The 115,343-nt window shown below is 31.0% G+C and carries 95 protein-coding genes (2 of these 95 only partly in view); 34 read left to right on the forward strand and 61 right to left on the reverse strand.

The window, feature by feature from the left end; translation table 11 throughout:
• Together IMCC3317_RS05380 and IMCC3317_RS05385 are read left to right on the forward strand one after the other, a co-directional pair.
• A protein-coding gene (locus IMCC3317_RS05380) for a hypothetical protein (RefSeq protein WP_160128485.1) crosses the window boundary here: on the forward strand, window positions 1-912 show its 3' portion. The gene continues 252 nt to the left of window position 1, outside the view; the window shows 912 of its 1,164 coding nt (coding positions 253-1,164); the start codon falls outside the window, past its left edge; the stop codon is at window positions 910-912.
• A gap of 161 nt (window positions 913-1,073) precedes the next feature.
• Window positions 1,074-1,775, forward strand: coding sequence for a hypothetical protein (locus IMCC3317_RS05385; RefSeq protein WP_160128486.1), 702 nt, complete (start codon window positions 1,074-1,076; stop codon window positions 1,773-1,775).
• Window positions 1,776-2,783: 1,008 nt separating this feature from the next.
• On the opposite strand, the gene IMCC3317_RS05390 is transcribed toward IMCC3317_RS05385, so the two are convergent.
• From IMCC3317_RS05390 to IMCC3317_RS05410, 5 genes are all read right to left on the reverse strand, one after another.
• Window positions 2,784-2,939, reverse strand: a complete 156-nt coding sequence (locus IMCC3317_RS05390) for a hypothetical protein (protein WP_160128487.1) — start codon at window positions 2,937-2,939, stop codon at window positions 2,784-2,786.
• A gap of 70 nt (window positions 2,940-3,009) precedes the next feature.
• On the reverse strand, window positions 3,010-3,792 hold the full coding sequence (locus IMCC3317_RS05395) for an ATP-binding cassette domain-containing protein (RefSeq protein ID WP_160128488.1): 783 nt from the start codon (window positions 3,790-3,792) through the stop codon (window positions 3,010-3,012).
• A gap of 293 nt (window positions 3,793-4,085) precedes the next feature.
• A complete protein-coding gene (locus IMCC3317_RS05400; protein ID WP_160128489.1) occupies window positions 4,086-4,262 on the reverse strand; it encodes a hypothetical protein in 177 nt (58 codons plus the stop codon).
• Between the two features lie 19 nt (window positions 4,263-4,281).
• Complete coding sequence (locus tag IMCC3317_RS05405) at window positions 4,282-4,749, reverse strand: hypothetical protein (protein WP_160128490.1); 468 nt, start codon at window positions 4,747-4,749, stop codon at window positions 4,282-4,284.
• A gap of 12 nt (window positions 4,750-4,761) precedes the next feature.
• Window positions 4,762-6,171, reverse strand: coding sequence for a hypothetical protein (locus IMCC3317_RS05410; protein WP_160128491.1), 1,410 nt, complete (start codon window positions 6,169-6,171; stop codon window positions 4,762-4,764).
• A 433-nt stretch (window positions 6,172-6,604) separates the two neighbouring features.
• Between IMCC3317_RS05410 and IMCC3317_RS05415 the strand changes: the two genes are divergently transcribed.
• From IMCC3317_RS05415 to IMCC3317_RS05435, 5 genes are all read left to right on the forward strand, one after another.
• Window positions 6,605-8,287 carry a helix-turn-helix domain-containing protein gene (locus tag IMCC3317_RS05415; RefSeq protein ID WP_160128492.1) on the forward strand — a complete coding sequence of 561 codons (1,683 nt, stop codon included), beginning with the start codon at window positions 6,605-6,607 and terminating at the stop codon, window positions 8,285-8,287.
• Between the two features lie 93 nt (window positions 8,288-8,380).
• Window positions 8,381-10,588 (forward strand): prolyl oligopeptidase family serine peptidase, encoded by a 2,208-nt coding sequence (locus tag IMCC3317_RS05420; RefSeq protein WP_160128493.1) that lies wholly within the window; start codon window positions 8,381-8,383, stop codon window positions 10,586-10,588.
• Window positions 10,589-10,675: 87 nt separating this feature from the next.
• Entirely contained in the window at window positions 10,676-10,855 is a 180-nt protein-coding gene (locus IMCC3317_RS05425; RefSeq protein WP_160128494.1) for a hypothetical protein, read from the forward strand.
• A 268-nt stretch (window positions 10,856-11,123) separates the two neighbouring features.
• Entirely contained in the window at window positions 11,124-12,443 is a 1,320-nt protein-coding gene (locus tag IMCC3317_RS05430; protein ID WP_160128495.1) for a tyrosine-type recombinase/integrase, read from the forward strand.
• A 283-nt stretch (window positions 12,444-12,726) separates the two neighbouring features.
• On the forward strand, window positions 12,727-12,921 hold the full coding sequence (locus IMCC3317_RS05435; RefSeq protein ID WP_160128496.1) for a hypothetical protein: 195 nt from the start codon (window positions 12,727-12,729) through the stop codon (window positions 12,919-12,921).
• Window positions 12,922-13,543: 622 nt separating this feature from the next.
• On the opposite strand, the gene IMCC3317_RS05440 is transcribed toward IMCC3317_RS05435, so the two are convergent.
• Window positions 13,544-18,349: an NACHT domain-containing protein gene (locus tag IMCC3317_RS05440; protein WP_160128497.1), complete on the reverse strand. Its 4,806-nt coding sequence runs from the start codon at window positions 18,347-18,349 to the stop codon at window positions 13,544-13,546.
• A gap of 1 nt (window position 18,350) precedes the next feature.
• Window positions 18,351-18,620 (reverse strand): hypothetical protein, encoded by a 270-nt coding sequence (locus IMCC3317_RS05445; protein ID WP_160128498.1) that lies wholly within the window; start codon window positions 18,618-18,620, stop codon window positions 18,351-18,353.
• Window positions 18,621-19,020: 400 nt separating this feature from the next.
• On the opposite strand from IMCC3317_RS05445, the gene IMCC3317_RS05450 reads away from it, so the two are divergent.
• Genes IMCC3317_RS05450 through IMCC3317_RS05475 form a run of 6 tightly spaced genes read left to right on the forward strand, consistent with a single transcriptional unit; the run spans window position 19,021 to window position 23,855 of the window.
• Window positions 19,021-19,503: a hypothetical protein gene (locus tag IMCC3317_RS05450; RefSeq protein ID WP_160128499.1), complete on the forward strand. Its 483-nt coding sequence runs from the start codon at window positions 19,021-19,023 to the stop codon at window positions 19,501-19,503.
• 15 nt (window positions 19,504-19,518) lie between these two features.
• On the forward strand, window positions 19,519-20,199 hold the full coding sequence (locus tag IMCC3317_RS05455) for a hypothetical protein (RefSeq protein ID WP_160128500.1): 681 nt from the start codon (window positions 19,519-19,521) through the stop codon (window positions 20,197-20,199).
• On the forward strand, window positions 20,199-20,924 hold the full coding sequence (locus IMCC3317_RS05460; protein ID WP_160128501.1) for an ABC transporter ATP-binding protein: 726 nt from the start codon (window positions 20,199-20,201) through the stop codon (window positions 20,922-20,924). Before IMCC3317_RS05455 ends, IMCC3317_RS05460 begins: the two co-directional genes overlap by 1 nt.
• A complete protein-coding gene (locus IMCC3317_RS05465; RefSeq protein WP_160128502.1) occupies window positions 20,917-22,125 on the forward strand; it encodes a hypothetical protein in 1,209 nt (402 codons plus the stop codon). The genes IMCC3317_RS05460 and IMCC3317_RS05465 overlap by 8 nt, the downstream gene beginning before the upstream one ends.
• Window positions 22,126-22,132: 7 nt before the next feature.
• The gene (locus IMCC3317_RS05470) at window positions 22,133-23,116 is read left to right on the forward strand and encodes an ABC transporter substrate-binding protein (protein WP_160128503.1); all 984 of its coding nucleotides are present in this window, start codon (window positions 22,133-22,135) and stop codon (window positions 23,114-23,116) included.
• Window positions 23,106-23,855 carry an ABC transporter permease gene (locus IMCC3317_RS05475; RefSeq protein WP_160128504.1) on the forward strand — a complete coding sequence of 250 codons (750 nt, stop codon included), beginning with the start codon at window positions 23,106-23,108 and terminating at the stop codon, window positions 23,853-23,855. The genes IMCC3317_RS05470 and IMCC3317_RS05475 overlap by 11 nt, the downstream gene beginning before the upstream one ends.
• Window positions 23,856-24,454: 599 nt before the next feature.
• On the opposite strand, the gene IMCC3317_RS05480 is transcribed toward IMCC3317_RS05475, so the two are convergent.
• The 4 genes from IMCC3317_RS05480 to IMCC3317_RS05495 form a co-directional block, all read right to left on the reverse strand.
• Complete coding sequence (locus tag IMCC3317_RS05480; protein ID WP_160128505.1) at window positions 24,455-27,133, reverse strand: carboxypeptidase-like regulatory domain-containing protein; 2,679 nt, start codon at window positions 27,131-27,133, stop codon at window positions 24,455-24,457.
• Window positions 27,133-27,876, reverse strand: coding sequence for a GLPGLI family protein (locus IMCC3317_RS05485; protein WP_160128506.1), 744 nt, complete (start codon window positions 27,874-27,876; stop codon window positions 27,133-27,135). Before IMCC3317_RS05485 ends, IMCC3317_RS05480 begins: the two co-directional genes overlap by 1 nt.
• A gap of 52 nt (window positions 27,877-27,928) precedes the next feature.
• The gene (locus IMCC3317_RS05490) at window positions 27,929-28,177 is read right to left on the reverse strand and encodes a hypothetical protein (protein WP_160128507.1); all 249 of its coding nucleotides are present in this window, start codon (window positions 28,175-28,177) and stop codon (window positions 27,929-27,931) included.
• A 226-nt stretch (window positions 28,178-28,403) separates the two neighbouring features.
• The gene (locus IMCC3317_RS05495; RefSeq protein ID WP_160128508.1) at window positions 28,404-28,664 is read right to left on the reverse strand and encodes a hypothetical protein; all 261 of its coding nucleotides are present in this window, start codon (window positions 28,662-28,664) and stop codon (window positions 28,404-28,406) included.
• A 396-nt stretch (window positions 28,665-29,060) separates the two neighbouring features.
• On the opposite strand from IMCC3317_RS05495, the gene IMCC3317_RS05500 reads away from it, so the two are divergent.
• Window positions 29,061-29,507, forward strand: coding sequence for a hypothetical protein (locus IMCC3317_RS05500; protein ID WP_160128509.1), 447 nt, complete (start codon window positions 29,061-29,063; stop codon window positions 29,505-29,507).
• On the opposite strand, the gene IMCC3317_RS05505 is transcribed toward IMCC3317_RS05500, so the two are convergent.
• From IMCC3317_RS05505 to IMCC3317_RS05515, 3 genes are read right to left on the reverse strand one after another with little or no spacing between them, the layout of a single operon-like run.
• On the reverse strand, window positions 29,504-29,698 hold the full coding sequence (locus tag IMCC3317_RS05505) for a hypothetical protein (RefSeq protein ID WP_160128510.1): 195 nt from the start codon (window positions 29,696-29,698) through the stop codon (window positions 29,504-29,506). The genes IMCC3317_RS05500 and IMCC3317_RS05505 overlap by 4 nt on opposite strands.
• On the reverse strand, window positions 29,682-30,377 hold the full coding sequence (locus IMCC3317_RS05510; protein WP_160128511.1) for a hypothetical protein: 696 nt from the start codon (window positions 30,375-30,377) through the stop codon (window positions 29,682-29,684). The genes IMCC3317_RS05505 and IMCC3317_RS05510 overlap by 17 nt, the downstream gene beginning before the upstream one ends.
• The gene (locus IMCC3317_RS05515; RefSeq protein WP_160128512.1) at window positions 30,352-30,528 is read right to left on the reverse strand and encodes a hypothetical protein; all 177 of its coding nucleotides are present in this window, start codon (window positions 30,526-30,528) and stop codon (window positions 30,352-30,354) included. The genes IMCC3317_RS05510 and IMCC3317_RS05515 overlap by 26 nt, the downstream gene beginning before the upstream one ends.
• A gap of 260 nt (window positions 30,529-30,788) precedes the next feature.
• Between IMCC3317_RS05515 and IMCC3317_RS05520 the strand changes: the two genes are divergently transcribed.
• Entirely contained in the window at window positions 30,789-33,464 is a 2,676-nt protein-coding gene (locus tag IMCC3317_RS05520; RefSeq protein WP_160128513.1) for a hypothetical protein, read from the forward strand.
• A 130-nt stretch (window positions 33,465-33,594) separates the two neighbouring features.
• On the opposite strand, the gene IMCC3317_RS05525 is transcribed toward IMCC3317_RS05520, so the two are convergent.
• Window positions 33,595-35,130, reverse strand: a complete 1,536-nt coding sequence (locus tag IMCC3317_RS05525) for a T9SS type A sorting domain-containing protein (RefSeq protein WP_160128514.1) — start codon at window positions 35,128-35,130, stop codon at window positions 33,595-33,597.
• A 472-nt stretch (window positions 35,131-35,602) separates the two neighbouring features.
• On the opposite strand from IMCC3317_RS05525, the gene IMCC3317_RS05530 reads away from it, so the two are divergent.
• The 3 genes from IMCC3317_RS05530 (at window position 35,603) to IMCC3317_RS05540 (ending at window position 38,205) form a co-directional block, all read left to right on the forward strand.
• A complete protein-coding gene (locus IMCC3317_RS05530) occupies window positions 35,603-36,628 on the forward strand; it encodes a caspase family protein (protein WP_160128515.1) in 1,026 nt (341 codons plus the stop codon).
• Window positions 36,625-37,581 carry a caspase family protein gene (locus IMCC3317_RS05535; RefSeq protein ID WP_160128516.1) on the forward strand — a complete coding sequence of 319 codons (957 nt, stop codon included), beginning with the start codon at window positions 36,625-36,627 and terminating at the stop codon, window positions 37,579-37,581. Before IMCC3317_RS05530 ends, IMCC3317_RS05535 begins: the two co-directional genes overlap by 4 nt.
• A 171-nt stretch (window positions 37,582-37,752) precedes the next feature.
• On the forward strand, window positions 37,753-38,205 hold the full coding sequence (locus IMCC3317_RS05540; protein WP_160128517.1) for an FG-GAP repeat domain-containing protein: 453 nt from the start codon (window positions 37,753-37,755) through the stop codon (window positions 38,203-38,205).
• Window positions 38,206-38,849: 644 nt separating this feature from the next.
• Here the strand turns inward: IMCC3317_RS05540 and IMCC3317_RS05545 are convergent.
• The 11 genes from IMCC3317_RS05545 to IMCC3317_RS05595 all read right to left on the reverse strand — a co-directional run bounded on the left by IMCC3317_RS05545 (window position 38,850) and on the right by IMCC3317_RS05595 (window position 55,780).
• The gene (locus IMCC3317_RS05545; RefSeq protein WP_160128518.1) at window positions 38,850-42,425 is read right to left on the reverse strand and encodes an amino acid adenylation domain-containing protein; all 3,576 of its coding nucleotides are present in this window, start codon (window positions 42,423-42,425) and stop codon (window positions 38,850-38,852) included.
• A gap of 475 nt (window positions 42,426-42,900) precedes the next feature.
• Window positions 42,901-47,730, reverse strand: coding sequence for a RecQ family ATP-dependent DNA helicase (locus tag IMCC3317_RS05550; RefSeq protein ID WP_160128519.1), 4,830 nt, complete (start codon window positions 47,728-47,730; stop codon window positions 42,901-42,903).
• A gap of 234 nt (window positions 47,731-47,964) precedes the next feature.
• Complete coding sequence (locus IMCC3317_RS05555; protein WP_160128520.1) at window positions 47,965-48,414, reverse strand: hypothetical protein; 450 nt, start codon at window positions 48,412-48,414, stop codon at window positions 47,965-47,967.
• Between the two features lie 23 nt (window positions 48,415-48,437).
• The gene (locus tag IMCC3317_RS05560; RefSeq protein WP_160128521.1) at window positions 48,438-48,641 is read right to left on the reverse strand and encodes a LapA family protein; all 204 of its coding nucleotides are present in this window, start codon (window positions 48,639-48,641) and stop codon (window positions 48,438-48,440) included.
• A gap of 106 nt (window positions 48,642-48,747) precedes the next feature.
• Complete coding sequence (locus IMCC3317_RS05565; protein WP_160128522.1) at window positions 48,748-50,004, reverse strand: cation:proton antiporter domain-containing protein; 1,257 nt, start codon at window positions 50,002-50,004, stop codon at window positions 48,748-48,750.
• 7 nt (window positions 50,005-50,011) lie between these two features.
• Complete coding sequence (locus IMCC3317_RS05570; RefSeq protein ID WP_160128523.1) at window positions 50,012-50,710, reverse strand: hypothetical protein; 699 nt, start codon at window positions 50,708-50,710, stop codon at window positions 50,012-50,014.
• A 2-nt stretch (window positions 50,711-50,712) separates the two neighbouring features.
• Window positions 50,713-53,010: an ATP-binding protein gene (locus IMCC3317_RS05575; RefSeq protein WP_160128524.1), complete on the reverse strand. Its 2,298-nt coding sequence runs from the start codon at window positions 53,008-53,010 to the stop codon at window positions 50,713-50,715.
• Window positions 53,011-53,125: 115 nt separating this feature from the next.
• Entirely contained in the window at window positions 53,126-53,950 is an 825-nt protein-coding gene (locus IMCC3317_RS05580; RefSeq protein ID WP_160128525.1) for a GIN domain-containing protein, read from the reverse strand.
• A 227-nt stretch (window positions 53,951-54,177) separates the two neighbouring features.
• The gene (locus IMCC3317_RS05585) at window positions 54,178-55,005 is read right to left on the reverse strand and encodes a mechanosensitive ion channel family protein (protein WP_160128526.1); all 828 of its coding nucleotides are present in this window, start codon (window positions 55,003-55,005) and stop codon (window positions 54,178-54,180) included.
• A gap of 21 nt (window positions 55,006-55,026) precedes the next feature.
• A complete protein-coding gene (locus IMCC3317_RS05590; protein ID WP_160128527.1) occupies window positions 55,027-55,206 on the reverse strand; it encodes a hypothetical protein in 180 nt (59 codons plus the stop codon).
• A 4-nt stretch (window positions 55,207-55,210) separates the two neighbouring features.
• Complete coding sequence (locus tag IMCC3317_RS05595) at window positions 55,211-55,780, reverse strand: RNA polymerase sigma factor (RefSeq protein ID WP_317172577.1); 570 nt, start codon at window positions 55,778-55,780, stop codon at window positions 55,211-55,213.
• A gap of 368 nt (window positions 55,781-56,148) precedes the next feature.
• Between IMCC3317_RS05595 and IMCC3317_RS05600 the strand changes: the two genes are divergently transcribed.
• Window positions 56,149-56,943, forward strand: coding sequence for an ABC transporter ATP-binding protein (locus IMCC3317_RS05600; RefSeq protein WP_170293871.1), 795 nt, complete (start codon window positions 56,149-56,151; stop codon window positions 56,941-56,943).
• A gap of 6 nt (window positions 56,944-56,949) precedes the next feature.
• Here IMCC3317_RS05600 and IMCC3317_RS05605 read toward each other — a convergent pair whose 3' ends face one another.
• The gene (locus IMCC3317_RS05605) at window positions 56,950-57,600 is read right to left on the reverse strand and encodes a hypothetical protein (RefSeq protein WP_160128528.1); all 651 of its coding nucleotides are present in this window, start codon (window positions 57,598-57,600) and stop codon (window positions 56,950-56,952) included.
• A 1,322-nt stretch (window positions 57,601-58,922) separates the two neighbouring features.
• Here IMCC3317_RS05605 and rmuC point away from each other — a divergent pair.
• Window positions 58,923-60,341 (forward strand): DNA recombination protein RmuC, encoded by a 1,419-nt coding sequence (gene rmuC, locus IMCC3317_RS05610; RefSeq protein ID WP_160128529.1) that lies wholly within the window; start codon window positions 58,923-58,925, stop codon window positions 60,339-60,341.
• Window positions 60,342-60,678: 337 nt separating this feature from the next.
• Here rmuC and IMCC3317_RS05615 read toward each other — a convergent pair whose 3' ends face one another.
• Window positions 60,679-61,254 carry a hypothetical protein gene (locus tag IMCC3317_RS05615; protein WP_160128530.1) on the reverse strand — a complete coding sequence of 192 codons (576 nt, stop codon included), beginning with the start codon at window positions 61,252-61,254 and terminating at the stop codon, window positions 60,679-60,681.
• Between the two features lie 145 nt (window positions 61,255-61,399).
• A complete protein-coding gene (locus IMCC3317_RS05620; RefSeq protein ID WP_160128531.1) occupies window positions 61,400-63,238 on the reverse strand; it encodes a caspase family protein in 1,839 nt (612 codons plus the stop codon).
• A 285-nt stretch (window positions 63,239-63,523) separates the two neighbouring features.
• Between IMCC3317_RS05620 and IMCC3317_RS05625 the strand changes: the two genes are divergently transcribed.
• The 3 genes from IMCC3317_RS05625 to IMCC3317_RS05635 are packed head-to-tail and all read left to right on the forward strand — an operon-like array spanning window position 63,524 to window position 69,558.
• Entirely contained in the window at window positions 63,524-67,255 is a 3,732-nt protein-coding gene (locus tag IMCC3317_RS05625; protein WP_160128532.1) for a caspase family protein, read from the forward strand.
• Window positions 67,256-67,266: 11 nt separating this feature from the next.
• Window positions 67,267-68,679, forward strand: a complete 1,413-nt coding sequence (locus IMCC3317_RS05630) for a hypothetical protein (protein WP_160128533.1) — start codon at window positions 67,267-67,269, stop codon at window positions 68,677-68,679.
• 36 nt (window positions 68,680-68,715) lie between these two features.
• Window positions 68,716-69,558, forward strand: coding sequence for a restriction endonuclease (locus IMCC3317_RS05635; protein WP_160128534.1), 843 nt, complete (start codon window positions 68,716-68,718; stop codon window positions 69,556-69,558).
• A gap of 8 nt (window positions 69,559-69,566) precedes the next feature.
• Here IMCC3317_RS05635 and IMCC3317_RS05640 read toward each other — a convergent pair whose 3' ends face one another.
• Window positions 69,567-70,574 (reverse strand): hypothetical protein, encoded by a 1,008-nt coding sequence (locus tag IMCC3317_RS05640; protein ID WP_160128535.1) that lies wholly within the window; start codon window positions 70,572-70,574, stop codon window positions 69,567-69,569.
• 4 nt (window positions 70,575-70,578) lie between these two features.
• Complete coding sequence (locus IMCC3317_RS05645) at window positions 70,579-72,735, reverse strand: VIT and vWA domain-containing protein (RefSeq protein ID WP_160128536.1); 2,157 nt, start codon at window positions 72,733-72,735, stop codon at window positions 70,579-70,581.
• 209 nt (window positions 72,736-72,944) lie between these two features.
• Between IMCC3317_RS05645 and IMCC3317_RS05650 the strand changes: the two genes are divergently transcribed.
• Window positions 72,945-73,490, forward strand: coding sequence for an acyl-CoA thioesterase (locus tag IMCC3317_RS05650; RefSeq protein ID WP_160128537.1), 546 nt, complete (start codon window positions 72,945-72,947; stop codon window positions 73,488-73,490).
• A gap of 115 nt (window positions 73,491-73,605) precedes the next feature.
• Here the strand turns inward: IMCC3317_RS05650 and IMCC3317_RS05655 are convergent, their stop codons facing one another.
• Window positions 73,606-73,935 carry a T9SS type A sorting domain-containing protein gene (locus IMCC3317_RS05655; RefSeq protein ID WP_160128538.1) on the reverse strand — a complete coding sequence of 110 codons (330 nt, stop codon included), beginning with the start codon at window positions 73,933-73,935 and terminating at the stop codon, window positions 73,606-73,608.
• A 197-nt stretch (window positions 73,936-74,132) separates the two neighbouring features.
• Here IMCC3317_RS05655 and IMCC3317_RS05660 point away from each other — a divergent pair, with 197 nt between their 5' ends.
• Entirely contained in the window at window positions 74,133-75,416 is a 1,284-nt protein-coding gene (locus tag IMCC3317_RS05660; RefSeq protein ID WP_160128539.1) for a lipase family protein, read from the forward strand.
• Between the two features lie 220 nt (window positions 75,417-75,636).
• Here the strand turns inward: IMCC3317_RS05660 and IMCC3317_RS05665 are convergent, their stop codons facing one another.
• The 11 genes from IMCC3317_RS05665 to rpmH form a co-directional block, all read right to left on the reverse strand.
• A complete protein-coding gene (locus IMCC3317_RS05665; protein ID WP_160128540.1) occupies window positions 75,637-76,275 on the reverse strand; it encodes an RloB family protein in 639 nt (212 codons plus the stop codon).
• Window positions 76,276-76,279: 4 nt separating this feature from the next.
• Window positions 76,280-77,575, reverse strand: coding sequence for an AAA family ATPase (locus IMCC3317_RS05670; protein WP_160128541.1), 1,296 nt, complete (start codon window positions 77,573-77,575; stop codon window positions 76,280-76,282).
• A gap of 227 nt (window positions 77,576-77,802) precedes the next feature.
• Window positions 77,803-79,251 carry a sigma 54-interacting transcriptional regulator gene (locus IMCC3317_RS05675; RefSeq protein WP_160128542.1) on the reverse strand — a complete coding sequence of 483 codons (1,449 nt, stop codon included), beginning with the start codon at window positions 79,249-79,251 and terminating at the stop codon, window positions 77,803-77,805.
• 166 nt (window positions 79,252-79,417) lie between these two features.
• The gene (locus IMCC3317_RS05680; RefSeq protein ID WP_160128543.1) at window positions 79,418-80,560 is read right to left on the reverse strand and encodes a vWA domain-containing protein; all 1,143 of its coding nucleotides are present in this window, start codon (window positions 80,558-80,560) and stop codon (window positions 79,418-79,420) included.
• Between the two features lie 411 nt (window positions 80,561-80,971).
• Window positions 80,972-81,280: a type II toxin-antitoxin system RelE/ParE family toxin gene (locus IMCC3317_RS05685; RefSeq protein ID WP_160128544.1), complete on the reverse strand. Its 309-nt coding sequence runs from the start codon at window positions 81,278-81,280 to the stop codon at window positions 80,972-80,974.
• Window positions 81,265-81,501 carry a hypothetical protein gene (locus IMCC3317_RS05690; RefSeq protein ID WP_160128545.1) on the reverse strand — a complete coding sequence of 79 codons (237 nt, stop codon included), beginning with the start codon at window positions 81,499-81,501 and terminating at the stop codon, window positions 81,265-81,267. Before IMCC3317_RS05690 ends, IMCC3317_RS05685 begins: the two co-directional genes overlap by 16 nt.
• Before the next feature lie 91 nt (window positions 81,502-81,592).
• Window positions 81,593-81,814: a hypothetical protein gene (locus IMCC3317_RS05695; protein WP_160128546.1), complete on the reverse strand. Its 222-nt coding sequence runs from the start codon at window positions 81,812-81,814 to the stop codon at window positions 81,593-81,595.
• A gap of 233 nt (window positions 81,815-82,047) precedes the next feature.
• Complete coding sequence (locus tag IMCC3317_RS23245) at window positions 82,048-82,716, reverse strand: hypothetical protein (RefSeq protein WP_174805950.1); 669 nt, start codon at window positions 82,714-82,716, stop codon at window positions 82,048-82,050.
• Between the two features lie 3 nt (window positions 82,717-82,719).
• The gene (locus IMCC3317_RS05705; RefSeq protein WP_160128547.1) at window positions 82,720-83,955 is read right to left on the reverse strand and encodes an AAA family ATPase; all 1,236 of its coding nucleotides are present in this window, start codon (window positions 83,953-83,955) and stop codon (window positions 82,720-82,722) included.
• A 448-nt stretch (window positions 83,956-84,403) separates the two neighbouring features.
• The gene (gene carB / locus IMCC3317_RS05710) at window positions 84,404-87,259 is read right to left on the reverse strand and encodes a carbamoyl-phosphate synthase large subunit (protein ID WP_160128548.1); all 2,856 of its coding nucleotides are present in this window, start codon (window positions 87,257-87,259) and stop codon (window positions 84,404-84,406) included.
• Window positions 87,260-87,361: 102 nt separating this feature from the next.
• Window positions 87,362-87,520 carry a 50S ribosomal protein L34 gene (rpmH, locus tag IMCC3317_RS05715; protein WP_082113443.1) on the reverse strand — a complete coding sequence of 53 codons (159 nt, stop codon included), beginning with the start codon at window positions 87,518-87,520 and terminating at the stop codon, window positions 87,362-87,364.
• 169 nt (window positions 87,521-87,689) lie between these two features.
• On the opposite strand from rpmH, the gene IMCC3317_RS05720 reads away from it, so the two are divergent.
• Window positions 87,690-88,256 (forward strand): DUF2892 domain-containing protein, encoded by a 567-nt coding sequence (locus IMCC3317_RS05720; RefSeq protein WP_160128549.1) that lies wholly within the window; start codon window positions 87,690-87,692, stop codon window positions 88,254-88,256.
• An 85-nt stretch (window positions 88,257-88,341) separates the two neighbouring features.
• On the opposite strand, the gene IMCC3317_RS05725 is transcribed toward IMCC3317_RS05720, so the two are convergent.
• The 4 genes from IMCC3317_RS05725 to IMCC3317_RS05740 all read right to left on the reverse strand — a co-directional run bounded on the left by IMCC3317_RS05725 (window position 88,342) and on the right by IMCC3317_RS05740 (window position 91,416).
• Complete coding sequence (locus IMCC3317_RS05725; RefSeq protein ID WP_160128550.1) at window positions 88,342-88,536, reverse strand: class I lanthipeptide; 195 nt, start codon at window positions 88,534-88,536, stop codon at window positions 88,342-88,344.
• 303 nt (window positions 88,537-88,839) lie between these two features.
• Window positions 88,840-89,043, reverse strand: coding sequence for a hypothetical protein (locus IMCC3317_RS05730; RefSeq protein ID WP_160128551.1), 204 nt, complete (start codon window positions 89,041-89,043; stop codon window positions 88,840-88,842).
• 345 nt (window positions 89,044-89,388) lie between these two features.
• Window positions 89,389-90,348, reverse strand: a complete 960-nt coding sequence (locus tag IMCC3317_RS05735; protein WP_160128552.1) for a lytic transglycosylase domain-containing protein — start codon at window positions 90,346-90,348, stop codon at window positions 89,389-89,391.
• Between the two features lie 405 nt (window positions 90,349-90,753).
• Window positions 90,754-91,416 carry an alpha/beta fold hydrolase gene (locus IMCC3317_RS05740; RefSeq protein ID WP_160128553.1) on the reverse strand — a complete coding sequence of 221 codons (663 nt, stop codon included), beginning with the start codon at window positions 91,414-91,416 and terminating at the stop codon, window positions 90,754-90,756.
• Between the two features lie 115 nt (window positions 91,417-91,531).
• Here IMCC3317_RS05740 and IMCC3317_RS05745 point away from each other — a divergent pair, with 115 nt between their 5' ends.
• Window positions 91,532-91,828, forward strand: a complete 297-nt coding sequence (locus tag IMCC3317_RS05745) for a GNAT family N-acetyltransferase (protein ID WP_160128554.1) — start codon at window positions 91,532-91,534, stop codon at window positions 91,826-91,828.
• A 66-nt stretch (window positions 91,829-91,894) separates the two neighbouring features.
• On the opposite strand, the gene IMCC3317_RS05750 is transcribed toward IMCC3317_RS05745, so the two are convergent.
• Window positions 91,895-92,797 carry a DUF6438 domain-containing protein gene (locus IMCC3317_RS05750; RefSeq protein WP_160128555.1) on the reverse strand — a complete coding sequence of 301 codons (903 nt, stop codon included), beginning with the start codon at window positions 92,795-92,797 and terminating at the stop codon, window positions 91,895-91,897.
• 192 nt (window positions 92,798-92,989) lie between these two features.
• The gene (locus IMCC3317_RS05755) at window positions 92,990-94,078 is read right to left on the reverse strand and encodes an AMP-binding protein (RefSeq protein ID WP_160128556.1); all 1,089 of its coding nucleotides are present in this window, start codon (window positions 94,076-94,078) and stop codon (window positions 92,990-92,992) included.
• A gap of 121 nt (window positions 94,079-94,199) precedes the next feature.
• Here IMCC3317_RS05755 and IMCC3317_RS05760 point away from each other — a divergent pair, with 121 nt between their 5' ends.
• The 3 genes from IMCC3317_RS05760 to IMCC3317_RS05770 all read left to right on the forward strand — a co-directional run bounded on the left by IMCC3317_RS05760 (window position 94,200) and on the right by IMCC3317_RS05770 (window position 99,832).
• Window positions 94,200-95,777: a toxin-antitoxin system YwqK family antitoxin gene (locus IMCC3317_RS05760; protein WP_160128557.1), complete on the forward strand. Its 1,578-nt coding sequence runs from the start codon at window positions 94,200-94,202 to the stop codon at window positions 95,775-95,777.
• Window positions 95,778-95,997: 220 nt separating this feature from the next.
• Window positions 95,998-97,893, forward strand: coding sequence for a DUF3857 domain-containing transglutaminase family protein (locus IMCC3317_RS05765; RefSeq protein WP_160128558.1), 1,896 nt, complete (start codon window positions 95,998-96,000; stop codon window positions 97,891-97,893).
• A gap of 10 nt (window positions 97,894-97,903) precedes the next feature.
• Window positions 97,904-99,832 (forward strand): hypothetical protein, encoded by a 1,929-nt coding sequence (locus IMCC3317_RS05770; RefSeq protein WP_160128559.1) that lies wholly within the window; start codon window positions 97,904-97,906, stop codon window positions 99,830-99,832.
• A 407-nt stretch (window positions 99,833-100,239) separates the two neighbouring features.
• Here IMCC3317_RS05770 and IMCC3317_RS05775 read toward each other — a convergent pair whose 3' ends face one another.
• The 5 genes from IMCC3317_RS05775 to menA form a co-directional block, all read right to left on the reverse strand.
• The gene (locus IMCC3317_RS05775) at window positions 100,240-101,169 is read right to left on the reverse strand and encodes a CPBP family intramembrane glutamic endopeptidase (protein ID WP_160128560.1); all 930 of its coding nucleotides are present in this window, start codon (window positions 101,167-101,169) and stop codon (window positions 100,240-100,242) included.
• A 12-nt stretch (window positions 101,170-101,181) separates the two neighbouring features.
• Window positions 101,182-102,225, reverse strand: coding sequence for an o-succinylbenzoate synthase (locus IMCC3317_RS05780; protein ID WP_160128561.1), 1,044 nt, complete (start codon window positions 102,223-102,225; stop codon window positions 101,182-101,184).
• 185 nt (window positions 102,226-102,410) lie between these two features.
• A complete protein-coding gene (locus IMCC3317_RS05785) occupies window positions 102,411-103,091 on the reverse strand; it encodes a metal-dependent hydrolase (protein ID WP_160128562.1) in 681 nt (226 codons plus the stop codon).
• 16 nt (window positions 103,092-103,107) lie between these two features.
• Complete coding sequence (locus IMCC3317_RS05790; protein WP_160128563.1) at window positions 103,108-104,607, reverse strand: hypothetical protein; 1,500 nt, start codon at window positions 104,605-104,607, stop codon at window positions 103,108-103,110.
• Window positions 104,608-104,616: 9 nt separating this feature from the next.
• Window positions 104,617-105,546 (reverse strand): 1,4-dihydroxy-2-naphthoate octaprenyltransferase, encoded by a 930-nt coding sequence (menA, locus tag IMCC3317_RS05795; protein ID WP_160128564.1) that lies wholly within the window; start codon window positions 105,544-105,546, stop codon window positions 104,617-104,619.
• Window positions 105,547-105,964: 418 nt separating this feature from the next.
• Here menA and IMCC3317_RS05800 point away from each other — a divergent pair, with 418 nt between their 5' ends.
• Window positions 105,965-106,783 (forward strand): DUF695 domain-containing protein, encoded by an 819-nt coding sequence (locus IMCC3317_RS05800; protein WP_160128565.1) that lies wholly within the window; start codon window positions 105,965-105,967, stop codon window positions 106,781-106,783.
• A gap of 389 nt (window positions 106,784-107,172) precedes the next feature.
• On the opposite strand, the gene IMCC3317_RS05805 is transcribed toward IMCC3317_RS05800, so the two are convergent.
• Together IMCC3317_RS05805 and IMCC3317_RS05810 are read right to left on the reverse strand one after the other, a co-directional pair.
• On the reverse strand, window positions 107,173-107,778 hold the full coding sequence (locus IMCC3317_RS05805; RefSeq protein WP_160128566.1) for an outer membrane beta-barrel protein: 606 nt from the start codon (window positions 107,776-107,778) through the stop codon (window positions 107,173-107,175).
• A gap of 217 nt (window positions 107,779-107,995) precedes the next feature.
• Window positions 107,996-108,835 carry a 1,4-dihydroxy-2-naphthoyl-CoA synthase gene (locus tag IMCC3317_RS05810; protein ID WP_160128567.1) on the reverse strand — a complete coding sequence of 280 codons (840 nt, stop codon included), beginning with the start codon at window positions 108,833-108,835 and terminating at the stop codon, window positions 107,996-107,998.
• Window positions 108,836-108,939: 104 nt separating this feature from the next.
• Here IMCC3317_RS05810 and IMCC3317_RS05815 point away from each other — a divergent pair, with 104 nt between their 5' ends.
• The 3 genes from IMCC3317_RS05815 (at window position 108,940) to IMCC3317_RS05825 (ending at window position 112,147) form a co-directional block, all read left to right on the forward strand.
• The gene (locus tag IMCC3317_RS05815; protein WP_160128568.1) at window positions 108,940-110,061 is read left to right on the forward strand and encodes a C1 family peptidase; all 1,122 of its coding nucleotides are present in this window, start codon (window positions 108,940-108,942) and stop codon (window positions 110,059-110,061) included.
• 30 nt (window positions 110,062-110,091) lie between these two features.
• Entirely contained in the window at window positions 110,092-111,339 is a 1,248-nt protein-coding gene (locus IMCC3317_RS05820) for a hypothetical protein (protein ID WP_160128569.1), read from the forward strand.
• Window positions 111,340-111,415: 76 nt separating this feature from the next.
• Window positions 111,416-112,147, forward strand: coding sequence for a LamG domain-containing protein (locus tag IMCC3317_RS05825; RefSeq protein WP_160128570.1), 732 nt, complete (start codon window positions 111,416-111,418; stop codon window positions 112,145-112,147).
• 53 nt (window positions 112,148-112,200) lie between these two features.
• Here IMCC3317_RS05825 and IMCC3317_RS05830 read toward each other — a convergent pair whose 3' ends face one another.
• From IMCC3317_RS05830 to menD, 5 genes are all read right to left on the reverse strand, one after another.
• Window positions 112,201-113,031 (reverse strand): CvfB family protein, encoded by an 831-nt coding sequence (locus IMCC3317_RS05830; protein ID WP_160128571.1) that lies wholly within the window; start codon window positions 113,029-113,031, stop codon window positions 112,201-112,203.
• Window positions 113,032-113,140: 109 nt separating this feature from the next.
• Entirely contained in the window at window positions 113,141-113,617 is a 477-nt protein-coding gene (locus tag IMCC3317_RS05835; RefSeq protein ID WP_228054961.1) for a helix-turn-helix transcriptional regulator, read from the reverse strand.
• Between the two features lie 11 nt (window positions 113,618-113,628).
• The gene (locus tag IMCC3317_RS05840) at window positions 113,629-114,105 is read right to left on the reverse strand and encodes a hypothetical protein (protein WP_160128573.1); all 477 of its coding nucleotides are present in this window, start codon (window positions 114,103-114,105) and stop codon (window positions 113,629-113,631) included.
• A 168-nt stretch (window positions 114,106-114,273) separates the two neighbouring features.
• Window positions 114,274-114,615: a DUF2853 family protein gene (locus tag IMCC3317_RS05845; protein WP_160128574.1), complete on the reverse strand. Its 342-nt coding sequence runs from the start codon at window positions 114,613-114,615 to the stop codon at window positions 114,274-114,276.
• 93 nt (window positions 114,616-114,708) lie between these two features.
• Window positions 114,709-115,343: the 3' portion of a 2-succinyl-5-enolpyruvyl-6-hydroxy-3-cyclohexene-1-carboxylic-acid synthase gene (gene menD, locus IMCC3317_RS05850; protein WP_170293841.1), read on the reverse strand. The gene runs 1,111 nt beyond the window's last position; the window shows 635 of its 1,746 coding nt (coding positions 1,112-1,746); its start codon lies off the right edge, out of view; its stop codon occupies window positions 114,709-114,711.

A 115,343-nucleotide genomic window follows, 5' to 3' on the forward strand; every position in this document is an offset into this window, starting at 1 on the left:
ACTAATATGCTATTTGGATACGTTATTTTAAATGGCGATACGCAAATGGCAGAAGCAGGTTATATTTCCATTGAAGAAATCACTAAGAACAAAGTTATTGAACTCGACTTTTATTTCACAAAAGACACTTTAGAAAACATCTTATATAAAAAGTACCCTAAAGACTATCCAAATCCAAGAGCAAGTGCCACAAAAGAAAAAACAGCAGCTTCCAAACCTACGCCACAAAAAAAGATCCTCAAAAAAACAGTAGATATCAAAATGGTAGATCACTTTTCTACCGAGTATAGACTTATAAGACGCTTTTATAATCTTATTAGACTTAATAAAACGGCTACTTTTCGTAGAATACAATTGGTGTATATGGCATTTCAAAAAGCCGCATTAGATCGCTCGATACGAAAAACGAGCAGCGATGCAGATTTGTTTACTAAGATCAACAAAAAAGTAATTGCCTTGTTTGATATTGTCAATCCAGTAAAAGACGATGCCGACATTGAGTTTTCAGAAAAGAAGCTGTATAATGAAATGGAAACCTTTGTAAAGGAGCAAAAAGTAAATTATGCCGTGACACTTTTAAAATCATTTATTGGCATGCAAGGCTATCAACCCGAAATAAAAAAGGCAATGAATCTTTTAAAACGTATTGACAATTCCTTTAAAAATGAGAAAGTTACCAAAACTAATCGATTGTATAAAGATGTGGTTAATGCAAAAAAAGAACTTGAAACTTATCTTGCAGCTCCTACTGAAAAAATTGGACCAGAACTTGTCGGATTATCGATTCCTGTTCGAAGCTTGTGTACCAACAGAATTAAATGCGTAGGACTCAGAAAAGATGGAAAACTAAATAAAGGATATCGTTTTTTACGTGGTGGTAGTGTATTCGCTTCAAAAAAAAAAACGGTTTAGGTAGTACTATTTTAGTTATTGATGAGTCTGAATATGAAACGGAAATAGCTAGTATTGATGTGATTCCAACATTTCCTATACAGGCTCATACTGACGAAATTCAAAACGCAATTAACCAGGGAAAAGACCAAAATTTAATACTGGTAAATACTACGCGAAAAATGGCAAAGAACAGCGTGAAAAATCTTAAAAATAAAAGGACGCTTACCTCTGCTGAACTAATGAGTTTAGAGTTTGATACATTACATTTTGATGATGGATGGGAAAATTTTTTACAAAATCCTGCAATAAATATGAAAATTGGTATTTCGGGAAATCCTAAAAACGGTAAAACAGCAGGCGCATGTCAGTTAGCTGCGTACCTAACTAATTTTGGAAAAGTACTCTATAATTTTGCAGATCAAGGCTACAATAAAAACACACTTGATTTGTGGGCGTTAGCAGGACTCGACAAAAACAAAAATGCTGAAGCTTCGGACTTTCAAACCTTAGAAGCTTTAGATGCTGAATGCGCTAGTGGAAAGTTTCAATTTATCTTTATTGATTTGATTAATGGCTACATTGATCGAACTAAAATTAAACCACATGAGTTTGAAGATCGTTTCTTAAAAAAATATCCAAACATTTCTTTTATACTCATATTTGAAGTAACCAAACAAGGAAGCTTTAAAGGCGACCAAAAATGGATGCATATTGTAGATGCTATTATTGAAGTTAAAGACTATTTAATGCAAAGTCGAGGACGCTACGGAAGTGGCTACCATATTGTTTGGGAAGAACAATTTAAAAAGATCAATCCTAAAAAATATGCGGAGTTAGTTCCTGCTGAACAAACGAAATCACCAAGTGTACTATATCTGTAAAATCAAAAACCTCGAAGTAACGTTCGAGGTTTTATCATTTCAGAATAATTTAGTTTTACGATAACATTCTGAAAAAATCGGGGAATTTTAGGGAAAGGGGCAAATTTAGGATTCAACAAATAGATAAATACCTACTAACACTAGTATTGATATTGATAAGAATATTGCTGCGGATAAAAATCCAATAACAAACCCTTTGATAAATATTGCTCGTTTAGTATTCATATTTATTGTTCGTGAAAACGGGTAACTATTTTCTTTCCCATGAAAACGGGAATCTCGTTAATTATTTATTTTAAAAAAGTAAAGCAGTCTTACAAAGTAAGACCACCCTACCCTAGTCTAAATAGTAAATTGCACATACATCAAGAAAAATTAAATTATTTAATCCACTATAATTAAATTAAAGTCGTTTGATATTAGATTCTTAATCTTCTGCACTCATTACTTCAGCTTCCCCAAACTGATTTCCTTTAGACGTATTCATTTCCCACGTGCTTCGGCATACTCAGCAACCTATTGGGAATCTCTTTTTATTAGCACTACATTCGTTCTCATAATTTATGATAACAAAACGGCTAGGTACAACCAACCTCGACCAAACCTAGTACCGTCTTGCCTGTCTAAAAACAACAAAGAATTAGACATGGGCTTTACTCAACCCAATCATAACATCTAGTTCCCGTGAAAACGGGAATCTTTAAAGTACTACGTAACCCCAAAACTTTAAAAAAGAAAGCTGTATTGCGGTATGTTATACTTACTTCCCGTGAAAACGGGAATCTTCATTCTATTGTAATATTAGAAATCTAAAAAAAACACCTGTACTGAGCGAAGTCGAAGTAAAGCGACAGCTAACCTACTGCCGCTTTGAATGGTCACCCTAAGACCTCAAATTTAACATACCTAGTAACACCTTTAGCCTCCGAACCTCAGTGTTATTTCTCCATAATTTTCAAAGAAAATTATGTGCAGTATGTTACTTTTATATATTTTCCAACCAAAGACCTATTTATTCTTCTTCAATTCTTCTTCAATTTCATCATCAACTTCATTTCTCTTTTTTGATTCCTTAAACGAAAAGTATAAAACTATAACGGCTATCATCAACATGAAACCTACTATAATTAAGCCGATTATAAAATTCGTATTTGTTTCTTCCATATCTATTTTTATGTGTATTAATGGCTATTAACAACATTAAAATAGTTTTTGGTTTGGGTAATAAACTCTGTTATAAAATCAACTTAATGGTATCTTTTTCTTGTAAAATGTCTGTCCAAAAATCACTATAAAAATTAGCGGTTCTTAGCAGTTCTTTGTGGCTTCCATGTACAATTGTTTGTCCATCTTCAATCACGTAAATGTGATCTGCTATTTGTTTTAATGAATGCAGTCGGTGTGATATAAATATGATGCTGATTTTATATTTTAAGCGTTTTAACAATTGCAACACAAAGTGTTCGGTGTTTCTATCCATTGCCGAAGTAAACTCGTCCAGAATTAATAATTGTGGTTTTTTGTATAGTACTCTAATGAGTGCTAATATTTGTTTTTGTCCGCCCGATAATTGCATGCCATTTTCTCCTAAAATAGTTGTATATCCTTGTGGCAAGCTTTGTATGAAATTTTCAAAACCGTATTCTTGTATAAACGCCTCAATATCTTCAAAGGCATGTATTTTATGAGAGATTGTATGTTCTTCTAATATGATATTATCAAGTACGTGACTATTGAAAATCTTTATATTTTTTGGAACGATTCCAAGTATACTACGCCAATCTTTTGTGTTAACCTTATTAAGTGAAATTTGATTGTTAATGGTTACGCTTCCATTTTGATAAGCTTCCTTTTTTTGTAAAATTTGAACAAGTATATTTTTTTCATATTCGCTTTCGCAAACAATAGCAATGCATTGATTTTTGAAAAACTGAATGTTAATGCTTTTTAGTAATTGTTCTTTTCCAACTAATTGGAGCGATAAATTTTCAATATGTAGCGATTCAAATTGTAGCATACTGCTATTGTTGATGTTTCAATGTATGTTTAGTTTGTAAAGCTGTTTCATTAAACTGTATGTTTTTATACTTTTCATAGCACAGTTTGGCAATAATAAAAACCACTAGTATACTAACTACAATTAAAATAATTTGTACTGCAAACATGCTCAAACTAAATTCTTGAATTTTTGTTTCCATTGTGTTTTGTAGGTTAAAAAAAGCCATGCGTATAGCTGTCCGTGCTAATCAAAGCATGGCTTTTAAAGGTAATTATGAAAAAAAAGTGAATATATACTATATATAAAATGGATTATTCGTTTCTCAGCTTTTCTAGTCTTTCATTGTTTAAGTTTGTTTGTGAATCCATGAGTTTTAAAAGTTTTAAAACTAATTTTATTCCTAAAACAATTGCAGTAATGATAAATGCAATTGCAAAGATTTGATAAATAACAATTATAATACTAAATGCTTCAATACTGTTTTCCATGATTTATTTAATTAGGTGATTATTGTTTCTGTTTTTTAATAGAATCTTTAAACTTAATACCAAAGATACTATCCATTAACTTTTCTTTCCCGCCATTGTTCATAAACTCTCTAAGTTCTTTCATGTCTTTTATATTCAAAGTAGTAGATTTTTTACTTCTTGAAAACTCCAAATCTCTATTTGGTAGGTTACGATCTATTTTGAGAATTGCGATAAGCTCTTTTTGAGTATACTTTTTTTGGATAAAAGAATCTAAACGCCTTTCAATACGACTTATTTTTTCATCTTTTCCAACTGACAAAGAGAGAGAATAAAGAACAGAATCTTCATTTTTAATTATTGAATATTCTTTGTTAGTTAGATTAAGTTTAGTTTTGATTAAACTAACATTCTTTTTTTTATCTTTTTTACTCTCAAATGGCATGTATGTTGGGTTACAAGCAAATAGTATAAAGCATAAAAAAATAAGTGCGTATTTTGTTTTCATTATTTTAATTTTTTATATATAAAATATTCCACTTAACTGTGGTTGAAATTCATTAAGTATATTATCATAAACTAGCACAACTTTGATTAAGTCTTTTCCCGTAAACTTAAAACCTAAGATACTAACTTCAAAGTCCATTCTTCCTATAATTTCTATTGTAGTTAAGTTACCGTTTACCGTAATTGCTGGTCCATTCCCATCATCTGGGTTCTCACTACTAATTTGAGTCCAATCATAAAAAAGAGTTAGTCCATCTAAATCAGAACCTACATTAATTACTCTCATTCTAGTTAAGCCATTAGTGCTATTAGGTATTTCGATTTTAGCTTGCGTAACTATATCGACATCTGGAAAACTACTAACACTTATGGAATTTGTATCTATTCTAAATGAACTTTGTCCAGCTACAGGTTCAGATGCAACAGTTTCAAAAGTACCACTAACGACTCTATTTCTGAGTTCTATTAATTCATCTATGCTGTTTAATTGAATTGTATTTTCAATATCATTCGTTGGGTTTGTCTCCCAATTTCCTATTCCAAATATATCATCTAATTGACTTGTTAATTCCATAACCAAATCTTTTGAAACAGGCGAAGTCACTACATTAGGTATTTCATCAGGAGTTGTTGGAGGTATATATATATTACCTGAGTTGTTTCCGCCACCAGTAGGCGAATTACTTGAACTACTAGGTGATCCACTTGAACTTCCACTAACAGGGCAATCAGTTGTAATTATTGTATAGACTGTACAACTTGTATTTCCCGAAGTATCTTCGTGTTCGCATTCATTGTTTACATTTCCAATAGAGGATGAATGCACAAAAGTTTCTCCCGTATCGGGCGTGGTATGATATTCTGTATAATTAGTAGTACATGGCAATGACGTTTCGCCAACTATATCTGATAAGTTTACGGCAATAGACTCATACGATATCTCATACGGTGTGCGTACATGCTGAGTTAACAAAAATTCTTGTTGTTGCGAAGCATTAAAATGATAGGTTACCAAACTTGCTTCATAATCATCGGTAGTTGCATTATAAGAGAATACTAAATTCTCCAATGCACTTCCCGTATTGTTTTCACGACTAATTGGAAATGTATACGAATGTGAATCGTTTTCGGTACTTTCTACAAACTTTACAACGTCCGTGTCAACGGTAAAATTATACGTTTCGTTGTATACACTTTCGGCTAAACTACTAGATTGTAAAGTTGCTAAACTTCTCATTTGGTTACTTAGTTTTGTATTGGCTTCCACTTCTTGCTTGGACAATACACTAGATTTAAAAGGAAATTCTTTTTGCAAGGCTTCCTCTTGCTGAATTTCTGCGACAGTATCATGTTGACAATTAGTCAATGACATTGCAAGTGTCAAGATACATAAAAATCGAAATAATTTTCTTACTCTTTTCATTTTGGTTATTATTCTTAATACACCTACTCGTACGTTTTTCGGTTTCCACGACTGTTTTAAAGTGATTAGTTACACTCCATAAACATTTGCCGTATACGTATTAAAAAAATACTTATCTTTGATTTTCTAAGTTCAAGTAGGCAAATGTCTATTTGTTTATTTAAGAAGCTTCTATTTGTAGTAGAAGCTTTTTTTTGTTGATGTAAATATATGCTCAAAAGGAATACATTAAAAGAAAGTGTATACCGTTTTCATGAATTTCATGTTCTTAAATTTATAAATTTCATGTAGAATTAAATTTAGTTACCTAATAATCAGTTCTTTATAAAAAAATAGATTCACTAGCAATAATTTACTTACAAACCCTTAATTTCTTACAAATAATAGTAATTTAGCAAAAAACATAAAGTAACTTTATAATCCCTCTTAGGTTTTGAGAACCATTTTCCTCTTAATTATTATATCTTTCAATAGCTATTTAGCTAGAGCGCAAAACGATACTTTTAAAATTATCGATTCACTTTCTTTGGAGTCTTATGAAGCATTGGAAGAAAAATTCTATGAATATGAATATGACGATCCTAAACAAGCTAGAATATATGCAGATGCCTATTTAATAAAAGCACGTACAGCTAAAGATTCTATACAGATGGCTAGAGGATATAAGTATATTTCTTTTTTGTATATAGATTCAGAAAACATTCCTCTAATATTAAAATATTCTGATAGCATAATATATATATCTAAAAATAGTAACCATAGAAGCTATCCTGCACTGGGTTACAATCAAAAAGGAGTTTGGTTATTTGAACAAGGTAACTATAAAAAAGCATTAGATAATTACTTAATTGCTCAACAGTATGCACTAAAGCACAATAATATTAATCAATTAAAAGATATCAAGTTAGCTATTGCTGCATTAAGAAGCAGGTACGGAGATTATAATGAATCACTACTTATTTACAAGGATTATCTAAGTTTTATAAAAAATCAAGATAATTATAAAAAAGACCATTCAGAAGATTACCTCATTGGTTTATATAATGTAGCAAATGGCTACTTGCGAATGAAAAACCCTGACTCGGCAAGAATATATATTGACAAAGGAGTTAAATACAGTATTGAGTTGAAAGATACTATTTCTTATTCTGAATTTCTTACTTCTAAAGGTATTTATAAATATCAAAAAAAGGAATATGAAGCTGCAATAGATGTTTTTAATGAAGCGATAAAATATAGGGAAAATTATGGGCTTGCAATGTGTTTCTATTACAAAGCTCAAAGTTTAAAAGAATTAGGAAACATAGAATCAGCTTTAATGAACTTCAAAAAATCAGATTCTATATATCAAGAAACGAATGATGTTTTTCCAGAATTGAGACAAGTTTATGAAAGTTTGATTGACTATGAAAAATCAATTAATAACACGCAAAATCAATTGTTCTATATTGAAAAACTATTGAAAGTAGACAGTGTTTTAGATAGTGATTTTAAATATATTAGTGAAAATATAATTAAGAAATATGATACTGCAATTCTTAAAAATGATAAGCAAAATCTACTAGAAAAGCTCAGTAATCAGAAAAAAAAATCTTCTTACATAATAACCATATTAATAATTATTGGGTTATTAATCATTCTAGGGTCAATCTACTTCATTAAGTATAGAGAAAAATTATACAAGAGAAGATTTGATGAACTTATTAATCAAGAGAGGAAAGTAGAAAAAAGTAATCTAACTGAAAATAATACAAAGATAGCTGATGATGTTACTAATATTATTTTAAGAAAATTACAACGCTTCGAAAAAGAAGAAAAGTTCCTTGAACCAGGAATAACTCTTAGTAAAGTCGCTAATTTGCTACAAACAAATTCTTCTTATCTATCTAAAGTTGTCAATTCAAGTATGGAGAAATCTTTTAATACGTATATTAATGATTTAAGGATTGATTATGTAATTACTAAGTTGAAGAAAGACAAAAGGTTTCGGAAGTATGCAATAAAATCCATCGCAGAAGAAATTGGATATGCTAATTCGCAGTCGTTTTCAAATGCTTTTTCTAAAAAAACTGGTATAAAACCCTCTTATTTTATCAAGCAATTAAATAATCTTTAACTGTTATTTATAAATATCATCTACAACACAGCATTAATTATAGTTCTTTTATATTCTTCGATGTAGTTTTACGTAAATAAAGAAAATTAAAATATGAGGAAAGTATTTATTTATGCTATAACTATATTTATTATTTACGGGATTAAAAAAAATAAAGAAAATATTTTTCAATATCCTAAAATATCTAAAGTCGATTCGATTAATAATTATTGGGGTAAAGTAGTCAATGATTCTTATAGAAACTTAGAAAATAGTAAAGATTCTGTAGTACAAAATTGGTATAACAAACAAGGACTATATACAGAAAACGTTATAAATAACATTTCGAATAGAGATAGCCTTGCAAGTTTTTTAAGCAATATTGACAATAGAAGAAGTTTTCATATCGGTAGTTTAATCATTACTGAAAATGATTTCTACTTTTATTTAAAAATAAAAAAGGATGAAAAACGACGTAAGCTATATTTTAAAAAAGGATTTGATGGAGAAGAAATCTTACTTTTTGATCCAACTGATTTTAAACCCGAAACAAAAAACGACTACGTAATTAATTATATCAACCCTAGTAGAAATGCCGCTTATATAGTAATTTCTTTAACTTATGAAGGTAGAGAGTATTCCGAAGCCATTATTTATGATGTAAAAACTAAGAAAGTGCTTCCCCAAGTTATAGATCACTGTTGGTTAGATTCTTTTTATGGTGTAGATTGGTTAGCTGATAATACTGGATTTACCTATTTACATTTTCCAAACTTATACGATAAGGGTAAAAAATCAAAGAGTAATACAGAAGCAGTTTTGTACAAAATAGGTCAAGATCCTAAAAAGTTAAACGTAATTTTAAGCGCAAAAAACAATCCCAAACTTAAACTTGATACTATAAATTACCCAATTGTAGATATTAAAAGCTCGTCTTCCAAATACCTGTTTGCATACATGGTAAATGTTGGGAACTATTTTGATAGTTATTATGCTGATATTGATGAATTAGGCAAAGGAAAAATAAATTGGAAACCACTTTTTAAGAAAGAAGACAAATCATATAAAACAAATGGGATTATTATTGGTGATAGTCTATATTACAGAACTGCTCAGAATGCTTCTAACTTAAAAATTAATGTGCTAAACTTAGTTACTAAAACGACAACGACTCTTGTAGAAGAAAGTGAAACCGAAGTTATTAAAGATTTTGAAATTTCGAAAGATGGTTTATTTTATGGAACACTTAGAAATGGTGTACAAGCAAAGTTATATAAAGTTGGAAATGAAGTAAAATCAGAAATAAAGTTACCTAGAGCGTCTGGCTCTATTGGAATAACATCTTATGATAGAAATAGCAATAAATTAATAGTAAGTCTTAACGGTTGGGTAAATAGCAGTCAACGCTTTGAATACAATACAACAACAAATGATTTTAAGCTAAAAGACCTAAAACCAAAAGGCAAATATCCCGAATTTGAAGATTTTGTTGTAAAAGAAATTGAAGTTCCATCACACGATGGCGTATTAGTTCCCTTATCAATTATACATCATAAAGATATTGAACTAAATGGTAAAAATCCTGTTTTTATGGACGGTTATGGCGCTTATGGTGATGATATGTCTCCATACTTCTCTCCAGTAACATTAGCATGGGTAGCCAAAGGTGGAATTTATTGTACTGCACATGTTCGTGGTGGTGGAGAAAAAGGAGATGCATGGCATAAAGCAGGAATGAAAACTACCAAACCTAATACATGGAAAGATTTAATTGCCTGTATGGAATATCTGGTTGATAATGGGTATACTTCAAAAGAACATAATGCAATTTGGAGTTCTAGTGCTGGCGGAATATTAGTAGGTCGTGCTATGACTGAGCGTCCAGATTTATTTAAAGTTGTAATTTCCGAAGCAGGGAAAATGAATCCTTTAAGAAGCGAAGAAAGTTCTAACGGAACAAACTTTAAAGAGTATGGGACTATCAAAGATTCTATTGAATGTTTAGGGCTTATAGAAATGGACTCCTACCTAAATATAAAAGATAAAACAGATTACCCTGCTACTTTAGTTACAGCAGGAATGAATGACCCAAGAGTTGCTCCATGGCAATCGGGTAAGTTCGTAGCAAGGTTACAAGAAGCAAACACTTCAAATAACCCAATATTATTTGCTATTTATAAAGATTCTGGTCATGGTAGCGGAACAACTATTGAACAAGTATATCAAGAATGGGCAAATGTATATGCCTTTGCTTTTTGGCAAACAGGGCATCCCGATTTTAAACTTGATGAAAAAGCATTGAAAAAGACTAAGGATAAGTAATAATCCTGTCTTTGCAGTAAAAAACACCCAAATTAATTATTTCATAATTAATTTGGGTGTTTTTTTGTATCATCAAATCCCCTTTTTATGACTCATAAGAACGCATATTGGTTTAAGTACAGAAAACCATATAAAGGCGATAGTTATGTAGCTGTCGCATCTGAAACACTTGATGAAGCTTTTAAAATGATTATGGTACAATATGATGTGCCAAATGAAGATGTTTTTTATCTGAATAGAGAGTTGGAAGTTTTGCTGCCTTTTTAAAAATCCAAATAGCAATATTTTTTTCGTTATATTTGAATAATTATAACACAAAAGTGGTTTTTAAAACGAGTATACAAACGAGTATACTTTATCTAAAATATAGCGGTTTTAAAAATGTAAGTTACTGAAAATCAAGTGTTACAATTTTCAGCTTGCATATTCATAACCCGGAGGTCACGAGTTCAATTCTCGTTCTCGCTACAAAGACAAAAAACTATGTTTTGTCAACGTTTATAAGGTTTTTCATCATTTGGAAAACCTTTTTTTTATGTCTAAATTACAAGTTCTTTTAACAAACGCATATAGAAACGCATATACTTTGAGTAAGAATCTATACACAGAACCGAAAATTTATGATGCAGATGGCGATCTTTCCAAACGTTGGTATGTGTACTACTACTATCGGAATCCTGTAACAGAAAAATTAGTCTTACAACCACCTTTATACATGGGAGTCAACAGGTTAAAGACGAAAAAAGAACGTACAGAAATGCTCATCATTAATAGAATAGCATTACATGAATTGTTGAAAAAAGGGTATAATCCATACGAAACTTATAAGGAAACTGATAAACGTATTGAACAACAGAAAAAACCAGCAGAAGGTATTGAAATAGACAGTCAACGAAAAAATTATACCGTAAAAGAAGCCTTATTTTTCGCTTTAAAGCAGCGAAAACCACATTGGAAAAAGAAAACTGCTGGAACAATGGTCGGTCATTTTAATAGATTTATTGAATGGTTAACGATTAATAAGTTAATTGATAAGAATATTTCGGAACTAAAAAAACGTGATGTTTCCACATTTTTAAATTCTTTAACCAAGCTTCAAACAAAAAAACAAAAGCAATTAAGAGAAGAACTTGTTCCTGTAAGTCCAAAAACACGGAATAATTTTAGAGCAACACTATCTACCCTATTTGCTCAATTGGAAGAAGATGAAATTATAGAGCGTAATTTTATTACGCAAATTAAGATAAATAAGAGTACGCCAAAGAAAAATAAACCTTTTTCAAAAGAACAAATTATTGATATTCGAGAATATTTGGACAAAAATGATCCGTATTTGCGAACTTTCATTCAATTTATGTCGTATGCCTTTTTGAGAAACGTAGAAGTTTGTCGTTTGCAAGTAAAAGATATCGATTTAGCCTCAAAACGATTGTACGTTCGTTCAAAAACAGCTCCACTTGCCATAGTTCCGATTATTGGCGAATTAGAAACAGTTTTAAGAGATATGAAACTTGAAAACTACGCTCCTACCGATTTTGTAATTACTCGTTTTGAAAAGCCTGCAAATTGGGATATTGATGAAAATAATAAGACCAACTATTTTTCTAAAAAGTTTAAACTTATTAAACGAATTCTAGGCTATTCAGATGATTATTCATTGTATTCGGTTCGACATACAGCAGCGACAAATATTTACAATTCATTGTTAGCAGAAGGAAAAAGTGAAGAAGGTGCTTTGATGCACTTGATGTCAATCACTAGACACAGATCAAAAGCAGGATTGAAAAATTACTTGCGCGAGATTGGTGCAACACTTCCTAAAGACTATTCAGATATGTATACTATTGATTTTTAGAAAAATCTATTGAGAACTGCAACTATGAAATTTAGATTTTCATAGTTGCATTATTTTTTTTACATTTACAACTACACACGAAATGTGTGAGTGACTAAATTTCCCTTTTATAGAATTAACATCCCCGTAATTCTATATACTTAAATTTTTATTAAAGATTATGACATGTGTATAACTACACATGAAAAATTGATATGTCTGTATTTAAGATATGTTCTATTAAATCATCAAATAAAAATTGAAGTAATTATTTCAAAAGAACATTTTTGTTTGATGATTTAGTATGAAAGCGGAAACTGCATATAACGTAATAAAAGCATTGTCTCAGGACGAACTGCTTCGGCTATATGAGTTTTTAGGTGTAGAAATAAAAAATATGCCTAAAAAGCTTTCAAAAAGACAAACGAAAAAAGAAAAAATTATTGAAGCCATGGAAAAAATATTAGTAGCGCATTTTAGCGAACGTAGATTGCCTTGATAATTTTTATACCTAAACAAAGTGCAGATACTTTATCTTTCAACACTTTTCCAACAAAAAATCAACGGAAAATCAACACTTTTCAATGGGAATCAATAAAGCTTTGTGTATAAGATCAACTGTTTATCAATAAAGATTGGATGTAAATCAACTAGAATCAACCTAAATCAATTCTTTTCAACTGAAATCAATAAAGGTTTATTAGATCAACTTTTTATCAATGAAGATTGGATGCAAATCAACTACTTGCAACAAAGAATCAATAGTTTTCAATGAGATCAACACTTTATCAACATAAAATCAACTAGAATCAACCTAAATCAGCTCACTTCAACTGAAATCAATATTTTCAACGAATAGCAAAAAAAAGTTGACACTAAATTTAGATAGAATACAAATGAAGAAATAATAAGTTAATAATAATTAGAAAGCGCAACTAAGAGAATTAATTAAACCTTTAAATCATAGAACCAAAACAGAATTTATACTAAAATTGATGTTTACGTTCAACTTTTCAAAAATTAAAAATTTTCATAACTACACAACTACAATTAAATAATATAATAGAATCAATATTTAAAAAGTAGTTGTTGAAGTTGTGAAATCGAATTTAACAAGCTAATTATTGATTAATAATATGTGTTAGTGATTGATATTTATTCTCTATTATATTATAGCCTATTATCAAATTGGACTTATTACAGTTTGACTTTTCACACAACCAATCATTTAGTTTATCCGATTTATAGTTTACTTCTTTCAAAATTGAAAAGTATAATACAATCATAAAATTAGATTTTTCTTTTAAAAGAGAGTCCAATATTTGATCTTGAATTTCAATTTCTTCATTAATTTTATACATCAGAGGATTTATAAGATGTGGTTGATGCACAAAGACATCTTCATTACTGTTTTCAATTCTTTTTAAAAGCGATATAACACCATCATTACTATATCTTGAGAACATTAAGAGATAAATAATTCCTCTGTCATCAATATTTAACTCATCATTTTTATCTTTTTTATAATAAATATCTATTATTGGGTCTTTGTTCCAACCAATAAGTAACGCTGATAAACATACTTTTTCATTCAGGTTTATATTTTCAATTAATAAATTTTTAATTGACTCATTGCCTGCATATGTTTTTCCAATTTTAGATCCTACAACAAATGAATAGAAATCCCTCTTTTTCTCTCCTTTAATTATATCGATAACTACTTTATCAGTAAAAGAATGATTTGGGTATTCGTCTAATAGAAAATTAACGTAGCTAAAAGTATTTATGATATCATCATTTTTTTGAACAAATTTAAAGATGTAGGGTTTTGAAATGAATTTATCCGAATGGTGTCTTATCAATAGTTTGTACAAGTTATCTTCTTCTCTAACTGATCTAAGAATATTTTTGTTTGACTCTAATTGAAAAATTTTAGAAAAGTGTTCAAAATGGATATCTAAATATTTAAAATATTCATCTTTTAATCCAAAAGCTCTATCAGTATCATAAAAATTAAATCTGTACTTAATGCCTTTTTCATTTCTCATCCTAAAATAGTTGTCTAATTCATTAAGAGAAACATATCCTAGTAAGCCAATAGCTACATCTACCTCTCTAAATCCATCTGGAAATAAAGTTAATTTTTCGGCTTTCTCTAATGCAATATCTAAGCTATTTCTTTTGTAAAAATTATAAGCTAACAGAGTCTTACAATCTGAATCTGATTCTAATTCAAAATTTTGAATTACATGATTATATTTTTCATGATTACAAATTTCTTTAATAATACTTTTTCTATTATTATCAGGAAGAGGTCGGCTTTTCTTTAAGATGGAATGTATTATTTTTTTATCAATAGTTTTTGAGCTTATTAATTGATTGAAAAAGCGATGAGATTGATCTATGTACTTATTAATTAGATTTTGAACATCAATGTTGTCAGGAAAGAATTTAGTTAAATCCTCAAAAGCCGTCCAAAAAGGTTGAAAAATTTGAGTTTTACTAAACTTTTCTAATCTGTTATTAATAAATTTTTTAAGTAGCTTTTTTTCAAAATATTCTCTATCAAACTCAATTAATGGCTTTAGTGCACGTTCACTAAAATAATAATCACCAAATAGTATTTTTTCACAGAGTTTAATGCCTTCATTTTTATTTAAAATTTTTGGTGTTAAAATACAAAGAGACCCATCTAATTTTTCATCGTTCAGAAACCCTTTAATTAAGTCTTTAACTTCATTATCATCTTTCCAATTTTCAAGTAATACATATGCTAGCCAATAATCAATTCTTTCATTTTTTTTGATATAATCAATTATATATCTTTTTAACCTTGAGTCCTTTGAAATTAGACATAAAAGAGATTTTTCTCTGCTAAGAAATTTTTCATTTTCTCGATTTAATCTCTCTACAATAGCATTTGTTATTATTTTATTCTCTTTGAAATAAAATCCAATATGTTCTATTATTCTATGTCCATTATCTATTATCGAAAATAAATTTTCGTTTGATACAATTTCAGATGCAAGTCTATTAATAACATTATTGTCTTTATTGAAGTTATGAAATAACAACATCCATGCATCTGATAATGATATTTCAGAATTAAAATCTCTTTCGTTATTTATTATTTCGATACATTTTTCTTTTAACTTTTTTGAATTTTTCCAACCATTTGTAAACAGCCAAAATATTTCATCTTCAAGCTCATAAGTGTTTATTTTTTTATTGATACTAAATAAAAGCTCTAAATCATCATCACTTTGAACTCCTAAAAAGACTTTAGTAGAAATAATCATATATGCTATTTCACTATGTAGGCATTCAGAATAATCTTTTATTATTTTGTGTAAAATCGTTTTATCTACATAATCATTTAATAAGCTATTTATTGCATAAGCTCTTGTATATAGATTGGTGGAATTATAAGATAAATGAATCAATCTATTAATAAGATCTTCATTCTTACAGGCTTTTTGGAGTATTTTAGAAGCATTAAGTTTATCTTTTACATATCCATTTAATAAATGGTCAAATAAGAAGTCTATAACTATCTTATCGCTTTCTAAACCTTCAATATTTGCAAGAGGAGTTACTCTATAATCTTGGTAATTAAAACTATTTGGGACGTAAGTATCCACAAAATTTATGTACTCACTATTCAATTTAGGATTAGATATTCCTAATAAAATTATATTTAGTAGAATATCTTTTTTAGAATGTATTTGTTCTAGCTTGAATTTAGAGTTAATATCTTCAAAGTTTGCCCTAGACACTTCTAAAGGACAATTTTTATTTGATAGTGCTATTTTATAAGCCAATAGCTCATTTTTAGTTTTTACAATTTCAATATAATTTTTGAATTGATTTTTACTCACAATATGATTGAAGAAGAAAATAATACTTTGTTCCCATTGTAAATTGTCTGAGAACTCAAGCAAAACTTTTTCAATAGTATCATTTTTTGACAAATGATTTGCCGTTAAAAACTCCTGAAACTGTCTGTGAATGAAGGCTAATTCGTCATTCGATTTTTCAACTAAAATACCAATATGATTAACACCAAACTCTGTAAATTTATTTGCTATCCTAATTTTCTTCTCATTAGGATAACCTAATTCATTATCTAAAAAGGATTTAACTACGTTTTTGACTTCTGTTTTAGTCAAGACACCATCAAATGATTTTCTTTGAAATTCAAAAGCCACAATAGAAAATATATCCTTCCAGTAATCTCTTAGTTCGGATAAAGAAGATTCTATTTCTGCACTTGCGCTATTGATTCTTTTCTGATAATGTTTGTTAATTAAATGCTCAGTTATTTCATTGTAGGCAGAAAACTTATCTTTTGGCAGCGCAAGGTTTTTAAGCTTCTGAACCAGTAGAATATTAAGTAATAACGGTGTTTCTGCTAAATCTTTTAAGTCATTAGCTTTAGATAATTCATTTATAAAATCATCAACCTCTCTAGTTACTGTATTTTTATCTGAATATTTCTGCTCAAGCCATTTTCTAACGATATTTTTTTGTTGTTCAATAGATAAAGGCGCAATGTTTAGGATAGTTAATTTAGGAATGTAACCTTTTAAAATTTTATAGCCATAAGGACGACTAGATAATATCAACTTTATACCATCATTTTCTTTGTAAATATTTAATTTATCAAGTGCGATTTCCGCTATTTCAATTGAAGTGTACTCATCAATTCCATCAACGACTATTAAGAGTCTCTTGTCTTTAAATGCTAGCTGAACTAATTCATATAGACTCTGTTTGTCATAACTCGAAAACCACAAATCAAGAACATCTAATAAACTTCTGTCTCTGTTTTCTTTTAGTTTACTGGTCAGATATGCAAAAGGTATATAAACAGGAATAAAATTACCAAATTTAGAACATAATAAATCTGATGAGTTAGATGTGTCGTTTAATAAGTTTAAAATTAAAAACCTTAAAAAAGTACTTTTACCATATCCAGCTTCACCAATTATTAATGAGTTATGGTCAATTTCGGCATCTAATCTTGATCGTAATATTTTCTTTTGGATGTTTTCTTTTTGCTTAGGTTTTAGCTTTTTTATAGTTTCAAACCCATAATCATCTAATATTAAATCAAAAGGAAGATTAATATAACTTTCATCAATGTTCGTTTCTCTATTACTATCATCATCCTTTTCTTCTAGCAAGAAATTTTCAATTTTAGAACTTTTAAATACATCGAGCATCACAAACCTATCCTCTATTTTTAAATTACTATCTTCTAATGAGGGTAATCCTTTATCAAAAGTGTTAAAAACGTGAGAGTAGAAAGTGCCTAATTTTTCTTTGTATTCAGCTATCTGATTTGCATCTAAGCGATCTTTAAAATTTTCATGATGTTTGTTGTACAATTCTTCTCCACAAAAGTCTATACACCATTGTTTTCCAAAAAAGTCATATACTACTCTTGGATGATTTTTTAGAATCCTATTCAAATAAGATGAATCCCATCTTATTACTTCTATACCTTCATTTTTGAAATTATCTTTTATAGATTCATATTGAGTTTGTAATTTAGTGTCTGAAAATTCAGCGCTTGTACACAAAATAAATTTCTTGGATGTAGCAAACCAATCACCTTTTTTGAAATCATTAAAGATTTCTATCAGTTTTTTTGGAGAAATTTTTTTATACCTTTTGCACTGATAAGTATTGTATGAATCAATATCATTACGAGCATATATATCTATTCCCTCTTGCTTTTGTCCTTTTCTTCCTAAAATATCACATTCAGAAATTGAAAAACCATCAATAACCTCTACTAATTTTAGGCATAACCTTTCAAAATTCTCCCAAGTCATTTCTTTGATAGGTAAACTTGAAGTATTAGCTTTTATAGCTGGTTTGTATTTTTGATCAGGTAAACAATGTATGTAGTCAATTCTCATATTAAATGTTTCTATAATAATTTAATCCAGCTATGAAACAATTTGGAAACTCATTATCTATTCTAACAAATTTCGGAAAAAATTTATCATTTATTTTAGGAAATTCAAGTAAATCAAATTGATTATGTTGATCTATGTATTCAAATAAAAATTTACCTTCTATATCTTCCAAATTCCTTTTTGCAATGTCTCTAAAGGTATCTATCATATTTTTAATCAAAATATCTTGTTCATTTCCATAACTGTTGTGATTAATGTGAATATCTGCCATGATTTTATTGTCTTGATAAAGTTTTATGTAATAGATTCAGTTTTTTATGTCAGTAATTTATGATATTTTGTTGTAAAAAATATCTTTTTCATAATTATTTTCGAAAAATATTAATGACGATTGCGATAAAAATAATTACCTGTATTCTAATATAGAATTCTATTAATTAATAAGATATTAAAATATGCTTAAGTAAGTCGATAATTGAGTTAAGGTTCAATAAAGCTTAAACTACACTGAGATAATTTTTAATTTATTAATTAGGAAAAATTAGACTATGATTCTTAAAAAAAGAAAATAAAAACTTCAAATTGAGGAAAACCGTAAGGTTATAATTACAAAATATAGTAGCTTTACAAGTCGAAAAACTTAAAACTTATCGTTAACGGATAATTACAAGATGAATAAGGAACGATTTTTAGATATAGTGACCGCCATATATATGTATTATCAACATCAAAATATATTATTTATTCCAAGCACACTGGATCTTAACGAGCAGATTGAAGCAAATTGTTGGGTAATTTGTCATTCAAACTACTTATTAAGCAAAGAAGATTTTGCTTATTCAATGTATAATATTTCCCTTTGTGTAAATTCTCATTTATCTACTTTTTCAAGAACTTCTTATGCTTTAGAAAAAGTAGGACATAATCATGATCTAGGAGAAAATATTTCTATTTTTTTTCTTCCTAAATTTTCATTGAATGAAAAAGGAGTAAATATTTCAAAAGCAAATATTTTAAGTGACGTGGGTTGCGATAAAAATCAATACAATTATTATGGAATTGTTGCCGCTCCTAAAACTAGTGTTTCAGATTATTTAGTAAGAGATTTTAACTCACATGGAATAGAATTATTTCCCTTAAGTAGAATATATTAAAAATGATAAAATAAAATGAACGGAATAGAAAAAACTCAACCTAATATATTTCATATTCATATTGATGCTTTAGAAATGAGCAAAGAGCTATATGATTATGTCACTAAAGAATTAAGATTTTATGATTCAGATTTTAATGGGCATCCTGAAGGTTATGTTCATTTTGAACCCAAAAGACACATGACTTTAAAACTTGATACAAAAGAAGAATATATAGAAGTTTGGAAAAAGTTAGAATCTTACACAAAAGCTAAAGATTTGAAAGGATATCTCGAAGCTGAATACATACCGATTGATGACTTTATTCCGTATAATGAGTATAGAGATATTCCTGTTCCTTTTAAAATAAAAAGAAGAAGGTTAACTGGTGAAAAGAATGAAGAATTCAGGCAAACTGAAATTCATTTGACAATGGATAAAGACAAATCACATCCAGATTTATTGAAAAAATTATTAGATTCTGGGCTTTATGGAGCATACCTTCCTAAAGATAGAGGTACATTTTTAGTACTTACAATTCAAGGATTTGTGAAAGATATTGTTCAATTATGTTCGGTTTTAAAAAAATATATTGAACAAAGCGGTGGTGCATATTCTTGTACAATTAAAGAGGAAAGAGCTATAAATTACAAACTATACGGCATTAACGAAACTCAGCTTCCAGAAATAGCAGAAGAAATAAACTATTTGACTTAATGAAAATATTAGAATTCATATCAGTTAACAAGACTTATCAAAATAATTCAGTTTTAGAAAATGCTAATTTTCATATAAATAAGGGTGAGTTTGCTGTTATTGTAGGTACTAATGGAAGTGGGAAGTCAAGTATTCTAAATGCAATAGCAGAAATAATAAAAATTGATAGTGGTTTAATAAAAAGAGGCGTTCTTAAAAATGAAATTTCTTATGTGCGTCAAGATTACAGAGGTAATCTGTTACCGTGGAAAAACACTTTTCAAAATATTTGTTTGCCGTTGATTATTAAAGGAGAAAACAAGAGCAATTATGAAGAAAAAGTAAACGATACATTTAAACAATTTGATATTGATTTAGATTTAAAAAAATATCCTTATCAACTAAGTGGTGGTCAACAACAGCAAGTAGCTATTGTTAGAGGTGTTATAAATAATCCTAAATTATTATTACTTGATGAACCTTTTGCTTCTTTAGACTTCGGTATTAAAAGAGAGGTCTCTAAACATATTTTAAGTTATTGGAAAAAATCAAGTTTAACAGTTATATTAGTTACACATGATATTGATGAAGCGATTTTTTTAGCTGATAGAGTACTCGTTATTAATAATAAGAAAATTGAAAGTATAAAAGTTAATTTGGATAGACCAAGAAAAATTGATTTACTAGCAAGTGTTGAGTTTGGAAAAATTAAATCTAATATTTTTAAACTTTTGAGGTATGTCTAATAATATTATAGGAAATACTGTTGATTTCTTAAGAGCTCAAGATTCTATTCCTTCAAAAGTGAAAGATACTGTCATCAAGTTGGCAGATATGAAGGAAGAAATAATAAAAAGTTCAGAACAAACAGGAAATTTATATAATAGTATAGCTATTTCAGATTGGCTTGGTTATCTTCTTAGTTTCATATTCACATTATTTATGGGTGGCATAGCCATTTATATTTCAAGAAAACAACATAAAAAAACTTCAGAACAGAGTGATTCTATATCGTCTTTAGTAAATAAAAATGAAGAGTCATTAAATAAACTTGAAGAATTTGAAAAAAGTATACATAGTGAGGTTGTTAGATTGATAGACATCAATAGGCAGTTCAAAGAATTTTTCCCTGAAATTATAAACGAGATCAAGAATTTGTGTCTTGAAGCTCAAAACCCTTCTTATGAGTCAGAGTTTTTTATAATGAATAGAACTTCGTCATTTGGAAAAATCCATACGTTTAATCCATCATTTATAAGTCACTATAATATAAAAAACCCTAGAATATCTTCAGGTAATAAAGATATTTTAAAAAAATTATATAAAACTAGTGCCAATGATATTAATCATATAAGAGATGAGTCAGAGAGGTCTCGTATAATATTTACCAAAGATATAAAGGAGTTATCTAATCAAATTAAAAATTGTGGAGAACTTTTAAAGGATAAATTTAAACTAATCGTACTAAATGGTGAAAATAATGATCTCTACGATAATTTCATTAAAGATTATTTAGGTAGAGTCAATGAAAAAATAGATGAAAAGAAAAAAAAGAGTCTTATCTACTATACTAAAGATTCGAGAGTATACTCAAGAAAAGGTGGTATGCCAATAAAAAAATTTCAAAGTAAAAAAGAGCTTGAAGACAAAATTACTGAATCTGTAACTAAATCTCACAATGAGTTGATAAATGAGATAAATCAATATAGAAATGGTGAAAAAATAAATGGTAAATGGTTAGAACTTAGTTCATACATTCCAATGCAAATTTATTTATTAAAAAACACAAAAAATAATATTGACGAATATAAAACTTTCATAATCAACGCTATGAATACAAATATGGATTTCGATAAAGATCGAGAGATAGATGGAATTTATTCTAATGAAAAGAGTATTTATAGCGTATTCGAAACATTATTTAGCCAAACTTTTAAAGACAAATAAAAAGTATATGAAAAAAATAATCGTAATTACAATTTCATGCATCATATTGTATAGTTGTAAACAAAAACAAAAAACAGTTAATCTAACAAGCCCTAAAACAGCTTTCTCAATGCTTACTATTATTGCAGATCAGAAAGGTTTTTTTAAAAAACAAGATATCGACGTCAATATTAATTATGTAAAGACAGGAAAAATAGCTTTAGATGATCTTTTAGGTGGAAATGCAGATTTTGCAAATATTGTAGAAACAAATGTAGCATTCGCAGGTTTTCTCAATGCAAATATTGAGGTGTATTGTAATATTGAAAAAGTATATGATGCTGGAATTGTTGCTAGGGTAGATAAAGGAATTAATACACCCAAAGATTTGAACGGCAAAAAAATTGGTGTACTATTGGCAACTACTTCTCAAGTATATGCGGATCGCTTTTTAGAGAAGCATGGAATAAGTAAAGATTCTGTTGAATTGGTAAACCTACTTCCACCAGCGATGCAATCAGCAATAATAGAAGGCAGTGGAGTCGATGCGATTAGTATTTGGCAACCATACATATACAATGTGCAAAAAGCATTAGGAAATGAAAATCAAGTAACTTTTAATGATACTGAGATTTTCACAGGATATATGACGCTATCAGGTAACAAAAAATTTGCGAATGAAAACCCTGAAATAACAGAAAAACTAATTAAGGCATATATAGAAGCTGAAGAATATGTTAAAAATAATGAGAAAGAAGCTAAAACGCTCATTTCTTCGTTTCTAAATTTACCATTAGAAACATTAGAAAATATATGGAAACAGTATGATTTGTCTATTTCACTTGATCAAAAATTGATTGATGATACAAAAGCAGAAGGAGAATGGATTATAAAAACCATTGATTCATATAAAAATAAATCGTTACCTAACTATTCTCAATTTTTTAATTCAACATACTTAGAAAAAGTATCACCTAATAAGGTGAAAATTTTAGAAGCTATTGAAAACTAAAAAACACATATATTCGTTTATAGGTATATTCTCATTTATTTCCTTTTGGAGTTTATTGAAGGTAGTAATATTTCCAAACGCTATTTTTTTATCTTCACCAATTGATACTTTTCAACGGTTGTGGGAATTAATTCTTAGCGAAGGTTTATTAAATGATTTTTTAGCAACGCTATATAAATTTTCGATGGGTTTTGGCTTTGCTGTTGTAGTAGGCATTCCAATTGGTTTATTTTTAGGAATAAATAAAAGAGTCTATCAATCCGTAGAATTACTTTTAGATTTTTTTAGGTCTATCCCTGTAACTACACTTTTCCCATTATTTATATTATTTTTTGGAATAAGTTCATTGACCATCATTTCAATGGTAAGTGTATCATGTTTATTTGTTATAATTTTAAATACTTCCTATGGTGTATTTTACACTAAAGAAAGTCATATTTCTTATTTGAAATCTATCGGAGCTAATAAATTTCAAATTTTTAAACATGTAGTTTTACCGTCATCTCTCCCTTTTATCTTTATAGGGCTAAGAGTTTCTGTTTCCTTTGCTTTAATTGTTGTAATTGTTGCTGAAATGTTTATTGGGGCAAATAAGGGGTTAGGTATAAGAGTTTATGAGGCACATGAAACATACTTGATTTCTGATGTGTATGCGATAATAATTTTTGTTGGTTTATTAGGTTATTTCTTAAATAGAATATTCATTGTGTTAGAAAAGAAAATAATACATTGGGAATAATATAACATTACATCATCATTGAAGAAAAACAAAAGTTCATAAATTCAGGAAAGAGATAGGTAAATTAAAATGAATTACTTTTAACTAAAATACAATGATTTGCAATAAAAAACACCAAGCTAACAATTCTTTTCAATGTAAATCAACTGTTTATTAAAATAATTATGTAATCAGTCAGAAATTAACCCTTGTCAATCAAAAATCAATACTTTTTTAAGTATAGATCAACGGAAATCAACTCAAATCAACAGTTTTCAACAAGATGCAACAAGGAATATTGAAGAAGCAACAAAACGTGTATTTCAAGCTACATAAAAGATGTTGCAACTGCAACAAAATTAAAAACCTCAATTTCACAATCGAGGTTTCCACTTTCAGAATAATTTAGTTTTACGATTATTACGGTTTTCTAAGTAACTATTCTGTTTATTATAAGCACAAATAAAGAAATATAAGTATCAGTAATGTTTCAATAATGACAGCAGTAAGAAAACCTACTATGAACCATTTGAAACGCTCTAACTTTTAATACTCATATTCATTTCTTACGAAAGTGGGAATCCTTAGGTTAATTTTTTATTTGGTAGTATTGTAAATTTTTATAGTTTATACGATATTTTTAATAAAAATATTCTAGGTTGTATAAATGTTCTTTCGTCCGATACTAAGATGTTACTAAACGAGTTTCTTTGCCTAAAATCTACATTGAAAAGATTTGATGCAGATATTTCAAAACCCCATGCGCTATTCTCTTTTTGATAGAATAGTGAACTGTTTGCCACATCAAATGTATTGGTGTTGTTCAAAGTTTTGTTTTGGAATTCTTCACGCTTATAATCAATTTTGAAAATGAAATCATTTAAGAAATCATAACTAAGATTAACATTGAAAACGTCATTTTCAAACTTAGCATTTGTATTTGCTTTATAACTTGAAAAGGTTTTATTATATCCAATACCGATATTTGGATAGTATTTAAATCGTGTGCTTAGTCCGCTACCTATTGTATAATTATTTGAAGTATTTTCAATCAATTCATCATTTACAGACGTAAAGAAATTGGAAAATGAAAGGCTTGTTCTTGCTGATAGTTTTACTTTTCCATAGCCTTTTTTTAGTGAACCTCTAAAAATTACAGATTCGTCAACGGCATCAAGTAAAATAGGAGTTAATATATTATCAATTCCTTGTATCACATTCGCAGTTTTCAAATTTCGTGTGCTTTTACGATAATTTACAGACAAATTGTATTGTATATTTTTGAACATGCTGAAACGGTAGTAACTAATACGTGCGTTGTGGTACAATTCATTTTCTAAGGTTTCGTCTCCTCTGTATATGTTATTAAAATTTGTAAGCGTGAAACGATTTGCGAATTGTGTAATGGTAGGAAAACGTGTTTGTAAACTGTAATTGAAGCTTAACACTTTGGAACTATTAAACTCAATCTTTGTCATGAACTTTGGCAATAGAACCGCTTTAGTTCGTTTATTCTGTTCCGTAAACTGTTCAACACCCCAAAAAAAGTTGTGATACGTTAAGCTTGGTTTTATCGTTACGATTCCGCTTTTAAATTTGTAATCGATACCGAAATAAATATCGTTGAAATTTACCTTTGATTGATTTCCAAAATTACTATCTGAAAAATCATTTGTTGTACCATCTTGTAATAACTGAAAATCAAATGTAGAATAGCTATCATTTACAACATTTGCGCCCGTAGTAAAATATAGATGGTTCAACTTGTTTAAAACATAGTAGTATTTTCCAACGACTTTAAAAGAATGTGTTTTGCGCAGTTTGTTACTATTTATATCTAAAATTGCTTCATCTTCAATAGGAAGTAAACCGTTTAAAAATGATTGATCGGTTTGCCAATTGGTTTTTGGTTGTGATCTATTGAAACTGTAATTTAAAACTACACTTATTGTATTGTTTTTATTGAATTGCTTGTGAAGTTCTATATTTTCACGAAATGAAAAATCGTCAATTCGTTCATTTTGATTGATCGATGAATTTATAAAATCTGATTCCGTTAAAATGTTTCCTTGCGAAGTATTCTTTGATGCTTTAATGTTTGATTCAAAAAGTAATTCTGTATTTTCATTTGGAGCGTAATTAAACGCAAATTTCCCAATTCCAAACTTATTTATATTGTCAAATTCGTTTCTTCTGTTTTCAATTAGGTTGTCACTCGCAATATAGTTGTTAGTTGTTGTAGTGAGCGTTTGCAGCTTGTCATTTGACAAAATACTGTACCCTGTTAAAGATAATTTGTTGTTGAAGTCATGGGAAATATTTAATGCGCTGAATTGGTTGGTGTTCTCTACAAAGTTTTGATTGTCTAAAAATCGAGTAAAATCATTGTCAAACAATGACATATACGATTCAGTATTTGAAAACAGTTTACTAATTCCACCATTAAAATCTAAATAGTCTTTAAACGTAAAAGACTTCTTTCCTGTGTTATTAAAATCCGTTATCATGTTCAATGATGTTTTTGGACTGTAATAATATATTTTTGGGTTCAAAATATAGCGTTCTTTAATACCCGTAGCCACTTCAATATCGCCAAAAACAAATTTCTTTTTATCTTCTTTTAGTTTTATATTCATTATCATTTCTTCACTATCTTCCAATCCTTTTAAGAATGAAACATCTGAATAGTTGTCAAGTACTTCAACTTTATCAACCACATCAGCAGGAATATTGTTAACAGCAAGCTTGCTATCGCCTGTGAAAAATTGTTTATTCTCAACTAGCACACGAGAAACCTTTTTACCTTTTACCGTTACGTTTCCTTGTTTGTCAACTTCAACAGTTGGTAAGTTTTTGAGTATATCTCTAAGCTTGCGTTCGTCCCCTGTTTTAAAGGCATCAACTTTAAAAGACATCGTATCTTTTTTTATGACAACGGGCGGTGTATAATTTAGTGTAACTTCTCCTAAAGACTCAGTATCTTTTTTTAGGGAAACATCAATTGTTTTTGATTCTATTGCTTTATATGTGATCTCATGCGGAAGATACCCAAGATAACTAATTGTTATTATATAGGTTTCATCTTTTTCAAGCTTCAATTCAAAAAACCCTTTATCATTAGAGATTGAAAATTTCATTGTGCTATCGCCTTGTGGTTCTGCAATGATATTTGCATTAGTCAATAGTAAATTGGTAGTATTTTCTTTAATTGTACCCGATAGCTTTATATTTTGACTTAACGTAGTTGAAGTAAAAACAAGAAAAAGTAATATGAAATATGTTAAGTTCTTACTTATCATTAATTTTTATTATCAAGCATTATAAATCCACTAGCTTTTTCAACTTTTTTTTGATATTCCACTTCTGTAATCTTTTCCCCTTTAAGAATAGGGATTTCAACTTGATCTTCACTTAAGAATTTTATTTTATATACGTAGAAAGTAAAATGTGAATCTTGTAACTCTAATATCAGACCTGGCAAATTATTAAATTCTTTAATTCCAAAATTCACGGGAATTTGAGGTGTATACCATGCAATAATATTGAATGTAAATTTTTTAGCAGGATTAACAATTGTTTTGGTTTTATATGCCTTATAACATTTGTATTTACCAATCATTTTAGTTTCTTTAGTAAGTGTCCAATCTGAGGAAGATTGAGTATTTGAAGTGACCAAAAATTGTTCTCCAAATGAGTCTGTTTGTCTAATAACAGTTTGATTTTGAAGATCAGTTAAATAATTACCACCACTAACAACAACTTTTGCATGGCTATGTCCCATAGGAGAAACATCATTTTCTAAACTTTCATCTATATAAAAATATGATTTTTTCCCTTTAAACTTTAAATTGAAAATTATGCCCTTAGATTGACGCATGAGTTCATCATTAAGTTTATCAAATTCATTTTTTTGTTTTGTTGAATCTCTTTGATTTTGCATGAATTTATATACTACATGACCAGCAACACTCTTTTTAGATTGAGAATAGACAGCAGAATTAAAAAAACAAAAAACAGTAAACAATAAATATATTTTTTTCATCATAATTAATTTTAATACTAGGCTACCAATAAAGGTAGCCTTTTTAATTTGTTTAGTTAGCATCCAATATCTCTTGCATTGTGTAACCTTCACATAAAGCATAGGCTGCATTCATGTGAAATGTAGCTGCATCTATTGAATACCCTGCATTAAGTGATTGATGCATGACGATATATGCTCTATCCTCACATTTTTCAGAAGCATCATTCTCAATAGCTGTATCTTCTGATACTGACGCACTAAAACTCATAGTAGCACACATCAATAATAGCACCAAAGATGCTGAAAATAATTTTTTCATACTGTAATCAATTTAATTTATTGCCTACTCTTGGAAATGGTTTTCGGCGTTCCCATAAATTAGTTGCAACACAATTTTAGAGAAATAAAGAAAACAATATACAGTGCTTAACTACAAATAAACTAAAAAATTGCACACGTATTTAGGGGATTATTCCCCTAAATTTATATAATTAAGCATTCTTTTTTGCCTTAATAAATTATTGGTAACACATAAACCCATAGAACTATGATATGCCTAAAATTTGATTTCTTGTTTCAACCGTTTTTTTAGTTTTTTCTTGGGTTTGAATACACAATTCCATAATTGCATCTTCAATTGCTTCATTTTGGTTAAGACCAGTAAATACATTCCGAATCATTGATGAGCCATAGGCTGTTCCATTTCTATTAGTTATTTTTTTCTCTTTTAAAATTTTTAGTACACCTGCTGTGTAGTGATATCCTAAGATTTTTTTTAGTTCCTTACGCTGTTCTTTGTGTATCATACATGTTATTATTTAGGTTAATTAGCAAGGCGATGATGCTATTGCTTTTGCCTTCAATCGCCTTGCCCTAAACAACAGTATTAATGAAATACTGCTTAAATAACACATCTTGAATGTTTGCACTCATATTCGGAAAAGTGCTTATGAAAAAAGTTAACCTAAAAAATGAATCCATTGTCAACGTGTTACTTGTTTTTAATTAATTAGGATTGTACAACACAATTTTAAAGAAATAGGGAAATTTCTATACGCAATCAACCAATAAAACTTAGCATTATGAAAAAACCGTTCATAGTATCAAAGACTAAACAAAACGTTTTATTACATTTGTTTAAGACCGAAACAAATATAAGTAAAATTATATAAAAACAATAATAATTATATAAAATGTATAATATGAATATTAATCGAATACAAAAAGCTATGAAAGAATTGGATGTTAGTGGTTATAAAATCCAACAAGTTAGTAATGGTTTATTGTCGCAAGTTTCGGCGGATAAAATTAAAAATGGAGTGATCGATAATCCAAGAGAAAAGTCGCTCAGAATTTTAACTGATATTTTATGTACTGAATTTAACGTTGCACGTGAGTGGCTTACAGAAGGTACAGGAGAAATGTTACTAGAAGTAGATGAATCGAAAGATATTTATTTAGAAAAGTTTGGTGTGCGTTTTGAACTGATTGAATTGGTAGATCATTTTGTGAAAAATAAAGAAGCGTATTATGAAAATTCTGAATATCTAAAATTATTCATTAACGACTTAGCAGAACAGAAAATTAGAAAACGATTAATAGAGTTTGGTATTATTAAAGAACAGACGACAAAGGACGAAAATCCTTAGATTGCAAATATAAATCCATCGGGTAAACGGCTCAAATAATGATCGTTTTCCTTTCTTTTTCGCTCCACTTCTTTTCGGAGTTCTTCTACTTTTTTCTCGATTTCTTCAATCTTAGTAAAGTAATCTTTATCCTCAACAAAACCATCATTATGCAAGCGTTTGAGAATCTCTTTTTTATCCTTTTCTTTCATGTTTGATTTCTTTTAGTACATCCCACATTTTTTCTTCACTTTCTGATTTAGTATTGTTAAACATAAAACCTATCAAACTTCTGATATTAAGCATGAGTGATTTTATGTGTTTATACCTTTGGCTAGTTATTATAATAACAGCATACGCTAGAATAATAGATGTGAGGATTGAAAATATCATATAAACATATTTTGGAAAGTCGTCATGCGAGAATAATGCCCATGATATAAAATATAGTGATATAGATAGTAAAGTAGTATGAAGCAAGACTTTTCCTTTTTTAGAATTATTTACTTCATGAAAAACCATAATCAAATTAAAGAGTGAATATATAAATAACCCTACTGCCCAACCGATTTCTCCAACAAATTGTTGAAAGTCTAAAAAACCTAAAAACTCTTCATTCGCTTTTACTTCTTTAAGTTTTTGCCAAGCTAAATCAGTTTCAACTCTTTTTTCATCATATTTTATATATGATTCCGTTCCTATTGATTCTTCTTTAAGAATATTTAAAGCTTTAGTTCTCTTTGCTTTTTCTGTTTTATAATTTTGATAAGCAGTTTTATATTCTATTGACTGATCTTCGATAAATTCATGAATAAAAAAAGCGGTAGCACAAACCACCGCTAAAATAATATACAGCAGATTTTTTCTAACCTTCGCTATTATCTTCATCATCGGGTTGTGTCCCACCACTAGAGTTGACACTATCTTTCTTGTCTGTTGCTTGGAATTCTTCATATTCTTGATCTGTTACACTATCAGGTGTACAACTGTTAAAAAATGACACTCCCAATACTACTAAACTAATGATTACTAACTTTTTCATGATTGTTTGATTTAATAATTAACATTAAATCAAATGTATATGAAAACAGTTTTAGTCAGAAATTTACATAGCACTATTACTGTAAAGTTGTTGCTAAAATAGTATTATTATACATATAACAATAATTAAATATAAAGAATTTTCATTCATTTTATTGAATTATGGTTTTGCCTTACCAAGGAAACAGTAAAAGCCATAAGACAGAATATATTAGAAATAATCTATTATATTGATATCTTTACTTACTAAAATAACTTCCATTGAAAAAAATTGTTTTTGATACTAATGCGTGGCTAAATCTTATTGAAAATTTTGAAAGTGAATTTTTGGAAATTTTGTGGGATAAGATAAATAAGCAAGAAATTATTTTTATAATTCCTGAAAACGTTTCCCTCGAATTCAAAAAAAAAGTAAAGAACATCAGAGATAAAACAATTAATGATGAGCAGTTTTCTTCTACTGAAGTTGATTCTATTATATCAGGTGTGGAACAAATACTTGACAAGTCAGAACAGCTAAAAGCAAATAGTGAAGGTATAGTTGAGTGGATCAATAGTAAAACTGCTCCAAATCATAATGCAACAAATTTTGAAGATACTGCAATCCTCAATACCTTACTTACGCTAGAAAAAGGAAGTACATTTTTTTTCGTTTCAAGAGATAGTGATTTCAGAATTAATAAGAATTGTTATGAACTACACCCTGATATTAGAGATAAGTTTGATGAAAAATCAATTAATATAAACTTCTATATTGATTTTAAGAAGCTTTTTGCAAAAGAGAATCTATTTATAAAAACTAGTTCCCAAACATCTAATGAACTCTACGATTGGAAAGTTATAAAATTAAGTGTTAGCAGTAAAAATATTTATGAAAAATTAAAATCATCAATTGATTATTATTTTAAAGAATTGGATTTTATTCCATTATCATACTTATGTAATATTTATCCATTTAATAATAATTCAGGTAATGAAACTTATTTTAGAAATGATATGTTAGTTACAAATAATTCAGAATTATATGATTTTTTTGAACAATCACTAATCATATCTGATACAAAAAAAACTAAAATCAATCATTCGTATTTTAATTCTAAAAAAGAAATAAATGAATACGAGAAAATACTTAATATTTTGAATCAAAACTTAGTTTTTAAAGTTCAATATGAAAGGAAAAAAATTAATATAAACTTTGAAAAAAGTACTAATAAAAATTGCACATGCTATGAATGTACTTTTAATAGGTTTGATGTAAAGGCACTAATAAACAAAATTATTTCTGATGAAGATAATTCACCCAAGCAAATGCTGAAAAAAGCATTCTATTATTATAAATCTAATAAATTATATGAGTGCTTAGAAATAATTCAGAAGATTTTAACAACCGTTAAGAAAACTGAATATCCAATAATTCATTCCATTGCCGAATACAATAGAGATATCCTCAGAAAAACTTGGTTTTCTGGCGACGCTAGATTTTCAGAAGAAAGAGATAAGCTTAAACCTAAAAGTGAAAAAACATTATTGAAACAAGGATTACTATCTATTACTGGATACATAATCTACACTAAATATTTTGATTATAAATTTTATGATTTAATTGAAGATTTTGAGAATGTTAAAAAGAGAAGAGTTACACACCAAGGATTAGGAAGTTCTTTTAATTCAGATGTAGAAAATAAGAATATTCTTAGATGGGCTGAATTTTATAATTTTATTTCAAAAAACTCTATTTTCTTCGAGTACTATTCAAATACTGCAAAGTTTGCAATGTATACTTTTGACTTATGTCTTCATGCTATGAAAGATAACATAGTTAAATATAAATTACCGCAATATATAATTTGTATGACAATGCCATATATTAAATTGAATGATTATGAAAAAATGTTAACCAATTTAGGAGTTGAAAAACTTAATTATGACAAAAAAATAAATAAATACTTATTTTCTTTCTTTGAATCAAAAATAAATAACTTAAAAGAGAACTTAGAGGTATCTAGTACTGATTTCATCGAACAACATATAAAAGAGATCATGAAAGTTGTTTATTTACAATCTTACTTATCTTTATCCAAAAAACAAGATGAAAAAATAATTAATGATTTAATTATTTTAATTGAATCTGAGAATGATATAACTAAAAAATTAACTTCAAGTCTAAAGTATTTAACTCAGAGAAAACTTGAAAGGTTTAATGAAAAAACAGCACAAAAAAGTATTACAATAATCTTAAATTCTGAAATTGAGTTCGATATTGATTTAACATCACTTTTTACGCTTTGCAAAAAATTTAAAATAAAACTACCTGACAAGCATTTTAATGCCTTTTTAGTTGATAACATATATGAATTGACTTCTTTTTTTAAAGCTTTTGTATTTTTGAACTTATATAAAATAGGAAGCGAAAAACAAAAACAAGAAGTTTTAAAAAAAGTTCATCAAACTTTAAAAAATATCCAGACTTTCGATCAAAGACTCTATTACTATTTCATCTATGAAAACATTTTTCCTTTAAATGATTTGTACTTAAATAATTTTAGACAAAAATTAGAAGTTACAATTCCAAAAAATAAAGAAAACTTTTTTGGAAAAACATACGAAAAAAAGATAAAAAGAATTGAACTATTGGACGATTTCATAAATCATATTAGCTTATATTATTATAAGGACAAACAACAGTTTTTAAGTCCATTTTTAAACCATTCTAATTATTACAACTTTTTGATAAATCCAAATTCAATAAATAAAACTGATATAGAAATAGAGTGGTTTTACATAGCCTATAATAATTCTCCTTATGCAATTAAAAGAATATTAGATAACAATTCAGTAGTAAATAAGTATTTTACCAAAGAAATCTCTAATTCACGAAACGAAAAGTATTGCAGAGCCTTTTTGGATATTCAAAATTTAAAAATAAATCAATTATAAAGGCTTTCTTTAACTATTCATAGACATTGCTTTTGACTGTGTCCTAAAAACTCGTTAAAGTTCGTTGAGTGTCTTTTGAATACTCATTGAATACTTCTTATAAAAACTACTTCTCAAGTGTTACCACAGTTTACTCTTTTATTAACTTTAAGATTTTTTTATTGCCAATTTTTAAAAAATAAATACCATTTGAGTAATTTTTGATATTAACTTTTTCATTATTAAACAAATATCCTGTCATTATTATAGAGCCATTAATATTATAAATTTTGTATTTCTCTATTTCATTCAATCCGAGTATTTGGAAATAGTCTTTTGAGGGATTAGGAAATAATTTGATAGTCAGATTGGTACTATATTCTAAACTTAAAATGGATGAACAGCCTAACCTTGTAACATACCCTATATTTCGCCCGTAATTAAAATAATAGCCTCCTACTAGTATTTTATCATCTGATTGAACAGCAATACTATTCGAAAAATTATCACCAGAACTTATATTTATATCTTGACGACCATCTCCATCAAAAGTAGTATCTATTGATCCATCCGAGTTTATTCTTGTAACATATCCTATATTTCGTCCATTATTAAAAAAATATCCTCCGACTAATATTTTGCCATCTGATTGAACAGCTAAGCTATTCGAAAAATTATCACCAGAACTTATATTTATATCTTGACGACCATCTCCGTCAAAAGTAGTATCTATTGATCCATCTGAATTTATTCTTGTAACATATCCTATATTTCGTCCATTATTAAAAAAATATCCTCCGACTAATATTTTGCCATCTGATTGAACAGCAACACTATTCGAAAAATTATTACCAGAACTTATATTTATATCTTGACGACCATCTCCGTCAAAAGTAGTATCTATCGATCCATCTGAATTTATTCTTGTAACATATCCTATATTTTGCCCGTTATTGAAATAATATCCTCCTATTAATATTTTACCATCCGATTGAACAGCAACACTATTCGAAAAGTTATCACCAGAACTTATATTTATATCTTGACGACCATCTCCATCAAAAGTAGTATCTATCGATCCATCAGAGTTTATTCTTGCAACATATCCTATATTTCGTCCATTATTAAAATAATAGCCTCCTACTAGTATTTTATCATCTGATTGAACAGCAACACTATTCGAAAAATTATCACCAGAACTTATATCTATATCTTGACGACCATCTCCATCAAAAGTAGTATCTATCGATCCATCCGAGTTTATTCTTGCAACATATCCTATATTTCGTCCATTATTAAAATAATAGCCTCCTACTAGTATTTTACCACCTGATTGAACAGCAACACTATTCGAAAAATTATCACCAGAACTTATATCTATCTCTTGACGACCATCTCCATCAAAAGTAGTATCTATCGATCCATCGGAGTTTATTCTTGCAACATATCCTATATTCCGTCCATTATTAAAATAATAGCCTCCTACTAATATTTTGCCATCTGATTGAACAGCTAAGCTATTCGAAAAATTATCACCAGAACTTATATTTATATCTTGACGACCATCTCCGTCAAAAGTAGTGTCTATTGAACCATCACACTGAGAATGAGCAAAAGTTGAAAAAGTAAATAATATATATATCCATCTATTTACATTTACAGTAAGAATTTTTATTATGTTTTTCATAAGGTTTTTATCAATATCTAAAAGTAAGAAAATTCAATATCTAATCAAAATTATTCTATCCAGAAAGTTTCTAAAGTCGAGCTTTTTGATTGAGGATTTGAAAGGTATTAGTGTATTTGTAAATGAGCATACTTCATTTTAATAATATTTAAAATATTTCTGAATACCTAAGAAGGTCTTATTTTAGTTTTGAAGCTAATGTGCCTATAAACTAGTACTAATATTTCCATGTATCTTAGTTTAAAGAAGGAACTTTTAATCTTTGAAATAGAAAAAGTGAAAAATTAAACTGCTAAAAAGTTTGCTCTTTTGATTTTCAAATTCATAAAATAAAAAAAACTACTTATTAAGATGTGATTTAAAAAAAATTAAATATTGATTCACGTAGAACGTTTCAATCATTTTTTGTAAGTTTATTTTTTTATATTTAATTATAACATTTTCTATTAATTCAAAAAATGAAAGTATAATAATGTTTCCAACCAAAAAAGCACTATTAATTGGAATTGATAATTACGACTCATCTAAACTAGTAGGTTGTGTAAATGACGTTATAAAGTTAGACTATCTTCTCTCGATACATGACGATAAATTTCCAAATTTCGAAAGAAAACTAATGCTAGCACCTTTGAATCAGAATTCTGTAGTTATTGAAAATGATCAGAAAGAAGAGTTTTTGAAAATTAACACAAACAAAATGTTAGAAGGTATTAAAGAACTCTTTAGTCATAAAGCGGAATTAGCTCTTCTATATTATTCAGGACATGGTTTTATAAATGAATTTGGAGGTTTTTTAGTGGCTCAAGATGGCGAAAATTACGATGCTGGAGTTAGAATGAGAGATATTATGACAATTATTGAAAGAGCAAGCAAGAAAAAAATAATACAAGAAATAATTGTAATCTTAGATTGTTGTCATTCTGGACTATTTGGAAATGTTTCGGATTTAGAACCAGAAATTGCTAAAATACCTCAAGGAGTTACAATTATAGCGGCTTGTGAACATTTTGAATTTGCAACATGTAATAGCAGAGGAGGTATTTTAACTAAGGGAATTTGTAATGCCTTAAATGGCGGAGGAGCTGATCCTCTTGGAAATATAACAGCTATGTCTTTGTACAGCCATTTAACGGGCTCATTATCTAGTGCTTGGAGCACTCAAACTTTAGTTTTTAAGACAAATATTACTAAAAAATATAATATAATAAAAAAATGTCATCCAGATTTCGAATTCTCTATCTTAAAGCTGATTCCAAATCTATTCAAAGATATAAATTATGAGTATATCCTGACTCCATCTATGATTACGATAGATGAATGTGGAGATCAAATTTTAGATGGTATAGCAAAAAGATTTCTAAAATTAATGAAATTGGGAATGATAGAGATAATTGGGAATGAAGATATAGTCTATGCAATTATAAATTCTTCTAAATGCCGTCTTACTCCTTTAGGACGATATTATTGGCGCAAACTTAAAATTGATAACAAAACATGAAAAGAGCTCTTTTAGTAGGTATCGATAAATATAATCAACACGCAAACTTAGATAATTGTGAAGAAAGTGCTATCCAATTAAAAAAAGTATTATCAAGAAATGCAGATTCCTCTCCAAATTTTGATTGTAAATGTCTAATATCTTCTCAAATTGAAATTAGCAGATTATCTATTAAAAATGATTTAGAGATATTAGCAAATAATTTAGGAGGAATTTCTCTATTCTATTTTGCGGGACATGGAGTTATTTATGAAAAAAAAGGTCATTTAGTACTTCAAGATTCTAATTATCCTGATGATGGAATATCTATAAGTGAGTTGGTAGATATTGCCAATAAATCAAAATCTAAAAATTTTATTATCATTCTTGATTGTTGGTTAAGCGGCTATGGTGGAAATTTATTCTTCTGTGATTCATTTTTAGGAGTACATTTGAAAGAAGGAGTTTCGATAATTGCATTGAGTGGTGTGACTGAAATAATTGAAAAAAAGAAGAAGCAACCAAATTTTTTTACTCAATTAATTATTGAAGCTCTAAATGGAGCAGCATCAGACTTAATAGGACGTATTTCTATTACTTCAGTTTATAGTTTTTTAGAATCATCACTTAAACCACTAGGGCAAAAACCTATACTAATAGCTAATACATTTGATTCTATTGATTTAAGATTAGTTGAGCCTAAGGTTTCTTGGAAGTTGCTTAGGAAGCTCTTGTATTATTTCAGAAATCCCGACTATGAATTTGAATTAGCTCCTGATTTTGAACCGAGTTCAGATAGTTGTTTAGCAGGGAAAGTAGATGTATTTAAAGATCTTACGAAGTTTTGGTCAGTTGGTCTTATAAAACCTATTGATGAAGAGCATATTTATTTTGCGGCTATTAATAGCAAAAGTGTTAAATTAACTTCAATTGGAAAAATTTATTGGAAACTATTAGAAGAACAAAAAATTTAATAGATAATAAAAATTCTCATTGGGCTATAATAGATAATTTGGAAACTTTTAGAGTTAACATTTCAAACATAAAAATATAAGTTAATTATTGTAAATAAAAAATACAAAGTTACTTATGAAATGTTAGATAATTTATGAATCTCTTATATTAGTAAATAAAAATATCGTTGCATGAAAATTAATGAAACATTAAGGCATTTGTATTTATTAGTGATTTTATTAAGCTTATCTTTAAAAGTGTCTGGTCAGGATGCAAAACCAATGATAAAGGATATAAATAGCAAAACGCTCAATAAAATTCTTGCTGTGGAATCCACAGACATCAATAATGATAATTTCACCGATATAGTTTATATAAAATCTGTTAATAATACTTGGTCGTTAATTGGGTACTTATATGTTTCTATAAATAATAAAAATGGTGGGTTTAAAAATCCAATTGAAATAGCTACTTTTAAGGGATTAGTTGTTAATAGTGAATCAATTATTCTTGGTGATTACAATAATGACGGGAATTTAGATATTGGTGTTATATTAACGACTGGAAACTACGGAGATAGCTTTTATTATTGGGAAGGAGATGGTAATGGCAATTTTCAAAACAAAACAACTTTCAAACAATAATTAATAAAATTTATTGAAAATAAAAAAATCCTAATATCGTTGTTGGGATTTTATCTTAATAAGAATTTCCTTGGTTCTCCTAAACTGAGTCTAAACTACTTAGAAAGTTTAATTCTAATAAAACAAAATTCTATAATATATAAAAGTTTGGATAATTCAATAAAATTAGTATATTCGAGCTATTGTATAATCAAGAAAGTGAATACACAAACGAATACGTTTTAGTCAAAACATAATGAATTAAAGACTTTAAAGTATTGATAATCAATATCAACATTTTTAGTCGCTGGGTTCATAACCCGGAGGTCACGAGTTCAATTCTCGTTCTCGCTACAACGAAACCCATTGAAAATCAATGGGTTTCATCTTTTTTAAGCACTACCTCTTCTCAAAAAAAGTATCTTTTTTAAATTACTTAATATTATATGAATCTCTTAATCAATAATTTACAAGTATAGACTTTAAGAATAAAAGCTTCTTTTTGAATATTTCTACATTTCTCACTGCTTTAGTTACTACACTTTCATCAGTGTTATCTCTTCTCAGGTTTTCACCTTTACATGTTTACATGTTTACATGTTTACATTGATTCTATTAAAATGCTCAATACAGGCGTTATCAAATGTCAATTATAAAATAAGCTTTCACTCCAAATCAACAGGAGAAAGTACATGCTGTCGCTGATCTACAATTCGTCCAATAAGCCATATAAATGCCTCCACTTGTCCATTTAACACACAGGTTCCATTACAAATGCTATTTAGCAATCCTTGTACATCCGATGATTGCAAAGCGGAAACTGCATCTTTATCAGTAAGAAGCAATGAACAAGAAGGCAAATCAGAAACCTTGTGAGTACTCAATGTGACGTTTCCATCTTTAACCAAAATTGTAATTGGCTCAGAATGCTCTGAAATACTAACAGCTATGGCGAGATTTGGAGTTGGAACAGAAACTTCAGCTATCGATTCTTCTAGATAAGCAGCGAATGCATTTGCCCAAACCTCAACATCAGCGCGCGTTATATTTGAGTCCTTCACTTCATCATTTGTTGCAGCAAGTTGCGCATCCACTTCACGTTCCGCTTCGATGAGCGCTTCTAGCGTTTTGTCAACGTCTTCACGTGTATGAGCTGCCGAACAAATAAGTCGTAAGCGTCCGCGTCCGCTTTCCACAATTGGATAAGTCACTGCCGATGTTTGAATGCCACGCTGATATAAACCTTGTACTATTGCGTAAAGTTTATCCTTGTCGCTAAAATGAGGCGTGATAATGGGTCCGTCTCCAGTTCCCAAATCATATCCTGCATCTTCGAATCGCTGGCGCATGTAACGCGTTGTATCCCACAATCGCTCACGCAATGCGTCATCAGAACGAAGGCGTCGCAATGCCGTAAGTGCTGCTGCTATATCCGCTGGACTAACAGTAGCTTGAAAGATGTAAGCTCTGGAAGACGATTTCATAAGGTCAACATGTTCTTGGCTAGCCGCAACAACTCCGCCAAGACTACCTAAAGCTTTGCTGAGTGTTGTCATGATGAAATCCACTTCTTCAGTAACGCCTTGAGCAGCACAAATACCAGCTCCACCTTTACCATAAAAGCCAAAAGAATGCGCTTCGTCCACTAAAACGAGTGCGTTATATTTTTTTGCCGTTCGCACAATTTCTGCAACTGGAGCAGCACCTTCACCCATACTATATACACCTTCTAAAACCACTAGAATACTATGATATGGAGATACTTCCGACTCAAGGACAGCCTCCAAATCAGATACATTGTTGTGTTGGAATGTCCTAATTGTCGCACCGCAAAGACGAGCACCATCAACAATGGAAGCGTGACAGAGCTGATCGATAACTACAACATCGTTTTTCCCCAGAATCCCTGCAATTGCTCCGACATTGGCTGTGTATCCTGTCGGAAATAAACAAGCACTAGGCTTTCCTACTAAATCGGCAAACTCTGCTTCGAATTCCAAGTGTTGATTGGTCATACCTGACGCTGCCGCAGAAGTTCCCATTCCGGTACCAAAACGTGCTAAGGCGATAGAAGCTTCATCAATGACTTTTTGATCACGATTCAAACCAAGGTACAGATTGGTCGTCCAAATAACCGCTTCTTGTTCTTCATCATTGTAAGCATCGCCAACGATACCTCTAGTGCCACTTCCAGTTCGCAATACTTTACTATACGGATTTCTGCGATTGTCGTTCACCATACGTAAGACTTCTTGAACCAGCTTGCTCTTATCTGTAACGCTCCATGAAGGTGCTTTCGCAGCCTGAAATGTCGGATGACTAGACTGAATATGTGTTTGGAAACTAGCAAGTGAATCCGCAGCGACACTAGGAAGTTTATCTGCTGAATTTGTATCGATTCCACTTCCCGTCTTATTAATTATATAATTGATTAGTGCATTTGGAGTAGCATTTTCAAGAATCGCTTGCGCTGATAATTTTTGACCTAATGATTTACTAAGTCTACTACTCAATTCCAATATCGATAACGAGTCAATACCAAGTTCATCAAATGAATCGTTTGGTAATACTTTTGCTGGATTACCTAGATTAAGAATAGTAGCTACTTGACCTTGAATAATGGATAGTATTGTTACCTTTTGTTCGTTGTTTGAACCTACTAAACGCTGTATCAAATTATTTTCAGCACTTGGATTTACTACAACTGTTTCTTGTTTTAAACGTATTTCTTCTTCTAGATTCATGAGTTTCTTACGATCGAGTTTGTCATTGGGTAACAGCGGCAACGCTTCTAGATGCTTCACAACTTGCGGAACCATATATTTTGGCAATCGTTCAGATAGATAAGATTTAATTCTCGTCTGTGTTACCGATTCATCACGACTTACCACATAAACTATCAGTATTTTTTGACCAATTCCTCCATCTACGGCTGCCGCCGCTGCTGCGTCAACACCTTCCATTGATTCAAGTGTAGACTCAATTTCTTCAAGTTCAATTCGATAGCCTCTGATTTTTACTTGTTGATCGACTCTGCCAAGAAATTCGATTTCTCCATTTTCTGTCCAGCGACATAAATCGCCTGTTTTATACAACCGATTATCTGGAATCAAATCACTAGGTTCCATCTCAATGAAACGTTCTTTAGTCTTTTCTTCATCGTACAAATATCCTCGTGCAAGTTTATTTCCTGCAAGGTATAATTCTCCTGCAGTTCCAACAGAAACAGGTTGCATAGCATCATCTAAAATATATGCGCGTGAGTTTGTCACCGACTTTCCAATTGTAACAACCTCAGTACCAGAAGGAACTTCGGCAATAGTTGAATAAACAGTATCTTCAGTAGGACCATATGCGTTTAATACTCGTAAATCTGGCTTTAGTGCATACACTTGTTCAACCAATGAGCGTTTGAGCGCTTCGCCTCCAAAAACTAAACATTTTATTCCTTTCGGTAATTTTTCTGTCGCCAGTAATGCTTGCATTGATGACGCAACCATGACGCATGTTATGATCTGATCTGATGCAGGAAGTTTTGTTAAGTCTAATGCATTTTTCGCTAGAATTATAGTGCCACCAAGCGATAGCGTTCCCATAATTTCTAGCACCGAAGTATCAAAACAAACTGATGCGCCAGCAAATACTCCTTTTAGTTCTTCATCACTGAATAGTTCGCGCATAGATTGACTCATGGACACAATACTACTGTGCTCGACAGCGACTCCTTTTGGTTTTCCCGTTGAACCTGAGGTATAAATTACATATGCTAAATCGTTCGCAGATGGATGTACCGAACTATCCGAATGATTCCCTAATTCATTGATCCAAATTAATTCATTCACTTCATTACATAGCTTGGCTGATTTGTCAGTATCAACAATAGCAGCCACAGCACGAGAATTTTTCAACATGTATCGAATCCGATCTTGTGGATATGCAGGATCTAATGGCACATATGCGCATCCGGCTTGCATGACGCCAATTAGCGTAGCAACGAGTTCCCAAGAGCGATTCATACACACTCCGACTAACGAACCTGTTTTTATACCACGATTTTTGAGTTCTCCGGAAACCTCATTCACTCGTTTCATGAGAAGTTTATAGTCAATTTTTGTCTCGCCGTCGATAATTGCTATTCGTTCTGGATGTTTTAGCAGTTGCCTCACAATGAGTTCACAGATTGTTGTTTCTAAATTATCGTTAGTTTTTTGAGCTATTTTTTTCTCTTTTATTTTAACCATCTATTACTTTTTTTTAAAAATTGATTAGTTTGATTTTAAAAAGTAAATGAATTGGGGAACTAGTCGTTTTTTAGTTCTTCATGCAATGAAGTTAATGTGAAAAGACTAAAAAGTATACTACTAGTTTATATACATAACTTTTGTATTCTTAAACAACCATCTAGATTCGCTAAGAATTATTTATATGTTTAAAAATACAAATTTTTCCGAAAAGAAAACTTACCCTTTTAAAATTTCAAGTATTTTTTCTGTGTTTAAAAATCTGTACGGTGAATGTAGTGGTGGAAATGAGTCTGTTTTATTGAAAGATGTTACGTCGCTCCGCTGTTAGAATCAAGAATTTAGATTTGATTCTAACTATCTGATAAACGGATATATTTTTGATCCAATTAGATGTAATAGACAAAATAGTTGGTAATTGATTTTCAATAGTTTTCATTTTTTGAAACATAATATCTTATCAAAAAAAGTAGTTTCAACCTTCGTTTTTAACAAACAGCAATCTCGGCAACACAATTTTATATTCTTTTTCTTCTTCTTTATCATACCAAAAGACAAGATATTCAACAGAACCACTTACCATTTGATACCCATCTTTTTCAAAAGTAACGTGTGTCTTTTCCATAAAACCTTTTGAAAAAAGTGATATATTTCCAATATTCAACTTTGCCAATCCTAAAGCTTCGTTTGTTGGAAACTTTACGATATCTCTTTTTAATTGCTCTCCGGACGTTAATCTTGAAATTCTATAAGGCGCGCCATATCCTTTTTGAGATTTTAAGTAAATATCTTTGTGTCCTAAAACCATTTCAAAAGACGAAGGTTGTTGCGTAGTTCCTTCAAAGTGTATTTTTTCTAATGCGTTATTTCTAAATTCATCAAAAAAGTTGCCATTACAATGTAATTGTAGACTTAGTTTTGCGCGTGAACAACCAACATATAATACTCGTTTTGCTTCTGCTGAGTCAAATTTATAATCTTCCAATAATACATATACATGATCAAATTCTTTTCCTTTTGCTTTGTGCATCGTTGCAATAACAATTGCCTTGTTATCTATATTTACAGCATCTTGCATTTTAATTTCACGTATATAATCGTACCAATCTACCAATAATTTACTTTTTGGATAACTCTGTTCAAACCGATAAAAAATAGCCATACACGTTTGTAAATGAATACTCGTTGCGTGGTTTGCTTCAAAACTCTTTTTCGCTTCATTCCAAAAAGTATCCAAAATAAATCCAGCTTCGTTTTTGTCTTTTTTTAAATACTCAGTAAACGTCCGTATTTCATACAAATCTGCAAGTCTGAAACCATCCAATCCTGTAATTAATTTTGTTTTCTGTCCAGCACTTTTCAGGAATGTTTGTACCAATAAAGCTTGTTTGTTTGTTCTGACTAAAACTGCTCTTGTTCCTGGATAATTGTCAGTTATCAACCTATTTACAAGTGATTGTTCCAAGTATTTAGAAGTATATCGAATCAATTTTATGTTAGAAACAATAGCTTCTTTAACAGGTTGTAATGTTTTTGTTTTTAACCGAATGGGTATTTTTTCTAATATTTCATTATTAAACTGTACAATGTGCGAACTACTTCTGTAATTTTTAATCAAAGTATACGGTGTAGCATTGTATGTATTTAAAAAATTCATCATGTGATTGTTTGATGAACCTCTAAAACCATAAATATTCTGGTCGTCATCCCCCACAGCAATCACTCTAATGTTTCCAGCTTTTTTGATTATTAATTGTATCAATTCCCATTCGTCAGCACTTACATCTTGAAATTCATCTAATAACAAGACACTTTTATTTTCTATGGAAGTGATATCAATTTCTTCCTCTTTTATTGCTTTGATACAATCTTTAATGACGTTTTGAGACTTTTCTAAATCGCCCAATTGTCCTAATAATTGAAAACAAAACCCGTGAAATGTGGTTATTTTTATAAATCGAGCATATTCTGGGACTAATTTAATGGCTCTATCTTTAAATTCTAAAGAAGCAGCTTTGGAGAATGTCAGCATCAAAAATTGTTCAGGTTTTATGTCTTCTAACAATAATAAACTGGCAATTTTATGTACTAAGACTTTCGTTTTTCCACTTCCTGGACCAGCTAGAACAAGAATGTTTTTTGAACTTCCGTCATTTACAATTTTTGTTTGATCGACATCTAATTCGCCCAAAATTTCTTTTAAACGCTTCGGACTTACAGGTCTACTAATTTCGTTTTTTCTACGCGGAAAATACGTTGCCAAAAATCGTTCATAAGGCAGTTTAAAATACTTGTCAACAAACGATAACGCATCTTTATAATTTTGAAGTCTGAGTTTAGCATATTCACCAACAATGTGTATTTGCTGCGTTTTATGCATATAATGCGTTTCCATTTTACTGTAATTATCTTTTGTAAATCGTGGAATGGAATCATCGATATCTTCAATATTCAATCGGTTGTAAAAAACCATAAAACCGCCTTCTAACTGTATGGATTTTATTTGATTGAGATACAGCAATGCGCGTTCATATTGCTTCATATCATAATTCTTAGTTGCTCCAAGAAGATCCGAAGTTTCGTTTTTCTCTTTCAATTCCAACATGGAAAAACCAACAGGTAAATCTCTCTTTTCCTTATTAGTCTGCTTATCTAGTTGCTTTTTGTAGAGTTTCTTTAAAATCTTAATAACATCAACAGCCAATTCATGTCGCCACTCAATATCTTCTGTAATAGCTTCGTGATCTTTGACTTCAATTTTATACGTTTCTGTATCTCTATTGACACGCCTTTTTTGAATAAAATTTCGAATTTCCCAATAATTAAGAATATTTTTTATATCGCTAATCGACGTTTTTTCAACATCGGAATCCATCAAACACTGATTCAATTCACGCAAAGAAATAGTTATATCTTTTTTGATGAATTGTTGCAATGCTTTTTCAATAACTAAATAGCGTTGCAGAATGTTTTTTGAACCATTTGACGATTGAACCAAACTAATGAAAGCCGTTAAATCTCGTGCGTCGCCTAAAATTTTTAAATTTCTAAGAATTTCAATGACATCGTTAATTTCTTGAAGCTTTAAACCTGTTCGCTCCGATAAATAATCAATTCTACATTCATCATCTTTTATAATTCGTTGTAAAACTTTAGCGCAATGTTCAAACTGATTTTCAGATACTAAAGGACTTTTTTTCAATCTAACAAGTGCTTTATCTAAATTTGAAACCAATAAACTATTCGCATAAACACTCGAAGAATTCTGTTTTCGTTTTAAAAACCCTTGGTCTTCCAACGCAGCAATCGATGTTTTTACTTTGCCTTCTAAATCTTTAATTTCCGTGTCCCAACCTGCTTTTTGCGCAATTTGTAAAGCAGATTTACTAATATTTTTATTCGTTCTATATTTTGATATATATTTTAAAGCTTGCCAAACTTGTTGAATTTCTTTTTGATTGATTTTTGTTTGTTGTAAGAGACTAAAATGCTTGTTTAAATCATCTTCATTAAACAACACATAACACTTTGCTTCTATTTTTTCGTCTCTTCCTGCACGACCAGCTTCTTGTGTGTAATTCTCTAAAGAATCTGAAATATTATAATGAATCACAGATTTTACATCTTCTTTATCAACGCCCATTCCGAAGGCAGAAGTGGCTACAATGATATTTTTGTCATTATTCATAAAAGCGTCCATGTGAAGCTTTTTGACATCTTTGTTTAGCTTTCCGTGGAAATATGTAACCTCAAATCCTCGCTTTTGAATTGCTTCATGAATTTCTTCCACTCTTTTAGTTCTTGAAGCATAAATAATGGCAGGTTTTTCGCAATCTTCCAACAATGAAAGTAACTTGCTCATTTTATGATTCGGATCTTTTATGTCAATGACTTCATATTTTAGATTGACACGATTTGCTCTTGTTACATATTCTGTAAGTTGAATGTTTAATTTTGATTGAAAATAGGCTTTTATATCTTCAATTACTTGCGGTTTTGCCGTTGCTGTAAAACAAGAAACAGGAATTTTTCCAGAAGTTTCTGCTAATTGCAAGTTTTTTATGAACTCAGCGATGTATAAATAATCGACTCTAAAATCTTGTCCCCAAGAAGAAAAACAATGTGCTTCATCAATCACAAATCGGGCAATAGAACGCTGTTGCAATATTCGTAAAATGGTTGGCGAACGCAACGATTCAGGAGAAATATATAGTATTTGGGCATTTCCATTTTCTACACGCTCAATCGCATCTTGACGCTCCAAAGGCGATAATAATCCGTTAATCGCAATTGCTTTTGTTATCCCAAACTTTTTTTCCAAATTATCAACCTGGTCTTTCATTAAGGAAACCAACGGAGAAATGACAACGGTTAATTGTCGAGACAACGCGCCTTTCATCAAAGCAGGCAATTGAAACGTTAATGATTTTCCGCCACCAGTAGGAAAAACGGCTACGAAAGATGCTGCGCCAAGTCCGGCAGTTACGGTTTGTTGTTGTAGACTCACGATTTCCTCAGCATCAAAACTTCTAAAATTATCATAGCCAAAATAGGCATATAACGCTTTCCGCGGATTTAACTTAGCGTTACAATAGGTACAGTTTGAATCTCCACAATATTTAAATCGAATTTCATCTAAAATAGCTTGTGTTTTAGGAAATGTTTTCCGAACCCAATTCGGTAAAATAGCATTTTCTTTGGCACTAATTAATGCAAGTACATACGCGAGTTCTTTTGGATTGTTTCTGGCAATTTGAGTGATGTCTGAACTAACACATATTGTATCTTTAAAAAGTGCTTTTAGTGTAGTGTTTGAAAGTGTTGTTTCGGTTTGAAAGTTGACCGATTGCAAGAATCCTTTGTACGAAGCTGAATTGGAAAGTAATATTCCGTACAGTTGTTTTAAGTCATACGGAAGTTCATTGAATTTATTTTGTTCTTCATTTAGTAATTCTTCCGTAAGGATACAATCGGAAAGTGGATTGTTATAATCGCTATCATTTACAATTTTATAGCCTTTTACAAGTTTGTGATACGGATTTTCATTAAATAAGATTGGCGACCAAAGTAATGTATCTACTATTTTTTTGTGCTGAAAAATTTCGTTTCCTAACACTTTTTCCAACAACGGAATGTCATGCGCTAAAATATTATGTCCGCAAATATATTCTGCGGCAATAATAAAAGGTTTTAATTCCGCAACGGAACTTGTGTGCAATTTTTGCGTGCCAAACAACGCACCAACATCTTTGATTTTGCCTTGTAGCGTAGTTTCAATATCTATGTACAGAATCTTTTTTTCCATATAGTATATTCAGTACGCATGCTTTTATAGTAATTGTACTGTGAACTATCCTGTCTGTATTGACATAGGGGAATTGATAGTGTTTTTTATGTCGGTTTATTATTTTCTAACTTATACCAATTATCACTTTAAAATCCATTTGGTAGTATTGTAAGCCAAGTTAGCAAAAAGAAGTGAGTTTTCTATTTTTGAGAAAGAATTTTCAATAAAACAAACATATTTGAGTGTATACTTTTAGTAAGATACTCTAGTTTCAAACGGATTGGACCATTTTGAAGCGATTCCGATAGCAGGAATGATTGCTGCGTAGACTTCTAATTTTCTTTTGAGATATGTTCTATGATTTTCTGGAAGCGAACCCAATTTTAAAGCCATTGCTACGTCTATAGTTATTGTGTCTTCTTGTGCTTTTACAGCAACCGATTCCGTACCTAAAAAATCATCATTTCGTCCATCTTGATTGATGGTAAATACTTTGGTATCGTCCCAATTTGATATGATTACAGGAACGTCTAATTTTCCTTTTATATCGTATACGAATAAGTGTAGTAAGTATTCCATGTTTAATGCAACATCAAGTGCATGAAATTTTATGGTTACTTCTACATTGATATCATTGATATCGTCTCCTATTATGATTTCTTCAGGAATGTCTTCTAGTTGAACTGATTCTATTTTAGCCATTTTGTTGGTTTTGGATTGTTTATTTACTCAGATGGAAATAGTTTTCGTTTCATAGAAACCAAAATTCCTACTAAGACACCAATACCAAAACTCCCTAAAATGATTAATACTCTGGAAACGGATACTTTCCAAAATAGGAAGTTTACGTCTGTTACTTCTGAGTTTTGTAAAGAAAAAATTACCACAATGGCAATAAATACAAGTGCAAATATAGTTTTGAGTTTCATAGTTTTTTGTCTAATAAAGCTTTTTAAAAGTATTGATCTTAATTTCTACTATTAGTTTAGACACAAAAAACGGTATCAAGTCACAACTAGAACATTTATCCAAGTATTAGTCTATTTTAGGAGCTCTCCATTTTACTTCTCCAACTTTGTTTTTGTTGGCAACATTAATGGCTTGATTTCCTCTTTTTTTCTCATAAATCATTCCGCCAGTCATAATTAAACTCGTACCAATAATGATGAATAATAAGATTCCAGGCTCAAAAGCGGCTACTTTTGCTTCTTCAGGTATTCCGTAAAATAATAATACCGTGATTAATCCTCTTGGAGCAATGAATAGTTGTGGTAAAATGTCTTTTCCAACAAAAATTCGCAATAGAATGAAACGAATAATATAGATAGAAGCAATGATTAGTAAACTTACCATCGCTACTTGTAAATCGAAAATAGAACTTATGACAATCGTGATACCAAATATTACAAAGAAAAATGTACGCACTACAAAAGCAGTTTCTGCCGTAATTGTATGCAATTCATGATAGATATGATGTGCTTTTTCGAAGTGTAAATATTTGCTAAGTTTCCCTTGAAAGAATAGTTTCATGTTTGCAATGACCAATCCGAAAATCAAAATAATGATTAATGATGATAAGTGCATTTTTTTACCAACTGCGTATAATAGTAGTAATACAGCGATTAGAAGAAATAGTTTTACTTGACTTTTTATTCGTTGGAAAATTAAGATAATCGCATAACTCGCTACTAATGAAATGACAATTGTTAAAATGATGTTTCCAATGAATCCGACAGCTCCAGAACCTTCTGAAGGATCTAATTGTCCCGTTAGAAAGTAAAACATCATAATACCAAGTATGTCTGAAAATGTACTTTCGTAGATATGAAATTCTTTTTTTTCTTTGCGCAAACCAGTTACACTCGGAATAATAATTGCGCTTGATAGTATGGAAAGTGGCGTTGCATAGATCCAAGCCGATTGCCATGACATATCAGCTATAAATTCGTGAAGTATATACGCGGCTGCCCACGCTGAAAGTAGTAAACTTACCAAAGCTATTAATAGCGATTTGAGAATTGGAAACAAGTCTTCTTTCCGGAGTTTTAGTTCTAATGCGGCTTCTAGTACAATCATAATTAGTCCTACAATTCCTAATACTTCCAGAATTGAAAAGAAATCTGGCAATGAACCCGCCGTATATTTTATTAAATATTGCACAACAACTCCAAGAACTATTAGCATTAATACTGCCGGAATATTGGTTCTTTTTGAAATTCCATTGAACAAAAATGAAAGAATAATGATTGCAGAAACTGCAATAATAACATTGTATGATGAAAATATTTCCATTAGTAGTTTAGTTAATGATTGTTGTGTTTATTTTATGTTGATTCAAATAGCTAATGATGGTTGCCTTTTTTACGCCATCTTCTAATTCAAACGAAAGTTTCCAGTGATTTTCTGTATCCATTTTGACTAGTTTTGGCGGAAATTCATAATTTACAATTGGAGTTTCGAAAAGTAAATCTTTAATTTTTTCTTCAGATAGTTCTGTTTCTATTTGAATAGAATGTATAATGGAACCATCTTCCTTATAAATTGTCGTGTATCCTTTTTCATCAATTTCTCTATAATTGATAAATTGTTCGCCTTCAATACTGTTTAAAAATATTCCGAAAGGAGAGAATCTGACAACTGCGCCTTGAACATCTCCTATGACTAAACGACTTCCTTTACAGACAACATTCGTCCATTGAAAGACAATTCCGCTAAGGAAACTTTGAATAAAAGAGAAAGAAATAGCAATGACTACTAAAAGCATTCCGCCATGCACGATGTAATTGGATTGTACAAATATTGCGATGACAACTAAACCAGCCACAATTTTATAAATCAATAAAAATCGACCAGAAATTAGGATAAATTGTTGTCTAAGTTTGGTGCTTTTTATAAACTTTGGCACCAATTTTCTAAGAATCATCATAATTCCTAAGACCAATAAAATCAATAGAATTACCTTAAATAAAAATATAAAGTTCGCTAAATAGTATGTCATAGTTACGAAGTTTCTTTATGATACGTTTTTTGCACATCATTGCTAATTACAGGATTCAAAAATAAATCGCCAGATCCATTTCTGAGCAGCACTTTTGTATTGGTGAGCCTTTTTAAAGCTGGATTGTAATTGTCGTTAAAGTTTGAACTCATTACACGTTTTAAACCTAATTCGGAAATCGTTTTAAAAGTAAGTACTTGTTTTAGAATGATGTGTTCTTCTTTTGTGAAAAAAGGAACAAATTCTCCTATATCTGTGTCTAATATAATTGTGTTTTCGTCACTTGGATTTACAATAGTACAATATGCCCAAGCTTGTAATGATGCGCCTAAGTTATAGTTGGTAAATTTTATAATGCGTTGAATGGCTGCATTCAATTTTTTTGCATCAATTGCAATTCCTTTTGGAGATAATAATGTTTTATGAGACGTTTCATGTCGAATGATAATAGCCTGAGAAACAATCTCTTTTGAACATGAACTTACATCTATTAAGTTTGAAAAATAATGTGAAAACGGAAGCCTTTTGTCTAAATGCTGCATGAAGTTTGTAGCACAAGAAACAACGATAAATACGTTATTACTTTCATTCTCAATGAATTTGAGCAACGCTCTCATGTTGTCTAAAATACTATGTTCTTTATCGCGCCAAAGTTCCAAATCATCAATGCAAAGTATTGGACGCGTACTTTTTATGTTGTTATTTTTTATGTAACTGAGTGCTTCTTGCAAATCATACGTTGTGGTAAATTTTCTACCGTCAATAGTTGCAATGCTGTTCGGAGCTAACGAAACAATGTGCTTTCCAAAATTGGAAGTCGCCATTTGTTGTATAAACGTTGATTTTCCGCTGTTTGGCGTTCCGTGAATTAAAACGGCTTTTGCAAAGGAATCATTCCATTGTGTGACTGTTTCTTTAAATTCGAGTGAAATTGTTGGTCTATCGATTAAAAATAAATCGCCTAGAAAAAATTTATTCAAAAATAAGGAATCGTATTGTCCTAAATCTTTGTTATTCATACGTTCCGAAATACACAAAGTAGATAGTTGTAACGCAGTTTTTGATTCTTCGTAGGTATGATCGTTGTACCAATTGCTAAATTTTGAAACGTACGTATTTACCTTTGATTTAAACGCTGTTAGATAGTGTTTTTGATTCATCTGAATAGACGAGCCAAGTGTTACATCTAAAAAAGATTCTCCTTGAAAGATGCGAGATAGTTGCAAGTTTTCATTCAACCTTTCTTCTATGGAAGCTATTTCTTTGGCAGCAGCATCTTTTGTGCTTACGGCTTCGGATTTCAGCTTCCGAATTGCAAGCTCGAATTCAGGATTTTTATGATCTTTTTTTAGTTGTAATGTATTTTTTAAACTCGAAAGTCGAAGTTGTGCTTTTACCTTCAGATTATCTTCTATGGCATATATATCTGCAATTAAAGGTGATATTTGATAATCTAGCCATTTTTTTACTGCTCTATTGAAATTTATTTCTCGTACGACTAAATCTCCTTGAGCAGACTCAATAGGTATTTTTATGGTTTGAAAATTTGAGACAACATCACTTACTTTTTCTGTTAATGCCTGATCTTTTTCTGAGTTCCCTAGATGTTTTCCTTTTTCAATTGCTGAATCAATAAAATGGGTTGGTGTTTCGCTGTTTTCAACAAAATCTGTCTCGTTTAATGAATCACAACAATCCATATAATTTTTCAAAAGATTGTCATTGGTAAGTTTGATATCTGAGTATAAAACTTTCAGCGTATCAAAATTTTGTTGAACATTTTTGAGCGTTTTGAAAGCCGCCAAGATAGATTCATTTTGAGCTTTTAACGTATCAAATTGCTCTTTGTAGCTTTCCCAAGGACTCACATGATGTTTTAGGTTTTGAGAAATTATTTCTTCAGAAACTTCTATCGTTCCAATCGTATCAATAACGTCAGTAGTAGCTTTTATAAGAACCGTTTTGCTTTCTTCAAAATGTGTTGCTATTTTTTCGGCTGTTATTTCTTTCTCACCTACTAAAATAGCTGATTTTAAGAACTCTAGCAATACATCTCTATTTAATATGCAAAGATTTTTTATATAATTTGGATAGCTGTAAGATGCAAGATATACTTCTTTTTCTGATACAGTATCTGTGTTATAACTAGTCGCTATTGCTATATATTTTTCTAGTATATTTTTTTGAAAATTATGTGATATCACTTTTATTAATTCGGCGCTATCGTGTACTTTTTCCAATTCGTTAAAATACAGTTGAAGCTGCTGCTCAAAGTTTTCTAATGATACTATTTCTGTCATAGAGTTACCCGTTTTTCAAGTAGAGAATCTTGATTATTAGTTCGTTTCTTAATAAAAGAATTTAAATTTAATGTTTTAAAGACACTAAATTTACAATTATTATTAAATAATTTATTTATTTTTTGATGATTTGCGCATTATCTTTTAATCTATCAATACTGATAGAAGGATTTCCGTAAATATACACTTTACTTTTATCGCTATTGCTGAGTTTCATTTCTCCATTAGAAAAAATATACGCTTCAGAACTATCGGAAGTGATTGCTTCAATAGTGGAACATTTTAGTTTTTTTAAATCGACATCTGATGAATTTGAAGTTGTTAGTTTTAAAAACTTTACATCTCCTTCAACCTCAACATCCGTTCTATCTTTTGCAATTATTTCAATATTTTCCAGCACAATATCTCCTTCAATATAAGCATTTTCAATTAATGTAAACTTAGTATTTTGTCCTTTAAGTTGAATTTTCCCTTTGGTACTTTTATACAATTGAAAATTAGAAGATTCTGCAAACACATCTATATTATATTCAGATTCATCAAAAGCTGTAAATGACAACGTATCTAATTTTAGTCTAGTTTTACATGTCAATTTCGAATTTTCTTTTAATGTAATAGACGAAATATTTAGCACTGTAAGATTGATTTCTAGTGCTTTTGCTCTTCTAATTTCGTGTGTTGTATAAATTTTTAGCGTTTCATCAACAATTTCAAATTTTATAAAATCGACCAAATTATCGTCACATTTTAACGTGTAACGAGTTGCTTCTCCTTGAAAAATATTAACTACAATATCTTCACTCAATTCAATCGCTTTAAAGCTTGCTAAAGTATTACTGGTTTCAATTACATTTTTGCTTCCTTGAATTTTTGGCTTTTTTTGAGCAAATGTAAAATTTACAAATACTAATAAGAATAGTAATGGTATAACTTTTTTCATCGTTTAATTTAATTTGTTTCGTAACTGATGTGACACATTAATTTTTATAAAGTCACCAAAATATGTATTAATTATGACAAAAATTAACTCAATCAATATACTTGTAAGAATTTGTTAAAAATTGAGCTTCCAAACATTAAACAATAACTACAAACAAAACATATAGAAACAAAAACGCATCCAAAATTATAAAAATCTTGAATGCGTTTTTTATGTTTTGAAAATACTTAGTCTTCTACTTCTATTTGATTTTCTACAACTTCCTTGATTGGAAGTACAATTTTACCCTTTGCAGTTTTAATTGTCATAGTAATGTTATCAATAGATTCAATAGAACCTTGCACATCTTTAAATTTTATTTTTTGACCGACTTCGTAGTTTTTTCGTGTGTAAAATGCTCTCAACAAATCGCCTACAACTTCTTTTGAGCCTAAGCCAAACCCTAAAGCAATTGCTCCTAAGAATGCGCCTAATATGATTGTTAAGTTCTTAGTAATGATATCAGTATCAATTCCTGCCTGGTTTAGTGCTGTTATGGAAACGATTATTACAATTAAGTAAAAAACAAGGTTGCTTATAATTTTTGTTCCGTTTAAATCAAACGATTCAAAAACACCTTTGATTGCTTTTTTTAGGAAGTTTGCAATGTATAATCCGATCATAAATAATGCAATTGCACTAAATAATCTTGGTAAGTAACTTAATAGTTTTCCTATTTCAATGGAAACTATTTGCCATTCCATGATATCGACAGCAACAATAAGAAACACCAAGAACATGATCCATTTTACAAATCCGACAATCACATTTGTTACATTGAATTTTAAATCCGTTTTCCCAAAAACATCTTTTTCATTGATGAGCGTTGTTAGTTTATCTACTTTGGCAAAACGTAGCGTTCGCTTTAAAATAAAAACGATCACTTTTGTAATTAACCATCCAATTAGTAAGATAAGAAGTGCAAAGAGTACTTTTGGAGCGCCTTCTGCAATAGTTTTGCCCATTTCATTGAAAGAGTTCAATGTGAGACTTTTGACATCATTAATTGTTTCCATTTTGTATAAATTTATGTTTGATTAGTTATTTTCTTTCTTTTTTTTGAAAAAGGCTTCAACCGTTTGTGCATAATTGAATGAGAATAAACTTCCCATGTCCATAAAGAACTTGAAAGACGCAACATCATCCATTACTTTTTTCTTTAATTCTATTGGAACTTCTTTTGGTGGTTCATTCAATTTTTTGAAAGGATTATCCATGATATTATAATTTTTCATTATAAATTTCTATTATTCTAGCTTTCGCTCTTTTTAATCGCATTTTGACAGCACTTTCTCCAATGTTCAGGACAGATGCTAAATCTTTTATAGTTAAATCGTCTTGATATTTTAGCAGTAAAAGAACCTTGTCTTCTGGAGTTATCATCTCTAATGCTAATTTTAATTTTACTACGCCTAATTGAAATAAATTGTAATCACTGGGTTCTATAAGTAAATGATCGTATTCTTCAACAGGAATTGACTGTTTTTCTATTTTCTTTGCAGTATCTCTATTTATATAATTTAAACACAGATTGTAGGTAAAAGCGTAGAGCCATGTGGAAAATTTAGAGGTTCCTTTGAAGCTCTGTAATTTCATGAAAAGTTTAAGGAATACATCTTGTGTTAAATCATTGGCTTCATCTCTATTTTTCACAAAGCCATAACATTTGTTATAAACTACTACGTTAAATCGATCGTATAAAGTACCAAAAAGTAATGCATTTTTTGTTCTAATTATTTCCGCTACAAGTTCCTCATCTGTCATTTCCGGGAACTTTTTATCTGTTTTCAAGGGTTTAAATGGATTGTTTATATTAAGATAGACACAGACAATTGTTAAAAGTCACTATTGGGTTTTGGAGCGCTGCGCTTTTGAGGTCGCTTCATTTCGACAAGCTCAATGTAAACGCTCTTGGTATTTGTCACATTGAGCGCAGTCGAAATGTTGGTAAGTAAATTATTTATATATTAGATAAACCTTTCAACTTTTAAACTTTTAAACAAAAATGTTACAGTTAGATTATTGGACTTCTCACTCACAACTCACAACTCACAACTCATAACTCATAACTGACAACTCACAACTCATAACCCAAAAGCGAAGCGACCCAAGACCCAAAAATAATAATCCGTACTTTAGTCGTCTCAAATAACAAACTTATTTCTACAAAAAATACATATCCCGTTTTACAAGCTTCCGCACTTTCTATTGGTTATGAAGATAAAGCCACTACGAAAGTAATTGCAGAAGACATTAATTTCGAAATTTCGAAAGGAAAGTTGGTTGCCTTAGTTGGCGCAAACGGAATTGGAAAGTCTACGTTGTTGCGAACGTTGGCAAAAATTCAACAACCACTTTCGGGAGAAATTAGGTTGCAAAATAAGTCGCTTCACTCCTACTCAAATGGCGAGTTGGCAAAAGAAATTAGTTTAGTTTTGACGGAACAAATTCCGTCTAAAAATTTAACGGTTTTAGAGTTAATTGCGCTTGGTCGCCAGCCTTATACCAATTGGATTGGAAATCTTTCTGAGAACGATCATGCAATTGTGGAAAGCGCATTAGATAAAACAAATTTGCACGAATTTAAACATCGAAAATGCTACACATTGAGTGACGGACAGTTGCAAAAAGTAATGATTGCGCGCGCATTAGCACAAGATACATCTATGATTATTTTGGATGAACCAACAACGCATTTAGATATGTATCACAAAGCATATGTGTTGAATCTTTTGAAAAAATTAGCGCACGATACCCAAAAAACTATGTTGTTTTCTACGCATGAAATCGATTTAGCAATTCAGTTGTGCGATGAAATGATTGTGATGCATAATGGCAACGTATTTTCGGGAACGCCTTGTAGTTTGATCGAACAAGGAATTTTTGAAGCTTTATTTCCTAATGATTTGATTGCTTTTGATGCGAGTTCGGGAAGTTTTAAAGTAAAAAGTTAACGCATTTTACTCTTGCTGATACCAATATTCTAATAGTTTTTTTTCTGAAAATATTTTTTTGACTGATTTTCCAAAAAAAGAATCACTTGCATCATTTGATTCTATAGTTTCTTCAAAATTAGCATTTAGACCATAATACCAATCTCTTGAAATTACAATTTGGTTTGCCGGAATCGTCTCAATATTACCAATAATAGGAATTGAATCAATCACAACAATTTTCATGTTTTCCATCATGCGTTCGCGTTTTTTTTCTTTATAATCAGCAAAAAATTTATCATTTTGAGTAGAAGAATCTGCAGCAATCATTCTATCATAAATAGGATTATCTAAAATTGATCCTCCATATTTTTCTGTCATTATATAATAAGGTTTTCCTGTTGCGTTGATTAGCGCGCCATCTTCTGTCATTTCGCGTGTAATGGTAACAACAGTATCTACAATTACTTGATTATTACTCGTAGATTTTATACGATTTTCTCCGTATGTATAAGATACTTCAACCGATTTATTTGGTTTTAATGTGTACGTTTCTTCATTGATTTCAATAATTAAAGTAGTATCTAATTGATTGTGTACTTTCGTTTCTGTTCCAAAAGAACAAGCAGCTAGGCAGCATAAAACCAGAATGTATATAAAAAGTTTAAGTGATTTCATCGATTGATTAATTGAGTAATTATAGTTTTATGTATCAAATATACACATATCTATCAAAATATAAGTAACAAAAAAACGCCTTATCCGAAGATGAGGCGCTTTTAAAACTAACCAACCAAAAATGTAATATGACTCTTTTACTTCAAGTAACCAGCTCTGTGTAATGTCATCATCATATTACATATATTATAAGTCAACTTTCGTGCCAAATACTTACAAGGATTCTTAAAATATATAGCACTTTTGTTAAATATTTAAAATTGTATGTTAACGAAAAAAACACCTCACAAGCGTGAAGTGTTTTATACTAACTAACCAACCAAAATGTAATACGACTCTTTTACTTCAAGTAACCAGCTCTGTGTAATGTCATCATCATACTACGCTTTTATACATTTCAATTTCCGTGCCAAAATGAAATTTATATTCTTAAATAATGTTAGTGTTTTGTTAAAGATTTAGAATATACTATTAACGAAAAAAACACCTCACAAGCGTGAAGTGTTTTTATACTAACTAACCAACCAAAATGTAATACGACTCTTTTACTTCAAGTAACCAACTCTGTGTAATGTCATCATCATAGTACACTTTTATACATTTCAACTTCCGTGCCAAAATTGGATTTGTGTTTATAAATAATGTTAGTGTTTTGTTAAAAATTTAGAATATACTATTAACGAAAAAAACACCTCACAAGCGTGAAGTGTTTTTATACTAACTAACCAACCAAAATGTAATATGACTCTTTTACTTCAAGTAACCAGCTCTGTGTAATGTCATCATCATACTACGCTTTACATATTTCAATTTCCGTGCCAAAATTTGATTTGTGTTTATAAATAATGTTAGTTTTTTGTTAAATAATCAGAACATATAGGAACTAAAAAAACACTTCACGTTTATGAAGTGTTTTTTTAAACTAACTAACCAATCAAATGTAACACGACTATCTTTAAATTGAGTAAGCCACTCTACATAATGTCCTCACCGCGTTACATTTTACTATAATCCAAGTACCGTGCCAAAAATGATTTTATGAGTATTTTTTGTTTGAGATTTAATTCAATACTCAATATGTACACTTGCGTGAATTTGCTTTGAGTGCTATCATATTTGTACAACAACGACTCAACACACTATGTAATATTGAACCTATTGGCAATAAAAATTCGTACGCTTGAAGCATCTCAGGAAACATTCATGCTAATTTGCAGAAAAACACTCAAAAAACATGAATTTTCAAATCTAAAAAATTCATAAATCAAAAATCGTAAATCTACAATCAATACAAAATACTATCTTTACGCAAAAATCAATTCATGTCAGAAATCGTTATTTATATTATCCTCATTGTGGTGTTTTTAGCCGTTGGTATTTTCTTGGGAATGTACATTGGTAATCTAAAAACAAAAGCACAACAAGAAGGTTTGCAAGAGCGTAATTATCGATTACAATTACAATTTGATGATTTCAAAGTAGCAGTCGATAACGAAAAGTCGCAACAAAACGAGTCGTTTCAACAGCAACTAAATGGCATCAAAGAAAATTTATCCAAAACCGAACATGATCGCGAAGAAATTAGACGCGAAAAAGATTTCCTCAATGTAGAACTCGCTCGGAGAAATTCTGAATTAGAAAATCTACAAAAACAATTACGCGAACGCGACGAACAAATGAAAGTGCAGCAAGAACAATTGCGCAAAGATTTTGAGCTACTCGCAAATAAAATTCTGGAAGAAAAATCATCAAAATTTACCGAGCAAAACAAAGAGAATATAAAAAATATTTTGACGCCACTTCAAGAAAAAATTCAACACTTTGAAAAGAAAGTGGAAGACAGTCAAAAGGAAAACATAAGTATTCATTCCGCTTTGCGCGAAAAACTATCTGAACTTAGTAAAGCAAATATTCAAATCAGTCAAGAAGCTGTCAATCTAACGAAAGCCTTAAAAGGTGACAGCAAAATGCAAGGAAATTGGGGCGAATTGGTCTTAGAGCGTGTTTTGGAAAAAAGTGGTTTAGAAAAAGATCGCGAATATGTAGTGCAACAAAATTTCGCTCGTGAAGATGGTTCGCGTTCATTACCTGATGTGATTATCAACTTGCCAAATAATAAAAAAATGGTGATTGATTCCAAAGTTTCGCTAACTTCATACGAACGTTTTGTAAACTGCGAAGATTCAGAAAGAGCAATGTATCTAAAAGAACATTTAACTTCAATAAAACGACATATAGATCAACTTTCAGCAAAGAAATACGAAGACTTATACGAAATAGAAAGTCCCGATTTTGTATTAATGTTTGTACCAATAGAACCTGCGTTTGCCATTGCAATTAATGAAGATAATTCGTTATACAACAAAGCATTCGAAAAAAATATTGTCATTGTAACTCCAACAACGTTACTCGCTACTTTACGTACGATTGACACGATGTGGAATAATGAAAAACAACAACAAAACGCAATTGAAATTGCGCGACAAGCTGGTTCATTATACGATAAATTTGAAGGTTTTATGAGCGACCTCATCGGAATTGGAAAAAAGATCGACGCTACAAAATCTGACTATTCTTCAGCGATGAATAAACTGTTTGAAGGTCGTGGAAACATCATCACAAGTATTGAAAAGATCAAAAAAATGGGCGCGAAAGCTAAAAAGTCACTTCCAGAAGCTATCATAAAACGTGCTAAAAATGAACATCTAAATCATGATGAAGAACCGAAACGATTGCTTTAGGTATTTCTCAGTTTGCAGTTTTCAGTTGTGAGTTTATTAGTTTTTTTCGTCATTACGAGGAGTGAGCGACGAAGTAATCTGCTACTCGAAAAGCAAATTTCCACACTTCGACTCCGCTCAGTGTTCGTAAGCTAACTAATCTAAAAGCGAAGCGAATACAATATTCTTATGGCACAATTTTAGTTTAAAAGTTGAAAGGTTTATGAGTTTATCTAATGGATAAATAATTCACATACCAAAATACCAAAAGCAAAGCGAGTTCAAAAAAAAACACCTTATCAGAATAATTGATAAGGTATTTTTATAACGTTGCCGTTCATTCGGAAATCGATTCATATTAAGCATTTTTTACCGTAATTGCTACTGCTTTTCCAGGTGCTAATTCTTTAGCTACTTTTACTTTTGCTAAGTGTTTCACTAATTGTTGGTCTTCTTTCCATTCGCCATTTACAAACAAAGCTGCTTCATAAATTGTTCCTTCTGTGGTCAATTTAACTCGTAAACCGTCATACTGTACATTGTACGTTTTTAGTGCGCTTGCATAGTTTGTTTCAAACCAAAGTTCTGCTTCTTTTGCACTTTTCGCTAATGCTTCTGGTGTAGATTCTCTTTTTCTTTCTGCTAATTCTGCTTTTGCCAATGCTTCTTTCAGTGACAATTCTGCGGCAGCAATACTATCTATTTCACGTTGTGCTTCTGCAGCTTCCATTAATTTGATATCGTTCAATGTTTTTGAATATGCAATGCAATCATCCATTGCTTTTTCTTCAAACTGAACAGTCGTTTCTTGTGCTACATTTTCTGTTATTGTTACTTCTTGCACTTTTTGAGTTGTGCTTTCTTTTGTTGATGTGTTGCAAGCTATAAATGTCATTGCTACCAATCCTACTGCTGTAAATACTGTACGTTTCATAAGTGTTTGTTTTAAGTGTTATACTTGATTTATAGTTCAAATATGCAACGAAACGCTGGAACAATTTGGGTAGCTTTAGTATTCGTTATGAATCATCTAGAATTCGTAGTGGAATGATGAAATGATCCGATAAAACATGTTATTTTTAGAAGATAAATAACTTAAAACCTTTTTTCCGTTTTAGCGGTTTTACTGGAAACATCTTAAATTTTATAGTAGCTGGCAAAGCTTCATTCATGAATAAGTATGCATGATTATAGATAGATTTGTTTAAGTCTAAATTTGGCACATAATTTCCGTGTGTCTTTTTTTGTTCTATAATAAATACTTTCTTTTGATCGGCTCTAAATTTCATTGGTATACTTTTAGAACCCAATTTCCCTCCTATAAAAAGTTCGTCATTTCGGTATTCTTGATTCGGATAAATCACTTTAAAAGTTAGTCCTAAAGTTGCAATATTATAAAAATAAGAAACCGCTTTTCTATTTCGAATTGTAGTAGCGCCAGTTTCATCAGTTTCCATAACGAAGTAGTAATCCAATAATTTTTTTGATTTCTGTTTCTTATCTAAATTCATCAAGTATTGTAAATAAGAAGCATATGTTAATCCGTTGGAAAGTGTTTCAATTGGACGATCTAACAAAATGATTTCCTTTCCGCTAGTTATCGTGTATGTATTCTTTTTAATGTATAATTGAAAATCTGCTTTATTGGTAATTACAGGTTGATTTCCTTTTGGAGTTAAATACAACGAGGAAAGACCTTTAGATTCCTCTGAAAAAAGCTGAATTTTGAATGACTTTTCAATGTATTGTAATTGAATTGGCACCAATAATGAGTTGTTCAAAATTTCTTTATCAATAGATGTGTTACAGATAAATTTACTTTCTGTTTCATTAGCCGTGACTACTTTTCCGTAGCCAACAATACGATCATTTGCACGATGTATAATTTTAAAAATTACATCTTCAGTAATTCCATGAATCTTTCCGTAAGGTAAATACAAAGCTCTATTTTTATCTACTCTAAAATCTTTTGGAAAATAGCTCGTTAAGAAATATGAATATTTGGATGTGATTTCAGACGTATTGAAAAGTGTTTCGGTAATATCGCCGCTTAATGTTGGTTTTTGAGAAGAAATTCCTTCTAGAAAATCAAATGATTCCAATACATTTTTTTTGAAAAAATACTGATAACTAATTCCTGTAGAACCTTTTATCTCATTAAATCCATTTACAATAGCATATGTCAACGAACCTAAATCTTTGCTATATTGCGTATTTACTTGATGGGCTTCGGAAGCTGTCATTAATATAAATGGACCCAATTTTTTGTCAGTATCAAAAAGCTCCTTCAGTTCTAAACTATCTTTTGCCTTTTTCGAAACGATATCTTTTAAGATAAATTTTTTATTGGTTCCTCTAATTGGTAAATTATCCGAACCTTTATCGGTTGTTCCTGAAAAACAGGCATCTACGCCCATAAAAAGTTGCCCTTTTTGGTTTAACCGTTTTCTAATATCGTAAATAATAAGTTGTAATTCATCATCTAATAAATGCTTTTCTCCTTTATAATTTGCTTGATATTTGGCTTCCTTTGGCGTGTCATACAATACAATTGCTTCATCTAATTGATCTTGTTTTTCATCGCCATTACTATCTGTAATTTGTTGTCCGTGCGAAGCAAAATATAAAAATACAATACTGGTAGAATCTTTTATAGTTGTAGTAAAACTTCGCAAACTATCTAACACATTTTGCTTTGTAGCATCTTCATTTTTAAGTAGATGAATGTCTTTTGAATGAAATCCTTGCGTCATTAAAAACGCTCGTAAATACTCCACATCATTATCTCCAGAAATATTTGTCCAACCTAATCCTGAATCTTCATAATTTCCAACACCAACCAAAAAAGCTTTCTTAGTTTGTGCATTCACAGAAAAAAAAGACAGGAATAACCAACAAATAGCAAGTATTGTACGCATTTAACTTATTTTTTTCTAAATTTAAGCATAATCTTTAAATATCAACTCGTTATACATTCTTCCTTAAAAACATTCCTCATTCGTTGTTGCATTTTTCTATGTATTACAACTACTTTTTCTCAGACAACTGAAAAAAAGCTAGCATTAAAATTTGATAGTTTTGACGAAGTATACAAAGCTTTAGAAGATGGAGAGGAAACGATTCACATAAACCGCAAAGAAAACAGAATCGTCATTCCTACGCGTCAAGGACTTTCTTTGTATAGTATTTCTCCATTCAGAAAAATGAATTATGTTCAAAATACCATTCTCGATTCATTAATTGATACTTCAGATGAATTATATGACGATACTATAAAAAGCTGTATTTATTACACAGATTATACGGTTAAACTTGAAAAAAATTGCAAACACACTAAACATTCTGATGATTTTGTAGCATCAAATAGTAAGCTTCAACCGATACTTAGCTTAGCATATGATAAAGAGGAAACAAAAGATTTTCTGAAAGATTTAGCAATTAAATTTGATCCGTTAAAATTCGTTTCTGCACTATTCATCATTGATATTAGTACAATAGATCCTAAACATATTTCTAATGTAGATGGTGAGTTTGAATTTTCTGCGGAAGCAAATCTCGAAGAAAACATCGAAAAATATCTAAAGTATGTCATTATAAATTATAACGATCGATGTGTTGCGTATACAAAAGATGGAACTGTTGTGTTTGAGGAAAAAATGGCGTCCACCAACTTTTATAATAATGGCTCTTTTGTTTTGACAAGCTACGAAATGATTTCGCCGTTGGCACATTTATACACAGGAGTTAGTTTTGCAGGTTTTGAAATTGCAAAGAAAAATATATTTTTACTTGATTTTCAATTCCAAAATAAACAATTTGTTACCTCTTTAAAAAATCAAAAAAGAGATGGAACTAAAACATTTCAAGTAGCAGAAGCATTTAAAAAATTCATGCTTTCTACAGAAAACATCATACTTAAAAATAATACACCAAAAAGATTCGTTGTAAACACATTTAATAGAAATAAAAAAGTAGTGTTTGATGCAAGTGCGATTACTAAAAAAACATCTTATGAAAATCTTGTAATTACCTACGAATCGCTAGAATTAAATTTAGATACTGAATTTAAGAACGAAAACAGCTTTGACTATGAAATTCTAAGTTCATTTAAAGATTTTATAGTCGTTCTCAAAAAAGAGATCTATAAAGACGATGCTTCTGTTTTTAATAATGAATTAATACTTATTGGCGTTGCAGATGGACAATTAAAACACGAATTATTAATCACCTTTTTCTCCTATCTTCAAATAGAAGAAATAGTTCTTTTAGAAGGAAATGAACAAATAGAAATTGCCGCTTTTTTTCTTGATAAAACAAAAAATACACGGCAAATAGAAAGTTTTATAATCGATTCATTTTTTGAATTTTATCACAATGGAACAATAAAATTTAATGGAACTAAGAACCATCTTGAAAGTAATAATGGTCTTTATATGCTATTTAATACTGATATTGGCTACACTAAAAATGTTTATAAAGAATATACAAATGTCGTTTATGATTATGTCGATATTAATAATGGAAATTACTATATGTATTATGATTATGAATATCCGAAAGATACATTTTTCATTAATAATATAACTGCAACAAACTTCAAATTAGACAATTATGTAACTGCAACAGTAAATGATCTTGTAGATGCAAAAAATATTGAAACACTATCTTTATACAAACAGAATCTTCTTGATACTGAAAATATTCAGGTTGAATATACGTATGAAAAAGTATTTAAAGATGAATATTCATATGAACAAAAAGATACATATCGAATTACGACTAACGGCAAAGAAAAATCAGTTCAACTAAAAACATATTCGCGAAAAATTGGACAAAAATATGCGTTGTCGCCTTCGGTATTAGTAGGCTATTCTAATGATTTAAAGTACTTTCTTTTTTATTCGAATGATGATCTTATAAATGGTTCCCTAAAAGTATATGATTTTGAAAAAGGTACCTTTATTTTTTCTAAATTTTTAGGTGGCAATCGCACTTCTGCAAACATTGATTATTTCCAAGGAATGTCTTTTTCTGTATTTAAAGACAAACTAATCATTCGCTATAACAATGTTGAATCTGAGATTTATGATCTCAATACTTCTGAAAAATTAGCAGACTATTATTACTATTCAGATGACGAATGGTATGTAGTTACACCAAGCGGTTTGTATGACAAATCCAGTAAAAAAACGGATAAACTCTATTATGTGTATGACAAGAAAGAGCTTTTTGAATTGGATCAATTTAAAAAAGAATACCAATACAACGATCTCTTGCCATTAATTTTAGGTATTAGCGACAGATCGTTTCCAAAACAATTGAATCTACAAGATGAAATTAAAAAATTGCCGCCTGAAATTGTATATCAAATTCAAAATAACAAAACACTAAAAGGAACGATTAAAAAACGAGAAGGTGGCGCACGTAATATTTTTTTCTGCATTGCTGGAAGTGAAAAAAAAGAAATTAAGCCACAATTTAATTCGGAAGGAATTGCTTCTTTTAAAATAGACCTTTCTGAGTTTAAAGATGATTATCTTAATGAAAACAATAAAATTTATGTAAAAGCTTCCAATGCAACGAATACAATTACGAGCAAAGGCGAAATCTTAAACTTTCAATATCAACAAAACACGCAAGAAATTACCAAAGCAACGGAGGAAGATAAAAATGAACCCATCACAAATGCAAAACTCTATGCGCTTTTTGTCGGAATTGAAAATTATGACAACAGACCTTTAGAATATGCGGAAGATGATGCAAGCGACATGAAAATGTGTGTGGAACTCATTAATAAAAACTTATACACGAATGCGCCTGAAATTATCTATTTACCAAACGAAGAAGCGTCTAAAAAAAACATTACAGATGCATTAAAATACATTCAAGAAAAAGCAAATGCGGAAGATGTTGTCCTACTCTACTTTAGCGGGCACGGAATTACTGGAGAAGCATTAGAAAATGATTATGACGAAGTGACAAATCGTAATTTCTATTTCATAACGGAAGATTTTAATTATGTAAACAAAGAATATTTCTCTGAACTTTCCATTGATGAAAATCTAGAAAGCAAACAAGCAATTTCATCTACAGAATTAAATCATTTTTTAGCTGGTGACAACATGAATGCGCAAAAGAAAATATTAATTATGGATGCGTGTTTTTCTGGCAGACTTTTAAATCCTTCGTCAAATAAGTTCGCAAAATCAGATGAAAATAATCTCACATACGCGCAAGAAAAAGCATTGCAAGAACTAAATTCAAAAACAGGAACGATTATATTAACGGCTTCTCGAAGCGATGACAGAGCCTACGAAACAGAAAATTATCAACATTCGTTTTTAGCTTGGGGATTATTAAAAGCACTAAAAGACAAAGATTACAGCAAATACGGCGACAATGTAAAAGTGGATGCTTGGCTAAAATATGCAAAATACATTGTAGAAAATGAAATTACAGATCTCAACATTCAAAAACCTGCGATCAGCACAAATGAAGATGTCGATTTTGCAATTGGTTCTGTAAAAAATGACATCTTAAAAAACTTTACATTAGCTGGCGCATTGCCAATTATGAATACCGCAGATATTTCTGCCGAAAATCCGCAATCGCGTGGAAAAGCAGCTACGATTCGGTTAGCAATTAATAATCAATTGAAAAGATATGTTGAGGATAAAAATAGTACTGACAAAAAATTTACGTTCAGAGATTCCGATTATGCCGATTCTGGATATCGTATTTGGGGAAAAATTTCTAGTAAAGATAACATTTCAACACTTACGTTTTCACTCTTAAAAGATGGGAAACCTATTCAATTGGATATGAAATCAGCTAACAATCAATCAAATCCATATGAATATTCTAAAACATTTGACACTACTGATCTTGAAAAAAATATAATTACATTTGTGAAAACCATCATCAACCAACTATAAAACAATTCCATATGAAAAACACCTTTACACTCATTATATTGCTATTTGCATTTGTTATAAGTTCAACTGCACAAGAACGTTACAACGTTGAATACGACTATAAAACTGATACGTTTATATACCAAAAAGTAAAAGATGATGGTACACTAGAAGTATTAGAAAAACCAAAAATGAAGCGGAATAGCATGGTGAAAATTCATTTAAAAAACGTGAATCCATTTGCGCTAGACATCAAACCTATAATTACAAGCGAAAATGTTTTTGTAGAAGGAAATAAGTACAATATCAACTCATTATTTGGAAATCTTCGCTCAAATACTGCCGATCCGAGTACAATTGGACTCAATATAAGTACGCCAACATTTGCTGCAGCTACTGAAAATAAACCTACTAAAATTACGAGAAGTGAAGCATCTGAAATCAACAAAACGATTGCCAACGAAATAAAAGCGACCAATACGCTCAATAAAAAAATTATAACGGCGAAAGATGTTTTCATTGCCAATCTTACAAACCCCAATCTATCCAAAGGTGAAATCAAAATACAGTTAGAAATTATTCTAACAGATATCGTTCCTTCGGAAAATACTCCAGAAGATGATTTTTATGCGTATTTGAATGATGTCAGAGATGATTTAAACAATAAAAATAGTATTATTAAAAACAATGTAGGTCAAATAACAACGCTATTTCGCAAAGAATTAACAAATCTCTATTCCAATTCAAAAAACAATCTCATAGAAGCAAATACGCTTGTAACTGAAACTGAAAAAACGATTAAAACTTCGCTCACAAACATAGAAACACTTCAAAAACTCTATGCAATGCTGGAAGCTTCAAGCTTTGAACAAATCACGGATTATGAAATTGTAAATGATAAAACTACGGTAGATTTACTATTCAAAAAAAGTACTTTTCTACAAGAAGTAAACATCGCAGGAACTGGCGAAGTTGTAAAAAATAGATCTATCAAACTCTATGCAACTGGCGGTTTTAAAATAAATACGAGTGTCGCATTAACACTCAATAATTTTGGAGAAAATTCGAGTGATTTCTACATCGATGGAACCAACCAAATTGGCGCTGACAAAAACGATTACTTCGTACCAAGTTTAGCGACAATGATTAACTTTTATCCATTTGCTGGAGAAAGCGTGAATATTGGCGGAAGTTTTGGATTATCCATTCCAATTACGGACAAAATTACAGGAGTTAACTTCTTATTAGGACCAACATTATTTTTTGGAAGCAAAAACAGACTTTCTGTAAGTGGCGGAATCGCGTATGGACCTGTAGAACGCTTAAAAGACGGATTACAAATTGGCGATACTACAAACAGAGCTTCCAATGAAATCACTAAAAATGTATATGATTTTGGGTATTTTTTCGGGATTTCTTTTAGTTTATTTGATGTGAAGAAGTAAACTTCACGCAGTAATTTTTGATCAAAATAATTATCAATGTCAATAGAAGATAAAGCTTGGAGGAAATATGAAAGGCAAATTCATCAAGAATTAGCTTCTATATTTAAAGATTGTGAATTTGAATTCGACGATAGAATATTTGGAAAATATAGTAAAATTGATAGACAAATTGATATTTCTATTAGAGGAGAAATAGGTGGAAACAAAATTCTTGGAATAATAGACTGTAAATGTTTTTCTAAAAATATAGATGTTACAATAGTTGATGGTTTTCTTGGGATGATAGAAGATACAAAAGCTAATTTTGGAATTATAATTACTAAAAAAGGATATACTTCTTCTGCTAAAAATCGTGCTAGAGTTAAAAATTTAAGGCTTGATATAATTGAGTTTGATGAATTAGAAAAAATAAGATTAACATTTGATTATTTTGTAAATCAAAAAATTAAAAACTTAGAGTTATCAAAGTATGAGTTTTTTAAACGTGCAAAACAAAATTGGGGTTACTTTGATCCTTCTAAATCCAATTACAGTAAAAGGATTATAACATTTAAAGAAAGCGATACCAGTACAGAATATTTTGCTTATAAGAGAATAATTAAAGAAAGTGCTAGATTATTTAGAGATTTTTCTGATTTAGATTTAGTAACAATAAGAATACCTGTTAAGGAAGAAAGCAAAAAGAAATTATATTTTTCGAGCATCAAAAGAAATAATTTAGAAGTATTTCTTAAAGTCAATTTTGACTCTCTAAGAGATGATATCAAATTATGGAGAAATGATTTTCTAGAAAATAAAGATTATACAAAAGAATCGATTTACGATTTTGCAAAGGAAAATATTAATTCTATTGAATACACTGATTATGACAAAATATAAATAGTTACTCACACTTTCGTATAACTAATTCCTGTAATATTTATTGGCGAATATTCTTTTCTATTCGATTTCATAACTGGTTCCATCACGCATAAAACAGTCGTTTTCCCTTTGATGAATAATGTATTTCCACGAACTTTTGTTAACCATCTGAATTTTTCGATTGGAATATTGAACTCTTTTATCACATTTGCCAACTCTTCGTTTTCGGAAATCCAATCCATAATTTCCTGTTTGTTATTGAAATTTGGAATCTCGGAAGCTTCTTCAAACTCAAATTCCCATTCCATAGGAATATTAAAACGATACGTGTATAACTCGCCTGGCAATTGCTCTGCGCGCGTTTTCAAAACAGTTTCCCAATCGGTTTTTACAGTTGGATATTTCTGTTGAAATTCACTTGCCAACGCTTTTGGTCCTGGCGAATGTGCTGTTGGATAATAGCCATAATACGTTTTTGCCAAATAATGTTCCGCGTATTTTCCGCCAAAAACATTAAAATATTCCGAAGCAAATACTTGAATGGTTTCATCGTGTGTAAAAGCAGTTTTTAAGCCTTTTAATAAAACTTTATTTGTTCCCAATCCGCAAGAATGAAAAATGATTTTTGTGTCTTTCGGTAAAAAATTTATCGCCAACGGAACTATTTCTTTTGTTGTTAAAGCTTCCGCTAGATTTTCCTCCGTAATACGTTCACCATTTTCACTCGTTTTCATCGACAAACCGCGCCACGGATTGCTGTGACTCACAACGTGAATATCGCTATACAAACTAGAATCGTAATGTAACCGAAGCCAATGTAGAATTTCTGCCAAACTATATTCTGTATCAATCACTTGATAATTTCCGTTGTCAAAATAGTTCTTTGCATTTGTATAATATGTATTATCGCCTTCATCAAAACCAGCAATAAAAACCAATGATTTTGGCTGTTCCAATTCAATTTGCGTTGTTACAGTTCCCGCGAAAGCGGAAACTGAACAACAAACCAACACTACTAAACATATCTTTTTCATCTGACTAATTTTTAATCGTTATCGTAACTTCTTTTCCAATAGAAAATACGTGGTCAATAGTAATCAAGTTGATGCGTTCCAATAACACTTCATTCGTAATCCAAACACCATTCACCAAAATTTCTACTGTTGAAATTGTTCCATTTTTAGCAACTTTCACACGGATTCCATCATACTTTTTCAAATACTTCTCAATGATTTTTGTGTAATTTTCCTTGAACCAAGTTGTTGCTTTTTCAGTAAGAACTTCATCATCATTTTTCACGATTTCAGTCTTCTTTTGCTTTTTAATAAATGTTTTTCCTTTTACAGAAGCTTCTGCTCCAACCGCGCTATTATTCACATTTTTCGGCATTGGCAACGGTTGTTTTACGACTTTTCGATTTCCGCTAGTATTCACAACTTCGTTATCAACTGCAACAAAAGATGTGTATTGTGTTACCAAATTATATTTTAAGCCAAGTGCAATTACTTCGTCTTTTGTGTTGTCTCTAAAACGTGTTTTATAATCGTCCAAACGCTCTATCTTTTTACGCGCCCACAAATACTTCAATGCTTCGTTATCTTTGCTCAACATTCCATCTGCGACCATAAATTCTTTTTGAAAAATTCCGTTTCCACTTTGTCCAGTAATTGTTAGCGTTCCTTTTGCGTCTCCTCTGTATTTTCCGAAAACTAAAATTGGTCGTGATGCAAACACATCTGGAATGCTGCTTGGCGTTACGTCATACGCGTCAAAACCTTCCGCTTTGATTCGAATTTGCGTCAATATCGGCGATTTTATGTAGTTTCTGAACTTTTCTGCAACTTCATTTGCTTTGTTCATTTCGGTTACAATAAACGATTCGCTGTTGCTCACTTTCGACATTCCTTCTAATAAATATCTGTTTACGCTAGATCCAATTCCGAACGTAAATACGTTGGCTTGCCCTAAATTTTGTTCAATCATTTCGAATGCTTTTCGTTCCACACTTACATATCCGTCGGTAATTACAACCATTGATCGTGCACTTGTTTTGTCCATTCTTGGTAATTGATACGCCGTTTTGAGCGCGTTTAACAATCGTGTTCCGCCGCCGCCGCGTTCGTTAGATAAAAAGTTGATTCCTTTTTGAATATTTTCTTTGGTACATGACAATGGTTTATCTGATAAAACAACCGAACCGCCTGCAAATAGTAGAATGTTGTAATGATCTGTTTCTGGTAAATTGACTAATAAGTTGCGGAATAATTTCTTAGAAACTTCCATCGGATAGCCGTTCATAGAACCTGAAACATCTACAATAAAAAGATATTCTTTCGCCGTTTCTTTTACATTTACAGAAGCTTTTGGCGGTTCCATCATATAGGCAAAAAAATGTTCTCCTTCTTCTTCATACAATAATAATCCTGATTGAATTTCTTTTCCTCGCATTCCATATGTTAGAATAAAATCGCGATTAGATGAATTTTCGTTTTCTTTCTTTAGAGAGATTTCTGCTATTCGCGTGTTTGGATAGTTCACGTTAATTTTGTGTGTATTTGAAGAAACATCTGCGATTGGAATTCCTGAGTTGATTTGAACGTTTAAATCAAAATCGAATGTGTCTGCAATTCCTTTTCCTGTATATGGCTGATTGAATGTGGTTTCGCCAGACGTATTTTCGCCTGTAAATCGTGGTCCGACAACGCCAGGAAACATAAATTCGTATTCGCCTGTTGTTGGCACTAACATTTCGGTGTAATAAATATCAATCGTTACAATATCGTTTTGCATAATGTTTCCAACGTTCATTTGAAACACATTCGGACGATGCTGATCTAGTTTTGCAGCGCGTTTCCCTTCTTTCAACGCTTTGTCGTAGACACGTTGTGCTTCTTGCTTTTCAAATATTTTTGCGTTGATGGTTCTGTCGCCAATAGTCATTTGCATTTTGTGAACTGCCGCTTGTGTTGATAATGGAAATACATATTTGGCTTCTATCGGAATGCTTCCTGTGTTTTGGTAGGTTTGTGCAATGTGAACGTTTGCAATATTTCCTGAAATTTTTACGTCAACTTTTGTCGATTTTAAAGGAATTACGGCGTTTGGTGTCAAAACTTCTAAGTAAGGACTTTCGGTTTTTTGCGCGAATCCGAAGCTGGAAATAAATGCGATAATGAGAATACAGATGTTTTTCATAATGTTGGATATTTTATAGTTTTTGTTCTTGATGAATCAAATATCCTATGAAATTGTGATAGAATTTGTGGTGTTTTAGAATTCGTTGCGGATCATTTAGTATTCGTTTGTGTTTGATGGTTTATGTAACGGAAGATTTCAATTTTTACCGAGTTCCATCTCACGCAAGTGAAAATGTTTGCCTATTTTTAGCAGCTAAATGAACTAGTATGAGTATTCAATATAAATCTGCCAAAGCTTCCAGAGTCAGTATTTCCGAATTGATGTTGCCGTCACATTCAAATTTTAGCGGGAAAATTCATGGAGGATATATTCTTTCTTTGTTAGATCAGATTGCGTTTACATGCGCTTCCAAACATTCGAGAGCGTATTGTGTGACAGCTTCTGTAGATACCGTAGATTTTTTGAATCCGATTGAAGTTGGCGAGTTGGTTACGATGCGCGCTTCTATTAATTATGTCGGACGAACTTCAATGGTTGTTGGCATTCGCGTTGAAGCAGAAAATATTCAGACTGGCGCTGTAAAACATTGTAATTCTTCTTATATCACAATGGTTGCGCGCGATGATGACGGAAAAGGAATTGAAGTTGACGGATTGCTTTTGGAGAATTTAACGCAGATTAAACGTTTTTTGAAAGCGTTGAAGCGTATGGAAATGAAACAGACACGCACCAAGGAATTTGATCATAAAGATTTTGTTCCAGAGACGTATATGAATGTTTTAGCGAAGTATAAAGTGAAGGTTGTTAGTTAGGGATTAGGGATTAGGGATTAGGGATTAGGGAAATTACTTTTTATTTCAAATATGAATTTTTCTCGACTGCATTAGCTGAAAACTCAATACTAAAATCTAAATACTCAATACTAATTTACTTTTTCACAAATCGTTTCGTGATCGACTTTTTTTCTGTAATCACTTTTACCAAGTAAATTCCTGATTTCCAAGAAGTAATATCAATAGCATTGTGCAATGCTGTGAGTTTTCCTGTGTAGATTTTTCTTCCTAATAAATTATAGATCTCAACTGCCGCATCTGTTTTTTGCGCAAGTCTGATGTTTAATTCATTAATACCAGGATTTGGAGAAATGTTAAAAACAGTTTCTGAAGTAGCATCAATTTGAGCGTCATCGTTATTTTGTGCAATAACAACCGTACTTAAAGAGAATAATAAGATAAAAAAAAGTATTTTTTGCTTCACTCGTTTCCCGATTTGATGTGTTTCTAACAAATGTAATAATTATTTGTAATACTTACCTTATTTTAACATTGTATAAACATATTTTAATTTACACAGTAGAACTACGTGGTTCTATTTTCACGTAAAAGTAATCTTACATATACTTATTTTTCATCGTTACTTTGTTATCAGTATTAACAGATTAAGAAAAAAAAGCTATGAATCCTTCAAGTCAATTATTACAACAAATATACAGTCTTTCCTTTTCCGTAAACTCAGCATCCAATCTTCATTGGGATCAATCTGATTGTAAAAGCGGAATGATAGCAATGCAAAAATATGTAACTAAAGTAGCGAGTGATGTGTTGTCCGAAACAGCCGCTATTATTGGCGATTGGAAAGCAATTTGGGGACCAATTGTGTATGCAAATGATCCAACTTCAAATTCCGTTCATGCCGATAATACAATGGGAATGTACTATAATGCAACTGAAAATGTAATCGTAATTGCCATTGCAGGCACAAATGTAAATTCGCCTTTTGGTTGGTTGGTAGAAGATTTTTCTGTGAATAAAACGATTGCTTGGGAATTGGTTACTGGTGTTCCAAATTCTGGAAATATTTCAAACGGAACGCACGTTGGACTTGATATTTTATTGAAGATGCAAAACATAGAAAAAGATACGGTTGTCAGCGCATTAAAGAGTTTTTTAACGGCAAATCCTACTTTATCAGATGTGCAAATAGCTGTTGCTGGTCATAGTTTAGGAGGCGCATTATCGCCAACATTGGCATTGTATTTATCTGATACTAAGAATGATTGGGATCCGAATAGCAAAACGTCTCTTGGCGCTTTTCCAACGGCTGGACCAACGCCTGGCGATGAAGGTTTTGCTTCGTATTATGAGAAGCAAATCAAGGCAAAGAAAATTTATTATTTAAGTCAGCACAACGCAATTGATGTCGTGCCACATGCGTGGGAAAAAAGTGATATAGAAAAGATTCCAACAATTTATGAAAAGTATATTACGCCACCAAGTGATGCAAATCCGTCAGAAACTTTGACAGGAACATTGGCTAGCACTTTGGCTTTGAATGCCTTAGCGACTAAAAATATTCTTGGTGTTCCTGTGAATCGGTATCAGCAAATTTCTCCTTCAACTACTTTAAATGGTACTTTTGACACCACAATTGATGCTACAATTTCAAAGAAATTAAAATATATAGAACTCGTACTTCCGTTAGCATTAGGAAAGTACGCCGCATATTTACGAAATTTAGCGCGTTTTGCCGGACAAGCCGCTGTACAACACACTTCTGAGTATCATACATTGTTGAATATTGTGCCGTTTATGACCGCATATGGGCACATTTTAAATGCGAATAAGCCGAAAGATCAAGTTGTATTGGAACCGTATGAATGTGCTGTAAAAGAGATTGCTAAGATCGATTTACAGAAAATTGATGAAGCTGCGATGTTATTGGCGAAGCATGAGCATTGAGCTTAGATTTAATTGTTCTTGAATAGTCTTTAATTAATTATTATTTAGAAGCAAAAATGTTTCCAGCAGATCAGTTTGATTTGGTGGAGGGATTTTTTTTGGTTGAAACTGATTTAATTTGTAGAAACTCATTTGACTAGCAAAAACCAGTAGAAGTCCATGAGAACTTTTCTAAGTAGACTTGTAGTAGTAATTAATTTTAAGATTTTGGCAGTAGACTTTATTTAGGATTAATTACTTTGTAAATCTCTAGAATTTCAAAAAACAAATTCATTTCACATATCGCTTTGTTAGTATTTGCCTTATTAAACTTTAAACTTTTAGAATATTCCATCGCTATTTTTATATTTCCTTTAAGTTTTAAATAGATATCGTTGTCTTGTTTAGTAAAATATTTTTGAGTTTTTTCGTAGTCTTTTAAGTATTTTTTTAACTGCTTTTCTGCGGAATTACAATCTGTAAAAAGTTTAGCTGTTTTTTCAAAGTGTAAAAGAAACCAAAATTCAACACAAGGATTATTGACTATAACAATTACATTCTTATTTTTTTCTACTTTCTCTTTAAGCTTTACAAACAATTGCTCACTAGTCTCAGTTCTGTTTTGGGATTCACGAGTTTCCTTAATTATTACGTCATAATCAACTATCCAAAAGACTTTAGTGTAATCTTCTGCTAATTCGTCAACCATTTTGTATTGTTCAGATATACTTTTTTTACTCGGAAGCCTAGGTTCAATATTTATGTTAAGTTCTCTTTCATTCCTTTTTAACATCTGTAAATACCAAACTTCTGTTTTTCCATCGACTACAAAAGCGAATGTCTTAGAACCTTTTATTGATATTTTCTTACTTTTTCTCATTAGACTAGTACAGTTCTATATAGAAATCACCTAAATTAGGTCTACCCTTGAGTTTCCCACTTTTATAGGCATTTAAAACATTTGTTGTATCTCTAACTACAGAAGTGTCGAAATCTGCGAGAGAATATAATTCAGTAGAGCAATCATTAGATTTGTTAGAAAACCAAATTGCATCATTTCTGAATATATCCTTATTATCTAATATTTCTCTATTGTGAGTTGTAGCCAATATTTGAGAATTTTTAGTATTTACAAGAAATGATAAAACAAACTGAATATATAAATCTGGATGAAGTGAAGCTTCTAATTCATCTATAGGAAATATATGGTTATTTTTAATTAGAAGAGCTAATAAACCTGCAAATCCATAGTATCTTTTTGTTCCCTGAGATTCTAGGTCAATAGGTAAAGTATATTTATTACCATTTACAGTGTGTTCAAAATCAATATTTATAGAAGTTATTTTCCCTTCTTCTTTAAGTTTTTTGAATTTATCATTTGAAATTTTTAATTGTTTTTCAATTAATTCAAAAATTTCAGAAGATATTTCTTTATCCTCTTCTTTAATTAAGATATCTGATATATGAAAATCTGCTTTTTTTAATATGTTTATTACGTCAGTTTTTGATATTTCTTTATTATTAATTTTAGATGTAACGTAACCTTCTAATTCAGTTCTTGTGTAAACTAAAGGCTTCAAATAATTCCTAAACCAATCAATAGTTTCGTTTAATTCAATAAAATCAATATTAGTTTTTAAAAAACCTCCTAAAACAGTATTGTTCCAAAGCGTGTTTGACTCAAGCGTTTTTTTAAACGTTTTGTCCTTTTTTATTTTGCTACCAAATTCGATTTCTGTGAATTGATGTATTAAATCTGTTTTTCTTTTAAAAACATTTGCTTTTTTGGGATTATAATTATCCAGTTTCTCACTTACAATTGCTTCTTCAGTAAACTCAACTTTATAATCATATCTTACATTGTTATGAATAAAGTCAATTGACAGTTTTGATGTTTTATTTGGAGTTTCTTGATCAAAAAGAAAAGGACGAAAATTTAATTCATCTGTTTTCTTTTCTTCTGGGTCAAGTACTATATCACGTAGAAATTCTAAACCATTTAAAATTGTTGTCTTACCAGATGCATTAGCTCCATATATTAGAGCTAACTTTAGTAACCTAAAGCCGCCTGAGTGTATAATATAATAGTCCTCTAAGTGTTCAGATTTATCGGCTTCAAAAGTCAATGTCTGCTTATCTTTTACAGAACCGAAATTTTCTAGGCTATAATTGATTATCATTTCTTTATTTCTAATTTGTAAGTTATTTTCAAATTAACAATAATTAATTTAGTTTATCATGTTTTTAAGGTTGAATTTTACTAATGAATTACAATCCTTAGTTCATCACATTAATTTAAATACCACCAAAACCAAAAATGTTCCCAAAAAATCATCACGATTCCATGGGAACATTTTCTATTTAAGTTTAAATCAATATTAGATGAAAGTTACAACTAATTATTCCACTAGAAATGCTTGCTAAAGCCAGCCGAATCAAATTTAAAAGCAGTATTATTCTCCGATTTATCCAATTTGTTATTAATTGATAAAGCCCATAAAACCAATTCCATACAAAAAGCTTGATCTTCTTTGGACATTTCAGAAGCATATTCTTCAACAACAGCCACTAAAGGTTTTACAGTGTTTAGATTCGTGTAGAATTCGTCATCTGTATCTGTATAGTTTAATTCAAGATAATTCTCTTCAAACCAATTTATTACGTCTGTGTAGGTTGTTTTTACACCATGTTTTTCTAGTTTTGGAACTTGTGGAAATATACTTTCAAATTGTACCATTACCGCAGTGTCAATCAGTATTTTTGCTACCTCATCTGCTCCTTCTTGTTCACCTTCGTATACGAGTTCAATTTTCCCAGTAATGGACGGAATGATAGACATGAAATCTACCAAACGAATCGTTGTTTTTTCTGCCTCAGTTTCAATTAATCGTAATTTTGCTGCTGCAATTAGGTTTTCCATCGCACTAATTGTTAGACGCGCACTTACGCCACTTTTTGCATCTACATATTCGCTGTTACGTGCTGCAAAAGCGACTTCTTCTAAAAGGTTTTTTGCCAAATTAGGAACTTGTATTGCCAATGAATCTGCCTTTGAAATTCGCGCTTCTTGCTCCGTAATTTTTCGCGCAAGCGCAATTGATTTTGGATAATGCGTGAAAATCTGAGAACCAATTCTATCTTTTAATGGCGTAACAATACTTCCTCTGTTTGTATAATCTTCGGGATTTGCAGTAAATACAAATTGAATATCAAGTGGCATTCTTAGTTGAAATCCACGGATTTGAATGTCACCTTCTTGCAGAATATTGAATAAAGATACTTGAATTCGTGCTTGTAAATCGGGAAGTTCATTGAGTACGAATATGGAACGATTTGCGCGAGGAATCATTCCATAATGCAATACACGTTCATCCGAATACGGCAATTTTAACGTAGCCGCTTTTATAGGATCGATATCGCCAATTAAGTCTGAAACATTTACGTCTGGTGTTGCTAATTTTTCATAGAAACGATTTGATCTGTGAATCCAAGAAATCGGTGTTTCATCGCCATGTTCGGCTATTAAATCTCTTGCGTATTTGGAAATTGGTTGAAATGGACTGTCATTAATTTCAGATCCTTTTACAATTGGCATGTATTCATCGAGCAAATCCACCATACTTCTTGCTATTTTGGTTTTTGCTTGTCCTCGCAAACCCAATAAATTGATATGATGTCCTGCAAGAAGTGCTTTTTTTAATTGCGGCACCACCGAATCTTCATAACCCCAAAGTCCTTCAAATACTGGCTGATTCGCTTTGATTCGAGCAATTAAGTTTGCTTGAATTTCTTCGTTAATTGTTTTGTTTGTATATCCTGAATCTTTTAATTCTTTGAATGTGATTTGTTTTTTCATGTATTTTTTTTATTCTTTTTCAATAGTTATATAGCAGTGTGAAAAAACTTGAAAAGCGTCATTCTGAATTTATTTCAGAATCTCATCATGCTAATTTTCAAGGTTTGTGTGAAACTGAATCAAGTTCAGTTTGACGTAAATTATACTTTTCAGACAACAGCTTCGCTTATATTCTATTTTTTCTATTTTTTTCGTAATCTTCAAAAATCATTTGTCCGAGTCCCGAAAGTCCAGTTAGAAATGCTTTTCCGTTGTTTTGTTCTGTGAAAAGTTCTACAAAATGTCGTAAATACGGATCTTGGGCAATCATAAATGTAGTGATCGGAATTTTTAATTTTCTCGCTTGCGCTGCTTTGTTCAAACATTTTTTAACGATCATTTCGTCCAAACCATTGCTATTTTTGTAAAATTCTCCTGAAGGCAATTGAATACAACTTGGTTTTCCGTCCGTAATCATAAAAATTTGTTTGTTGGTGTTTCGCTTTCTACGAAGAATGTCCATTGCTAATTCCAATCCGGCAACGGTATTTGTATGATACGGACCCACTTTTAAATACGGCAAGTCTTTGATTTTAATTGGCCAAGCTTCATTTCCAAATACAATGATATCGATGGAATCTTTTGGATATTTGCGATTGATTAATTCAACTAACGCCATTGCAACTTTTTTCGCTGGCGTGATGCGATCTTCTCCATACAGAATCATGGAATGACTGATATCAATCATTAAAACCGTACTCATTTGTGCTTTGTGCTTGGCTTCCTCAACGATGAGATCATTTTCTGTTAGGCGTAAATCTGAGATTCCATTATTGATTTGTGCATTTTTTAAGCTCTCGGTCATATTTACCATTGCTAAATCATCTCCGTATTGAAACGAACGATTGTCTCCATCGCGCTCATCTCCTACGCCAATTTTTGTGGTTTTATGATTTCCAATCCCGCTCTTTTTTAGTTTACCAAATATCTGATCTAACGCATATTCACGCAAAGCAGCTTCTAGTTTTGCTGTTAGAATATTTTTGCCTTTTCCTTGACCAGCTTTGCCTTTTTCAGGATTGATTTCTTCTTTGATGTATCCACGTTTCTTGAGGTCTTCTTCAAAATCTTGGATTGAATATTCTGCGTTGAAGATTTCATATTCTTTGTCAAGCATTGCTAACCACTCAAATGCTTCTTCAATATCACCAGATGTATGCGTAATCAAATCTTTAAAGATATTAAACACTCGATCAAAATGTGATATGTCTTTCGGACTGTGTTTACTGAATGTAAACCCTTTTCCAAAATTAAAATTTGTCTCTTTCATGTGTTCGCTCATTTTCTTTTTCAGTTCATCTAGCTTATAATTATGAAGATTTGCACCAGATTATTCTTTTTCTATAAAAATACGGGAAAGATTGCAGATAGGCAATTTGTGTGGAAGTGGTTTGTTATTATTTGGAAGTGTTTTAGATTGAAGATGTTTTGAGTAAGATTTTCAAGTGATGACTAAATCATTTCTTTTGTAGCCATTCTTTCATTTCAGAAATTACTGTTTCGCTATCAACAAAATTTCCGTTTTCAATATCTTTTCGTCCAGCTTCAATAGCTTCATTTTTCTCAGCAGATAATTAATACAAAGCTTGTTCGGAAGTATCAAAAATTATTCCTAGCATATTTTTGACTTGAATTAAAGGGTTAATAACTAACTATAAACATATACATTAGTAGTGGTAGACTATTTTCGCAATATTCTTTCTAATCTTTTTGGATTTTGTCTGCTGTCCCAAATTGTAAGAATCAATAAACGATCTTTTAAGTCAACTTCATAAATTATTAGGTAATCACTAACGATTTTAATTCGCGCGTTTGTGTAATCTGTTGATTTTCCAATTTCTGAATATTCTGATATTAGTCTTACAGCTTCTTTGAAGAGTCTGTTTAGTTTTTTGCTATAAGTGTTGGATTTGTTTCTCTTATTCCAATATATAAAAATTTCTTTTCTGTCATTTTGTGCTCTCCTTGACCAAATTATTTGTTTAACCATTCGTCAATCTCTTGGTTTGCTTGTTCATTTGTCAAATAGTCACCATTTTTAATTTGTTCTCGTGCCTCAGCAATCGCAGATTTTTGTTCCGCATTGAGCTTGTAGATTTCTTCAATTTCATTTTCAAGATTTAAGAAACGATAAAATTCCTCCAGTAGATTTTTATTTTTAGATAAGTTAATCTCGTTAATTAATTTCTTTTTGATTTCTATTGCTTTCATAACACAAATATTTTAACAAGATACTTTTTTTTTATCAAATGGATACTTAGCTTTTAAATTTTACGAAATAGTCAATTTTATTTAATCCGTTCTATTTATTCTTCGCTTTATCAATTAGGTTAAGCATCCCAGAAAATTTATCTTCAATTTTTTCCCAACCCAATCTATCTCCATACGAAATAAGATTTACGATTCCCATATTTATTTCTGCCCAAGCTTGTGAGTGTAAGAATTCTAATAGTTCTTTATCTTCTTTTGAAAGTTGTTCTCTATTTTCTAATCTTTTGATAGTTTCTAAAATTGTTCCTAGCATATTTTTTGACTTGAATTATTATATTTCAAAAATAGTGGTTTATTTTTAATGTTGAATGATTTGGTTTTGAAAAAGGTTTTATGTTTGTGTTTGTGATGTTGTTGTATATGAGTAATTGCGTGTTTTGAACAGTGAATTCAGTAAATGAAATACGAATTTAGAAAGTCCGTTTGAACTTTCGTAAATAGGCAAAAACCAGCAATTAATTTTATACGGTGTTAGGCACCGGCTTTTTAATCGAAATATTGTTCAAATTCATCTTTCATCACTTCATTTCCACGAATTATAGATCTTTTAAATGAAGTGAAATTTGACGATTTACTTAAATGTCTTCTAATATTTGCAAGAAAAAGAGCCTTATCATCTTCAGCGAAACCATCCTCAAAGTATTGGAACAAGTATTTCTGAAAATCTTTAATTTCCGTTAAAATATTATTTCTCAAATTCGAAGATTCAATAGTTTTTAGTTTTGTAGTCCCATTGTATACATCATTTAATAAATTTACTGTGGTTGTTGTAGATGGATTAGTGTCTAAAGCTTCGACAATAACTTTTTCCTTAGGAAATGGTTTGATGTAAACTTTTACTCTATTTTCTATGTCTTCTGCTATATTTGTGCAATCTATTAAATTTATGTATCTATCAGACTTAATATTATTACAATGACCACAAGACCAAAACAAGTTATTCCAGTTGAATTTTAAATCCATATCTCCTTTATGTGGTCTAAAATGCTCAACATTAATTGTGGTAGGTTCTTTGAACTCACAGATGTAACATTTATTTTTAAAGTCCGTTTTAATAGTTTCTAAAACGACACCGCACTTATAATCTCCACTTGCTTTAGCTTTTTCTGTTTCGAGACAAACTGGTGCAGGTTGTGATTTTTCAAAATATACCATAGCTTACTTCTTTTTCTTTTTTGTTATCTCTTTTAGCTTAATTTCTTGAAGTTTTACTATGAGTTCATCTGATAAATATTTGGGTGAATGAGCAAAATAATTTCTTAACTCTTTTAAACTTTCCTTTTCAGGTTCATTTAATTCTGATTTTTCCGTTAAAGCCTCAAATTCAAAAACTTTTGTCTTAACTTCTTCTGAATATTTATCTGTTCTAAAGTAACTCTCGATAAGAGCGTCATAAGAGTAATTAGTAAGGTCTTTCGTTACTAATTTAGATTCAAGGTCACATATTGTAGCATTTGAAATTGATGATAGAATAAATGGCGAATGAGTTGTTACTATAAACTGAAGTTTTGGGAAGAAATCTATTAAAAATGGTAATACAAGTTTTTGTAATTCTACGTGTAAATGTGTTTCAATTTCATCAATAATCACAACTCCTTCTAAATCATAGGATTTTCGATTATGAGCTTCCATTCTCAAAAGCAATTCTGACACAATACTGATTATCGCAGAATAACCATCTGACAAAGTGTTAAAATTAAATGGTTCTCCTTTTCCACTTTCGATATTGAAATTATATGCTTTTCTATCAAATTTTAGTTTTAATTCATTATCATCAAATAAGGTTTTTAACCTATTTTCAAATTTATTGAACCAATCATCAATTTTTGAAACTGTGTCCATTTCATTGTCGTCTCTAGCGAATGACCTATCCGCTTTTAGGTTTACAATGTATTGGATAAAACTTGGATTTGCTTTTTCTTTAAGGCTATACTTCTTTTTTAGTTGAACTTTTTTTATTCCATGAGGCACGTTTAGATTTGTGTGCCTTTTTGAATCAAAAAAAGCGAGTAAAAACTTACCGCTTTTACATCTTGTTGAAATATTTTCATCAGTATTTGAGAATTTTATTTTAGTTCCACCAAATCCTATAATCCAAATTTCATACATTTCAATTTCATTCCTAAGTTTAAGCTGTCGCTTTTCAGTTAAAGTAGTGTTATTTAATTGTTTTTTTAATTTCTCAAGGTGATTTAAATTATTTGTATAAGATGTAGTTTCACCAGAATCAATTTTTAGAAGATATTTATTAAGTTCAAGTAAAAGACTTGTTTTTCCGCTACCATTCTTTCCTGTAAGAATTAAATGTTGTCTTTTCTCAGATGATAAAGGGATATTTAAATTTGAAATATTCCTTGAGGACACAATTTCTATTTCTGTTATATAATTTTCCATTTGTTCTTTTTTAGCTTGTGCATATCATATATATATACGTAATTCCACATATCATACTAATTTTAAGTAGTAACAGAAACTTATTCCACAATAACTTCCTATTATTCCCCATAAAAGTAAAACAAAGATTACACATACGCAATGTGGTTTTCCGTAAAACCAAAAAGAAACATTATTACGAGCGTGAGAAAAGCAATCTACCACTCGTTATTTCCACAAACAGATTACTTCGACAAAGCTCAGCACAAGTACTTCGGCTCTATTGTTTCTCGTAATGACGTTTCATAAAAAAAATGCTTCCAAAAAATCAACTCGATTTTATGGAAACATTTTATATTATTTTACCTTTTGAGAAATTCAAAAAACTATTCTCGATACATTTTTTTCTATTTAGACTGCGTCCAATATGAAAAAAAACACTCGAATTGACGTCTTTTGAATTATAACATTACTTACTCAAATACATTTTTCTTCTTGAATATAAGTCGTAAAAATCATCATCTTTTAAACTGTCAATGAATAAGATACTTTCGCCTGTACTTTTCATTTCTGGTCCTAAACGCTTGTCTACATTCGGGAATTTATTGAAAGAGAACACAGGTTGCTTGATTGCGTATCCTTCTAATTGCGGATTGAAATTGAAATCCGTCACTTTATTCACGCCCAACATTACTTTTGTTGCATAGTTTACATACGGTTCTTTGTATGCTTTTGAGATGAAAGGAACGGTACGAGAAGCTCTCGGATTTGCTTCAATAATATATACAATATCGTCTTTTATGGCGAATTGAATGTTGATCAATCCAACCGTATTTAATGCTAAAGCGATCTTTTTTGTGTGATCTTTTATTTGTTGCATCACAAATTCACCTAAGTTAAACGGCGGCAACGTTGCGTTAGAATCTCCTGAGTGAATTCCGCAAGGTTCAATATGCTCCATGATTCCGATGATATACACATTTTCTCCATCGCAAATTGCATCTGCTTCTGCTTCAATCGCTCCATCTAAATAATGATCTAGTAACAATTGGTTTCCTGGCATTCTGCTTAATAAAGAAACCACAGTTTCTTCCAATTCTTGCTTGTTAATCACAATCTTCATGCCTTGTCCGCCAAGTACATAGGAAGGTCTTACCAAGATTGGAAAATCTAAAACATCAGCAATTGCTGAAGCTTCATCTGCAGTTGTAGCAATATCAAATTGTGGATATGGAATGTTATTTTCCTTAAGCATGTTAGAGAATAAACCTCTGTCTTCTGCTAAATCAAGTGATTGAAAAGTTGTTCCTAATATTTTTATTCCGTGACGATCTAACTTTTCTGCCAATTTCAACGCGGTTTGTCCGCCAAGTTGTACAATGACACCTTCTGGTTTTTCATGTCGGATGATATCGTAAATGTGTTCCCAGAAAACAGGTTCAAAGTATAATTTATCGGCTGTATCAAAGTCTGTAGAAACCGTTTCGGGATTACAGTTAATCATGATGGTTTCGTATCCACATTCAGCGGCAGCTAAAACTCCATGCACACAACAATAATCAAATTCAATTCCTTGTCCAATTCTATTTGGTCCAGAACCTAAGATCACAACTTTCTTTTTGTCTGTAACGATACTTTCATTGTGAACGTAGCGTTTTCCGTCAGCAGTTTCAATTTCTGCTTCAAACGTAGAATAGTAATACGGTGTTTTCGCTTTGAATTCCGCAGCACATGTATCTACTAATTTGTACACACGTTTTACACCTAATTCTTCTCGCTTTTTATAGACTTCACTTTCCAAACAACCTAACATATGTGCTATTTGTCGGTCTGCGAATCCTTTTTGTTTTGCTTCTAACAATAAATCTTTCGAAATAGTATCGATTTTATTGTGTGAAACTATTTCTTTTTCTAATTTATATAATTCTTCATATTGTCTTAAGAACCACATATCAATTTTTGTGATTTCATGAATTCTGCTTAATGGAATTCCCATCTGAATGGCATCATAAATTACAAATACACGATCCCAAGATGCATGTTTTAGTTTGCTAAGAATTTGATCATAATTTGTATATCCTTTTCCATCAGCACCAAGTCCATTACGCTTTATTTCAAGCGATTGTGTTGCTTTGTGTAATGCTTCTTGGAACGAACGTCCAATTCCCATTACTTCACCAACAGATTTCATTTGCAATCCTAATTCGCGATTAGAACCTTCAAATTTGTCAAAGTTCCAACGTGGAATTTTCACAATTACATAGTCTAATGTTGGCTCAAATAAAGCAGATGTTGATTTTGTGATTTGATTGTCCAATTCGTCCAACGTATACCCAATAGCCAGTTTTGTAGCAATTTTTGCAATCGGATATCCTGTTGCTTTACTCGCTAATGCGGAAGAACGTGATACACGCGGATTGATTTCAATAGCAATGATATCTTCATTTTCATCAGGACTTACGGCAAATTGCACATTACAACCACCTTCAAAGTCACCAATACTACGCATCATTTTGATTGCCATATCTCGCATTTTTTGATATGTACGATCTGATAAGGTCATTGCTGGTGCAACTGTAATAGAATCTCCTGTGTGAATTCCCATCGGATCCATGTTCTCAATAGAACAGATAATAACTACATTATCGTTTTTATCGCGAAGCAATTCCAATTCAAATTCTTTCCAACCCATCATGGCTTTGTCGATCATGACTTCGTGAATTGGCGAAATTTCGAGTCCGCGTCGAAGTAATTCGTCAAAATCTTTTGGATCGTATACAATGGAAGCTCCTGCGCCACCAAGTGTGTAAGATGCTCTAATTACTAACGGAAAACCATATTCTTGTGCAATTTCTTTTCCTTTTAAGAAAGAAGTTGCGGTTGCTTGTGGCGCCATTCCAACACCAATTTTGAGCATTAATTCTCTAAATTTCTCTCTGTCTTCTGTAATATTAATTGCATCAATATCAACTCCGATTAGTTTTACATCGAAGTCTTTCCAGATTCCTTTTTCATCTGCTTCAATACAAAGATTTAATGCAGTTTGTCCGCCCATTGTTGGTAAAACAGCATCAATTTGCGGATGCTCTTTTAGGATTTGAATAATGGATTTTGTGTTTAAAGGTTTCAAGTATACATGATCTGCCATAGTAGGATCTGTCATGATAGTTGCTGGGTTTGAATTGATAAGAATGGTTTCAATTCCATCTTCTCGTAATGACCGAAGTGCTTGTGTTCCTGCGTAATCAAACTCGCAAGCTTGCCCAATTACAATCGGACCTGAACCGATAATTAAGATTGATTTTAAGTCTTCTCTTTTTGGCATTGTAGTGTGTGTTGTGTTGCTTAAAAATAAAAAAACGATTGGGTACAAAAAAAGGCGTTGCTTCTAAAAAGAACAACACCTTAATTTATATGAATTATATCATTATTTCTTATGTCTCAATTCAGATGACACAGAAACTTTCTTTCTTCCTTTAGCTCTTCTACGGGCTAGCACTTTTCTACCGTTTACAGAAGCCATTCTTTCTCTGAAACCGTGCTTGTTTCTTCTTTTTCTCTTTGATGGTTGAAATGTTCTTTTCATTATATAATATCTTTAATTTCTCTTGAAAATTAGTGTAAATGCACGAGTTGATTCTTTCCGAAAGTGCGGCGCAAATATACAAAGAGTTTTTACTTTCACAAATAGAATTTAAAAAATATTTACGATTGTTTTTTATACCTTTGCAAACTCTATAAATATATACTGTTTTATGTTCAACAAAAATATCAAATTAATTATAGCGGCAGCAATTTTTGCGTTCGCAATTTATCAAATTTATGATGGCTATATTGGAAATGGAATTTTCTTAATATTAATAGCTGCCGTTTTTATCTTGTTATACTTTAAGAATGAATTTATTTTATTATCATTTTTAAAATTACGTAAGCAAGATTTCGAAGGTACAAAACGCCTATTGTCTAAGATTAAGAATCCGGAAACCGCATTAACCACAAAACAACAAGGGTATTATTATTACCTACATGGTATTATGGCTTCTCAGAATAATTTAACGCAAGCAGAGAAACATCTGCGAAAAGCAGAAAAGTTAGGATTGAGTATGGATCATGATATGGCAATGGTAAAAATGACGTTAGCAGGTATTGCGGCACAGAAGAATAGAAAGAATGAAGCTAAGATGCTGATGAAAGAAGCTAAGACGCTCGATAAGCGCGGAATGCTTAGTGAGCAGATGAAGACAATGGAACAACAGATGAAACGTGCTGCAAGTGCTCCTAAACAGCATTACGGCAATCGCCAACAAATGCGAAGAAAATAATTTATAGCATTTGTATATAAAAAATTGTTTAAAAAAAGGTCGGAAGAAAATTCTTCCGACCTTGCTTTTTTTAAATAAACTGCTTTTAGTTTATTGGAGCATCTTGTATGATCGTCGTAGGACAATAGTGTACAGAAATACATTCACCCATTGTAAAACAACGAATCATTGAGTTTAATGTACTTGTGTTCGCTTCTCTTCCTCCTTTTGCATTTCCTTCATCTAAAGAAGAAATTGATTTTTTGTTTAATGCTAAACTTTTAAGACTCTTTTTTTTCATCGTGATATATTTTAATTGTTAATAATAATCTTGAATTTAAGTAAACTTGTACTTCAAGAAAAATTAGTCTGATTACAATTTATAAATCACGACTATTAAATAGAACTTGTTATTTCAGTACAGAATATTTGTGCTATAAACTGAAGTGTGAAGGATATTTAAAAAAATATAAGGTTGCCTGAAAAGCTTTAGAAGGCGTCATTCTGAACTTGATTCGGTTTGATGAAACTTTGACTTTGCTAGACAACCTCCTAAAATTTGATAAAGAGGCAATGAACATTAGTATTCATCTCTTTTACTTTCTTACTTTACAGGACAAATGTTAGAGTTTCCATTGTTACAATCTGCTGAACAATCGCCACCTCTAGTACAATTCCAAACTGTTTGATACGGCGTACAACCATCAGTACAGCCACCAGTAAATTTTCCTCCAACTACATTTTGAGGACTTAAGTCTGATACAGATTTCTTGTTAAGAGCTAATCCTTTTAGATGCTTTTTTTTCATGATATAAGGTTTTGATTTGTATAAACCTCAATGTAAAGATGATTTTATGATTAGTAAAGAAAGAGCAATCGGTTTTTATAAATGGCGACTATGTGTTGGTGGATTTGTATTTTTGTGGGTTTGTGGGTTTGTGGGTTTGTTTGTTTGTGTTTACACTGAGCGGAGTCGAAGTGTGGATTTGTTTATTTGAACAATTCATTTAAGTTAAAAATCTTTAATTGTAACTATTTAATTCTATGTGAAACCACTTTGAATGATTTTTAAACATAAAAAAGACCGCTTTAAAAGCAGCCTTTCTCTATTTTATTTCGTGTAATACCAAATAGTCTTTAAAATAACAGTTGTTTATTTGGTATAATATCCTTTTTTAGGAATTTCGATTTCGTATAAAGTTCTTGAATTGTTATTTAACTTATTTTCCCGCAACCAAGGATTGTGAATTTTTAAGATTTTATAGTTAATGTCAAATTTCTTTGCAAAAGAAGCAATGTCTGTAATAACTGTATCAACTTCTACTTTGTAGGTTGGAATATACGTGTATAAATGTTTCTTATTAAAGTTGAAACCGTATTTTTTAGCATTCGTAAAAATTTCCTTTAACGCTACAACTCTAAAGATATAACGTCCTGTTTCTTCACCTAATAATAAATCGTAGTACGAATCTACTTGCTGATCGTCCAAACGTCTTCCAATTCCTGCGTTTCCAGCGTTGTAAGCTGCTGCGGCAGATGTCCAGTTTCCAAAACGCTCTTTAGATTGTAGTAGATATTTACATGCAACACGTGTTGCTTTTTCTAAGTGAAAACGTTCGTCAACATTGTCGTTGATTTCCATTCCGTTTTCTCTTCCTGTTGCCTTCATAATCTGCCAAAAACCTCTTGCACCTGCTGGAGAAGTTACATTTTGCAAACCACTTTCAATTACTGCTAAGTATTTAAAATCGTCTGGAATTCCGTATTCTTTTAAAATAGGTTCAATGATAGGAAAGTACTTGTTTGCACGTTTGAATAATAACAAACCATTTGATTGCCAATATGTATTTACCAACAATTCACGGTCCATACGTTCTTTAATATCTGGTAAATGCAACGGAACTTGCTCGCCTGCAAAATTGAGTGTTTCAGGAACTTCTAACGCATATACATTATAGTCGTTTCCGTCATTAGTTTCAGCTTTTGCTGACTTGCTTGCCGCCTTTGTTTTCGTTTCTGCTGTAATTGCTTTGTCTTGTTGTACAGCATTCATTAATAGTATTCCGAGGAAAATTAATCCTAAAAAAGCAAATCCATTCTTAAGTTTACGCATAGTATAATTTTTTTATATTTTTCTTAATCTACTTTAAGGTAGCTATTTTTGGTGAAATTGTAAAAAATGGTTGGGAAGTTATTACAAAAGTAACAAACTGATTTATAATCAAGACACTATCGATAGAATTTCTTGCGCTTTTCTTTTATTTTTTTTCATTAATGCCCTATTAAAATTATTTAAAATGCGTCAACGTATGTTTAAAATTGAAAATTAAGCGTTTCACTTTAACAACACTTTGCTTTTTTATGAATAGCACATCTGTTTATCAAATAGTTAGAATCAAGTCTTGGTTCTTGACTCTAAAAACGATTTGTGCTGAGCGAAGTCGAAGTAAGCGACCTTTGGTCTTTGGTCTTTGGTCTTTGGTCTTTGGTCAAATATTATGATTTTTTTTAATACAACTCATTCTCTAATCAATCTTGGTAAGTTTTCGTTGAACCATTTATACTTATTGATAATCATAATGTGGGTTCCGCCTTTAATTGGAATACAATCTGAAATGTATTGCATTGGAAATACACCATCTTTTTCTCCATGAATGTGAATCGTATTTGGTAATATTTCTGTTTGATTCCAATTGACAATTTGAGCAATAGACCAATCCAAATAGTATTTATCACTCACAGAAAGAAATTCTTTATATAAATCCAATCGCTTAGCAATAAATTTGGTAGGTGCATATTTACGAAATACATCAATTTGCTTGGCTAAACTAGTCGGTATGATTTTATAAATTTTAGTAGTTTTAGCAATTTTCATTCTGCGTGGCAATTCGTGCATGGTTTTCACACTCGATATCACAAAAAGCTTTTTCACCTTTATATGACGTGCCATTTCTTGCACTAAAATTCCACCAAAAGAAACACCTATTAATACAATATTATCATGTGTGATTTTTTGCGTCATTCGCAATGCATAATTGGCTATCGTTTCTCCCTTTTCAGGAACAAACCATTCCAGAAAATGCACTTCAAATTCGTCCTCAGATAATTTTATATTCTTAAATATAGATGGATTCGCAGCCATTCCCGGCACGAAATACACAGGTATTTTATTATTTTTCATACATATGTCACACTAAAAACTCGGGAATCTACTCTAAATTTAGTATCTTTGCAAAGTTAACCCAATATTTTTTTTTCAAAAAAACCATTTAAAGATTAATTTAAATTAAACTGCTATGGATAATGAAATTGTTATCAATGATAACGAGTTTTTACGTCAATTTGAATACAAAACAGCTGATGGAATGGCAAAAATAGAGTATTCGCTTCAAGAACGTAAAATATTTTTGACAAAACTAATCGTCCCCGATACGCTTGACGATGATACTTTTAAAGATGCTTTTATCCGAACTGTTTTAGACAGTATTCAAGAACGAAACTTAAGAGTTGTGCCAACTAGCCCAAAGATTGCTAGTTTTTTAAGGAAGCACAAAGAGTATAAAGATTTATTGCCAGTTGGCGTTCGAATCTAAATTCAACAAAAAATAAAAAAGAGGGAACTTTTACTAAAATGTTCCCTCTTTTTTTATGTCTTATTCTTACTTTTTCTTCAATAACTCTAATACTTCTTTCGCTTTCTGCTCTACTTTTTCTAGCAAAGCTTTCAGCTCTTTTGGCGCATTATTTTTATACCGAATTTCTATTTTTTTACCTTTATATGTCAAATACGTATTTTGGATATCCATAATACGTTCGTCGTCGTACTTGTCTGCAAAACTTTTGAAATTTGATTGTGCAAATTCTGTAAATATCGATTCTGACTTACGTAACGATAACTTTACAGAACGCTTTCCTTGAATTTTCGCATTGAATTTCCCTGTATAATGAACACTTCCATCCGAATACATAACCATTGTATATTCTTCACAATTTCCTTTACATGGCGATTTGTATAAAGTGATAAAATCTCCAGTTGGAACGCCATCTGCTATATTTTCATCTTCATCCTTTTGGACAATCAATCCAATATCTGTTGTTTCTTCTGTTGGTATTTTTTCATTCTTCGTAAACTTTCCTGTTTCCGTTGTTATTGGTTGTTTCGCATTTAATAATGGATCGTATTTTTCAAATTGAATTGTTACATTAGTTCCCGATAAAGTTGCGCGATCTTCTGTAAAATTCACTTTAGATACTTTATACAATGCGTTTGAAACTGCCATTGAAAAATCTGAATCGCAGCACATTTCCGTACAACCAAGATTGCTCAGTTTTATTTTGTTGTTTCCTGTAATTGTATACGTTCCGAAACAATTATTTACATCAAGCTTCAGCGTGAATTCTGTATCACTTTTTATAGTGAGAATTACAGCGTTGGTAACTCCAACTGTCTTGCCACTTTCCGTCAATTCCGTGACTTTCCACGAAGTTCCGATAAATTCTTTTGTTGTGGCATCGCAACTGATTAATGTAAATACTAATATAGAGAGTATTGTTGTTTTCATGTATTTAATTTTAAGATATAATAGTAGAATTACACAAATTATACCATTTTTTAAAGATGTTCAAGATACGAAAGATTTTATCATAGGAAATGTTTAAGTGAAAAGTGAAAAACTAAAAGTTAAAAGTGCGCCGCATTGAGCTTGTCGAAATGAAAAGTGAAAAACTAAAAGCCAAACACTAAACTCAAAAACTCATAAACTCAATGAAGCAACAGTTTCACTACGTTGCACTTTTCCTGTACTAGTTTCTATAAAATTTTCTACTGCGTAAATTTCTTTTGGAATTTCGAATTTTGAAAACTTATTAGATTGTTTAATGATTTTCAGGAGTTCGGAAACGTCCAATATTTGCTGTTTATCTTCTACAAGTAAAATTAACTTTTTGCCTAATTTTGAATCGTCAATTGCGGAAACAAAAAATCGTGTGTTGATAAATGGACTCAACTTCTCCTCTAGTTGCTCAGGATGCAATTTTACGCCACCGCTATTAATTACGTTGTCAAAACGACCTAACCAATCAAATTCGGTTTCAGAAATGATTTCCACGACATCATTCGTGCTGATTTTTTCGTTATGAATTCGTGGCGCATCAATCACCAAACAATTTCTTTCATCTGAACTAATGTGAATATTTGGCAACGTTTTATAATATGATTTTTTTCCTTTCGGGAGATTGTTCAAAGGTTTCGCTGCAACATGCGTGATGGTTTCTGTCATTCCATACGTAGCATATATTTTGGTTGAAACTTTCTGCAAACGTTTAATCAAAGCCGATGAAGCTGGCGCGCCGCCAACAATCAACGTTTTAATTTGGTGTAATTGTTCCAGTGAATTTTCTACTTGCAATGGAATCATCGCACAGAAATCATAGGTTGCATCATTATTTTTCAAAGGATTTGAAGTTGGCGCAACTAAATCCAACGACAATCCTAAAATCATCGCGCGAACCAACATCATTTTTCCTGCAATAAAGTTACTTGGCAAACATTGCAAAGCAGCATCGCCTGGTTTGATTCCAAAAAAATCGCCTGTCGCCAATGCAGAATGCACCATTGCTTGTTTATCCAACCGAATTGGTTTGGGTTTTCCCGTAGAACCTGACGTAAAAACAGTAACATATATTTCATCGTCTAACCAATCCATTAAAAAATTACCTATCGTTTGTTCATACGATGTTCCTTCTTTAATGTAACTGTACGCGACTTCTTTTAAAGCTTCGCGATCAAAGTAATTATCATCTAATTTGAATTTTGGATGAATATTTTCAAAAGTTAGATTCATTAAAACAGCGGTTTATTTTTAATATTTAAAAAGATTATAATAGTTTTACATCTGAATTAAGTATTCACAAATTTTTCAAGGTAAAACCATTTGAACCTTTATTATTTTTCATCTCAAAATTATGAAACAACTTTTAGTAAATATATTCTTTTTAGTATTCTTTTTAAACGTAACTGCTCAAAAAAAAGTCTATTTCGATAAAGATTGGAATGAAACAGATGCTACAAACGCGCAATATTATAGAACTACCGAAAAACAAAAAGCTCTTTTTTTAATCAAAGATTATTACATTTCAGGACAACTTCAGTTTGAAGCATTTTCTACAATACCAAATGATCCTTTACATCATGAAGGAACTGTCACTTGGTATCACGAAAATGGAGTAATTGCACAACAAGTTGAATTTAAAGACAATAAGAAAAATGGCGCTTTTTTATTAAATTATGAAAATGGAAACGCAAAAGTTAGAGCATATTACGTGAACGATCTTGAAGAAGGAAAGCTTACGGAACATTTTCCTTCTGGAGATGTTGGAAATGAAGCATTTTTTATCAATGGAAAACTAGATGGCACTCATTCTAGGTATAAATATGATGGCACTTTAAGAGAGAGAATAAATTATAAAAATGGACTAGAACATGGTTCTTATGAATTTTATACAAGCGGAAGACTTCTATATAAAGGAAATGCTGAAAATGGTTTTCCAGAAGGAAAGTGTATGACCTATCATTATGGTATAGAAGAACCTGAAAAAGTATATACTATAAAAAACCGAAAACTTCACGGAACATATTTGGAATACGATGAAAGAGGAACGAAAATTGTTGAAGCCTTTTTTGAAGAAGGAATTCCACAAACATATATGTTTACTAGAGTAATTAGCAACGACAAAGTTTATAAAATAGAACTAAAACTGATTGACGGTGTTGAACACTGGAAAGCTTTTAAGAATGATCAGTTATTGGTTGCTTCTTTCTATAAAAAAGGAATAAGAACTGATATTTGGAAATTATATGATTCAGAGATTAACAAATTTGTACTGACTGCTGATTTTACCAATGCCGTTTGTGATGATGGTTATGTGCAAGAAGTTACTAAATTTGAGAAAGATTTTTCGCTTAGTAATCGATTTAAATCTTTATACAACTTTACTAGAAAACCTTGTGCAAATGTTAAGTTTGAAAATATAGTTGAAAGCAATCTTAGTAATTCTATACTAAATGAATATGAGGAAGTACAATCCCGAAACGCAGAAGGTATAAAAGTTATTGAATCTGTCGATGCTGAAGAAGAAGAAGTGGAAGAAACCGTTATTGAATACAGCGAAAGTAATCCGCAAAAGCGCATTTGCACTACATACAAAGATTATTTAAAGACCGTTGCGTGTGTGCAAACGAATAATAATATAAAATATACTTTATTCACTGGAGAAGATGGAAAAAGTCTAAAAATTATCAAGGCGCAAGATAAACCTCAAAAAAATGAATTATTTATCTTTTATCAAGATGAATATGAGCGCGTAGATCCGGCTAATATATACATTGCTTTTTCTATACCAAACAAATTAAAAGCAGCTATAAAAAAGGGCAAAATAAGTAAACAAGAAATTATCAATTTTTTCAGAACTGACTTAATTAGCTATACAGATGTAACTGATGAAAGATTGTTAGAAATTTTAGAAGAAGAGCTAAAAAAGTAATTTCAATCGTATTTTAAAATAATTTTTGTTTCACGATTATGTCATATTTTTAAAATTAAATGACAATTTTTAAAAGTTGGAATCATTTTTGTAATTGTTGTTCTGTAAGTTTAGAAATAAGCTTAGAGAAATCACTGATTTCTTACATAGTTTTTAGTATTTTAGTGGTTCGCGCTTATTTTATAGTAAGTTTCCCCACATTGATTTTAAATTATAATTTATGACAACAACCTATTTGAAATTCCCTGTATTGCTCCTATTTTTTGTGATACATATTTGCTTTGCGCAGAATGATACTTCCGAAGATTTTCACTTTTTAGAACGTACCGAATCTATTAAAATTGACTTAAATAAAGGCGATTTTAAGATTGTAAAAAGCGTGCACGAAAAAGCGGAATATATCACTGCAAATAAACTCTATTTTGCCAACGAAACACTTCGTTTTGACAGTTTTACATCGCTTGAAGATATTGAAGCCACAACGTATTTACCTTCTACTGGAAAAACTGTGAAAGTTGATTATATAGAAACCAAACACGAATTTGATGATGGTATTTTTTATAGCGATCAGCAAACGAAAAACTTCACGTTTCCAGCTGTTACAAAAGGCGCTATTACTGATTTAAAGTATAAAGAAGTTGGTACAGAACCACATTTTTTAGGCTTATTCCGCTTCGGAACGTACGCGCCAACAAAAAAAGCAGTGTTGCGTATTGAGTTTCCTAAAAACGTTCAAATTGGGTACAAAGAGTTTCACACAGAAAATATCATCGTAAATTTTAACAAAGAAGAAACAAAAAATAGTACTATTTATACGTGGACTTCCGAAAATGTTGCCAAATATAGCGGCGAAGATGACGCAGAAGCAGCTTTGTATCACTTACCACATATCATTTTACACATTAAAAATTACGAAGAAAAAGGAAAAATAATTCCTGTATTGAGCAACGTAAAAGATTTGTATAGTTGGTATGCTTCTTTGGCAAAACAAGTAGACGAAAAAGATTTAGAGAATGTATATAAAATTGCAGAAGATATCGCCCAAAAGTACGATTCAGACATCGAAAAAGCAGAAGCAATCTACAATTGGGTTCAAGAGAATATAACGTATGTTGCTTTTGAAGATGGTTTGGGCGGATTTATTCCTCGTGGCGCGGCAAGCGTTTGCAACAACCGATATGGCGATTGTAAAGACATGGCAAATTTGTTATATGTAATGTTGAATCGTGTTGGAATTCCTTCATTTCGAACTTGGATTGGAACACGCGATCGTCCGTATTTGTACGATGAAGTACCAACGCCAATGGTTGACAATCACATGATTACCGCTACAATCATTGATAAAGACACTATTTTCATTGATGGAACTGATAGTTATGTCAATTTTGGAATGCCGAGTTCATTTACACAAACAAAAGAAGCTTTAATCGGACTTTCTCCAGATACATTTATTCTGAAAAAAGTACCTGTGCAAGCTTCTGAAAAGAGCAAAACGAATATTAATACAACTATTACATTTGAAGATGGAAGCATTAAAGCATCTGAAAAACGGGTTTTAACAGGTTATGAACGCGTTGATTTCGTCACAGACTATTTGTACAAAAAGAAAGATAATACAGAAGAAGAATTCCTAAATACAACCTTGGCTTTAGGAAATAACAAAACAAAATATCAAAACATACAAGTTTCTCCAATTGAATCAAAACATAAAACATTGACCGTTTCTTTTGATTTATTGATGGGAAATTATGTGAAAACGATTGGTTCTAAAACCATTTTAAACCTTAACATTGATCGCGTTTTATCTAAGCAAAAAATAGATATTACAAAGCGTAAATATGCTAAAAAGATCGATCATCAATTTCAAAAAGAATATACAACTACGTTTGTGATTCCGGAAGGTTACAAAGTGACTTCTTTTCCGAAACCGATTAAATATGACGGGAAAGCGTATGGATTCAGTATTTCTTACGAAGAAACAGCAGGCAAGATTATTCAACATAAAAGTATTTACGTAAACACACTTCGAATTGATACAGAAGATTTTGAAGCGTGGAATAGTTTTGTGAAAAAATTAATAAAAGCCTACAAAAAAAGTATTATTATTGAAAAGTAAACTAAATTTTATGAGATCATTTATTGTTATCCTTTTGTGCTTGTGTTCTACTCAAGTATTTTCACAATATTACAAAGAGTACGATTGGGAAAAGAATCCGAAACTGCACAAATTATCTGATACAGAAGCCAACGAATCTTCTATTGCCATTGTTGAAAAATATATGGTAGAGTATTTTGAGCCGAAGTTTGGCAACGATGTTAAGAAATTTGAAACTAATCATACAATTACGCGTGTACATGATGAAAAAGGAATTAAAACCCATAATACGGTGTATATTTCTATGTATAATGTGATTGATATTGTGGATATAAAAGCACGTACAATAACGCCAAACGGAAAAGTTACGTTGCTAAATAAGGACAATATTAAAGAAGTTAAAAATGTAGAAGAATATGGCGATTTTAAAATCTTTGCGATTGAAGGTGCCGAAAAAGATTCAGAAATTGAAGTTTTGTATACGCTAGAAAAAGAATATTCTGCTTTTGGAAGAGAAACGTTGCAGAAGAGTTATCCAATTAAGAAGTTAGAGTACGATTTTATTATTGGGGATTTACCTGGAAGAATTAAAGCGTACAATGCAAATGCAGAATTTGCTGAAAAGACATATAACAAAAGAGCTGGAAAGCAATTAGTGTTAGAAAATATTGTTCCGATGATGGAAGAAGAATATGCAACGCCAGATGCCAATAAAACCTATATTGCGTTTCAATGTTTTGGTCCAGGAACAAATGTTACGGACAGTATGTTGTGGAATAATGTGGTGACAAATATTACGGACGGATTGTTCCCAGAAACGATAAATCCTGAGATTGCGAAAATTATAGAAAGCATCTTAAAAGATCAAAAAACGGACGATTATACTAAAGCATATTTGATTGATGATTATGTAAAGAAAAATTATACAATTGTTAAAAACAACAACGAGCAACTATCTGATATTGATTATATTATCAAAAATAAATCGGCAAGTGATTTAGGTATTATTAAGATTTACGCGCATTTATTAAAAGCAGCAGATGTTGAATACATGCCTGTAATTACGTCAAATGTATATGAACATAAATTCGATTCAGAATTTTTTAATCCGAGCGCATTGCGTGAATTTTTAATTTACATTCCAGAAACGTTCAACTACATTTCACCAAATAGAATTGATTATCGTTTGAGTGAAATTCCGCCGAATATCTTAGGAAATAAAGGAATTTTCGTCAACGATGAACTGAAATATAGTTTCTATAAAATCTCTCAAAAAAATCCAGATTACAGTAGAATTGTCCGAAACATGAAGATTACGTTTGAAGATGATATGGAATATGTGAAAATTGACCAAGAACAAGAATATTATGGACATTGGGCAATGAGCAATCGGGCATTTTTAAATCTTGCGCAAGATCAAACAATTAAAGAAATTGAAGATTATTTGACAGGTTCTGGAATTGAAGATAAAGTTGTAAAAACGTATGTAACTGAAAACAAAGACATGCTGCAACTGGAATACAACAAGCCGTTTTTGGTACAAACCGTAATCACATCTGAATCTTTATTGGAAGAAGCTGGCGACAGCTATATTTTTCAAGTTGGAAAGGTAATTGGAACGCAAAGCGAATTGTATCAAGAAACCAAACGTGTGAATCCAATTCAAATGCAATATCCGAATAAATATAACTATGAAATTGTAATTACAATTCCTGATGGTTATACTGTAGAAGGCTTGGAATCGTTAATTATTAAGAAAGAATTGTTAGATGCTGATGGAGATCAGAAATGTAAATTTGAATCTAATTACACGCTTGTTCGTAACAAATTAACAATTGTTATTGAAGAGTTTTATAAAGAATATGAATATGATATTTCAGAATATGAAGGTTTTCGTACCGTAATTAATGCGGCTTCTGACTTTAATAAAGCGGCAATTTTGATGAATCCGGAGGAATAAAATAGTAAACTTAAAATTTCTAAAAATATGTTAGATAATCTTCCACCTCAATTTTACCTCACCGTAGTAATCACGTTGATTTTAGCGATTTATTTAATTACGAAACTTTTTAAGAAGAAAAAAAATTAAACTAGATATCAGGAATATAATATTTATCGTTCTTGCAAAAGGAGGAACTCCTTCAGGCCATATTTGACCAAGCAAAACCACAATATTCAATATTATAAGAATTGTTAGAACAACTTTTTTCATTTTAGTGTTTTTGGTTCAGTTTTCCGAAATTGGTTACAACGTATGAATATATAGAATTGTTCTCTAAACATTTTTCCATACGCTAAAAAATTTTCTATCTAAACTTCAATTTTAGAATGCTTACGAGTTGAAAAAATAGAATATACGCGTGTTTATTATTCTTTTGCATTTGCATATATTTCATCATCAGGCACACGCCCAAAAAGTTTTTCTTTCCAATTATTCCATTTGTATTTTTTTGCGAGAACAAACAAAATGATCGGATACAATATTAAAATCGGAATGAGAATTCCCCAAAAAGAAACTGTACTTTCTTGCGGAACATATTTAAACAAAGAATCGGTTCGCAACGCGGAATATTCTGCCGTAACTAAAGTTGCAGCCAAGAAGTTATTTGCAAAGTGAAAACCTAAAGCCAATTCCAAACCATCATCCATTAAGGTCATAATTCCTAACAATAAACCTGTTCCGATGTAGAAAATCATAGTAACTCCGCCCATTTCTGCAACTTCTGGATTTGCCGAATGCAACAAGCCAAACATCACCGACGTACTGATTAAAGGAAACCATCTGTTTTTGACTGCGATTCCTATTTGTTGCATAAAATAACCTCTGAAAAGATATTCTTCCAAACCAATTTGAAACGGAAATAGAATCAAACTAAATACAACTAAAATGATAAAACTTACAGGTTTAAAATCAAGCACAACTGCTTCAGGATTCATGTAATATTCAATCCCAAAAGTTAATATTCCTAATAAAAAAACCAATCCAAAAGAAAAGGCAACACGTTTTAAATCAATCTTACTTCTTGCCGTTGTAAGCGAAACTAAACTTCGTTTGTGCAAATACACAACCAAGCCAAAAAGCATCAATAATAGAAATACAAATAATCCCAAATTGATGACAAGCCAAAAATTATTACTCGGAACTTGTTCATACATTGCGTCCATTTCTTCTTTGAAATCAATGTCAGTAGTGAACATAAAAATGATGTTGTAAATAAAGATAGAGAGTAACATGAATGATGTCAATAGTACTTTCCACGGTGTGTTATCTCCTTTGTAAGCTTGTCTTATAAACATAAATTTTTGTTTTTAATTTTTTATATAAGGAACTTTCCACGATGTTGAAATTTCGTAGTGTAAAGCGCCGTTTTGTATCGTTAATGGTGAATCAAAATTATTAGTATATAAACTTCCTGTGCCCAAACCTTGCGGTAATTTATTGTGCAATGTATATGTCCATTGCGCAATCGCGTTGAGTCCAATATTACTTTCCAACGCGCTCGTAATCCACCAATCAATGTTGTTTTTTTCGGCGAGTGAAATCCATTCGGAGCTTCCTGCAAATCCGCCAACCAAACTAGGTTTCAAGATAATGAATTGTGGCTGAATGGTTTCTAGTATTTTTTTCTTTTGTTTGATGTCGAAAATACCAATCAATTCTTCATCCAATGCAATTGGCAGCGGCGTTTCTTTACAGAGTTTTGCCATTTCATCAACTTGTCCTTGTTTGATTGGTTGTTCAATGGAATGCAATTGCAATTCAGACAATATTTTTAGCTTTTCTAAAGCGTTTTCTGGTGTAAAAGCTCCATTTGCATCTACGCGTAATTCGATATCATTTACGGAATATTCGTTGCGAATACTTTGTAAAAGTTTCAATTCGGTTTCAAAATCAATAGCACCAATCTTCATTTTAATACATGAAAAACCTGCTTTTAATTTATCTTCAATTTGCGATTTCATAAAATCCACATCGCCCATCCAAACCAAACCATTAATCTCAATTTCTTTGTTTCCACGTGTAAATTCTGATGGAAATAACAAATACGGAGTTTCAGATACTAACGATAAAAATGCTTGTTCTACACCAAATTGTAGTGAAGGAAATTGTATTAATTCCATTAATAAAACTTCTTTTCCTAATTGAATATTTTCACATGTCCAACGTAATTTTTCTTCATATTCAGGAACATCATCAATACTCAAACTTCGCAAAATTCCGCACTCGCCTATTCCTTGTTTTCCATCATGATGCAACACAATAAACCAAGTTTCTTTCTGCTTTAAAATTCCGCGCGACGTTCCGCTAGGTCTTTTAAAATCTAAGATATGTTTGTGATAGGTGGCTTTCAATTTTTTCTGGATTGTTCTTTTGTTCGTTTGTTTATTCGTTTATTTGTATGCCTCGATTACGCTCGATGTGACAATATGTATGAAAAATACTCTTACTTAAAACGTACATTGAGCGGAGTCGAAATGTGCATTTAAAATTTCATTAACACATATGTCACATCGAGCGCAGTCGAGATGCTCGTTTGTTAAATCTCCATTGAATTCCCAATTTCCAATAAAATCAACTCTTTATTTTTATCTGAGAATTTTTGTTTCGCTTCCGCGTGATTTATCTTTATTGGAGGAAATGAATCGTAATGATATCCTAAAACTTTGTCGCATTCTACAAAATCGCTTGCTAAAATTGCATCTTCAATTCCCATTGTAAACGTGTCACCAATTGGTAAAATAGCCAAATCGAGTTGTATTTGAAGCGGAATAAGTTTCATGTCAAATGTCAATGCAGTATCGCCTGCAATATAGATTGATTTCCCGTTTTTTGTTGAGATTACAAATCCGCCAGGTTGTCCGCCATACGAGCCATCTGGAAACGAAGATGTGTGAATTGCATTTACATATTTCGCTGAAAATAAATCTGTTTTGTAGGTTCCTCCGTGATTCATTGCAAATACATTCAACGCTTTTGCGCCAAAATGATTCGCTACTTCGTAGTTTGCTACAATTGTTGCGTTTGTGTTTTTTGCAATCGTTTCCACATCTAAAATATGATCTTGGTGTGCATGTGTTATCAAAATATAATCTGCCTTTAAGGTTGAAATATCAATATGAGAAGCTAATTCATTTCCCGAAATAAAAGGATCTACAATAATGTTTGTTCCTTCAATTTCAATCTGTAATGATGCGTGACCTAAGAATGTAATTTTCATCTGATTTTATTTTTTATTATTCCAATTTCATAAATTGTTTTTTCTTCCTTCTTGTGGTTGTCGTGATAAATTTACCATCTGTAAACGTCCCGAAATAAGGCATATAATAAACTTTTCCACGATTGTCTTGAATTTTGTCATACGAAACATCGCCAGTACTCGAATATACAATGTCATACAAAGAAGAAGATTCAAACCAACCTTGAGAAACTTTGGTGCGTCCATCTTTTTTCTCTAATAAATTCTTACCAGAATTCAAAATCACATGTAATTCATCGTTCTTTAAAAATGCATTGTATGATGGCACGCCAGATCTTTTGAAGATACTTCTTCCCCAACTTAATTTGCCATTCGCATCAAATTTCAAGATTAAAATATCATCATAATGATAGACAGTTTCCCAGTAACCACCATTCATAGCTGTTCCAACATAATAGCTTGTTACGTAAAATTCTTCTGCAAGAATATAAGTATTTCCATTTGTATCTTCTAATGTGTAATCAACATAAAAATTACTCAATTCTGTACTCTTTTTCTTTTTACGATTTCCTCTTCTATAACCATATAAATCTTCGTACACTTGTTTTGGTAACTCCGTAATTTTTTTAGTTTTGACAGCTAAACTTTTTTCATCCAACACAAAATTACAACCACCTTTTAAGCGACTTGAGTTTTTTTCTGAATAGAAACCAATTAAATGTAACTCATTGTTTTTATGACTTATAACCAACGATCTTACAAATAGATCTTCCAGTTTTACACTTGCGTGAGATGTGCCATTCTGAGATACTTTGTGTAGTACTAACTCATAATTAGCTTCTCCGTTTTTCTTGTCAGATCGTCCATTTTTGTAAAGTTTTCCCAAGCTGTAAACCGTTGCGTCATCTTTGATAATTAAATCATTGTGCGAAAAATAGTCTTCTTTATGATCTTGATACGATTGTTTGTAAATTAAATTCAACGTTTCCGCATCAAACACATGAACGAAGTATGAATTGCTATTTTTCTTAATATTATCTGTCGCAATAGCAATGTATTGTTGATTTGGCGAAATGGCAAAACTCGTTTGTCGTTTGTTACTTCCTGAAAATAATCCGCCACGTTTTTTTACATTCGCTTTAAAAAGTTCCGTTTTTGTGTGCGTATTATTTTTAATATTGAATGTGTGACAATATAAAATTCGTTCTTTCTTTTTTGGAGAATATACTGTAAACACTTTGATTTCGTCACCAAAACTCAAATGTCCTTTGTAGAATTCCTTTTTCTCATTTTTGATGATTTTGAAAAATTCTTTGTCTAAACTACTGTTAAAAACATCGAGCAAAATATTTTTCTTTCCAAAACGAACAATCGCAGTTTTTCCAGATGGACTCGTGTACATAGCATCAATACCATCTACTTTTACCTCATCTTTAAATTGTGCGCTTTCCGTGATTTTTAGTTTTGTTGTAGCTTCTTGTCCGTTAGAAACATAGCTAAATAGGCATAGAACGACTAAAATAATTGTTTTTTTCATGTGTGGTTTTCAATTAAATATGGCGAATAAAATCGCGTACAAAAATGTACTTAGTGCTACTTTTTTCAATTCTGGATCTAATTCTCTGTGAAGGATGTTTTTTCCAACAACAACCATATTCATAAATAACGGAATAAACGCAATGAGAACTACGAATTGTTTTGGCGAATAATAATTACTGCTAACATATAATAACGAACAAGCCAACGCGCCTATAATCAAACTGTAATGATATAGTTTTGCGTTTTGACTTCCTATTTTGACAACCAACGTATTTTTTCCATGCGATTTATCTTTGATCCGATCACGCATGTTGTTTAAATTCAAAACTGCCGCGCTTAACAATCCAATCGCAGTTGCAGGCAAGAAAATATCAAAGTGCACTGATTTTGTGTATAAAAAGTAGCTTCCGACAACACTTAACCATCCAAAAAATAGAAATACAAAAATATCGCCTAAACCTGAATATCCGTATGCGCTTTTCCCAACGGTATATTTTACAGCGGCAATAATTGAGGTAATTCCTAAAAAGAAAAACAATACAGAATAACTGTAATTTTCGCTTCCAAAAGCAACATAAATGACTGTTAATGCTAAAATTAAGGTAATAATTGCTGTAATAATCATGGCGTTTTTCATCTGCTTTGGCGAAATAATACCAGAAGCGACCATGCGTTTTTCGCCTTCTCTATCGTCGTCTGTACCGCGAATTCCGTCGCCATAATCATTGGCAAAATTTGATAAGACTTGAAAACCTACAGTAGTTAGTATTGCTAAAATGAAAATAGTATAATCTGCACTATCAACACGAGTAGGAAAATTAATTCCTCCACGATCAACATATATTGTAAAATTTGCCATTGCACAACCAACTATAATCCCAGAAATGGACAACGGTAACGTTCGTAATCGTGCGGCAGCAAGCCATGGTTTTATCATGTAGACTTAATTTTTGTAAATATACACTTTGAACTCGTTTAAAAAAAAAAAGTAAGTAGTTCTGTCCGTAGCGGGTTCTTTTTCCGCAGTGTAGCATTCGTTTTTCGTTAAGAATTTTTGAAGCCTTGGAAAAAATTTAGAAAAATGAATGCGGTTTTAGTTTTTCAGAGAAAAAACTAAAAACACCTCTGGAAAAACGCACTTTCTTTTGTTTCTTTTCTTTGTGCGAACAAAGAAAGAGAAAATGAAAATGAAAAGCTAAAAAAGAATTATCTAACTTTGAGTATTACTAAATTCATTAACCATTTTTCAACAAATACATCTTTAAGCAATAGCAATTTAATCATAATATTCTATTAATTTTTTCATGCAATTCTTAGTTTTCAGTACATTGCGTGCAAGTTTTGACACATATTATATGAAATTACCAATTCAACTTTTTTTCCTACTCTTTTCATTCCTTTTTTTGCATGCGCAAGATTCGCCAATTTGGAATACATATCAAGCAAAACAAGAGAAAGGTGTAAGTTCTACGAATTTACGAATGGATTTGATTGAACAAGCGCCAATTAATGGTTTTGACTTTTTGTTTTATGTGAAAATTAAATACAAAGTCACGGAAGAAAGTGATTTCCCGATTGGAAATAAATTGAAGAAACTATATAAAATTAAAGATGCAATTCATGATAAAATGAAATCGGTTTCAGAAAGTCATTATGTAGGTTCATTTATGTTTGATGGAAGTCGTTTTGAATATTATTATGTAAAAGATGCTTCCGATATTGAACGACATATTGACAAATTATTCAAAAATAAATTTCGTGGCGAAAAATACGATGTGTATATAAAATCGGATCCTTCTTGGGATTTATACACAAATTTCCTCTATCCGAATGATGAAATCAAAAACTTTATGTCAAATCGTGATACCGTAATTCAACTAAAAAACGCTGGCGATGATGTTGTTACTCCACGGAAAATAGAACATTACGCTACATTTGCTTCGATAAATGATATGAATTTATTTGTTGTGGAAATTGAAAAGTTAGCATATACGGTTGAATCTAAAAAGAAAACGGAGAACGAGAAATTTCCACACGAAATCAAATTTTATAGAAACAATTCTACCACGTTGGAAAACGTAACCAAATTTACCACAGAACTCATTAAACTTGCTAAAGATCAGTATGGTTCGTATGAAGGTTGGGAAACGTATGTTGTGAAAAAGAAAGGTTAGATTTTTAGACGCGCATAGTATCGCTTCGCTCAATTTAAAAATTTAAAAATTCAATGATTCAAGGTTTTTTATCGACACTGTTTTTTGATTTTAAGAAATAATCTGTAAGTCAGCATGTTCTATTGTAAATAAGTTGATAGCTTTTAAATCATTTATCAAAAAGTTCGACTTTGGAAACTTTGCGCTTGGTATTTTGATAGGTGAATTATTCACACATTAAGTAAACTTTTAAACTGAAATTTTACTCGAATTGAGCTATTTTTTTAATTCAACATTTATAATTTATGATTTTCACCTAACGTCACTTCGAGTGAAATTCTGAAAGAATTTTGTATCGAGAAGTAATTTAAAATTCAACATTCATAATTTAACATTTACAATTTCAACTTTTAAAATCGCAATCCAACACCCATATTTACCGTATGAATATTTTCGTTATATCGATTCCCTGAAGTTTCTCCATCCAGCGAAAGCTTTATAAAATCGGCAGAAACTTCCACAAAAAATTTTTCTGTAAGATCATACGCTGCGCCAAAACCATAACTAATTCCACTTTGCGTATCTGTGTAACGATCGCCATTTGGTTGCGTCGTTGGATCCGGATTTCCTAAATTAAAACCAGTGCTTGCCACATTCAAAGAAGTCGTGAAAATGCTGTATCCTAAAGACAAATAAGGTTTTAGTTTTGGAAGACTTTCAATGTTAAATTCGCCAATGATTTCTGGTTTTAGCACAAATGCGCCACCATTTACATCATCTACAAAATTATAATTAAAATAATCTACCGAGAAACCAACTTTTGGAGAAATCAATTTTGTATCCGTAAATTGATATTTAAAATCTAATCCTACTAAACCATCATACGCAAAAACCATAAAATTATCGCCTGTAGATAACGGATAATGCAATCCAATTTCGAATTTACGCTCCGTATTATCTTGCGCTATTCCGAATTGGAAAGTTAGTAAAAGTGTGAAAATGATCAGCTTTTTCATGTTTTTGATTTGGTTTCTAGTTTCTAGTTTCTAGTTTCTAGCAAAATTAAAAAAATTGAAATCGTTCATCTAAATTAAGAAACAGATTGCTTCGTTTCACTCGCAATGACGAATCAATACATTTTTATATTTAAAATTCAGCATCTCGACTGCGCTCGATGTGACACATTTAATATTTATAATTTTCAAAAACTGAAAACCGAGAACTGAGAACTGATCACGGAATCCACTTTTTGTCAAAGTTTGGCTTGCGTTTTTCTAAGAATGCATCTCTACCTTCTTTGGCTTCTTCTGTCATATATGCTAAACGCGTTGCTTCTCCTGCAAATACTTGTTGTCCAACCATTCCGTCGTCAGTTAAATTCATTGCAAATTTCAACATTCTGATGGACATTGGCGATTTTGCTAAGATTTCTTGCGCCCATTCAAAAGCAGTATTTTCCAATTCGTCATGCGGAATTACGGCATTTACCATGCCCATTTCGTATGCTTCTTGCGCTGAGTAGTTTCTTCCCAAGAAAAAGATTTCTCTTGCTTTTTTCTGTCCAACCATTTTTGCCAAATACGCCGAACCATATCCTGCATCAAAACTTGTGACATCGGCATCCGTTTGTTTAAAAATGGCGTGTTCTTTACTTGCAAGTGTCAAATCGCACACAACATGCAAACTGTGTCCGCCACCAACTGCCCAACCAGGCACTACACAAATTACTGCTTTTGGCATGAAGCGAATTAAGCGTTGCACTTCTAAAATGTTTAATCTATGATATCCATCTTGTCCAACATATCCTTGATGTCCACGTGCTTTTTGATCGCCGCCACTACAAAAAGAATAAACTCCATCTTTGGATGATGGACCTTCCGCAGAAAGCAATACAACTCCGATATTCACATCTTCATGCGCATCTCTAAACGCATCCAACAATTCGCTTGTTGTATGTGGACGAAACGCGTTTCGAACATCTGGTCTGTTAAAAGCGATTCGAGCAACGCCATCTGCCTTTTTATACGTAATGTCTTCGTATTCTTTTACCGTTTTCCAGTCAGGTTTACTCATATTTTTTAGTATTTTGCGTAAAAATAAATCATTTTGCACAGTTTACAAGTGATTTTTGAGTCAAATTCTTGTCGTGCTATACACTTTAAACACCTTTATTTCTGATGAAAAAGATACTTTTATTTGCTTTGTTATGTTGTTTTTCAATTGTTGCTTTTGCACAAGATTATCAATTTAAAACTACCGTAGATTTAGAAGCTACGCCCGTAATTAGTCAAGGACGTACAGGAACTTGTTGGAGTTTTTCGGCTTCTTCTTTTTTAGAATCTGAAATTATCCGATTGACGGGAAAACAGATTGATATTTCTGAAATGTATAATGTACGAAATACGTATCCGAAGAAAGCTTGGAATTACGTGATGCGACAGGGAAAAGCACAATTTAGCGAAGGCGCATTGGCACATGATGTGATGAATGCCGTTAAGTCACACGGATTAGTTACAAGTGAAGCGTATTCTGGTTTGAAAGCTTTAGAAACAAATCATAATCATGCAGAAATGGAAGCGGTTTTAAAAGCCATGTTAGATGTGTATATTAAGAATCCTGGAAAGAAACTATCAACTAATTGGAAACCTGCTGTTGAAAGTGTGTTGGATGTTTATTTAGGTGAAAGTCCAAAATGGTTCAATTTTGAAGGAAGAAGATACACGCCTAAATCATTTCAAGAGATGACAAAGATTAATCCTGATGATTATGTGACAATTACTTCATTTACGCATCAACCGTATTATGAACAATTCATTTTAAATATTCCTGATAATTTTTCTAACGGAAGTTTTTATAATGTAACCTTAGACGAATTGGTCGCTGTAACAAGAAATGCTTTAAATACAGGTTATACTGTAGAATTGGATTGCGATGTTTCTGAAACTACATTTTCTGCAAAATATGCGGTTGCTTCAATTCCTGAAGAAGCTGTAAAAGATAAAAAAGAGTTTACTGCGGAAATTCGTAAAGAGAAAACTATTACTGCCGAATTTCGTCAAGAAGAATTTGAAAATTTTACCACGACTGACGATCATTTAATGCATATTACAGGAATGGCAACAGACCAAAATGGAAACGAATATTTCCGTGCCAAAAATTCTTGGGGAAGCAACTCAGAACGTGTTCCAAACGATGGACATGTACATATGAGCGAAGCTTTTTTTAAGTTGAAAACGATCTCCGTAATGGTTCATAAAGATGCATTGCCAAAAGCGTTGCGTGTAAAACTAGGCTTGTAACGTTTGGCAATAATTCTATACTGATATCGTATGGGAATTCACAAAAAAATACAATTAAAACCACGTTTAAGTATTTCTAAGATTGGAAAACTCCAATTTTGGATAGCAATTGGTTTGGGTATTTTGAGTGCAATTGTTTTCTACCTTTTTACGTTTTATCTGCTAGATTTCATGATTGTCATGAGCGTTCTACTTGGTGGCGATTTACCAAATATTTCAGCAGAAGTTTCTTTTTTTGAAAAATCATTTTTGATAGCAACTTCATTAACAGTTGGGATTACGATGATGATTCGGCATTGGTTTATGCAAGCGACTTTTCATTTTCAGCATTCGCGAAAAAAAATAACGTTGCGACTTTCAAATTATTCGCTATTTCTGTATTATTTAATATTATATGTAGCAATCGTTTTTATTCGGTTTTCTGTTTTTGGAAAAGCTTCTGTTGGCTCTCATCAACCAATAAATTATAATAGCCTTTTCTTTATCATTCCGCTGTATTTATTTTTTGCTTCTTGGACAGAAGTTTCTCGATATTTTAAAACAGCAAATTGGATTCCGTATACTTTCTTGATTAGCATATTTACAGTTACATTAATGAGTTTAATCGATATAAAACCAGAAGGATTTTCTAAAAGCACTTTTCAAAATTGTCATTCGGAAGAACTCGATTATATAGATGCTGAAGTAGAAAAAGCAAAGCGCGATTATGGTATTTCGTATTCTGAAGAAACAATTCGTACGCTAAAACAGTTACGAACTGAAAATTCATTAAACCAATTAGAAAAAGTACGATTGGCTTTCAAAACGGATGTAAAAGTTTCGTTAGATACTATTATTCTTGAAAAAATATTGATTCATAATTTTAAAGGATATTATAAGGATAGACAACAATCCTATGCATATATTTTTCCTATTCACGCATATGAACAACTTCGGAAAGTAGCTCCGAATTCGCATGAAGCAACAGAATTATTAAATATTTTAGTGGAATTTCATAAGTTAACCATGCTAATGCATGACGCTTATTATGGTGATAAAGAAAATATAATTTACTATCATAAGGAAAATGTTTTAATTCATAACATTCATAATTATTACGATAGAAGCTTTGATTATGGTAGAATGGCAAATCAAAGCTTTTTTCTGGTCTACCATATTCAAAAGTTAGGGATTTATAATCATCCATATTTTAATACTAAAAATTCTTTTCCGCCGCCACTTCCAATTTATAAAGATTGGGCACGAGAACGTTTCCCTGAATTATATCACAATAATTAATTCAAAATATGTTTGGTACTATTTTTGATGCTATAAAAAATTAAATCATCAGTCATCAAGAAAAACCGGAATTACCATGAAAACCATTCACCTAATTAGCTGTTTAGCAATCGTTTTTGCTTTCAGTAGTTGTAGTATTGAAGAAGAATATCCAATAGTTGATCTTACCGAAAGTTTAGTTGCACATTATCCGTTTGACGGAAATACCGAAGATGCAAGTGCTTATAAAGTAACAGCACAAGCTAAAGGAGTTACATTAACTGAAGACCGTTTCGAAAATGAAAATCAAGCGTATTCATTTGATGGCATCAACGATTTTATAGAAATTCCTGCAAACGAACATTTGAATTTCACAGATGAGTTTACCATTAATTTATGGTTAAAAACAGACGTTGCGCACTTACAACAAGTATTATATAAAAATAGTTCTGATACTGAAAAACCACAAGCTGCTTACGGAATTTCCATAGGATTTTCTCCGTTGGAAGATGAAGAAGTAGTGACTAATGATATTATTTTCTCGATTGCACCTTACGGAATTATGCATGAATTACGAAAATTTAATTATACAAAAGATACATGGTATATGATAACGTGTACTTTAAAAGGTGACACGATGTATTTGTATATCAACGGAAAACCTGCGTTGATGAAATATATAAAAGGAGAGATTTCTACGGCAAATTTACCATTACTTTTAGGAAATGATGCTTCTGGCGAAAATCCATTTAGCGGAAGTATTGATGATCTTCGAATTTACAGTCAAGCAAAATCGACAGCATTTGTTTCGTATTTGTATGAGCAGTAATTTTCAAAATACTTTAAACAAAAAATGCGAGTCTTTCAACTCGCATTTTTTGTTTACTTCAACTCAATTCCGTCGGAAGTAATTCTAATTTGTTCTTGCTTATACAAACTTCCAATAGCTTTTTTAAAGCTCTTTTTACTCATATTCAAGCGTTTTTTTATTTCTTCTGGATCACTTTTATCGTGCAATGGCAAAGTTCCACCGTTTCGTTCCAATTCATCTAAAACAACTTGTGCAGAAGGTTCTATATTTTTATAACCAATAAGTTGTATGGAAAGATCAATTTTATTGTCATCGCGAATTTTAGAAACTGCACCTTTTAGCTTTTCTCCAAGTCTTAAATCTCTAAAAATTTCGTCTTTATAGACTAATCCTTTGTGTTTTTGATTGATAATCATTTCCACACCTAAATCAGTAAAACGTGAAACCATTAAATCAACTTCTTCAAAGCGTTCAACAGTTAATTCTTCATTACTCAAAAACTTATTTGTCTTGCTCGAACCTACCAAACGATTGGTTTCTTCGTCCAAATAGCAATACACAACATAGCCTTTTCCTTCTTCCATGTCGCGCGCTTGTTCTTTAAACGGAACAAACAAATCTTTCTCCAATCCCCAATCTAAAAAAGCACCATAATCACTCAACGCAGTTACACGAAGCAATGCAAATTCGTTGACTTTCATGTACGGTTTTAACGTTGTAGTAACTGGTCGTTCGTGACTATCTAAATAGGCGAAAACCGATAGCTTATCTCCTATTTCGAAAGCTGTTGGAACGTATTTATTTGGCAACAAAATTTCATTTCCTTCATCATCGCCCAAGAAAAGTCCTGGAGGCGTTTCACGTAATATTTCTAATGTATTGAGTTGTCCTAAATGAATCATGCTTCTAAATTTGCGCCAAAGGTACGTTTTATCTATCTTAATTTGAATTGGATGTAGTTATAATTTGAAGAATGAATTTACAAATAACTAAAGTCAAATTTTTAAATCTTTATTTCATTAAATCTTCTAATGAATATCTATCAATTTTATTTTTTTTGGTTTTAGATAATTCATGAAGCTTATTTTTATCTTGAATATCTAACCAAAGCATCGGATCATTTTTAAATATAGTTCCAAAAACCAACGCTAACTCATGATTTAACGAGCGTTCTCCTTTGATTAATTTTGATAAATTAGATGGCTTCATTCCAATATAATAAGCAAATTGATTCTGCTTAATTTCAAAAGTATTTAAATAGACTTTTAAAAAATCTCCAACTAGTTTAGAATGTTTATCTCTTGAATTCAGATAATCTTCCATTTCAAAATCTAGAGCCATTAATTCAACTCTTTTTTTTTGTTCAAGCGAACGTTCTTTGGATTTACTTAAAAGAATAGCTTGAAATTTATCAAATTCTTTGGTGCCAACATCCATTGTGTTTGTCAAAACTTGTGATTGATTTTCAATATTTTCTTGCTTCTTCATACGCTTCAATTTTAGTGTAAATATTTTTTTATCAAATTCAATCCTGTAGCATCATCAATATACATTCTTTGTCCTAAAGCCAGAGTTGCTCCGTATTTTTTCTCATACCATTCAATTAAGTTTGTTTTAGAAACAAATGTCAAAAAACCTTTGTAATTTCCTTTAATTTTGAAACTTTCTCTACACGCAAAAGCAATCAAACATCCAGCTACATGTTCAAATCTTTTTTGTGAAGATCCTAAATTATGAGGTGCAATTTCAATAACATCCATAATTAGCATATCGTTTTCGATTTTCAATTGTAAAATACCTTCAATACTTTGTGATTCATCTTTAGATTTCAAAATATATGTCTTCGTATTTTGAACTTTTAGTAACTTATTCCAATCAAATTTCCAACCATCTTTTTTAAATGGCATTTTTCCTGATGCAAGGATTATTTCTGCTTCAATCAACTTTTTATTTCCTAAATCATAGATATAAGCCATATATTCAAGTGATAAATAAATATACTAAAAATTGTCAATTTTGTATAATAAATATTAATAAAATTATCTTAAAAGTAAATTACTATATAATATTTAAAAATAAAAAAACGCCATCCAAGTATGGATAGCGTTTTCAAAGGGATTGTACTAATAGTATGAAAACAATTTCTAGTTATAAATTGCTTCTTTTCCAAAATGAACTGTTAGTAAATAATATACAACAGCTCTGTATTTGTTTCTGTTTGAACGCCCGTACTTTTCCATAACTGCGTCAATTGCTTTATCTAAATCAGCGTTATCTGCCAATCCTAATTTCTTTATTAAGAAATTATTTTTTACAGTTGCCAATTCTTTTTCATCCGATCCTGAAACGGTAGCTGCATCTTTATTATAAATTGCAGGTCCGCAACCAACGGTTACTTTTGTTAATAAATCCATGTTTGGAGTTACGCTACATTTGTCTTTTAAATCTGCTGCGTACTTTGTAATTAGCTCGTCTCTCTTGCTCATAATTTTTGAAAATTTAATTATAGAATGATTAATAATATGTTACCAAATTTAGTTTTAGTAGAAATATTCCTCGTTTTTTTGGTGCGAAAATTATTAATCTTCGTTGAAAAACTTAAAATAATCGATCAATACACTATCATTCTCAATTCTTGGTGTAAAAATTTCTAATATTTTTGGTTGTTCGCTTTCATCATAAAACGTTTTCAATGCTTTTTGAAGCGACATTTCATCAGTTGCCGTTTTATATTCAAAATGATACATTTCCGCTAATTGCTTTGCTGTATGCGAATGAATAGTTTCAAAATACGTAGTAAAATTTTCCGTATTTTTATTTCCTGGCAAAATTCTGAAAATTCCTCCGCCATTATTATTGACTAAGATAATACGAAAATTCTTAGGAATATAATTATTCCACAACGCATTACTATCGTACAAGAAACTTAAATCGCCTGTAATGAGCATAGTTTGTTTTTCGGCTCCGACCGAATTTCCAATAGCAGTTGACGTACAACCGTCAATACCACTGGTTCCTCTATTACAAAATAATTCAATGTTTGCGTCAATTTCAAACAATTGCGCATACCGAACTGTAGAACTGTTTCCTAAATGTAAAATCAAAGCACTTGGCAACGAAGCAAAAATTGTTTCGAAAGCTTTCAAGTCTGAAAAATCAATTTGCTTCAAATATTGGTCATGCTTTTGTTGTCGATCTTCCTTAATCATATTCC

It is taken from the genome of Kordia antarctica, from assembly GCF_009901525.1.
Classification (GTDB): Bacteria; Bacteroidota; Bacteroidia; order Flavobacteriales; family Flavobacteriaceae; genus Kordia; species Kordia antarctica.

What these genes read in the sequence shown, in the direction of transcription:
- IMCC3317_RS05385 (WP_160128486.1), top strand. Translation starts at nt 1,074, where the DNA reads ATGGCAAAGAACAGCGTGAAAAATCTTAAAAATAAAAGGACGCTTACC.
- IMCC3317_RS05390 (WP_160128487.1), bottom strand. Translation starts at nt 2,939, where the DNA reads ATGGAAGAAACAAATACGAATTTTATAATCGGCTTAATTATAGTAGGT.
- IMCC3317_RS05395 (WP_160128488.1), bottom strand. Translation starts at nt 3,792, where the DNA reads ATGCTACAATTTGAATCGCTACATATTGAAAATTTATCGCTCCAATTA.
- IMCC3317_RS05400 (WP_160128489.1), bottom strand. Translation starts at nt 4,262, where the DNA reads ATGGAAAACAGTATTGAAGCATTTAGTATTATAATTGTTATTTATCAA.
- IMCC3317_RS05405 (WP_160128490.1), bottom strand. Translation starts at nt 4,749, where the DNA reads ATGAAAACAAAATACGCACTTATTTTTTTATGCTTTATACTATTTGCT.
- IMCC3317_RS05410 (WP_160128491.1), bottom strand. Translation starts at nt 6,171, where the DNA reads ATGAAAAGAGTAAGAAAATTATTTCGATTTTTATGTATCTTGACACTT.
- IMCC3317_RS05420 (WP_160128493.1), top strand. Translation starts at nt 8,381, where the DNA reads ATGAGGAAAGTATTTATTTATGCTATAACTATATTTATTATTTACGGG.
- IMCC3317_RS05425 (WP_160128494.1), top strand. Translation starts at nt 10,676, where the DNA reads ATGACTCATAAGAACGCATATTGGTTTAAGTACAGAAAACCATATAAA.
- IMCC3317_RS05430 (WP_160128495.1), top strand. Translation starts at nt 11,124, where the DNA reads ATGTCTAAATTACAAGTTCTTTTAACAAACGCATATAGAAACGCATAT.
- IMCC3317_RS05435 (WP_160128496.1), top strand. Translation starts at nt 12,727, where the DNA reads ATGAAAGCGGAAACTGCATATAACGTAATAAAAGCATTGTCTCAGGAC.
- IMCC3317_RS05440 (WP_160128497.1), bottom strand. Translation starts at nt 18,349, where the DNA reads ATGAGAATTGACTACATACATTGTTTACCTGATCAAAAATACAAACCA.
- IMCC3317_RS05445 (WP_160128498.1), bottom strand. Translation starts at nt 18,620, where the DNA reads ATGGCAGATATTCACATTAATCACAACAGTTATGGAAATGAACAAGAT.
- IMCC3317_RS05450 (WP_160128499.1), top strand. Translation starts at nt 19,021, where the DNA reads ATGAATAAGGAACGATTTTTAGATATAGTGACCGCCATATATATGTAT.
- IMCC3317_RS05455 (WP_160128500.1), top strand. Translation starts at nt 19,519, where the DNA reads ATGAACGGAATAGAAAAAACTCAACCTAATATATTTCATATTCATATT.
- IMCC3317_RS05460 (WP_160128501.1), top strand. Translation starts at nt 20,199, where the DNA reads ATGAAAATATTAGAATTCATATCAGTTAACAAGACTTATCAAAATAAT.
- IMCC3317_RS05465 (WP_160128502.1), top strand. Translation starts at nt 20,917, where the DNA reads ATGTCTAATAATATTATAGGAAATACTGTTGATTTCTTAAGAGCTCAA.
- IMCC3317_RS05470 (WP_160128503.1), top strand. Translation starts at nt 22,133, where the DNA reads ATGAAAAAAATAATCGTAATTACAATTTCATGCATCATATTGTATAGT.
- IMCC3317_RS05480 (WP_160128505.1), bottom strand. Translation starts at nt 27,133, where the DNA reads ATGATAAGTAAGAACTTAACATATTTCATATTACTTTTTCTTGTTTTT.
- IMCC3317_RS05485 (WP_160128506.1), bottom strand. Translation starts at nt 27,876, where the DNA reads ATGAAAAAAATATATTTATTGTTTACTGTTTTTTGTTTTTTTAATTCT.
- IMCC3317_RS05490 (WP_160128507.1), bottom strand. Translation starts at nt 28,177, where the DNA reads ATGAAAAAATTATTTTCAGCATCTTTGGTGCTATTATTGATGTGTGCT.
- IMCC3317_RS05495 (WP_160128508.1), bottom strand. Translation starts at nt 28,664, where the DNA reads ATGATACACAAAGAACAGCGTAAGGAACTAAAAAAAATCTTAGGATAT.
- IMCC3317_RS05500 (WP_160128509.1), top strand. Translation starts at nt 29,061, where the DNA reads ATGAATATTAATCGAATACAAAAAGCTATGAAAGAATTGGATGTTAGT.
- IMCC3317_RS05505 (WP_160128510.1), bottom strand. Translation starts at nt 29,698, where the DNA reads ATGAAAGAAAAGGATAAAAAAGAGATTCTCAAACGCTTGCATAATGAT.
- IMCC3317_RS05510 (WP_160128511.1), bottom strand. Translation starts at nt 30,377, where the DNA reads ATGATGAAGATAATAGCGAAGGTTAGAAAAAATCTGCTGTATATTATT.
- IMCC3317_RS05515 (WP_160128512.1), bottom strand. Translation starts at nt 30,528, where the DNA reads ATGAAAAAGTTAGTAATCATTAGTTTAGTAGTATTGGGAGTGTCATTT.
- IMCC3317_RS05525 (WP_160128514.1), bottom strand. Translation starts at nt 35,130, where the DNA reads ATGAAAAACATAATAAAAATTCTTACTGTAAATGTAAATAGATGGATA.
- IMCC3317_RS05530 (WP_160128515.1), top strand. Translation starts at nt 35,603, where the DNA reads ATGTTTCCAACCAAAAAAGCACTATTAATTGGAATTGATAATTACGAC.
- IMCC3317_RS05535 (WP_160128516.1), top strand. Translation starts at nt 36,625, where the DNA reads ATGAAAAGAGCTCTTTTAGTAGGTATCGATAAATATAATCAACACGCA.
- IMCC3317_RS05540 (WP_160128517.1), top strand. Translation starts at nt 37,753, where the DNA reads ATGAAAATTAATGAAACATTAAGGCATTTGTATTTATTAGTGATTTTA.
- IMCC3317_RS05545 (WP_160128518.1), bottom strand. Translation starts at nt 42,425, where the DNA reads ATGGTTAAAATAAAAGAGAAAAAAATAGCTCAAAAAACTAACGATAAT.
- IMCC3317_RS05550 (WP_160128519.1), bottom strand. Translation starts at nt 47,730, where the DNA reads ATGGAAAAAAAGATTCTGTACATAGATATTGAAACTACGCTACAAGGC.
- IMCC3317_RS05555 (WP_160128520.1), bottom strand. Translation starts at nt 48,414, where the DNA reads ATGGCTAAAATAGAATCAGTTCAACTAGAAGACATTCCTGAAGAAATC.
- IMCC3317_RS05560 (WP_160128521.1), bottom strand. Translation starts at nt 48,641, where the DNA reads ATGAAACTCAAAACTATATTTGCACTTGTATTTATTGCCATTGTGGTA.
- IMCC3317_RS05565 (WP_160128522.1), bottom strand. Translation starts at nt 50,004, where the DNA reads ATGGAAATATTTTCATCATACAATGTTATTATTGCAGTTTCTGCAATC.
- IMCC3317_RS05570 (WP_160128523.1), bottom strand. Translation starts at nt 50,710, where the DNA reads ATGACATACTATTTAGCGAACTTTATATTTTTATTTAAGGTAATTCTA.
- IMCC3317_RS05575 (WP_160128524.1), bottom strand. Translation starts at nt 53,010, where the DNA reads ATGACAGAAATAGTATCATTAGAAAACTTTGAGCAGCAGCTTCAACTG.
- IMCC3317_RS05580 (WP_160128525.1), bottom strand. Translation starts at nt 53,950, where the DNA reads ATGAAAAAAGTTATACCATTACTATTCTTATTAGTATTTGTAAATTTT.
- IMCC3317_RS05585 (WP_160128526.1), bottom strand. Translation starts at nt 55,005, where the DNA reads ATGGAAACAATTAATGATGTCAAAAGTCTCACATTGAACTCTTTCAAT.
- IMCC3317_RS05590 (WP_160128527.1), bottom strand. Translation starts at nt 55,206, where the DNA reads ATGGATAATCCTTTCAAAAAATTGAATGAACCACCAAAAGAAGTTCCA.
- IMCC3317_RS05605 (WP_160128528.1), bottom strand. Translation starts at nt 57,600, where the DNA reads ATGAAATCACTTAAACTTTTTATATACATTCTGGTTTTATGCTGCCTA.
- rmuC (WP_160128529.1), top strand. Translation starts at nt 58,923, where the DNA reads ATGTCAGAAATCGTTATTTATATTATCCTCATTGTGGTGTTTTTAGCC.
- IMCC3317_RS05615 (WP_160128530.1), bottom strand. Translation starts at nt 61,254, where the DNA reads ATGAAACGTACAGTATTTACAGCAGTAGGATTGGTAGCAATGACATTT.
- IMCC3317_RS05620 (WP_160128531.1), bottom strand. Translation starts at nt 63,238, where the DNA reads ATGCGTACAATACTTGCTATTTGTTGGTTATTCCTGTCTTTTTTTTCT.
- IMCC3317_RS05625 (WP_160128532.1), top strand. Translation starts at nt 63,524, where the DNA reads ATGAATTATGTTCAAAATACCATTCTCGATTCATTAATTGATACTTCA.
- IMCC3317_RS05630 (WP_160128533.1), top strand. Translation starts at nt 67,267, where the DNA reads ATGAAAAACACCTTTACACTCATTATATTGCTATTTGCATTTGTTATA.
- IMCC3317_RS05635 (WP_160128534.1), top strand. Translation starts at nt 68,716, where the DNA reads ATGTCAATAGAAGATAAAGCTTGGAGGAAATATGAAAGGCAAATTCAT.
- IMCC3317_RS05640 (WP_160128535.1), bottom strand. Translation starts at nt 70,574, where the DNA reads ATGAAAAAGATATGTTTAGTAGTGTTGGTTTGTTGTTCAGTTTCCGCT.
- IMCC3317_RS05645 (WP_160128536.1), bottom strand. Translation starts at nt 72,735, where the DNA reads ATGAAAAACATCTGTATTCTCATTATCGCATTTATTTCCAGCTTCGGA.
- IMCC3317_RS05650 (WP_160128537.1), top strand. Translation starts at nt 72,945, where the DNA reads ATGAGTATTCAATATAAATCTGCCAAAGCTTCCAGAGTCAGTATTTCC.
- IMCC3317_RS05660 (WP_160128539.1), top strand. Translation starts at nt 74,133, where the DNA reads ATGAATCCTTCAAGTCAATTATTACAACAAATATACAGTCTTTCCTTT.
- IMCC3317_RS05665 (WP_160128540.1), bottom strand. Translation starts at nt 76,275, where the DNA reads ATGAGAAAAAGTAAGAAAATATCAATAAAAGGTTCTAAGACATTCGCT.
- IMCC3317_RS05670 (WP_160128541.1), bottom strand. Translation starts at nt 77,575, where the DNA reads ATGATAATCAATTATAGCCTAGAAAATTTCGGTTCTGTAAAAGATAAG.
- IMCC3317_RS05675 (WP_160128542.1), bottom strand. Translation starts at nt 79,251, where the DNA reads ATGAAAAAACAAATCACATTCAAAGAATTAAAAGATTCAGGATATACA.
- IMCC3317_RS05680 (WP_160128543.1), bottom strand. Translation starts at nt 80,560, where the DNA reads ATGAAAGAGACAAATTTTAATTTTGGAAAAGGGTTTACATTCAGTAAA.
- IMCC3317_RS05685 (WP_160128544.1), bottom strand. Translation starts at nt 81,280, where the DNA reads ATGGTTAAACAAATAATTTGGTCAAGGAGAGCACAAAATGACAGAAAA.
- IMCC3317_RS05690 (WP_160128545.1), bottom strand. Translation starts at nt 81,501, where the DNA reads ATGAAAGCAATAGAAATCAAAAAGAAATTAATTAACGAGATTAACTTA.
- IMCC3317_RS05695 (WP_160128546.1), bottom strand. Translation starts at nt 81,814, where the DNA reads ATGCTAGGAACAATTTTAGAAACTATCAAAAGATTAGAAAATAGAGAA.
- IMCC3317_RS23245 (WP_174805950.1), bottom strand. Translation starts at nt 82,716, where the DNA reads ATGGTATATTTTGAAAAATCACAACCTGCACCAGTTTGTCTCGAAACA.
- IMCC3317_RS05705 (WP_160128547.1), bottom strand. Translation starts at nt 83,955, where the DNA reads ATGGAAAATTATATAACAGAAATAGAAATTGTGTCCTCAAGGAATATT.
- carB (WP_160128548.1), bottom strand. Translation starts at nt 87,259, where the DNA reads ATGCCAAAAAGAGAAGACTTAAAATCAATCTTAATTATCGGTTCAGGT.
- rpmH (WP_082113443.1), bottom strand. Translation starts at nt 87,520, where the DNA reads ATGAAAAGAACATTTCAACCATCAAAGAGAAAAAGAAGAAACAAGCAC.
- IMCC3317_RS05720 (WP_160128549.1), top strand. Translation starts at nt 87,690, where the DNA reads ATGTTCAACAAAAATATCAAATTAATTATAGCGGCAGCAATTTTTGCG.
- IMCC3317_RS05725 (WP_160128550.1), bottom strand. Translation starts at nt 88,536, where the DNA reads ATGAAAAAAAAGAGTCTTAAAAGTTTAGCATTAAACAAAAAATCAATT.
- IMCC3317_RS05730 (WP_160128551.1), bottom strand. Translation starts at nt 89,043, where the DNA reads ATGAAAAAAAAGCATCTAAAAGGATTAGCTCTTAACAAGAAATCTGTA.
- IMCC3317_RS05735 (WP_160128552.1), bottom strand. Translation starts at nt 90,348, where the DNA reads ATGCGTAAACTTAAGAATGGATTTGCTTTTTTAGGATTAATTTTCCTC.
- IMCC3317_RS05740 (WP_160128553.1), bottom strand. Translation starts at nt 91,416, where the DNA reads ATGAAAAATAATAAAATACCTGTGTATTTCGTGCCGGGAATGGCTGCG.
- IMCC3317_RS05745 (WP_160128554.1), top strand. Translation starts at nt 91,532, where the DNA reads ATGGATAATGAAATTGTTATCAATGATAACGAGTTTTTACGTCAATTT.
- IMCC3317_RS05750 (WP_160128555.1), bottom strand. Translation starts at nt 92,797, where the DNA reads ATGAAAACAACAATACTCTCTATATTAGTATTTACATTAATCAGTTGC.
- IMCC3317_RS05755 (WP_160128556.1), bottom strand. Translation starts at nt 94,078, where the DNA reads ATGAATCTAACTTTTGAAAATATTCATCCAAAATTCAAATTAGATGAT.
- IMCC3317_RS05760 (WP_160128557.1), top strand. Translation starts at nt 94,200, where the DNA reads ATGAAACAACTTTTAGTAAATATATTCTTTTTAGTATTCTTTTTAAAC.
- IMCC3317_RS05765 (WP_160128558.1), top strand. Translation starts at nt 95,998, where the DNA reads ATGACAACAACCTATTTGAAATTCCCTGTATTGCTCCTATTTTTTGTG.
- IMCC3317_RS05770 (WP_160128559.1), top strand. Translation starts at nt 97,904, where the DNA reads ATGAGATCATTTATTGTTATCCTTTTGTGCTTGTGTTCTACTCAAGTA.
- IMCC3317_RS05775 (WP_160128560.1), bottom strand. Translation starts at nt 101,169, where the DNA reads ATGTTTATAAGACAAGCTTACAAAGGAGATAACACACCGTGGAAAGTA.
- IMCC3317_RS05785 (WP_160128562.1), bottom strand. Translation starts at nt 103,091, where the DNA reads ATGAAAATTACATTCTTAGGTCACGCATCATTACAGATTGAAATTGAA.
- IMCC3317_RS05790 (WP_160128563.1), bottom strand. Translation starts at nt 104,607, where the DNA reads ATGAAAAAAACAATTATTTTAGTCGTTCTATGCCTATTTAGCTATGTT.
- menA (WP_160128564.1), bottom strand. Translation starts at nt 105,546, where the DNA reads ATGATAAAACCATGGCTTGCTGCCGCACGATTACGAACGTTACCGTTG.
- IMCC3317_RS05800 (WP_160128565.1), top strand. Translation starts at nt 105,965, where the DNA reads ATGAAATTACCAATTCAACTTTTTTTCCTACTCTTTTCATTCCTTTTT.
- IMCC3317_RS05805 (WP_160128566.1), bottom strand. Translation starts at nt 107,778, where the DNA reads ATGAAAAAGCTGATCATTTTCACACTTTTACTAACTTTCCAATTCGGA.
- IMCC3317_RS05810 (WP_160128567.1), bottom strand. Translation starts at nt 108,835, where the DNA reads ATGAGTAAACCTGACTGGAAAACGGTAAAAGAATACGAAGACATTACG.
- IMCC3317_RS05815 (WP_160128568.1), top strand. Translation starts at nt 108,940, where the DNA reads ATGAAAAAGATACTTTTATTTGCTTTGTTATGTTGTTTTTCAATTGTT.
- IMCC3317_RS05820 (WP_160128569.1), top strand. Translation starts at nt 110,092, where the DNA reads ATGGGAATTCACAAAAAAATACAATTAAAACCACGTTTAAGTATTTCT.
- IMCC3317_RS05825 (WP_160128570.1), top strand. Translation starts at nt 111,416, where the DNA reads ATGAAAACCATTCACCTAATTAGCTGTTTAGCAATCGTTTTTGCTTTC.
- IMCC3317_RS05830 (WP_160128571.1), bottom strand. Translation starts at nt 113,031, where the DNA reads ATGATTCATTTAGGACAACTCAATACATTAGAAATATTACGTGAAACG.
- IMCC3317_RS05835 (WP_228054961.1), bottom strand. Translation starts at nt 113,617, where the DNA reads ATGAAGAAGCAAGAAAATATTGAAAATCAATCACAAGTTTTGACAAAC.
- IMCC3317_RS05840 (WP_160128573.1), bottom strand. Translation starts at nt 114,105, where the DNA reads ATGGCTTATATCTATGATTTAGGAAATAAAAAGTTGATTGAAGCAGAA.
- IMCC3317_RS05845 (WP_160128574.1), bottom strand. Translation starts at nt 114,615, where the DNA reads ATGAGCAAGAGAGACGAGCTAATTACAAAGTACGCAGCAGATTTAAAA.